Genomic DNA, 85387 nt, shown 5'->3' with positions numbered 1-85387 from the left:
AATAATTAGTTTGGTATTACCTCCTTTTATTTACGAATTTTTTCTTTTTTAGGTACGCGTGGTAACCTGCTAAAAAGAAAAGTATAAACCCAATAGCGCGGAAGGCAGGCAACCGGAAAGCAGCGGTAGCTATTATTTTAAAAAGAGTTATACCAAATAGAAAATTTGAGGTACCATAGCCATGCAGCAAGTAGCTTTGTCTTTCGGTCATTCTGTATAATTCGAAGAATGCCAAAAGAATCTTCTGCATAGGTAAGCCAGACAGGCAATATAATAAGCTTGTTATTTGCCTGTAACGCCTTCCAGACAGAAGATTCCTACGGAATGGACGGCGGAGAGAGGATGATTTATATCTTTAACTCCAAAAGGTCATTTATACTATTCGGTATAAGGAGATTACTGTAAAAAGCTATTTGCAGATCTCCTCCAGAAAACCAAGACATAATAAAATTTAATAAGTAAGGGGACAAAATTACTTTGATATACAAATTATAATAGCGTACTCTATTTCAATAGTTTATATACTTAAAACTTATTACTTATAACTTTCAACTTACTTATTGCTTTATGATTAAAGGAAACTGGTGGAAACCGAAACAACCTTTCATTTAGAACTGAATCTGGAACAGCTTGTCGAGCTGGCTTTGGTTAACGGCGGCCGGCATTATCCGGAAAACTTTATTGCGCAGGTTTACTAAAAACCGGTTTTGTAAGTGGGCCACCCTGCCTAGTCGGTACGATTGTTTAATCACCCATTGTGTCCGGTTCCGGCGTATTTTTTCGAACTGGATGGCTGCTTCGGCAAAAGAATTAGCTTTTCGCCACACTTCGGCCAAAACCACCCCGTCTTCTATGGCCTGGCAGGCACCCTGACCCATGTTGGGAGTCGTGGCATGACCGGCATCCCCGATCAGCAAAATATTGCCAAAGGAATACCGCGGCAGTGCCGGTAAATCGCAAATGTCATTCCAAATGAGTTGGTGCGTTTGGGTGTGGGCCAATATTTCCGGAATGGGCGCGTGGTAATGGCTAAAAGTTTTTCTTAAATCGGTAATATTGTAAGCTTGCATCACGGCGCTGTTTTGTGGGGCATTTACGCAGGCGTACCAATAAACTTTATTATGAGCAAGCGGCACGTAGCCAAACCGGCCCTTGGTGCCCCAGGTTTCGATCGCCGCCGTTAAGTTAAGGCCGGGGTTTTCGATGACGGCCCGCCAGCAGGTATAACCGGCGTAACGGGGCTGCACTTGTGGTAACAATTTCTGCCGGATAGGCGAATTTATACCATCGGCTAGGATTAAATGGTTAACCGTAGTGGTGCTGCCATCTTCAAAAAAGAGTTCTATGCCGGCCGTGGTTTGTTTAAGATCGATTGCTTTTTTATGCAGGTGTAAGGTGCCAGGTGCAATATGATCTTGGAGTACCCGGTGCAGTTCGGCCCTATGAATGGTAAAGTTATTCAGGCCGTATCGTTGGCTGAGCAAGTTACTATCGGTAGCGTTAATAATATGCCCTTGCTCATCCAGGATTCGGTAAGAATCTAAAGAAAGGCCGGCCGCAATTACCGCCTCGGCAATGCCTACATGGCGGAAAGCTTTAATAGCGTTGGCTGCGAGTCCTAATCCGGCGCCTATGGGTTTTATTTCGGGAGCGGCTTCAAATATTTCGGTTGGTATTCCCTGCCGCTGTAGCGCAATAGCCGTAGTTAAGCCGGCAATACCAGCCCCAATTATTCCGGTTCTCATAGTAAATTCTGGATTGAAATTAATACTACAAAGGTGGGGCAGAAACCGGAGAAAAACGCTACAAGCCTAATTATTCCTGATTGAGTCGAGGGTGGCGGGTGGTTTATGAGCCCGGCTTTCTTTGGCCTGCTGGGCTAAACGTTGTTTGTACGGCCTTACATTGCCATAAATCTCAAAAACGGTATCGCGCTTGAAAATTATTAAACTGCTATCCGGATAAACCTAGAAAAGCAAAAAACGGTCGCGTTGCGGCGTGTACTTTTCCGTTGGTTTTACCGAAGCCACAAAGCCGCCGCTGTACCAGGGCTCTCCTAATAATTTTTCCACCTCTCTTTTTTTCATGCCTACCTGCGCTTTAAAAGCAATTGGCTCTGGCCGTTGGCAAGCGGAAAAAAAAGTTTATAAATACCAAAAGAAGAATGATGCCGGCAAAACGCATTTAGTTTAGATAAGCTTGTGGTGGCGCTTTACTTAATGGCTCCTCTGATTTCCTGCTCCAATAAAATAAATTTTTGCCGCCAGGTATTAATTTCCTGGCGGGCATCCTCTAGCTGGGATTTTACCGCATCCGGATCAGAATCTACGCGGGGCGCGAGTTTCGCCAGCTCAATCAGCATGGTACCTACTGAATGAGCAGCATTGGTTTCACCGCCTATATAATCCCATAACCGTTGTTGCAACGTTTGGAGGTTGCCGTAAGAAGCCTGGTTCAGGTATTGGTAAAGCCCTTTTTGCTCCAGCTTATAAACGGCTTCCCGCAATGTATCGCAGAGCTGAAACTGGCGATATTTAGTTTCCCACCCCTGAAAATCGGCCAGCTCATATATCATCTTTTCGGCTTTATATTTATCGCCAAACTGCAACTCGGATAGTATCTGGGATAAATGTTGCTTCAGGATGGTTAGGGTTTCATCTACGAGTTCGGCCGTATCGGCGAGGGCATCCTGCATTTCTTTCCGGTTAGCAGCCGGGATTTGCGCGGCAGATTTCAGGCCGGAGAATAACCCTTTTATTATTTCCAGTACTTCGCTGAAACCTTCTACTTTAACCACCATCTTTTTCGGTTTTATTAGGTTAAGTTAGAGATAAAAGAGAAAAAAAACTCTGTGTAAGCATTTAATATTTTGGAATGCTGGAGGGTAATTAAGCTAAGCGCCTGCTGGTTCGCCATTGGTGGCATTAACTCTGCCCAATCCAACGCTTTTGCCTAACTTCTGGCCGGTGAAAACGCACGGCCAGAGCTACTCCCTAACTAATTTTTAAAGGTTCAATGGCTTATAGGTTAAAAAAATAGAATAGATTAATCCGGCTCGGGCAATTCTTTTACCGGGGTAATTACTACTTCGTGTAAGCGCCAGTTAATATTTTTTATTTCCTGGGCCGCTTCCTCAATGTGCTGGGTCAGGTTCAAATCTTCGGCGGGCACCACAAAGGCTTCGCCCATGTAAATATGGCCTTCTTCCCGTAACCTTACCTGCACATCACGTATCCAGGTTTTGCGGCTCAGGTGTTCACGCACCAGCTTTATCAGCGGATCAGTTTCCTGGTTATTAACCGTTTTGGGTTCCTGGTTCATTAAATCTACCACGGCTTGTTTTAAATTTTTGTAGCCATCGTGCAAAATATCCAGCGATATTAAAGCCGCCGCCGCTGAATCGGCCCACCACAATCCAAATCCAATGCCGATTATCCCGACAATGGCCGCCAAACCCGTCATCCAGTCCGCTTTATTCATTTCAGCATCGGTGTATAAATTCTTTTCGTGCAGTCTTTCGGCCAGCGGTAATTTCATGCGCCCTAGAAAAACTGCCGGAACAGAGCCGTAAATTAAAGCTCCTATCATGAGGTAACCCAACCAAAACGAATGACCAAATAAAGTTATCATCCCAATGGTAGGTCGGTCCTGCTCTACAATAGTCATACCCGAATCTAAAAGCAGAAAGCCGCCTACGGCGAAAAGCGCCAGCGAACTGCATAAATAAGCAATGCTCACTACGCGGTGGTAGCCATAAGGAAATTCTTCATTTGGCTTTCGGGAAAAGATGCGGGCTGAGATTAAAAAAGAAACCGAAGGGGTCAGGCTTAGTAAATCTTCGAACCAAGCCGTTTTCATGGCCTGCGAATTGCCCATGGTCAGGTACATGACTACTATAGCAGATAGCAGGTAAAAAACGGTTATCCATTCCAGCTTTTTCGCTTTTTCAAAATCCTTTTGCAGGTCCGGGGGATATTCAAAATTCTCGATTGGTCTCACGGGGCAGTAGTCTTTTTAAGTTTTTCTTCCTGATTTTTTAAAAACTTCTCTAATTCCAGCACAAAAGCGTTTTCGCCTTTCTGCACGGCCATTACATGTTTATCCTTTTCTTTTTGCAAATAAGGTTTGGTAAACGATATTTTACTTTTCCAGGCATTTTTGTCCGTGAGGCCGGCAATTACCAGATGTAACTCTTTCTTTTCCAGCCTTTCGAATAAATCCTGCTCGGTATCGTTTTGCCACTGAATGCGTGCTCCGAGGCCGGCGGCAAATTCTTTTATTAACTGGGCTTCGATGCCGCCCGGCTCTGTTGCTGTTTTAATTACCCAGGGCGGATTTTCGGCGTATCCCACCACCAGCGTTCCATGTCGCACCTTTTCCAAGGTTTTATCCGGATCTTTCGGGTAATTTTCGCATCCTGCAAAAAGCCAGATACCGAGCAAAAACAAAACTTTTATTTTCATAAACCAGCGCTCAAACTGTTTTGTAAAATTAGCTAGTGCGTATATACGAAAGCTTAGATAAATTGGCTACTAAACCCGTATAAGGTTGTTCTGGAGAAAAGGTCGGCCTCCTTATTTGAAGCAGGAGAAGGTATCTGCCAAAAGACAGCCGGTGCCAATTCGCCATAAAAGAAATAAACCTATTTTATATGATTAAAGCCATCAAGATTTATACTGGTCCGGACGGACATACCCAAGTGACACACGGCATGGTTGCCGAAAATTATTTAACTGAAGCTGTTTCGGTGCGGTTTAAAACTACGCCGCCGCACGGCACTTACGACTGGCACCCGGCACCTACTACCCAATATGTAGTTACCTTAGCGGGTACGCTGGAATTTGAAACTTTTACCGGCGAAAAATTTATACTGCGGCCCGGCAACGTACTAATTGCGATGGACACCACCGGCTCGGGCCACAAATGGCGGCTGATTGATGACCAACCCTGGGTGCGGGTTTACGTGGCTTTTACCCCGGATGCCCAGATTAATTTTGTGCCCGACGAAGTGAGTGCCGATTAAAGGCACCCGAACCTCACAGCAAGGTTAAGGAGTTTATTTGCCTTCCTTTGGGATAAAAGTTATTCTGGCGTAAATTGCTCTGCTTAATTCTTAAAATAAGTACATCAACTACCCGTGATTAAAAAGTTTTTATGCTCTTTGGTTTTCCTGGTATTATTAGTAGGTCAGGTGCAGGCCCAAAGAAGTAAATCTATTGATGCGGAAGCTACCCGCGAAACCCGGAACCTTTATCGCAACCTGCACAAATTAGCGCAAAAGCACACATTGTTCGGGCACCAGCACGCCACTGAATACGGCCACGGCTGGGCCGGCAACGAGAATCGGTCGGATGTTAAGTCGGTAACCGGTTCGCACCCAGCAGTAATTGGCGTAGATTTTAGCGGTTTTTCGGGGCGGCCGCATGAAGCCATTAAAAAAGCAAAAGAAAACCTGCGTAAAAACGTAGTAGATACCTACAACCGTGGAGGCGTAATCACAGTGGCCTGGCATTTCTCTAATCCGGTCTCGGGCGGCGGCTTTTACTGGAAAGATTCGGTTTCATTGCCCGCTGTCAAATACATAATTCCGGGCGGCGAGGCGCACGATAAGTATAAAGGAATATTGCGGGGTATTGGCGAGTGGGCGCACAGCATCCGGGGCCAGGACGGTAAACTGGTGCCGGTTATTTTCCGCCCATACCACGAGTTCGACGGCGGCTGGTTCTGGTGGGGGAAGCCGCATACCTCGGCCGGGGAGTTTAAGAGTTTATGGCGTTTTACGGTTACCTACCTGCGCGACAGCCTGAACGTGCATAATTTCATTTACACTTTTTCGCCGGACAATAAATTTAATTCGGAAGAAGAGTTTCTGGAACGTTACCCTGGGAATGAATGGGTGGATATGGTAGGCATGGACAATTATGCCGATTTCGGCCGCGACCGTTACGACATCGAAACCGGTGCCCGCAAGCTGAAGATAGTTTCGGATTATGCCCGGAAAGCCGGCAAACTGGCTGCTTTTACCGAAACCGGTCTGGAATCTGTTCCGGATACTACTTGGTGGACCGCAACCTTGTTAAAAGCAATGCGAACGCATAAAATGCAACTGGCTTATGTACTGGTCTGGCGAAACGATACCCGCAGCCCCACTCATTATTATGCACCATACCCAGGTCAGGCTAGCGTGCCTAATTTTATGAAGTTCTACCAAGACCCTTATACTTTGTTCGAAAATGATTTAAAGAATATTTACCGTCGTAAATGGTTTTTGGGGTTATTCTAAAATAGATTGCATAAAAAAGCTCTCCTTCACATGAGCAGGAGAGCTTTTTTCGTTTATTTCAGCGCAGGAAATTACCTGGTATTGCCGCTCTGAAAATCTTCGCTTGGCAGGAGCACCTTATCAATAACGTGAATTCTACCGTTCGCCGCTTCTATATCGGATTTAACCAATTCGGCGCCGCCAACCGTTACGTTGGTACCGGAAGTACCAGGTTGCCCAATCGGAATGTAGCTGTTGTCGGTTACCCGGATACGGCTGTTATCCCGGAGCGCACCCGATGATACATCAGAAGCAATAATGTGGCTTTGCAGCATGGTAGAGAGCAAAGCGGTATTTTCAGAAGATAATAGCGTCTTTAACTTATCTTTGGGCATCCGGGCAAAAGCCTCGTTGGTAGGTGCAAATAAAGTTACATGTTCTACCCGTTGGATATCATCTGCCAGGTTGGCTTGCTCCAGCAATTTAACGAAAGTAGATAGGTTAGGGCTTTTTCTGGCTAAGGTTAGTACATCGTATTTTTCGGTGTCATCAACCTTGTCGAACATGTCATTGATATCTTCCGGATTCTCCATAGCCAGGGCCGTAACTGATAGCGTTGCTACCGGAACCAGCACTTGCTCTTTTACCACCAGTACATCCAGTTGTTTACCTTGATTTTCGGCGGCTAAACCACCCATAGTAGCCGTTTCAGATCGGTTCATGCTATCAGTTGCAGCAGTTCCCGAACTTTGGTTAGAACTGGCGCATCCGTACATGGTAAATGAGGTTGCTGCAATAACGGCTACTGATTTTAAATATATACTTTTCATAACTACAAACTTTAAAAAATTTAACAAATTCAAATCCGAAACAAATGTGTTTCTTGGTATAGTTAAACTGATTAAAGTATATCATGTTTCATTTTAGTAAATTTTTATAAAATTAACTTATTATATTTCAATTAATTACATTTTTGTGTATTGGTATATTAATAATTTAATAAACTAATATTATTGGGGATATTATTTAAAAACTTAGTCATATCTGGTAGTTTTATTATTTTTTATTGGTAAAATATTTTCAGCTTTTTATTTTAGTATAGTTAAAATTCAGAGGCATAGCTTAGGTTATATTTAAAGATTTCTGCCGTCCGTAAGTCCATCAACAATAGGGCAGAAGTTACTTTTTGTTCATTTTGGCATAGTATTTGGAAAATGCATGGGTATACTGCCATTTAGTATAGTGGTCATTGTCAGAATAGTAAATAACTAAATTTAATAAACGAGAAAATAAATGAATGCGAAACAGTTTTTTGCCGGGATTACCCTTTCTGCCTTACTCGGCGGCGGTGTAGCCATAGGCGGCTACAAATTGTCAGAAGATAATTTAACAAATACGAAACAAGAAGTAGTAAATAATCCGCAGGTGCGTTACACCAGCGAGATGCGCAGCAGTAATGTGGCGGTACCAGAGGGACTTAACTTTCAGAAGGCGGCCAATGTGGCGACCCCTGCCGTGGTACACGTGATGACGGAATATAGTGCCAATGTGGTGTCACGGGAAAGTAGCCCTATGGATCCTTTCCTCCGCGATTTTTTTGGCGATAGCTTTCAGCAGCAAGCCCCCCGTGGTCCGCAAAGAGGTTCCGGCTCGGGTGTTATCATTGCCCCTGACGGCTACATTGTAACCAACAACCACGTAATAGACAAGGCTAATAAGATTGAAGTAGTGCTCGACGATAAGCGTACTTATGAAGCGACGTTGGTGGGTACCGACCCTTCGACCGATATTGCTTTACTTAAAATTAAAGCCGAAAAACTACCGGCTTTACGTTACGGCAACTCCGATGATTTACATGTAGGCGAGTGGGTGTTGGCCGTGGGTAATCCCATGAATCTTACCTCTACTGTTACCGCGGGTATTGTGAGTGCCAAAGGACGTAACATAGATATATTGCGGTCGAAAGACCCTAACCAAAAATACAGCATCGAATCGTTTATCCAGACCGATGCAGCCGTAAACCCAGGTAACAGCGGGGGCGCACTGGTAAACCTGAACGGCGATTTAGTAGGTATTAACACGGCCATTGCTTCCCAAACCGGGTCTTTTGCCGGCTATTCTTTTGCCGTGCCATCCGCCATTGTGAGCAAGGTAGTTGACGATTTGCTGAAATACGGTGAAGTGCAGCGGGCTTTATTAGGGGCTGAAATCCGCGAAATAGATGCGGCTTTTGCGAAAGAAAAAGATTTAAAAACCCTGAATGGTGTATACGTGAATAATGTATCGGAGAAGGGGGGCGCGGAAGAAGCCGGCATTAAATCCGGTGATGTGATTACCGCCATCAACAACGTAAGCGTAAAAAAATCTTCGGCTTTACTGGAGCAGATTGCCCGCTATCGGCCTGGCGATGAAGTAAAAGTAACTTACCTGCGCGATGGTAAAGAGCAGACTGCTAATGTTACCTTAAAAAGCCTGAGTAACAGCACGGCGCTGGTAAAAAGCAGCAATGCCAAAGCCATTACCTTTAACGGAGCTACGTTCTCGCCGGTAAGTAAACAGGAAATGACCAAACTGGGTATTCAGGGTGGCGCGAAAGTTTCAGATGTGAAAAACAGCAAATTCCGGGAGTCTGGCATGACCGACGGCTTTATTATTACCCGCATTGACAAGCAAACGGTGAAGGAGCCGGCCGATATTGAAAAGTATCTGAAGAGCCAGGAAGGTCGCGTGGTATACGTAGAAGGATTTTATCCGGATGGACTGAAAGCTTATTATCCAATCGGTAATAAATAATATTGTCTTTAAATTTAGAAAAGGCTTCTGCAATACTGTAGAAGCCTTTTTTATTTTATACGATTTTAGTTTTTAAAACCAGCTCGTCTAAATGGTATTGCATAAATGGTCTGATTTCTTATCGGTCTATCTTTTGAAAGATTACATCTTTCAAGGAGCAGGTGCTAACTGTTTTCAGAAGCCTAAGAAGCCTCCCGGCCGGCGGGCCCCGTTTGGCCACTCGGGCTGCTCATCTTTCCTTTCCTCCTGCGTCGGAATGCTGCGCACCGGAAACCCAAAAGAGCATCTTCCAAAAGGCCCTCGCTGTCCAAACTGCTGTAATATGCGCTTAGCTGATGCCTCACCAGGTTCAATCATTAATTAAGCCTCCGCAACAAAGCTATTCTATAATGTTCCGGTTCGGCCGAACTCCTTCCCTGGTTCAGGGAAGGTGCCCGGAGGGCGGAAGGGTTTAGCTTAATCTGAAGAAAAATCCACTACCCAGGCGAATGCCAACGCATCCGCTAAAGTAAGGAGAAAGGCCCTAAACAGACCATGAAAAAACTTTAATTCAGAACTAATACTAAAACCAGGCCCTCTGGTAAATATTGTTTAAGTAAGGTGTAAAAGTTTTTTCGTTTCAGACAATATTGAAAATGCTGAAGCAGCGCTAGCTGGTTTACAGAATACCACAAGAAATATATTTATGTATATTTAGTTTTCTTACCTTTAAAATTAGCCGGTTATGCAAAGAAGAAATTTTGTGAAATCTATGGTATTAGGAGCTGCGAGCCTGAGGGTAGCACCAGAACTGCTGGCAACGCCACCGGCTAAAGCGCTTGGCGTACAACTCTGGAATATTCGGGAATATCTGAAGAAAGACTTAACCGGCTCGCTGACCAAATTAGCAAAGTTAGGCTATAACCAATTAGAACTCTTCGGCTACGATGGCACCTATTGGGGTAAAAGCCCGAAAGAGTTCAGCATAATCTGCACGGATCTGGGTTTTACCATTATTAGCGCGCATTATGAAACCGGTCGGATCGATAAAGCAAAAGGTACTTTGTGGTACGGCTGGGACAAAGCCGTGGAAGATGCTGCTCAAATGAATATTCCGTATATGATTTGCGCTTGGTTGTTTAAAGAAGAACGCACCAGCCTGGAGCTTTACAAAGAGTTGATTGATAAACTAAATAAATCCGGCGAAGCCTGCCGGAAAGCTAAAATCCAGTTTGGTTACCATAGCCATAACTTCGAATTTCCGCCCATCAATGGTGTGGTGCCTTACGACTTGATACTCCAAAAAACCGAACCCGAACTATTAATTATGGAAGCAGACCTGTTCTGGTTTACCAAAGCCGGCATTGACCCGGTGGCCTATTTTAAAAAATATCCGGGCCGTTTCCCGCTGTGGCATGTAAAGGATATGGAAAGAGGTTCTGAACAATTTGCCGAAGTAGGCCACGGCGTTATTAATTTCGACCGGATATTTGCCGCCCGACAGATAGCCGGCCTGAAACATTTCTTTGTAGAGCAAGACCAAACCAGTCGCGAACCTTTTGAAAGTTTGGCCATGAGCCGCGATTATATTTTAAAGAAGAATTATTAGGCAGCCCGGAAAAAGCAGCTTTGCTAGTGTTTTTACTTTACAGTTGGCCTAAATAATATTTAATCGGTGTAATAAACCGCTATTTCTGAAACGAATATAAGTAAGGGACTTTGTTGGCTTAAATATATTGCTGGCCGGTAGGAACAGAGGAGAAGCAAAATTACAGCGCAAGAATAGTTTAGGAAATCAATTGAAAGGTAAATATTTCTTTGTACTTTTTAGCCTTAACATAAAGATTCTAACTTAAACAATCTTTTCATTTTAAAAATCCACCATGAAAAAAGCAAGCTTACTCCTCTATGTTCTATTATTAGGTATTTCCTTTTATGGTTTTTCACAAAGCACACCCAAAGATTTTTTTGCGGCAAAATGGGAGATTTCCATTACCGGAACGCCCAACGGTGATGCCAAATTTGTAACCGAACTAGCCAGAAAAGAAGGAAAACTTACCGGGGAATTAAAGGACCCAACCGGTACCCGGCCTGAATCCATTCCGATTACCAAAATTGAAGAAGGGAACAACCAGATCACAATTTACTTCACTGTTCAGGAATATGATGTAAACATGGTGCTGGCCAAGGTAGATGAAAATAATCTAAAAGGTTCGACCATGAGCCAGTTTGAAACAGCCGCCATTAGAGTTAAAAATTAAAAGCTGATTTTTATTTAGACCAAGGAAGTTGAATTGAGTTAACTTTTTACCTAATCTGGGTACTTCATTTTATATAGCAAACAAGTTAGTGCATCAATAGCATTAGGCCTTCTGGCTGGCTAGCTATTATGCTGGCGGGGTATAAATTAGCTGTAATAGTTGTTTATAACCCGCCAGCATTTTGGCTTTCAGTACACTTATGTTGGTGGTTAATGTTTGGCATAATACCCGATAATGGTTGTATCTGATTAGCAACGATTGATTGCAACTTATTGAATTCAATTTATAAATTCGATTATTTTATCTAAACCTGTTCCGGAATATTTTGTAAAGTGTATGGGTAACAAGTGGATGGATGTATTTTTCGGTGTGGCCGCTTACCTGATTAATTGTTTTCTCTACCTGTCGAAAAACCCCGGATTCACCGGCTTCTCCTGGCCAAAGCAAAACCAGACAGTTTATCTCCCGCAGTTGCTATTTTTTTCAAAGCTAATCAAGTAATAGTGATCTTCAGACAAGTTCCTGGCATATCCGGGCGCGAAAAGATACCGTTAAATTTTGAGCCTTGGGCCAGAGATATAATTGCCTTTTGTTAAGTTCATAACCAAATTGAGGTTTCTTTGTTAGGAATCAGTAATGGGAATATACGACTTATAATACGGCGGCTAATTATCTAGGCAAAGGTAAAAAGATTGTGATTTGAATCAGCGAAACCTTATACGAGAGGCAGAAAATTTAGAAGAGGATGAAAGACGCAATGGAACTGGGAAGAGACTATTGGCAGCAACAACTAGCGTTAGTGGCTGATGCTAATTGCCTACCCTAAATATTTGATTAAGTGGCCGACTCTCATTGTTTAACAAGCATGAAGGAATATCTTAAGGATCAAAAATTGCCGGGGATTAATAATAGCGGACGACCGGGATGCCGTTGGTACCGTACAACGCACCATGAACACAGCGCAAATACTTTCAAAAAGCCAGCAAAGTATAATACCGAATGGCCCACAGGCCTTTCCTCAGACAGCTTACCGGTGATTTGGATTAGTATGCTGTCTTGTCTGAACGCATCAGGTAAAGCAAAATAGCTACTCATGCTAGGCTACTACCGGTACAGGCTAAATGGGGAACTTACGACTTAAAAATGCAGCGTCTTTTATATGGAACTATTAAAAAAATATAAACAGGTCCGGGCCCGTACCGAAGCCATTTGCCGGGGATTGCAAGCCGAAGACTTTGTGGTTCAGCCGGTGGTTGATGTAAGCCCTCCCAAGTGGCATTTGGGGCACACTACCTGGTTTTTCGAAACATTTTTGCTGCAACCAAACGCCCCTGCTTATGAGCTATTCAATTCCCAGTACAATTATGTTTTTAATAGTTATTATGAATCAGTGGGGGCCAGGGTTGTGCGTACCGATCGGGGGAATCTGAGCCGGCCGTCAGTTGCAGATATTATGGCTTACCGGGCTTATGTAGATGAGGCCATGCACGGCTGGTTATCGGTGGCCGGTATGCTTACCAACGACTTACAAGCTACGCTGGAACTGGGCTTAAACCACGAAGAACAGCACCAGGAATTACTTATTACCGACATTAAATATATTCTGGGACATAATCCCCTGCTGCCAGCCTATTCAACGGACTACTTAAAGCCCGACGTTCCGACTATCGGGGAGGAGCAATGGATTTCGGTTCCGGAAGGGGTATATGAAATGGGTGCTAAGGGCGATAGTTTTTGTTTTGACAATGAGCTAAACCGCCATAAAGTTTATGTAGCAGCTTACCAAATTCAGCAGCAATTAGTTAGCAATGCCGCATATCTTCAATTTATACAGGCCGGCGGTTATACCGATTTTCGCTTCTGGCACGCCGAAGGCTGGGAGTGGGTGAAGGCCAACCAAATTATTGCCCCGCTATACTGGCATCAGCTGGAAGGCAACTGGTATCATTACACGCCGGAGGGTTTGGTGCCATTACCGCTGCAGCAACCGGTCTGCCATATCAGCTATTATGAAGCCTGGGCCTATGCCCAATGGCGGGGTTTAAGGCTGCCCACCGAGGCCGAATGGGAAATAGCGCAGGACCAAATGCAGTGGGGTTCCCGTTGGGAATGGACCGAAAGTGCCTACTTACCTTACCCCGGATTTACCAAAGCCGAAGGGGCCATTGGCGAGTATAATGGTAAATTTATGGTTAATCAAATGGTGCTGCGGGGAGCGTCAGAAGCAACTTCTCCGGGCCATAGCCGACCTACTTACCGCAATTTCTTCCAAACGCCCTTACGCTGGCAGTTTACCGGCTTAAGGCTGGCCCAAAATCTTTAATTATTTACACTCTCATGTACGATATAATTATTGACAGTATTTTTCGCCAGGATGTAATTCAAGGCCTATCTGCTCCAGAAAAGTACTTATTGCCAAAATATTTTTACGATGCCAAAGGCGATTACCTGTTTGGGCAAATCATGCATTGTCCTGAATACTACCTTACGCGGGCAGAAACAGAAATTTTACGCGATTATAGTGGGGCCATCCTGCAAGCTTGTTGGAGCAGCCAAAACCCGTTGGCCATTGTGGAACTAGGGGCAGGTGATGCTACTAAAACCAGGTATTTGTTGCAGGAGGCCTTGCGTCTCCAGTACAGTAAGCTGTATATTCCGATTGATATTTCAGAAAATATAATTGACTACCTCCATACCAGCCTTCCGGCCCACTTACCGGGTATGCAAATAAAAGGCTATTGCGGAGAATATTTACCAATGCTGGCGGAAGTACAGGCTAATGAACCTGCCCGCAAGCTGGTGTTATTTCTGGGATCATCCATTGGGAATTTATTACCCCAAGAGGCGCTTACGTTCTGCCAACATTTATATGCCTACCTCAACGCCGGGGACTTTGTGCTGATGGGGTTTGATTTAAAGAAAAATCCCCAAATTATCCTGAATGCGTATAACGATAAAGGCGGCCTTACGCGGGCCTTTAATCTTAATCTTCTAAACCGGATTAACCAGGAATTAGGCGGTAACTTCCAACCAGATAATTTTATGCATTACCCGGTTTATGACCCCATGACCGGCGCCTGCAAAAGCTACCTGATTAGTACCTGCGCGCAACAAGTAACCTTAGATAATGGAATTTATTTTGACTTTGCCCAGGACGAACCAATATACATGGAGGTGTCGCAGAAATATAGTGAAGCGGAAATTAACCAAATGGGCCAGCGGGCAGGATTTAAGCCGGTACAAACATTTCTGGACAGCCAGCGGTTATTTGCCGATGTGCTTTGGCAAAAGGTTGAATAAACAGAAAAAGTATTCACTGTAATAGTCTTGTGGACAATTAGCTAGCCAGTATGAAAGCTGCTGTTTTAGATAATCCGGCGGGTCCTAAAATTTTTAGATAGTGGCTAGCCCTGTAACTACTCCCCAGGAAAGGCAGGTTTTAATTAAGGTGCTTCTTTATAACATAGTGAAAGTTCAAGCACACACATAATATAGTTACGAAAGGAAAAGCATTTAAAAATATAAAGGCTTTTGTTAGGTGAAAATCTAATGTGCAGTCTGTTCAGAGGCCTTCACTTTAATCTCTGAAAAATATTGCTTCTCTTATTTCAACCAATTCGTCTTAGGCAGAGGACCTGCCTGGATGTTGATATAGCTATTTTCTTCTTACCAGTCAACACTTTATAAAGAACAAACAAGCATTTTGTGGTAATCAAACTTTTGATATATTCTTCAATTTAAATATAATTATAAGAAATATATAGGAAAGGAAAAAGCATTTATATATTTTGCTACGAAAAGAAACGAAAGATAATAGTTATTTTTTTCTGTTAAATAAATATTGGCGTAATACACTGCTATTCTTATTTTAACTGGTTTCTTAGAAAAGTATCAAATACAAATTGCATTTGCTATATATTAATGAAAAAGAGAAGCTTTTTACTTTTACCAGTTGTTTTTTTTAGTAGTTGCTCTAATCCGCAGCGAACTATCCAGCAAACGCATTTAACTTCTTCGGCAAGTTCTGTGGACCAGAATAAAGTAATACTTGCAAATAAGCCGGCTTTATCTTCAGAAAGTACCAAAACTAAATATCAGTTATCCGGCCATCCGCGGTTATTTTTTACGCGGGAAGAAGAGCAGGAGATTCTTCAAAAAGCTAAAAACAATATTTTATTAGGTCAGTTAATTGAAACTTTAAAGAACGAAGCTGAAATTTCTTTAAACACTACTCCTCAGGTTTACAAGCCTAATGTTCAGCTTTTACAAATTAGCCGGGAGCAGGTTAAACGCTTACTAAATCTGTCAATGGCGTACCGTTTATTTAAAGATGAACGCTATGCAAAGAAGGTAGAAGCAGAATTATTAAATGTAAGCACTTTTCCGTCCTGGAACCCGAACCACTTCCTGGATGTCGCCGAAATGACTACGGCAGTTGCTATTGGTTATGACTGGTGCTACGATTACCTGAAGCCTGCTACCCGGAGTGCCGTTGAAAAGGCCATTTTGGAAAAAGGATTTGCGCCGGCCTGGCCCATTTATGCTAAAACCGAAAAAACACCTTTTAACCGCGAAAACAACTGGAACATGGTTTGTAACGCTGGGTTGCTAAATGGGGCTATCGCGATAGGTGATAAATATCCGCAGGAATTAGAAAAAATATTAGATTACGCCGTTAAAAATACACCTAATTTACTCGAATCCTTTGCGCCCGAAGGTGTTTTTAACGAAGGCCCGGGTTATTGGGGTTACAACGGCATGTATATGTCGCTTTTTTTCGATAATTTAAACCGTAACTTCCGGAATGACTTTGGGTTAACCCAATTTAAAGGTTTAACTAATACAGCCAACTTTTATAAGGCTATAATTGGCCCTTCTAACCGCTCATTTAATTTTGGCGATGCCGCTCCTCTGGAAAATATTGATTATAGCGGTACGCTGTTCTATTTAAGTAAATTATATAAGCAACCAGAAGTTGCGGCTTTTTACCGCGGTTTAATTTCAACTGAACTGCAGCGATATAAAGCCCAAGGAAAAAATCACTTTTCCCGGTTTTTCTTTTTATCTATTCCGTGGTTTGATGATACAGTTGTACCCAACCAGACAAAAGAAGAAAAACTAACCGTGTTTAACGGGGTTACCGATTTCCTTATTTTTAACGGCGATAACACCAGAAATAAAAGCCGGCTTTATTTAGCGGCAAAAACCGGGAAACCGAGTTGGTCGCATAACCAGTTAGATGTAGGTTCATTTGTAGTAGATAGTGAAGGCGAACGCTGGGGAATAGATTTAGGTCCGGATAATTACAGCTTACCTAGTTTCTGGGATTACAAGCCGGGCGGGGTTCGCTGGAAATATTTCCGCAACTCCAATTTATCGCACAATACCCTTTCTATTGATGGTAAAATAACCAACTCAGATGGGCAGGGAGAGTTAGTGCAGGTAAATAAAAATAGCCAAACCCCTTTCGGAGTTTTTGATATGACCTCCTCTTACCAGGACCAGGCAGCTTCGGTTTTACGTGGGTTTAAATTATTATCACCGGATGCCATTCTAATAAAGGATGAGATTAACCTCAAGGATAATGCTCAAGAAATCTCCTGGCGGTTTTTAACGGAGGCTGCCGTTAGCATAAAAGATAATACGGCTACTTTATCGCAGAACGGAAAGAAGTTTTATATCCGCTGCTTGCTTCCCAAAGGTTATACCATGCAGGTTTTAACCGCTAAAACCAATACTCCCGACGAGAAACCCATAAAAGGAGTTAGCATTCTGGACATTAAGGTAAATGCTGCAACAAAGGCTGTTTCCATTCCGGTTGTTTTAGGCAGAAATATACCAAATATACAGACGGCCGCCGCTGCTAATCTTGCTCTTAAAGATTGGCAATAACCAAAGCAAATGCATCTATCCACCATTTATTAATAATTATTATCATGCAGAAAACAATTACAAAATTGATAAGGCCTTTAGGCCTTATGATTACCGTTTGTAGTTTACACCCCCCCACATTAGCCCTGAATAACCAAGCAGGATTAGTTGCCGCTAATTATAATACCTTTGATAAAGTAAGCTTTAAGTATGCAGATATTACAGTTACCGGCAAAGCTACCGATACCAGAGGAGACGGATTACCCGGCGTAACCGTTGTATTAAAGGGAACAAGCAACGGCACTACTACCGACCCCAATGGTTCGTTTAAATTAAATATTCCCGAAGCATCGGGCACCCTGGTTTTTTCATTTATTGGTTATGCTTCCCAGGAAGTATCCTTGGGCGGCCGTACTACCCTGAATGTTACCCTGAAGGAAGATGCCAGAGCGCTCGAAGAAGTAGTAGTGGTAGGCTACGGCACGATGAAAAAAAGTGACCTGACCGGTGCATCCTCTGCCATTAAAGGAACAGAATTAAGAAAAACGCCCGTCCCTACAGCTGCCGAAGCCATCACCGGCAGATTAGCCGGCGTACAGGTACAAACCACCGATGGGCAGCCCGGAGCCGATATTATGCTTAAAATCCGGGGCGGCACCTCCGTTTCCCAGGATAATTCCCCACTTTATATTATTGACGGGTTTCCCTCCGAACGGGGTTTGGTACAGATTAGCCCCAACGACATCGAACGCATCGATATTTTAAAAGATGCTTCCTCCACGGCTATTTACGGCGCCCGGGGTGCTAATGGCGTGGTACTGATTACTACGAAAGGTGGCAAAGAAGGTAAAGTTGAAATAACCTACGATGGCTATGCCGGTATTAAAAAGTTCCGCAGGAAACTAGATGTGCTTAGCCCGTACGAATATGCCGTTTATCAGTATGAGCGTACCCGGACCGGAGGTACCGCGGCGCAGGAACAGTTTTTGAAGCGATATGGCACGTGGGAAGATTTAGAAGGCTACAAAGAGGCGGAAGGAATTGACTGGCAGGATAAAACTTTTGGGCGGAACGCTTTTCATCAAAGCCATAATATTGGCATCAACGGCGGCACTAAAACCACGAAATACCGCATTGGTTATTCCCGCGACGATGAGCAGGGGATTATGGTAGCTAATGGCTACAGCCGCGATTATTTTAAATTGAAACTGGACCAGCAGGTTACCGAAAGGTTAAGTTTATCTACCAATATTTTGTATTCGCAGCGCACTACCAAAGGCGCCGGAACATCGGGTACCCAGGATAAAGGCCGGTTAAAGAATGCGGTTATGTACCGCCCTATTTTGGGTTTAAACGAATCGAACGATGATTTGGAGAACCTGGAATACGATCCGGAAGTTTCGCTTTCTAACCCGATTACCCAGGCCGAAGCGCAGTACCGGATGAAGTTTAATAAAAACACAGTTTTAAACGCCAGTTTTGATTACAAGCTGACCGATGCCTTAACTTTCCGGTTGTTAGGCGGCATGAACCTGGACTTTGACCGGAACGAGGAGTTTGATAAATCCGGCAGCAGCGATGTGCGCAGCCACGGCGGTCCTTTTGGCGGCATTGAAATACGTGATGCCGGTAAATACAATAACACGGCGCTGTTAACCTATAAAAAAACCTTTAATACCAAGCATGAAGTAAATGCCTTAATCGGCCAGGAATATGTGTATAATAAATACCAGATGGTGGGGGCTTACTCCTCTATGTATGATAACGACGATATTGGTATTAATAACTTGGCTTTAGGTAATGAGCATGCCAAACCGCAATCCAGAGAAGAACACGAAAAATTGCTTTCGTTTTTTGGCCGGGTATTTTATTCTTTTAATAACCGGTATTTATTTACCGGTACGGTCCGGGCCGATGGTTCTTCCAAGTTTATTGGCGCCAACCGCTGGGGATATTTCCCATCTCTATCTTTTGCCTGGCAGGCCAACGAAGAAGAATTTGTAAAAAACTTAAATATTTTCTCTGATTTAAAGCTGCGCTTAAGTTATGGGGTAGCCGGAAATAACCGGATTGCCAACAATCGGTACAGTTCTACCTTTACCAACGCTTTTTACGCTGCCGACGGCACTTCGCTTAGTGTCGGTTTAATTCCGAACTCGGTGGCTAATCCAAGCTTGAAATGGGAGGCGACTTATTCGCGTAATGTTGGTTTCGATTTTGGCTTCTTTCAGAACCGCATCACCGCCAACGTAGATATGTACTACAACGACACGAAAGACTTGTTGTTAAATGCTAATATTCCAGCATCTTCGGGTTATACAACCCAGTTTAAAAATGTAGGTAGTACCCAAAATAAAGGTATCGAAACCACCCTTACTACCCGTAATATTCAAACGGCAAAATTTAACTGGACTACTGATTTTAATATTTCCTTCTTCAAAAGCAAAATTACCGGTTTAAACAAAGAAGCTGATTTTGAACAGGAATCTGCTTTGTACCCTTCTAATTATGCAATTAATATTTACGATTACCTGGTGAAGGTAGGTGAGCCTTTAGGGGTTATTTACGGTTATGTTACCGAAGGATTTTATGGCGTAGATGATTTTAATTATGACAATGCTACCCAAAAATATACCTTAAAAGATGGTATCGCTGCCTTGTCTTCGGTAGATAGAAATACCGTACAGCCCGGCGATATTAAGTTTAAAGATTTAGGTGGCCAGTTAGATGCCAATGGCAACCCAACCTTATCCGACGACGACGACCGTACTATTCTGGGGCGCACCAATCCTAAATTCTTTGGCGGGCTTAATAACACCTTTACCTATAAAGGTTTCGATTTAAGCGTGTTTATGAATTTTAGCGTGGGCAATAAAATATTAAATGCGAATAAAATCCTCTTCACAACTGCTTCCAATGATTATCAGAACGTGTTGGGCATCATGCGCGACCGGTTCAGAACCATTAACGACGAAGGTCAGATTGTAACTGATCCGGATGCCTTACGGGAATTAAATAAAGACGCTACCATCTGGAAATGGCAAGGAGGTTTACCGCGCTGGACCCATTCGTGGGCGGTAGAAGACGGCTCGTTCCTGCGGATTAACAATATTACATTAGGTTATACTTTGCCTGCGAACTTCAGCAATAAAATATTTATGAAAGGTTTACGGGTGTATGCCACCGCTTATAATATTTATACTCTAACTAATTATTCTGGCTTTGATCCGGAGGTTAATACCCTGCGCTCTTCCCCCTTTACGCCCGGTGTTGATCATAGCGGTTTTCCGAAGAGTTTCTCTGCCATTGCCGGATTTAATATAACTTTTTAATCTAAATCGATAATGAATACTAAAAGAATAAAAAGCATATATATCATGCTGTGCACGATAACCTTATCGTTCATGTCGTGCGAAGATTTTTTAGAAACCCCGCCCGTATCAGATTATTCTTCGGAGAATCTTTTCCAAACTGTGGAGCAGGCCAGAATGACCACCTATGGGATTTATTATACTTTTACCCACGATATATATTCCCGGTCTATGAATACAAATGTATCGAACGATACAGATGAAATGCAATGCCAGGGCTCGGCCGATGCAACCGCCAGAAGGGTTATTGCGCGTTATAATACCACGCCCAGCAATACCGGTACCGATCTCAAGAAAATATTCGACCGCCTATATGCCGGTATCGAAAGAGCCAATATTTGCATCGAACGGATTCCGAAAATGAATTTGTATACCAATGGTACCGAAGCAGAGAAAAATGAGTTAAAGCGCTTTTATGGCGAAGCTTTAGCCTTGCGGGCCTATTACTACTTTGATTTAATTAAATTGTGGGGCGACATTCCCTTCAAAACTACCCCTTCGCAAGCCGGGGAAAACTTTTTCGTGGACAGAACCAGCCGGGATATTATTTTCGACCAGATTATCCAGGATATGAAGCAAGCGGTAGATTTGGTTCCGTGGCGGAAAGATGTTGCACCGCAGGCCCGTTGGACGAAAGGTGCTGTTAAAGGAATGTTAGCCCGAATTGCCTTACACGCGGCCGGTTACTCTTTGCGTTGGGATTTAGAAACCAAGGGCAATATTGGCATGCGTACCCGGCCCGATGCCGCTAAAATTCAGGAATATTATCAATTGGCCCGTGACCAAACCTGGGATGTTATTAATGACCCGGCTAAAAATCACCAGTTAAATCCAAGTTTTGAGAATATCTGGCGAACCTTATGCGGACAACAATTTGACAACCAGTATGGCGAAAGTATGTTTGAGATTGGTTTCTGGAACCCAACCGGTGAGCAGGCTGGTAATGGTTATATCGGTAACAAAATTGGTGTACCTGTAAATTCAGCCGTTATTGCCACTTTTGGCAAAGGCGGTTCAGAAGTAAGAGTACTACCTACCTATACCTTATCTTTTAAACCGGAAGATAACCGCAAAGCGGTTACCGTTGCTGATTTTAACATAGATGCAACCGGAAAAAGGGTAGTAACCAACCGGATATTTGAATATAATCCGGGGAAATGGCGAACCTGGTGGGCAACCCGCAAATCTACCGGCGACTATACCGGCATTAATCATATATTATTACGCTATTCCGATGTATTGTTAATGTTTGCCGAAGCAGATAGTTGGCTTAAAAAGTCTTCTACTCCCGAAGCAATTAACGCTTTAAAACAAGTGCGCAAGCGGGCATATAAAGGCAAAGAAGCGCTAATTGATACTGAAACTTATCCGACTGATTTTAATGGTTTCTTAAATGTGCTGGTTCAGGAGCGGGCCTGGGAATTAGGAACCGAAGGTTTGCGTAAATGGGATTTAATCCGGTGGAATAAATTAACAGAAGTGCTTACGGCCACCCAAGCAGCGTTGAAAAAACTTGGTAATGATACAACGGTTCCTTTATATGTATACTACCTGCCTGTTGCGGATCCGGAGCAGGATAATCCGAAGGTATTCGGGAACGCTACTACCATCCCGGCGCCTTATAGTACCCAAGGCTACATCAGAGCCGATTACCGTAACGGGTTAAGTTCTAACGTAGGCTTCTTTGCGCAGGGCTTTGAACCAAATAAAGATGAACTCTTCCCCATCATGACGGCTTCGATCGGCGAAAACCCGAGTTTATCGCAGCATCCTGGCTTCTGATAACATTTATACTTGTTAAATAAGCAATAACAGCCGATAACATCCGGCAGCGTTTCTATAAGGTGAAATCAAAATTTTTACTTTATAGAAACGCTGCCCGATAGTTTTTCTAAAATCTAATCCGCCTAAAGTAGAATACTAAAAGTATTACCCGGCCTATAATATTACTTGTTTTATAAAAGATGACTTTTGAGCTTAAGATATCAGCCAGTCTAAAATCATATTCATCACCCTCTATCATGCAAAAAAGAACCTGTCTGTTATTCTTTATATTTTTCCTATTGTTCAATCCCGAATTTATTCAGGCCCAATCCACTAAATACCTCTTTCCTGAAACGCCCGGCATGGTGTCTTATACATATCGCAAAAGTTTTCAGAAAGACGTTGCCGCCACGCTGGATACCCTTAAAGGCTTGGGAATTACCGATATGGAATTTTCTAATTTATTTAATAAATCTGCTGCCGAATTAAGAAAACTGCTGGATGCACGGAATATCAAGTGCTCTTCTATGGGCGTTAATTACGATGTTTTGATGAATAAAACCCAGGAGGTTGCGCAGAATGCCAAAACCCTGGGGGCACAATATGTTCGGGTGGCTAATATTCCGCACTCCGGCATTTTTAAACTGGAAGATGCCCGGAAAGCCGTAAAAGATTTTAATAGTGTAGGCAAAGAACTGAAAGAAAAGCATAATCTTATTTTTGTTTACCATAATCACGGCTTCGAATTTCAGCCCTACCAAAATGGCACCTTGTTCGATTACCTGTTAAAAAACACCAACCCGCAATATGTAAGCTTCGAATTAGATATCCTCTGGGCTTTTCATCCGGGGCACGACCCGGCAAAGCTTTTAAATACCTACGGCGACCGGTTTAAATTAATGCATCTGAAAGATCTGCGGAAAGGCGTTAAATCTGATTTAACGGGTCATACTTCCCCGGAAAATGATGTGGCTTTGGGTGCGGGGCAAATAAATATTCCGGAAGTATTAAAAGCCGCTAAAAAAGCGGGCATTAAACATTATTATATAGAAGACGAAAGCTCATTAAAGAGTGTGCAGGTGCCTAAAAGTATAGCTTACCTGAAAAGGTTGACTTATTAATAATACCGGTAAAAAATTACATTACCCCAATTAGTAAAAGCCCTATTATACCACAAATGATTAGCAGGAGAGAATTTCTGAAGACGGCCGGTACACTCACATTAAGTGCTTGTTTATTGCCGGACATAGCCCGAGCAGCCCTGGTGAAAAATCCTGGTATACAAGTATATTCCGTTAAAAAGGAGATTACCGAAGATGCCGTAGGAACCTTAAAAAAGCTGGCCCAGATAGGTTATAAAGAAATAGAAACTGCTGGTAAAGCAGGAAACTACTATTATGGCCTTAAGCCAAAAGAAATAAATAAAATATGCCGGGATTTAGGAATGCGCGTACGGAGTGGCCATGTGCATATAAATGAAAACTGGCAGCAAACCATTGATAATGCCGGAGAAGCCGGCCAGCAATATATAATTTGTTCTTCTATGCCTTCCCGCGAGCCATCCATCAGCAACTATCAGCGCACTGCCGAAGGATTTAACAAAGCCGCCGAAGCCTGTAAAAAAGCAAATATTGTTTTTGGCTACCATAACCATGAGTATGAATTTGAAAAAAAAGACGGCAAAATTTTATACGATGTACTGCTCCAGGAAACGGATGCGGATTTAGTAAAAATGGAATTGGATTTAGGTTGGGTAGCTGCGGCTGGTCTGGATCCATTTTATTATTTTGAAAAATACCCCGATCGCTTTCCTTTGTGGCATTTAAAAGACATAAAGAAAACAGAACTTAAAAGCACCGAACTAGGCACCGGCCGCCTTGATATTAAGCGATTGTTTCAGAAGGCTGAAAAATCTGGTATGAAATATTTTTTTGTAGAACAGGAAGATTTTACCACTTCTCCGCTTGCTGCTGCCGAGTATAACTTAAATTATTTAAAAGGGCTGAATTATTAATTCCATTAGTATTAATAATTTATGGTAAATTAAATTTATTCCAAAATCCCCTGTAATCCTGCCCTTTAAACGGGTTATGTATTGTTTGTCATAACAGTGCAGAAGAGGTAATACCTCTAAATTGCACTAACAGTAAAGATAACCCATACTGGCAAATCATAATTTAACCGAAAGATTAAGCCTATCACAAAGGCTACTTAATACTGTTATCAAGTAGAGAATGTGCTTCAATGATTGTGGTTAGGTTGAGCTTGTCGAATCAGCTAAATCTAGTTTTACCGAGGTTTAATGGATTGTTCGGCGGCCAATTGTATATTTTTTAGCCCAGATCCTGTTTTATACCACTTAGTGAATATTGCATTCCGTAGCAGGCTGACAAACGACTTTACCCATCGGTATTCTCCGGAATTCGCAGAATTCCAAAAGAATCTTCTGCATGGGTTAAAATACAGGTTACAAACCTAGATGGGTATTTACCTGTAACGCCTTCTATGCATAAGATTCCTGCGGAATGACGGTGTTGAGGAAATGGTTTTATGGAAGCTCTTTTTTACTATCTGGTATTATAAGGCTATAAATTCCTATCTCTTAAGAAATGTGGCTATAAACTGAGTAACTTACAAATTCTTAAATAAAGCTCATTAAGAATAAATGGAAAGAGGTTTGCAATGATAGTTCTACTAACCAACCTGTCTGTTTTTATACTATAAGTTTTTTAGTTAAAGAATATTTCCGATTTACTTTATTATATTATTATTTTCTTTCTCTTTAATAAATCAAGCTATATAAAATTTACTAAAGTAAGCTTAATGCAGCATGAATTTTATTTTTGAAAGGAATCGGGTTAAATATTAGGTTTCACAATATTAAAAATAATATATTATACCCTTGTTTATTATATTTATTTTTGTTTCCTTACTATATTTATTGACCTACTTTGCTTTGCTGCTAATTATTCTATTATAAAACTATTATTATTTCCCAGCATAGATAATTAATCCTTTTATCAGGTCATTAGCAATCGCGGAGGCAATTTCATTTACTGCCTCTTTTCAGCACCCTTATTTTAACTTAATAAATATATTATTATGAGAAAAAGTTTACCCCTGATTCTAGCCTGGCTGTTTTTAGCAGTCTTTAACACAGTACCGGGTCTGGCTCAGGTGCTGGCAATAGCCCGTCCTGATAACCTGCCGGAAGCGCTCAAAAACCATAGTCTGGTAAAAAGAATAGCAGCAGCAGACCAGAACGTCACCGGAACAATTACCTCAAAAACTACCGGCGAACCTTTGCCCGGGGTTACAATTGTACTTAAAGGCACTACTAATGGTACAACTACCGGTTTAGACGGTAAATTTTCTTTGTCTGTTCCGAGTGCCAATGCTAATGGCACCCTGGTTATTTCTTTTATTGGGTATTTAACGAAAGAAGTGCCAGTGCCGGCTTCCGGAAATATTGCAGTTGCTTTAGAAGATGATAGTAAAACCTTAGGCGAAGTAGTGGTAGTGGGTTATGGTACCCAAAAGAAAAGTGATATTACCGGCGCCGTAGCTTCTATTTCGAAAGACCGGCTGGAGATGTTACCCAACGTAAATGTTGCCCAGGCCATTCAAGGCGCCGTACCGGGGGTTATGATCCAGACTGGCTCTGCCGGTGCGGCTCCCAGTCAGGCCCTCATGATTCGGGGACGTAATTCCATAAAGGCAAGTAATGATCCTTTAATCGTGGTTGATGGCATACCATATAGTGGGCAGATTAGTGATATCAACCCCAATGATATTAAATCAATCGAAATCCTGAAAGATGCTTCTTCGGCGGCTATTTACGGATCCAGGGGTGCCAATGGGGTAATTCTTATTACTTCCAAAGAAGGAGTCGAAGGCAAAGCCACTATCTCTTACGATGGTAAATATTCTATTCAGGAGGTTTCTAATATGCCCGACCTCATGACCGGCCCGGAGTTTTACCAGTTTAAACTACAGCGTGAACCAAATAATATTACCCAAACCGAAAAGGAAGTTTACGAGTCAGGCGAATGGACCGACTGGGCTGACCTGGCTACGCGTACTGGCAGCAGTCAGCAGCATAACCTTTCGGTATCCGGCGGCACGGCCAGTGTAAAATATTATGTGGCCGGCGGCTTGCTAGATGTAAAAGGAGTGCAGGTAAACGATAACTATAAGCGTTTAACCAGCCGGGTAAACCTGGATATTAAAATAAACAAATGGCTTAAATTAGGTACCCGTACCAATTTATCTTATGAAGATAAGAGCGGGCAGGCTCCTTCAACGGGGGTGCACCGGATGAATCCCCTGACCCGGCCCTTCGATGAAAACGGCAATCAGAAAATTTACCCGTGGCCGGAAGATATTTATTTTGAAAATCCTTTGGAAAACCTCCTGTTCGAGGATAAAGATAAATCTTACCAGGTAGTAACCAACAATTATGCTATAGTAGAGGTGCCTTTTGTGCCGGGTTTGAGTTACCGGGCCAATTCCGGTATTCGCATGCGGGCCGAAGACAATGCGTATTATGCCGGACGAAACACCGGAACGGGGTTTGAAGTGGGCGGACAATCTTCTACCAATCGGGCAGAAAGCAAAAATATTATTTTCGAGAATATTTTCTCTTATACCAGAGACTTTGGCAAGCATAATATTTTTGCTACCGGCCTTTATAGCTTCGAAGAAAATGAAAGTGGCTCTAACCGGTTAAATGCAAGGGGCTTTCCGCACGATTTCCTTTCTTGGTATGCCGCGACCCAGGCTAAAATTATTACGCCTTCCTATACTTATGACAAGACTTCCCTCATTTCGCAAATGCTGCGGCTGAATTATTCCTACGACAGCCGGTATCTTATAACGCTTACTGGCCGCCGCGATGGATTTTCGGGGTTTGGCTCTGAGCGGAAATGGGGTGTTTTTCCATCGGTGGCACTGGGCTGGAATATTGCCAATGAAAAGTTCTTCCCCTGGAAAGATAAAATGAACGAGCTTAAATTAAGAACATCCATCGGATTAAACGGAAATCAGGCGGTAGGTGCCTACGAAACCATTTCAAAACTAGGCTCTTATGACATTATTGCTAATAAAGCTACCTTGCCGGGTTATGTTCCCATTGCTTTAGGTCAAAATAATCTGGGTTGGGAATCGTCCAGAACAATGAATATTGGCTTGGATTGGGGCTTTAACCGGGTTTTCGGCGATATAAACCTGTACAAAACCAACACCACCGATTTGTTACTCAACCGGACCATATCGCCGGTACACGGCATAACGGCCATAACTCAGAATATTGGAGAAACGGAAAACAGAGGAGTTGAGGTTTCGGTTACTACTACTAACATCGATGCCAGTCGTTTCAAGTGGACCACCTCCGGAAACTTTTCTTATAACCAGAACCGAATCCTTTCTTTATATGGCACGCTGGATGAAAACGGCAATGAAATAAATGATGTAGCCAATGCCTGGTTTATAGGCCAACCCATCCGGATTAATTATAATTATGTAATGGCCGGCGTTTGGCAATTAAACGAAGCAGAACAAGCTAAGCAATGGAAGTCGCAACCCGGCTTTGTAAAGTTTAAAGATGTAAATGGCGATGGTTTGCTAAGTGCCACCGAAGACCGCGAAATAATTGGTCAGCAAGATCCCAAAGCGCTTTGGGGTCTTACCAACTCTTTTTCCTACGGCAATTTTAAATTAACCGTTTTTGTGCATGGGGTGCATGGGGTAACCAAAGCCAATGAATTAATGGTGGATGATGTGTACGAAACGGTGCGCCGGAACACCATCAAGAAAAATTGGTGGACCTCGGAAAACCCCACCAATGACTTTTACATGAATCATAAAAATGCCAATATTTTGGGAGGCGACGAAAGTTCTAATTTCTATTATGAAAATGCCAGCTTTGTTCGCCTGAAAGATGTTTCGCTTTCTTATGATCTTCCCCCAGGCTTGTTAGGTAAAGCCCACATTGACCGGTTAAGAGTGTATGTTACCGGCCGTAACCTATATACCATTACCGATTGGCGGGGTATGGACCCGGAAATTAACGATCAGCGCGGTACGCCAATGCAAAAAGAATATGTGTTAGGCCTAACCCTGGGATTTTAAGAAATATTTCGAATTGATTTATTAAAAGGAAAAAAATGAATTTAAATATTAAAACCGGTTATAAAATGGCCATGCCGCTGCTCATGCTGATGATGTTCGGTTGTGCCCTGGATACGCTAGACGAAAAGCCGCCGCATTTAATTACGACTAATACCCTTTACACCAGCCTGGCCGGATTTGAAACTGGCTTAAACGGACTGTATGGTTTGGTAAGGCAGGAGCGGGAAGGCAGTGAGGGCGCAACGCTGCCTTATACCTCCAACCCCAATGCCCTGCGGGTAGAATTGGCTATGAATGGCACCGATAACATGTGCACCAATGTGGCCGATAGATTTAGCATTGTGGCTTCTTTATGGGGCGAGCGCAATAGCCCGGGCAATGTACAGATTACTTCTAATTTTATCTGGCTTTATACCACCGTAAATGCGGCCAATACCATTATAAACCAGGCCGAAAGAGGCAAAAACAACGATTGGACGGGTGGCGGGGGCAACTCCGAAACAAATAAAAACCGGGTAATTGCCGAGGCCAAAGCGCTACGGGCTTGGGCTTACCGCCATTTAACCTATGGCTGGGGCGATGTGCCCTTAAACCTGGAGGAATCGCTGGGCTCGACCATAAAAACCGATTGGGAAAGGGCGCCGGTTGCAGTCGTCCGGAAACAAATTATCTCGGATCTGGCATTTGCTGAGAAACATATTCCCGTTGAACCTGCTGTAAGAGGAAAAATAAGTAGAGGTGCCGTACAGCATTATTTATCGGAAATGTACCTGGTTATGAATAAGCCCGACAGTGCGCTGTACTGGGCCAACCAGGTAATTAATAATCCGGCTTACAAGATAAAAACGGCGCGTTACGGAAAAAATGCCAATGCTCCGGGCGTTGCTTTTATGGATATGTTTCAGGATGGCAACTCTAACCGCGAAGAAGGCAACACCGAAGCTTTATGGGTTTGGCAATTTGCCAATGGCATTGGTGGCGGGGTAAATATTATGCGCCGCTGGCACATGAGCCAATACGACCTGATTACTATAGGTGGTGTACGGCCATTAAAACTGACCGTGGAAAGAGGCGGCAGAGGTGTATCCCGGTTTACCCTTACCAAATGGGCCATTGATCTGTACGAGCCCCAGGATGAAAGAGGGTCAAATTTTGCCATCAGAAAATTCTTTACCCTAAATAATGCCGCTGCCAATGCCCCCTGGCCGGCCGACCTGTTGCCGCCCGGTTATGCTTATGGCGATATGATCAAAATGAATTGGAGTCAGCCTATTACCCCTACCTTTAACAGTCGGGCTGATTGGCCCTATTCCCGCAAGTTCGATGGCACCGACCCGGCTAATCCTTCCGGCTCTTCGTCCTTTAATGATCAGGTATATCTCCGGCTGGCCGAAACCTATCTTCTAAAAGCCGAAGCACAATTACTACTCGGCTCTGCGGCCGGCGCCGCCGAAACCATTAATGTTTTAAGAAGGAGGGCCCACGCCAGTGAAGTGGATGCCAGCAAAATAGATATAGATTTTATCCTGGACGAAAGATCGCGCGAACTGGTATTGGAGGAGCACCGCCGTTATACTTTATTAAGAACAGGAAAATGGTTAGAAAGAACCAAGTTGCATAACCTGAACGGTGGCCAGTTTATAACCGAAAGAGATAAACTTTACCCAATACCAAAATCGGTTATTGACGCTAACTTAACCAAAAAAATGACGCAGAACCCCGGATTCTTATAGTTTTCTGATTAATGAAAGGTATTGTGAGAACTTATCTCGTCTGCGGTTAACCGCAGACGAGATAAGATTTATTAATTTATTCAGCAAATAGAAAAAAGACTACTTAACTAACAGTTACATGCAGCTAATCAAAAAAAATGATATTTGGAAAATATGTTTTATTATTCCGTTAACAGGATTTTTATTTTCCGGTTGTCATTCTATAAATTATAAGAAAGAAGATTTTAAGACTGCTTTTGAAAACGGCAAATTAGCCAATGAATCTTACGACCGTAGCCTGCGGCTTACGCATGCCTGGGTACAAAGAAAAGACAGTGCCAGTGGATTAATTCCGTCTAACTTCACTAAAAAAAAAGATGTTTGGGAGCCGCACAATGCCGGGGCCGATAACTACGCTTTTATGGTATTAACCAGTTATCTGCTGGATAAGGAATTATTAAACGGGGAGATGCTGCAAATGCTGAATCAGGAAAGAAAGCTTACTTCCCGCATAAAAAGTTTGCCCGACACCTACTCGTTTTCAAAAAGAAGTTTTGACACGGCCCAACCAGACAAAAACTGGATTGTTTTCGGGACTTCAGAATATATTAAAGATGGTTTAGTACCCTTAACCGAATACATGGGGCCCTCTCCCTGGCGTGATAGAATGATGGAAATGCTGGGAGATTTGCCTGAGGTTTACAGTGTCCTGAAAAATATTGACCAGTTGGGCGATTACAAGGTGGCCTCGGAGGAGGTTAACGGCGAAATGTTGCAAACACTTTGCCGGGTTTACTGGATGACCGGTGATGAAAAATACCTGGATTGGGCCATTAAAATAGGAGACTATTATCTGAAAGGAGAACATGACCTCACGCAAATTGATTATCTGAGGCTCCGCGACCATGGTTGTGAAATAATTGGCGGGCTAAGTGAGTTGTATGTAACCTTGCATTACTCCCGGCCCGAGATTAAAAAACAGTATCAACCGGCCTATTACCGATTGCTGGATAAAGTATTAGCATCCGGAAGAAATGAAGACGGCTTATTTTATAATGCCATAAATCCCAAAACCGGAACCCCGGCCGATTCCAAAACAGCCGATACCTTTGGATATGTCTTCGATGCCTATTACGCGGTGTTTCTGGTAGATAAAAAAGAAGAGTACCGGCAGGCGGTGCTTAAGGGACTTAGGAGTTTAAAAAAGAAGTACCGTAATTTTGAATGGGAAGGAACCAGTCATGACGGTTATGCCGATGCCATTGAAGGTGGCATTAACCTGTATAACCGCGAACCCGAAAGTTCTTTGAAAGAGTGGATAGACAGCGAAATGAAGGTTATGTGGGCCATGCAAAAAGAAGATGGCATTGTTGGCGGCGGTTGGCCGGATGGTAACTTTTCCCGCACCAATATTATGTATAGCCTCTGGAAAACCCAAGGCACACATGTATTACCCTGGCGGAAAGATATTATCCTGGGAGCCGAAGGGAACAGCGACACCCTGAGAATTGCCCTCTCGGCCGTACAGAAATGGCATGGCAAATTAACTTTCGATTATAAGCGACACAAAGAGAACCTGCATTTACCCATCGATTACCCGCGCCTGAATCAATTTCCGGAATGGTTTACCGTTGACAAAGAAGCCAAATACAATTTAGAAATAGTAAATCAGAACAAACAGCAGGTTCTTACGGGAGAACAGTTGATTAATGGCATTCCGCTGGAATTAAACCAAAACGAGGAATATCATATAGTGGTCACCCGCCGGTAATTCTGATATTTATTACATTTGCTATCTGCCAAGCTTTTTTTCGTGCTGGTAAATAAAAATACAATGCAAGGCTGTTGTATAAAGATAATTTATGAAAATAAATATTTATGCAAAATGGGAGGCGCTTTGTTTAAGCCTATTGTACTATTATCAAGTAAATAAAGCGTTTAAAATATTTCAGCCAGGTTTAGCTTGTCGAAAAAGCTGAATCTATTTCTATATAATTTTAATAAATCATTCGGAAAATGCAGGGTAAAAAAATCTTTTTTTAAGCACCGTATTTATTTGATTATAAGTAAGTGGAAAGTTATAAGTAATAAGTTTTAAGTATGTAAACTACTGAAATAGACATCTTTATTGAAATGTGTATATCAAAGTAAATTTGTCACCTTACTTATTACATTAAAATATTGGGTGAATGTACGCAAGAAGTTGGTTAAGAAATACTAGTAAAATATTAATGAATAAACCTTTAAGTTCCCTCTTATTAATTTTTTGCTTCCTGGCTGCAGCGTGTTATAAAAACTCCACTGCTACCCGGAACAGGCCAGGTAAGACCAAATACACAACTATCAATACGCCGGTAGAGCGGCAGTTTACCCTCGACAGCACTACGGTAGGAGTAAGTACTATTATTTCGAACTTAAATGTGGCCTGGGAAATTGCCTGGGGACCAGATAATTGGATTTGGTATACCGAACAGAGCGGAACGGTAAGTAAAGTAAATCCGGCTACGGGTGAGAAGAAACTAATGCTTACTATACCCAATGTTTACCGGCACCGGACCTTGGGTTTGTTAAGTATGGTGCTGCATCCGCAAATGAAAAAAAATCCTTATGTATTTCTGAATTACACTTATCAAAAAGAAACCAGACTGTTTTCCAAATGGGTGCGGTATTCCTATGATGGGGAAATATTGAATAATCCGGTTGTGCTGTTGGAGTTACCGGCGGATGTAGGGCATAATGGCTCCCGGATTGTGATTGATCCGGACGGTAAACTTATGCTGGCTACGGGTGATGCTGACGTAAACAACAATGAAAAGAACGGTGGTAACGCCCAGAATGATGCTGTTTTAAGTGGTAAAATACTTCGCTTAAATATAGATGGGACTATTCCAAAAGATAACCCGGTTCCGGGTAGTGCCGTTTGGGCCAAAGGATTTCGGGTGCCGCAGGGCCTGGTGTTTGCGGCTAATGGCAATTTATACAGCGCCGAACATGGCCATCTTACCGATGACGAGATAAACCTGATTCGTAAAGGCGGTAATTATGGCTATCCGAAGGTGGCCGGGAAGTGCAACTTACCCCACGAAAAAGAATTTTGTGCGACGCATCCGGTTATAGAGCCTTTAATGGCCTGGACACCCACCGTAGCTACGGCCGGCATCGACTATTATAATGCTACGGCTATTCCGGAATGGCAAAATTCTATTTTGGTTACCACCCTCAAAGAAACGGATTTTCGGGTATTAAAGCTTAACAAAGCCGGTGATACGGTGGTAGCAGAGCATATTTACCTGGACCAGGAGTTTGGCCGTTTGCGCGATGTTTGTGTGTCGCCGGACGGTGACATTTACATTTCGACCAGCAACCGCGACTGGAATCCGGCTAGTGGTTTTCCGCAGGCAAATGATGATAGAATAATTCGGTTATTTAAAATAAAGCCGGGAAGTACGTTTGCTGAAAATGTTAAACAGATTAACGCTCCGCAGGTTACAAACACGAAGGCCTCAGCGGTGAGTGCCGGTAATTTAGTTTACAACCAATATTGTGCCTCTTGTCATAAAACAGACGGTAACGGAGTAGCAGAAACTTTTCCGCCGTTAAATGGGGCTGAGCAGGTTACCGGAGATAAAAGCAAGCTTATAAATATAGTACTGCATGGCTTATCCGGACCCGTTCAGGTAAAAAACAAAACCTATGATCAGCAGATGCCAGCTTTTAGTTTTCTCAGCGATCAGGAACTAGCCGATGTGCTGACCTACGTCCGGACGGCATTTGGCGGTAATTCAGGCGCAATTTCAACCGATGATATTGCAAAAGCCCGGCTAAAAGGATCAAAGTAATAGAGCAATCCTTATCTGCTTAGTAACCTGGAAGTGGAGCGGTAAAAGCTGGTAGGAGCCATTGCCATTTTATATGTTACCACGCATAAAGGCTATAGGTTTTTGACTGTTATTATAGATGTGGGTCGCTGCATTAACGTGGGCGGGTGCTTGACTAAAACGCGCGATGCACAGACCAGCCTAGGTGCTCCAAGTAAGCGGGAACTTTGCCTGGTAAGCCCGGAATATTTAACTGCAAACAGGGAAATCAGTTTACCTGGCAGTAGAGAAGTTTTTGAAAGCTATTGCTATTTATATTGGTATGGATAGAAAGGAAGCGCTTTTAAAAACAGCTTTCTAGAAAAGATTAGCCTACGATTAGATGCCGGCCTGTTTTCCTGAATTTGGCGACGATAATGGCATGAATTAATACCGGAGAATTAACTATCGGATAGAAAAGTACAACCATAAACCCCATCAGCGAATCAGCCGAAATTAAGCAGTTGCGCCGTTCAAAATATTGGCTTGATACAATTAAAAAAGTAAAAAAGTGGCCTGATATAATCGCGGTACTATGTTCTGCCTAAATTGTTTATCAAAATAAATTATACTTATTATGATGCTGGAAATTAATAAAATTTTAATATATTAAAGATTCTTACCATAAGTTAAAATCTATATCCACCGCAACTATATGGCCAAGCTTATTATCACGATTTCAGACGCAGAAATATGGGCGGCCTTCAGAGAAGGCGAGGAACAGGCATACGAATACATTTATAAAAAATTTGCGCCGGTCTTGCTCAATTACGGACAACACCTGATTCAGGACAGGCAGTTGGTTGAAGATTGTATGCACGACCTTTTTGTGCAATTATATGAACATAAGGCAACACTTGGAAATACAGATTCTATTAAATTTTATCTTTTCCGGTCGCTGCGCCGGAAAATAGCAGAAGCCGTTGCGCATCAGAAGAAATTTGGCAAAGATCTCGATCTGGAGCAGGGCAAGGGATTTGAAGTAGTGTCATCTCCGGAAAATCAGATGATTGATGAAATATCTGTTCTGCTAAGAGACAATACGTTGCAGGATGCCATAAATCAACTTCCGAAGCGGCAAAGAGAAGCTTTATATTTATTATATTTTAACCAGCTTAGCTACAAAGAAATTTCCGCGATTATGACCTTAGAAGTGAGAACAGTTTACAATCAGGTGCATAATGCTTTAGAAAATTTGAAAAAGCATCATTTACTTGTAAAACCTTTGTTATCTATGATCTTAGCCGTTCATTGCCCTTTCTTAGTTTAAGATACTCCCAAAGTACAACGTCACTGATCTACTATTTACTTTTCGAGGAAGCTATAATCTGATGCAAGTACAGCCGGTGGATAAGGCAAATCAATATTAAGTAAAATACCTTCTGAAAATTCTTTTCTCTGCCGCTTTCTATCCCTTTTGGCGCCGCTATTAACCCAGCTTTAAATCTTATTAGAAGTCATCTTTCCGGCACCAGTTGTTTAGCCTGCCGGATTTAGTTCCGGCTCTTCTGCTGCTTTGTTTACATAGCTCCTCATCAGAAAAGCTGATTATCAACTTTCAACAGAAGCATTTCCTCTGCTTTTGCTTCGAAATCAAAAGTCCACATCAAATTACCTCCCCGATAAAGCACCTGACTGATATACCGCTCGGTTTAAAATTGCTTTGAAAGAGCATTTAAAAATTAAAATAAAAATAATTAGAAAATTTCTGGTAAAAATCTAATCATAATCCCTTTGTTATATTAAAGTGTTCTTCGAAAAAACAAAGCAATGAACTACGAATCATATACCGCTTCTGAATTGGCCGCTGACCCGTACTTTGTGCAATGGGTAAAGCAACCAGATAATGAAAGTGATGTATTTTGGTCGGAGTGGCTTTTGCATCATTTTGATAAAAAGGAAACGGTGGAAGAGGCCCGCCAAATGGTGCTGCTCCTACAGTTTAATTGGGACTCTAATACGGAAGAACGGGTAGACGATCTGTGGCAGCGGATTTCGGCAACTAACCGGGTATCCGGGAAACCGGCAGAACAGGTATTACTTACTCCTACTACCGAGGACCGGCATTCCTGGTATAATTGGTCGGGGGTGGCTGCTTCTATTCTAATTATAGCCTTGCTTTCGGCTTTAATTTTTCTGAGCCAGCGAACTGTTAAAATAAACGAACCGGAACAAAACCAAGAACTTGCTGCAACAGACCGGTTAATCCGCTACCAGACCGGAGCAGGTGAAATAAAGACACTTACACTTCCTGATGGATCGGAGGTAGTATTAAACGCCAATTCTACTCTAACCTTTAAACCGCAATGGGGCTTTGACAGGGAAGTCTGGTTGTCCGGAGAAGCTTATTTCTCGGTAAAGAAAATAGCCGGCGCAAGCAAAAGAAACTCCGGAATGGCAAAATTCACCGTCCAGACTTCCTCCCTACAGGTGCAGGTTATCGGTACCGCGTTTAATGTGTCGGACCGCCGGCAGCAAGCCGTCGTCGTGCTAAACTCAGGAAGCATCAAGCTTCAATTGCCTTCGGACACTACCATCCTGATGGAACCGGGAGAATTGGTTACCTATGAGCGGGAGCAGCAAAAGCTGGTAAAAAAAGAAGTAAAGCCAGAGACCTACAGCGCCTGGAAAAACAGCGAATGGATACTCGATAACCTGACCTTAGAAGAATTAGCGGCCAGGATTGAAGAAACTTATAGCGTGAAGGTAGAGATCAGAAACCAGCAGCACAGCAACGGCGGCATTTCAGGCGTGGTTCCTACCAAAAATCTAAATATTTTATTAGAAGCCCTGGCTACTACCCTAAAGGTTAAGGTAACCCGCACCCAGAACAAAGTTATCATTGAATAAGCATTTACCTATTCCACCATAATAATTTTAGTTACCTACTTAAACATTCTCAAAATATGAAAAGACATAGACTCATTTTCCGGCTTATGCTGGGAATTCTGGTCGGGTATTGGTTGGGCCACGGGCAAGCCACCGCTCAGGCACTAGCTTCTTTATCACAGGCCAAGGATTCTCACCCACCAACAAAAGAGACATCCCGGCCCTTACAGCATGTTCTGGAGAATAACCTGAAAGAAAGCCGGGGTATTTATTTTATGTACAAAGGAGAGGATTTAAAAGACAAGCAAGTGATTCCCAGGTTCACGGCTACGCAATCCGTGGAAAGTATTCTGGAGGACCTGCTCAGGCCAATTGGGCTTACTTTTAAAAAGATAGATAATATCTACGTAATCTTCAACGCGCATGATCAGGCTGAGAGTACCACGCTTCAGCAGTTTGAGAAGGCTGTTGCTGTGGTGAATGTCAGCGGGAAAGTGGTCTCTAGCCGGGGAGATGCCCTGCCGGGAGTAACAGTGGTGGTGAAAGGGACCAATTCCGGCACTACAACCGATACAGACGGAAGATTTAACCTGGTTATTCCGGATAATCAAGCCAATCCCATTCTGGTGTTTTCCTATATTGGCTTTACGAACAAGGAAGTGGCCGTAAATAACCAAACCATTGTAAATATAACTTTAGAAGAAGAAAGCAAAACTTTAAACGAAGTAATGGTAGTAGGGTATGGTACCCAGAAAAAAAGCGACATTACCGGTACCGTAGCTTCTTTGCCTAAAGAAAGATTGGAAATGGTGCCCAACCTGAATGTTGCCCAGGCTATCCAGGGCGCTGTAGCCGGGGTAACGGTCCGGAGTTCGAGTGCGGGCGCACAACCCGATCAGTCTATCATGGTAAGAGGGCGCAACTCGATTACGGCCAACAATGACCCCTTGATTATTGTGGACGGTATTCCTTATGGCGGCCGGCTAAACGATGTCAATCCCAATGATATCGGTTCAATCGAAATTTTAAAAGATGCTTCCGCTGCTGCAATTTATGGGTCCAGGGGATCGAATGGTGTAATTCTGATTACGACCAAAGAGGGTGCCATTGGAAAAACCAGCTTTGCTTACGAAGGTAAATATTCGTTAACCGACGTTACAAAAGTTAACCGGATGCTAACCGGGCCGGAATTTTATGATTTTAAAATGACCCGGAATGCCAAAGCCATGACCCTAAGTGAAGAGCAGGTTTTAAAGGACGGTACCTGGACCGACTGGACCAAACTGGCGATGAGAAAAGGTCATACCCAGGATCATAACCTGACGGTTTCGGGTGGTTTTAATAAAACCAAGTATTATATTGGTTTAGGCTATACCGATATAAAGGGAATTGCCATTAACGATGATTTTAAGCGTTTATCCAGCCGCATAAACGTCGAAACCAAAATATTGGATTGGTTAACCATTGGATCGCGTACCCAGCTAACGGCTGATAACGCCAGTGGCGCCGAAGCTAATTTCCAAAGTGCCCTGCAAACAAATCCACTTAGTTTGCCCTACGACCAATACGGAAAATTAACCATCTGGCCATGGCCGGATAATATTATTGTGGGCAACCCGCTTAGTCCAACGCTTTATGATGATCTGGAAGAATCTTACCAGATTTTGTCTAACAACTACGCTGTCGTCGATTTTCCTTTTATAAAAGGTTTAAGCTACCGGCTCAACACCGGGGTAAGAAAACGATTTACCGACCAAGCCCAATACCGGGGCCGGGAAACGCAATCAGGCCTGGAATCTTTGGGCCGTTCAGCCACCAGCAACTCCGTTAGCAGCAATGTTGTTATTGAAAATATACTTAATTATAACCGGGAAATAGGAAATCATACCATATTCTTCACGGGCTTATATAGTTACCAGGGCGATAGATCCAAAGCAAATTCGCTCAGTGCCAGCCGGTTTCCCAACGATTTCTTTTCCTGGTATGCCTCCAACCAGGCCGCTGTCCGGGAACCATCGCATTCCTTTAGCGAAACAACGCTGCTTTCGCAAATGGCACGTTTAAATTATTCATATGGTAGCCGCTACTTATTAACCTTAACCATGCGCCGGGACGGGTATTCCGGATTTGGTTCCAAAACCAAGTGGGGTACTTTCCCCTCCGTTGCGGTGGGCTGGAACCTGGCTAACGAAGACTTTTTCCCGCTAACTAATGTTTTCAGTGAATTAAAACTCAGAGCTTCCTATGGCCTGAACGGAAACCAGGCTATCGGGGCCTATGAATCTTTATCGCAATATGTGGTTGCCAACTACTCAAGCGGAGCCGAGGCCGTTATTGGCTACAAACCAAGCCGGCTGGGGCTCGACAACCTGGGCTGGGAATCTTCCCGCAGCTTAAACCTGGGCATGGACTTCGGTATTTATAAAGGTAGAATATCGGGTAATCTTAACTGGTATAAAACCAATACTTTCGATTTACTTTTGAACAGGAGCATCTCCGCTATTCATGGCATTACCCCCTCTACCCACCTGCCTAGTGGTTGGATTCATCCTTCCGTAACCGAGAACATCGGCGAAACCCAAAACAAAGGGGTGGAACTGGTTATAAACTCCAGAAACCTGGTTAATAAATTCCAATGGTCTACTACCGGCAATTTAGCTTACAACAAAAACAAAATACTCTCTTTGTACGGGGTTAAAAATGAGGATGGTCGGGAGATAGATGATGTTGTAAACAACTGGTTCATTGGCCAGCCCATAAGCGTAAATTACGATTTTGTATGGGATGGGGTGTGGCAGCTAAACGAAGAAACAGAAGCAGCAAAATATGGCACCAAACCGGGTTATGTTAAATTAAAAGACATAAACGGCGACGGCAAGCTAACCGCTGATGACCGCCAGATAATTGGCCAGAAAGATCCCAAACTCCTGTGGGGAATATCCAACACCTTCTCTTACGGTAATTTTATGCTGAGTGTCTTTATTCATGGCGTGCAGGGCGCCACGGTCAGAAATTACCTGATGCAAGACAATGTGCAAGGGGCTGAAGTGCGTTTTAACACCCTAAAAAAGAATTGGTGGACGCCGGAGAACCCTACCAACGACTGGGTGATGAACAAGGAACTGGCTACAAACATGGCCGGGTTCACCGGCAATATTTATGAAAACCCCGACTTCATCCGGATTAAAGATGTCTCTTTTGCCTACGATCTGCCCAAAAACCTAATTGGGAAAGCCGGCTTAAGCCGGTTAAAAGTATTTGCAACCGGTCGTAACCTGTTTACCATAACCAAATGGACCGGGATGGACCCTGATTTATTTGACCAAAACAGCCAGCAAAGGATACCGATGCAAAAGGAATATGTTTTTGGCTTAAGCCTGGGATTGTAAAACCTAAAAATAGGAGTAAGAATATTTAATATTAATTACCATGAAAATTTCATTAAAATATATAAAAGCTGGTCTTCTAGTACTGTTCCTGTTTGGATGTTCCAAAGATATTCTGGAAGAAAACCCGCCCAATCTTTTGTCCGGCGAAACTTTATATACCAACCTGGCCGGTTTTGAAGCAGGCCTGAACGGCTTGTATAATTTAGCCCGGCATGGCCGGTGGCAATCCGAAAAAATAGAGTATGCCCTGAATGGCGTAGATAACATGACCAGTAACTATAAACGTAGTAATATTTACTATGCCTGGAAAGCCACAAATAGTCCGGCCGATGATGATTTATTAGAGGTGTTTGCCTGGTATTACGAAACCATCAATGCCGCCAACACTATTATAACCCGGGCCGAAAATAAGGAAGTTGACTGGGTAGGCGGCAGTGGTACGCCCGAAGTAAATAAAAACCGGGTAATTGCCGAAGCAAAAGCTATTCGGGGATGGGCCTACCGGGGCCTTACTTATGGTTGGGGCGATGTTCCGCTTAGTCTTACGGAATACACAGGTTCCACCATCCGGTCCGACTGGGAGCGGGCGCCGGTAGCTGACGTCAGAAAGCAAATAATCTCGGATTACAAGTTTGCGCAGCAACACATTCCTACGGAGGGCTCCTTGCCCGGCCGAATTACCAAAGGCGCAGTTCAGACTTTTATGGCCGAGATGTATCTTACCCTAAATAAACCCGATAGTGCCCTTTATTGGGCAGATCAGGTAATTACCAACCCGGCCTATAAACTGGTTACCCAACGGTATGGGGTTCAAAAAAGCAATCCATTAGGCAGCCCTTACGGCGATATGTTTAAAGAAGGAAACCAGAACCGTAATCAGGGAAATACCGAAGCCCTGTGGGTTTTTCAGTTTAACTTAAATAGTATCGATGAGCAGGGAAACGAGATGAGTCGGGCTGTTACCGGCAATTACAATTTATGGGTTATTAATGGTAAAAGACCGCTGCAATATACTTATGAGCGGGGCGGCAGAGGCAAGTCTTATTTTGCGGTTACCAAATGGTTTGTAGATAGCTTTGAACCCCAGGATGATAGAGCGGCAAATTATATTTTAAGAAAATATTTTATTCTGAACAATGCAGCAGCCAATGCGCCTTACGCCGCCGATATTTTACCTTCGGGTTATAGTTATGGCGATACTTTATGGACCAATTGGTCTAAACCAATTTCGGCCACCCACAATAGTTTACCAGACTGGCCTTATTCCAGAAAAGGTGAAGGCAGTGACCCCCAAAATTTAGCGGCAGATTTCAGTTGGCACGATTTAATTTATTTAAGGCTGGCAGACACTTATCTGCTCAAAGCAGAAGCCCAGTTTAAAATGGGTAATGCGGCGGCGGCGGCAACTACCCTAAATATAATACGGCAAAGATCTAAAGCAAAGCCTATAACTGGGGCCGATGTAACAATCGATTTTATTCTGGATGAGCGTTCCCGGGAATTAATAACCGAAGAAGATCGCAGATATACCTTATTGCGAACAAATAAATGGCTGGAGCGAACAAAGAAATACAACTTTTTTGGCGGAGAAATGGTGGCCGAACGTGATGTCCTTTTTCCTATTCCGCAGGATGTTATTGATTCCAACCTGGCCAAAAAAATGACACAAAACCCCGGCTGGAATTAAAAAACTTAGAACCCAAAGATGCGGAGGTTACTTACCCGCTTGGCTGAGGAGGATTTACCAGGTTTATTCAAAACCTAATCTTTTCATTTATCACTTGGTAGCATCTGGCGGCAGATTTGTAATAATCCTTTAGCTCTTTGTAAACCAATAAAACCTGTTAATTCAGAACAAAAATAAAGATGAGTGTACCTTTCCGAACGGGATAATATATCCCGTCCTTTTTAACAAGCAGGTTAAGGTATACGTCTTAAAATCTTACAAATGGCTGAAAAACAAAGCATATAAGGGTTTGATATCTGAATTCAGTATTAAATAATCATGTAAATAATTTTTATACACAATTTTATTAAATTATAATTTTTACCTCCTGATAATTTTATGATGAAGCACTTTTTTACTTTTCTCTTACTCCTTTACGTACCCTTAGTAGTATTCTCACAAGAAACCGAGCTGGTAAAACCCAAGAAGGTTTTATCTACCAAATCCAGAGGAACCTTGCCGGCTTTAATCCGCGGCCCTTATTTGCAGGTGGCCACTACCAATAGTATGGTAATTCGCTGGCGTACCGATGCACTGTCGAGAAGTCGGGTACGCTACGGAGCCACGGCAGAAAACCTGAACCTGACGGCTGACGATACGAAACTCAAAACCGAACACATTATTAAACTTACCGGCCTTATGCCCAACACCAAATATTATTATTCCATCGGCAGTTTACAAGATACCTTACAACGCGGTGCGGACAATTTTTTTGTTACCCTGCCCCCGGCCGGAGAAGAAGGCAAATATAAAATTGGTATTTTCGGCGATTGCGGCCAGAACTCAGTATTGCATAGAAGTGTAAGAGACCAGTTTATTAAATATTTGGGCAACAATACCTTAACCTCCTGGATGTTGTTGGGTGATAATGCTTACCCGGATGGTGAGGATGCCCAGTACCAGACCAACTTTTTTAATATTCATAAAGATAATTTACTCAAAAAATACCCACTGTTTCCGGTACCCGGCAACCACGATTACCACGATATTGAATTTACCAACGCGGTGGCCCAGAGAACCCACGAGATATCCTATTATTCCAATTTCTCGATGCCGACAGAAGGCGAATCTGGTGGCGTGGCTTCTAATAACCAGGCGTATTATTCTTATGATGTCGGAAATATTCACTTTCTGGCTTTAGACTCTTATGGTATGGAAGAAAATAAATACCGGTTATCCGATACCTTGGGTCCGCAGGTGCAATGGATTAAAAAAGATTTGGCTGCGAATAAAAACAAAGGTTGGGTAGTGGCTTACTGGCACCACCCGCCGTACACCATGGGCTCTCATAATTCCGATACAGAAACCGAATTAGTAAAGATCAGGGAAAACTTTATTCAGATTCTGGAGCGCGCCGGGGTAGATTTGATTATTTGCGGGCACAGCCATAATTACGAACGTTCCCGGATGATGATGGGCCATTACGGCATGGAGCCAACTTTTAATGCGGCGAAATACAATCTAAGTCAATCGTCCGGTAAGTACGATGGTAGTAATAATTCCGGTCCTTATCTGAAAGATGATAAAAATGACAAAGGAATTGTTTATGTAATGACGGGTTCGGTGGCGAGTGTGGGCCGGATGAAACCTTCTTTTCCGCACGATGCCATGCCTTTTGCCAATTCAACCATTGGTGGCTCCGCTATTCTGGAGGTAGAAGGTAACCGGCTGGATTTTAAATGGATTTGCGCCGACGGTGTAATCCGGGACCAGTTTACGATGATGAAAAACGTAAATAAAAAGACAAAAATCAAGGCCAAAAGAGGAGAGCCCTTAACCATGCAGGCATCCTTTCCGGGTAAAAATTACAAGTGGAGCGCTGGTACTGAGAAGACCAGAAGCATTCAGATTGTTCCTACTGCCGGTACCAAAACCTACACCGTTACCGATGAATTTAATAATTTGAAAGATACTTTTGAGGTGAAGGCGGTAAGGTAGGTAACTTAATCAATGCTTTAAAAAGTGGTAGATGAAATTATTCATTATTTCGGGGTAAGGGCAGTTTCGGTGTTGAGATATTAATACGCTGGTTTAATTATTAATCTGGAATAAATTACATCTTAAATGCTTTAGCAACCCTCTAGTATTATTTCTATTTATCATTTTGGAAAGATCTATTGCTTCATAAAAGCCTCGGAGGCAAATACGAAAAAGCGTTAGTAGCTTAGGGATTTTATAAGCAATGGAGCCTTCCCGGATGAAAACAATAAGTTTTGATTTAATACCGGTTGGTTCTGTCCTTTTCGTATTTATAAACTGGTATAGCCATTAAGAGCAGGTTTAAAAATATTCATTTTCTTCGTTTAAATATGCTGACCTTTAAGCCCGTGCTTACGAGTTAAAAATATCTGGGCATTTGCCTGTTTTTTCGCTCCATAAACAAAAGAAGCTAGAATGGCTACAAATGCTCTTATGCAGCAGACTCACAGATACTACGAAGGCAGTAATTACTTAAGAAATGGTTCACTATTTTCCGGTGCCCCAATTATCGAATACATTGCTCTAAATTTTTTAGGCTAAAAGCAGTTTATCGGCCAAATTAGCTTATACAAAAATGGTTGATTTTTAAAAATCGCCACTTGAAATTATAGTAAAAGCTAAAGAAAATAGCCTATCTTTCATTTGCTTTGTTAAAATAAAATTTAGTATTTAAATGCTTGCATTTACAAATATATTTTCTTTTCTTTCATTATATTAATCTGCAAAAATTTAAGGGTTTATAAATCAACAATCAAGTGGTGCTTTACTGAGAGTTATAGACCGATTTACCTTATCTGCTATCATCAGCCATTAAGCCAGATAGTTTTTCAGTACCCTTTCAAATTTAACGCTTAAAGCTACTATCATGAGAAAAAATATACTACTGGCGCTCACGTGGCTATCTTTTACTATATTTTACCAGGTTTCCGGCTATACCAAAGGGGTAGGGCATGTTCCAAGTATAGTGCTACAGCCTGCTTTCAAAAGTACACCTCTTATTAATAAATTAAGAATTGCAGCAAAAACGGTGCAGGGGAAAGTAACTTCCGAGGCGGGGGAGACCCTGATAGGAGTAACCGTAGTGGTTAAAGGAACTACAATTGGTACCAGTACAGACGCTTCCGGCAACTACACCATAGAGGTACCGGATAATGGCGGAATCTTGGTTTTCTCCTACATCGGTTTTATAACCAAAGAAGTAATGGTTGGGAATGCTACCATCCTTAATGTAACGATGGTGCCGGATGCGAAAGCGCTGGAAGAAGTGGTAGTAGTGGGATATGGTACCCAAAAGAAAAGTGATATTACGGGCGCCGTGGCTTCCATTCCGAAAGAAAGGTTAGAAATGGTACCCAACCTAAATGTTGCCCAAGCCATACAAGGAGCTATTCCCGGGGTGGTCGTACAAACAACTTCAGCAGGAGCTTCGCCAAATCAGTCCATTATGGTTAGAGGTCGTAATTCCATCACGGCCAATAATGATCCGCTGATTGTAGTGGACGGCGTTCCTTATGGCGGGCAGTTAAATGATATTAATCCCAATGATATACAGGGAATAGAGATTCTAAAAGATGCTTCATCGGCTGCTATTTACGGTTCTCGCGGGGCCAATGGCGTTATTTTGATTACGACCAAAGAAGGAGTTAAAGGTAAACCTACATTTTCTTATAATGGAAAATATTCTATTATGGGCCTTACTAATTTACCCGATGTAATGGATGGCGGAGAGTTTTATAAATTTAAAATGGATCGCCGCCCCCAGCACATGACTGAATATGAAAAAGCAAATTTTGAAGCAGGCAAATGGATTGATTGGTACGATCTGGCCTTACGAAAAGGAGCCAGCCAGGACCACAATATAGCAATGTCTGGCAGCACCGAAAATGTTAAATATTACTTATCAGGCGGGGTAATTGATGTTAGAGGATTGGCGGTAAAAGATGATTTTCTGCGGGCAACCAGCAGAATTAACCTGGACGTTAAATTTACTAATTGGCTTTCAGTGGGTACTCGTACGCAGTTATCTTTAACCGATCAGAGTGGTATCCCGGCCAACTTTGATGATATACTAAAGGGCAATCCGCTCACTACCCCCTTTAATGAAGATGGAACTTTAACCATTTTTCCCTGGCCCGGTAACGAAGACCATGTGAACGCGCTTGAGAACACGGTATGGAACAATACGAGTAAATCTTATCAGGTAATAACCAACAATTTCGCGCTTATAAATTTTCCTTTTATTCCGGGTTTATCATACCGGTTAAATTCTGGTATTAGAATGACGCTTGATGATGACGCTACTTACATAGGCAGAAATTCGACCACCGGTTTTAAGGAACGGGGAAGATCGGAAACCAAAAGAGCTATTTTTAATAATACCATTCTGGAAAATATTTTATCTTATTCAAAAGAATTTGGTAAGCATAACATTTTTGCCACCTCGGTATTCAGTTTCGAAAAAAACACTTTTAACGCTACCCTCATTAATGCCCAGGGATTTCCCCATGATATTCTAACAAATTTTTCGGTTAGGGAAGCTAAACTGATTGAGCCTAATTATTTATATAATTCCACTCATCTTATTTCCCAAATGTTGCGGGTGAACTATTCCTTTGCCAGCCGGTATTTGTTGACTTTAACTGCCCGCCGGGATGGTTATTCCGGCTTTGGTTCCAATTCAAAATGGGGTACATTTCCATCCGTTGCTGTAGGGTGGAATTTAAACGAAGAAGCTTTTTTCCCCTGGAAAGATTTCTTTAGTAATCTAAAATTAAGGGCCTCGTGGGGTTTAAATGGAAACCAGGCCGTAGGAGCATACCAGTCAATTTCGAGGTTAAGTACCTTAAATATGGTTGATGCCAAAGAAACAGTTGCTGGTTACGAACCAAGTGTATTAGGGCAAGAAAACTTAGGCTGGGAATCATCCAGAACCATTAATTTGGGTTTAGATTTCGGGTTGCTGCAAAACCGATTATCAGGCGATGTTAACTTCTTTAAAACCAATACAACAGATCTGCTTTTAAAACGGACAATATCGGGCGTGCACGGAATTACCAGTATTACGCAAAATATTGGGGAAACCCAAAACACCGGTTTAGAACTCTCGCTGAATTCAAAAAATATACAAACCAGCAATTTCAGATGGCACACCAATGGCAATGTATCTTATATAAAAAACAAGATAGTTTCTTTGTATGGGCAATTAAACGAACAAGGACAGGAAATAGATGATGTGGCAAATGCCTGGTTTATAGGTCAGCCAATTGCGGTTAACTATGGTTTCGAATGGTTGGGTACCTGGCAAAAAGAAGAAGAAACGGAAGCAGCAGCCTGGAAATCCCAGCCCGGATTTGTGAAGTTGAAAGATGTAAATGGGGATGGCGTACTCGATGGCCGGGACAGAACTATTCTCGGTCAAAGAGATCCCAAACTATTATGGGGATTAACCAACTCGTTGACGTACAAAAATTTTACGCTGAATGTATTTGTGCATGGGGTTCATGGGGTAACAAAACAAAACACTTTGATGAGTGATAGAGGTACCCAAAATGAAATCAGGCGCAATACCATTGTTAAGGATTGGTGGACCCCAAATAACCCAACCAATAATTGGGTTATGAATAATGCTGATGCAGAAATAATGAGTGGTCAGGTGGGCGTTTATTACCAGAATGCCAGCTTTATCCGAATAAAGGATGTTTCTCTATCTTATGATTTACCTAAAAACTTTATTGGAAAAATCAGACTGAATGGCGTTCGGGTATTTGCGACTGGACGGAATTTGTATACCATTACCAAGTGGACTAATGGTACTGATCCGGAGCTGAATGATCAGAACAATATTCCTTTACAAAAGGAATTGGTGTTTGGGCTAAATTTACAACTTTAAGTAAGTGACTTCAACTGCTTAGAAAAATTAAATTATGAAAATGAAAACTAAAAATATAGCCACATTTTTACTCATTTTGGTTCTGTTTTCCGGTTGCAAAGATTTGTTCCAGAACCTGGACGAAGAAACGCCTCACCTCATTACAGCAGAATCGTTGTATAAAAACCTTGAAGGGTTTGAAGCCGGATTAAATGGCCTTTATGCGTTAGTTAGAGAAGAAAGAAGCGGTTTAAATGACTATCTGGGTGCACATTGGATAGTGGGTACCGATAATATGGTTGTTAATTATGGGTCTTCCGGCACGAGTTCCTGGAGCGTAGCGTATGATTGGGGTTCCTCTAATAATCCGGTGCAGCCAAGTCACTTAAGGCCGTTTTTATGGCTCTACCGGGTAGTTAATGCGGCCAATACCATTATTAACCGGGCCGAGAATGAAGATGTTAACTGGAGCAGCGGGAGTGGTTCTAACCAGATGGAAAATAAAAACCGGGTAGTAGCGGAGGCAAGAGCCATCCGGGCCTGGGCCTACCGCCACCTCTCTTTTGGGTGGGGCGATGTGCCGCTCAATCTGGATGAGTCCAAAGGTTCAACCATTAAAACCGATTGGGTCCGGACCCCCGTTGCTCAGGTCCGGAAACAGATTATATCAGACTTAATATTTTCGGAAAAGTACATTCTGGTGGAACCGGCTATGCGGGGAAGGTTAACCAAAGGGGCCGTGCAAACGCTTATATCCGAAATGTACCTAACCATTAGCAAACCTGATAGTGCTTTATTATGGGCCGACAAGGTGATAAATACCCCTCAGTACAAGCTAATTACAAAGCGTTATGGTGTTAACGCCAACAAGCCGGGTGTTGCGTTTATGGATATGTTTTACGAAGGCAACGCTAACCGGGCCGAGGGGAATACAGAAGCCTTATGGGTTTGGCAATATGCCTTTAATGTAATTGGGGGCGGAGAAAGTAATTTATTTCATGTCCACAACGGCAGGTATTTTTCAATTAGAATCAATGGCGTAACCCCATTACAGCTAACCTACGAGAGAGGAGGCAGAGGTGTAGCCCGAATATCTTTAACAAAATGGGCAATCGATTTATATGAAAAAAGAGATGAAAGGGGATCGGATTACGCCATAAGAAAATTTTTTACGCTTAAGGACGCGCAAGCAAATGCTCCATTCGCGGCTGATTTATTACCGCCGGGTTATAAATACGGAGATACCATTAAGTTGGATTGGAGTAAAGATATAACCCGGGCTACTGCTAACCGACCGGATTGGCCTTATTCCAGAAAAGCGGAGCCAGGGGCAAACCCGGCTGATTTGGCTAGTTTTGTTCATTACAACGATGCCATTTATATGCGGTTAGCCGCAACCTACCTGCTAAAAGCCGAGGCGCAATACCTGCTTGGTTCGCCGGCCGCCGCCGCCGAAACAATCAATATATTAAGGAGAAGGGCCAAGGCCAGTGAGGTTTCTGCAAATCAAATTAATATTGATTTTATTCTAAATGAAAGATCCAGAGAACTTTTCTTGGAAGAAGATCGCAGGTGGACATTGCTGAGGACCAATAAATGGCTGGAGAGAACCAAAGCGCATAATTTTAACGGCGGGCAGTTAGTTTCGGCCAGAGACGTTCTTTTTCCAATTCCCCAGAGTATAATTGATGCTAATCTTACTACACCAATGCCCCAGAATCCAGGTTATTGAGTAATGTATGTAACCAATATTGGCGCATAATCTGCATATAAACTGGGCATTGAAAAGTTATGTTTGTACTTTTTTGGTTGATAGCATCACTCCTTACAAATGGTATAAGTTATAAAAGCAGATGCCCTTCACTATTAATAATTTTACGTCAGGTCAATAGTTCATCAGTTTTTTTTAGCATTCCTTTCTAAAGAATCGAATAATATAGGAATTTAATAAGCTATCATAAATATTAAAGATATTATTGAAAGAAAAAGAAAATTCTGTATTGCTTTTCCTTTCAAATTTGAAATATATGGTTTATATTTCCTTAAAATTAATGATTGTGCTACTTCCTTTGTAATGCCTAAGGTATCTTGCCTATATCTGGTAATTTTTTGCTTGTCTTTTACCTTAGCCGGGTCGGTTAGCCGGCCATATAATGCTGCCGGGGTTGATGGCGCCGTTAGCCATTTTAGGTCTGCTTCGCAGGAATTTGCCCAAAGCACCGCCGAACTGCAATCGGCTATTAAGCTGATAAATAACCAGGACCAGGAAACTATTGAGAAGGCCAAAAATGCCTTAAAGAACAGCCGGTTACATTATAAAAGAATAGAAGCGTTTCTGGAATATTTCTTTAAACATGCGGCCGTAGCTTATAATGCGCCGGCTAAAGTCGAAATTGAAGAACCCACGCTGGAAATTAATGAAGCGGCCGGCCTGCAGCAAATAGAAGCGCTATTATTTACCGACGATGTAGAAGCCCAAAAAAAAGCTTTGCTGCAGCAAGCAGAATTTATTTATACTTCGGCCACTGATTTAAATTCTCTTCTGCACAATTTTAAGGCGGACGATAAGCAATTATTTGAAAGCCAGCAATTAGAATTGGTGCGGGTAATGACCTTGGCTATTACGGGTTTTGATGCGCCTTTCTTAAAAAGCGGAATGGCGGAGGCGCACGAAGCACTGGCTGTTATGGCGCATACTTTAAAACCTATTTTAAATAAACAGAGCAAATCCGCTGAAAAAATAAATTTCTATTTAAACGGTACGTTAAATTATCTTAAAAAAAATCAGGATTTCGATACCTTCGACCGGCTGGCTTTTCTGACCGATTACGCATTGCCGCTGCAGGTGCAATTAAATAAATACCTGAAAGAGCAAGGCCTGGAACTGAATACCGCCCCGGTTTTGAATTACAAGGCCCACCATTTATTTAATCCGGGAGCGCTACAAATAAGTGGATTTCCTAATGCCGAGCGCATTTCTGCGGCCGCACCGGTAATTAAATTAGGGAAAACTCTATTTGCCGAAAATGCCCTTTCGGGCGATAATTCCCGCAGTTGCGTTACCTGCCATAATCCAAATAAATATTTTACCGATGGCTTACCTAAAAGCATCGGCCTTAACGGGCATGCCTTTGTGCCAAGAAATGCTCCTACCTTACTCTACGCCGGTTTCCAGCAGACACAGTTTTGGGATGGCCGGGTTACCAGCCTGGCGGACCAGGTAAAAGAAGTTATCAGCAGCCCGATAGAAATGAATGGTAAACCCCGGGAAATAATAAAATGGCTGCAGCAGCAGGAAAAATATAAGAAAATGTTCGCGGAAGCTTTCCCTAATGAACCCGATAGCCTGGTTACGATGGGTAAAATAAGTAAAGCTTTGGCCTCCTTTATTTTCACGCTCCAACCCTATAATTCACCCTTTGATAAATACATGCAGGGCAATAAAAATGCCCTGACCGCAGACCAGGTAAAAGGTGCTAATTTATTTATGGGTAAAGCGCAGTGCGGCACCTGCCATTTTGCGCCTTTATTTAACGGTTTGCTACCTCCTTTTTACCAGATTTCGGAAGTAGAAGTTTTAGGCGTTACCCGCACCGATAATTTAGAAAAACCCGAAGTAGATCAGGACAAGGGGCGGTATGGTTTGTATCCTATCGAATTTTACGAAGGCTCCTTTAAAACGCCCACGGTCCGGAATGTAGCGCCAACCGGTCCCTATATGCACAATGGGGCTTTTGATTCCTTAGAAAAAGTAATGGATTTTTATAATAAAGGGGGCGGAGCTGGTTTAGGCCTGAACATCGAAAACCAAACTTTAGGAGATCAACCTTTAAACCTGACAGAAACCGAAATCAAAAATATTATCAGCTTTTTGCATGCCCTTACCGATGCCACGGCGCAAGAACAGGCCTCGGCAAATGCCGCAACTAACCTCAAAAATTAACCAACCAAGAACGCTATTGTTATTTAACCTTGTACCTATGCCGCTATTTACAGTATCCGCAACTTATGAATTAATAAATATTAAATGGTTGAGGATAATATTATTTCTATCGGTTTTAATGCCGCTCGATTGTCTTGCCCAGGAAGTACCCACCACCCCGGCCCCACGGGTGATGCGGTACCGGAATAAACTTCCCCATCCCGGTTTACTGCGCGGCCCTTATTTGCAGGCTGCTACCAGTACCAGTATGTTAATACGCTGGCGAACCGATGCCTTATCCAGAAGCCGGGTACGTTATGGTACTACCGCCGGCAATTTAGATAAAATGTCCAGCGATTCTGCCCTCGTGCTCGACCATCAGGTGAAGCTGACCGGACTTTTGCCACGCACCAAATATTATTATAGTATCGGCGCTTTTACGGATACCCTACAGGGCGACGAAAACAATTATTTCATGACGTTACCGGTGCCGGGAGAAGAAGGTAAATACCGGATTGGCATATTCGGGGATTGCGGCACCAACAATGTGCAGCAGCGTACCGTCCGCGACCAATTTGTTAAATACCTGGGCAATAATTATATGGATTCCTGGATTTTGCTGGGCGATAATTCTTACGAAAACGGTACCGATGCCCAATACCAGCCTAATTTCTTTAATGTTTACAAAGACAACCTGCTCAAAAAATACCCATTATTTCCGGCGCCCGGCAACCACGATTATGGAAATATTGATTTCCCGTATGTTAATGTCCCAAACCGCGGGTATGACATTGCCTATTACCAGAATTTTTCGATGCCCATTGCCGGCGAATCGGGCGGCGTTCCGTCAAATAACCCGGCCTTTTATTCTTTTGATATCGGCAATATTCACTTTTTATCGCTGGATTCTTACGGCCGCGAATCCAAAAGTGCTTATAAAATGTACGATACCCTGAGCGAACAGGCGCAATGGGTAAAAAGAGACCTGGAGGCGAATAAAAATAAAGGTTGGGTTGTGGCTTACTGGCATCATCCGCCTTACACCATGGGTACCCACGATTCCGATAAAGAAGCCGATTTAATTAAAATCAGGACCGATTTTATCAGAATTCTGGAACGCTATAAAGTAGACCTCATTATTTGCGGGCACAGCCACGTGTACGAACGGTCTAAATTAATGCAGGGCCACTTCGGGCCTGAAGCCACATTTAACGCGAAAGAGCATAATTTAAATCAATCAACCGCTTTGTACAACGGCACCGATAACGCTTGCCCTTACATTAAAGATGCTAAAAACGACGCCGGAACGGTATATGTCGTAACCGGATCAGCCGGCAAACTAGGTACACCCAAAGCTACTTACCCGCACGATGCCATGTTTTACTCCAATGCCACCATGGGCGGCGCATCTATGCTGGAAGTAGAAGGTAACCGCCTTGATTTTAAATGGATTGCGGCTGATGGCGTTATCAGAGACCAGTTTACCATGATGAAGGAAGTAAACAAGAAGACCAAAATAAAAGTTAAACGCGGCAAACCGGTTACTTTAACGGCTTCTTTTAATGGCAAATATTCCTGGACCAATAGCCCGCAAACCAGCAAAAGCATACAGGTAAGCCCCCCGGTTGGTACAACCACCTATACGGTAAAAGATCAATACAATTGTGTGCGCGATGTATTTGAGGTTAAAGTTACCCGATTTTAATGAGCTGTTATAAACCTGGTAATTGAACCACTTATGAGAACATTTTTGCCCTTCTTCGAATTTCCTGTGTCTGTAATTAAGCTTTATAAATATTTTGTATTAGTCGGTTTATTTTTATTATTCGTGATGGCCTTATTTTCATTCCGGGGCAATCAGCAAAAAATATTAATATTTACCCAGCCCGACGGGAGGGAAGCGGCCAAATCGGCACATTTGGAATTGCTGCAAAAATTAGGGGCAAATAAAAAAATAGCCCTTAAAACCACGGCTTTAGCCGCTGATTTTACCGAAGATTCTTTAAAAAATTATCAGGCTGTTATTTTCCTGAATACTGTACCGGCAGAGGTGTTGGATTACCGGCAACAGGCCGACTTTGAGCGCTTTATACAGGCTGGCGGTGGTTTTATGGCCATTAATGCGGTAAGCGATTCGGTGCGTAACTGGCAGTGGTACAAGAACCTAAATGATGCGCGGTTAAAATCGGCAAAGGCATCTTACCAGGATAAATACGATGGCGGCCGCGTTAATTTTATTCAGACCGGACCGGAAGTGACTTCTAAAAATACCACAAAAATATTGGCTACCTGCTTAAAATATATCCTGGGAGAAGGCAAATTAAACTACCAGAAAGCCACCACCTTACGGGTACCGGAAGAAAACCGGTTTATTACTGAGGTAATTGAAACGTACATGTATGAGCCCATGGAAATGGTTATTTTTAAAGATGGCCGCATCCTGTACATTGAGCGGCGCGGTAAAGTAAAGCTATATAATCCGGTAAAAAAACGATCTCGCGTAATTGCCAATTTCGATGTAAGCATTATTGGTAATTACGAAGACGGTTTGCTTGGCGTAGCTTTAGACCCCAATTTCGAAACCAACAATTGGATTTATTTTAATTATTCTCCAGCCGGCAATATTCCAAAACAGCATGTATCGCGTTTCGAAATGATCGGCGACAGCCTGTTGATGAGCTCCGAAAAAGTTGTGTTGGAAATTCCTACGCAACGCGAAACCTGCTGCCATTCTGCCGGCCACCTGGAATTTGGCCCGAACGGTGATTTATATATTTCAACCGGTGATAATACGAGTTCCAAAGAATCAGACGGACTATCGCCCATTGATGAACGTCCGGGCCGGATGCCGTTTGATGCGCAAAAATCATCCGGTAACACCAATAGCCTGACCGGTAAAATATTGCGCATTCACCCGGAACCGGATGGCTCTTATACCATTCCGAAAGGAAATTTATTTCCGCCGGGCACACCCGGCACCCGCCCCGAAATATACGTAATGGGAACGCGTAATGCTTTTCGGTTTACTGTGGATAAGCAAAACGGGTACGTCTACTGGGGCGATGTAGGGCCCGATAGTGGCGTGTCTTCGGAGCGGGGACCGCAAAGTTACGACGAATGGAACCAGGCCCGGAAAGCCGGCAACTTTGGCTGGCCCTATTTTGTAGGGAATAGCTTTGCTTATGCTGATTTCGATTTTGCCACTAATAAAGTAGGGCCAAAATTTAAACCTGAGGCACCCGAAAATTTATCACCAAATAATACCGGCGCTAAAATATTGCCGCCGGCTCAAAAACCCATGATATGGTACCCCTACAGCGAATCGAAAGAATTTGCCTATCTGGGTAAAGGCTCGCGCAGTGCTATGGCCGGCCCGGTTTATTATGCCGCCGATTATCCGGCAGAAACCCGTTTCCCGGATTATTACAACGGTAAATTATTTATTTACGAATGGGCCCGCAGTTGGGTAAACGTAGTATCGTTCGATAAAGAATTTAATTTAACCAAGATTGAGCCTTTTCTGCCGGAGCAACCCTGGTTTAAACCCATCGATATGAAGTTTGGGCCGGATGGCGCTTTGTATATTCTGCAATACGGCACCAGTTATTTTGCCCACAACGCCGATTCGCGCTTAATAAAAATATCTTACGCTAAAGGAAACCGGCAGCCCATTGCCAAACTGTCGGCGGATAAAGTGCTGGGAGCCGCGCCCCTGACGGTAAATTTCTCGGCGGCGCAATCTTTTGATTACGACAAAAAAGATAAGCTAAGCTTTTCCTGGAAGTTTAACGAAGCCGTAGCTGCTGGGGCAAATACCAGCGAGGCAACTTATACCTTTACCAAACCAGGCATTTACCGGCCTACCGTTATTGTTACGGATTCTGAAGGGAAATCTACCGCCACCGATGTTGAAATAAAAGTAGGGAATGAGCCGCCCCAGGTGGTAATGGATTTAGGTGGTGCCAATCGCTCTTTTTATTATGATAATCAGAAAATTAATTACAAAGTTATTGTAACCGATAAAGAAGACGGCACTTTGCAAAAAGGCATTGATCCTTCGGTGGTATTTATGTCGTTCGATTACCTGAATCAAAGCCGGGATTTAGCTTTATTAGCCTCTAACCCGCAAATGACGGGCGGTTTACAATTTCTGCGGGGTAAAACTTTAATTGCCGGCAGCGATTGCCAATCCTGCCATAACCTGGATAAAACAAATATCGGCCCCAGTTATTCAGAAATAGCAAAACGCTATTACCGCGTACCCGATGCACCGGATATCCTGACCATGAAAGTACTTAAAGGCGGCAATGGCCAATGGGGTAAAAACATGATGGCCGCGCATCCGCAACACACCAAAGAAGAAGCCATGGAAATGGTGAAATATATTTTGTCTTTAAGCAGCAAACAAAATATTGCGTTACCCTTGGCAGGTTCTATTACCACCAACCAGCATGTAGCCGATGGCGGTAAGGGTATTTACGTTATCCGGGCCAGTTATGCCGACAAAGGCCATCCACCCATTGGCTCTCTTTCCGAGAATCTGCTGTTTAAACTACGGAACCCAAAAGTGCAGGCCAAAGATTTTGATATTTTAAAGGGTGTTGATATAAAGCAAATGGATGGCAGCCGCTCTTCTTTTATCTCTGCAAAGCAGGATGGGGCATATATCGGACTTACAAATATTGATCTGACCGCAATTGATAAACTTACTTTTAGCTGTGGCACCGGGCAAGCGGGTAGCCGCATCGAAATTCGCCTGGATGCACCGGACGGAAAACTGGTTGGTACCGCAGAGGTGCCATTGCTTGACAAAAATACACCTTTTAAAAATTTTAGCACCACTATTCTGAACGCCAACGGACAACATCATTTATACCTGGTATTCCGGAACGGGAAAAACCGAAACGACCTGCTGAACCTGGAATGGGTTTACTTTGATAATGGGAATGGCCGGCAGGCTTCTAAGTAAAATATTCATTCTGGTTGTCAACACTCATTTTAGAAGATTTACCGCTCATAAATAATTACATCAATAAATTCTAATGAAAGGATTTTTCATTTTTTATACTTTTTTAAGTTTTCTAACTGTACCGGCTTCCGCTCAGGAAACCATTAAGCATTATCTTTCCGGCACCGATAAAGACCATACCGTAACCTGGGATTTTTATGTAGACAAAGGCCGTAACAGCGGCAAGTGGTCTAAAATTCAGGTGCCTTCTAACTGGGAACTGCAAGGTTTTGGTAATTATAATTACGGGCAGGATTTAAACAAACCCGAAGAACAGGGTAAGTACAAACACACTTTTAAAGCCGACAATACATGGAAAAATAAAAAGATATTTATTGTTTTTGAAGGTGCCATGACCGATACCGAAGTGAAAGTAAATGGTCAGTTGGCCGGACCGGTGCATCAGGGCGGCTTTTACCGCTTTAAATATGATATTACCAACCTGATAAAATTTAATGAAGATAATTTACTGGAGGCTACTGTTAGCAAAGCTTCTGCTAATATATCAGTGAATAATGCCGAGCGAAACGGCGATTTCTGGGCACTGGGCGGCATTTTCCGGCCGGTTTATTTAGAAATAGTGCCCGAAGTAAATATTGATAGGATAGCGATTGATGCTCGGGCAGATGGCAATTTTACAGTAGAAGTATTTGGTAATAAATTAACCGACCAGTATACGGTTCTGGCGCAGGTACAGCAAATAAACGGTAAAAAGTTTGGTCCGGCTTTCGCCGCTAAGGGAGCTGCCAATCAGGAAAAAACTGTTTTAAAAAGTAAATTCAAAAAACCGGCTTTGTGGAACCCGGAGTTTCCTCATTTATATAAAGTAACTATTTCCTTAAAGGGGCCGGAAGGAATTATTCATACCAAAACAGAGCAATTCGGATTCAGAACGGTTGAAACCAGGCCGCGCGATGGACTATACGTAAACGGGCAAAAGGTAATTCTGAAAGGGGTAAACCGCCATAGCGCGTGGCCGGAATCGGGGCGTACACTCAGCAAAAAACTGAACCGGATGGATATTAACCTGATGAAGGACATGAACATGAACGCCGTCCGGATGTCGCATTACCCACCCGACCAGGATTTTCTGGATTTATGCGATTCTTTGGGATTATTTGTACTGAATGAGCTAACCGGCTGGCAAGCCGAGTACGATACGGAAGTCGGCCGTAAACTGGTTAAGGAACTGGTAATCCGGGATGTAAATCATCCGAGTATTATTTTCTGGAACAATGGCAACGAGCGGGGCTGGAATTTTGCTTTAGATAATGATTTTGACCTGTACGACCCACAAAAACGAACCGTACTGCATCCGATTGAGCGTTTAAATGGGTATGATACCAAACATTATATTACGTATGATTATCTGGTAAATTCTTATTTATACGAACAAGAATTATTGCTGCCTACCGAGTTCATGCACGGTTTGTATGACGGTGGCCACGGCGCCGGGCTCGATGATTTCTGAAACCTGATGGTTCGGCACCCGCTCTGTGCCGGCGGTTTTTTGTGGGTATTTGCAGATGAGGGTATTAAACGAACAGATAAAGATGGCAAAATTGATATTAACGGCAACAAAGCGCCCGATGGTATAGTGGGGCCTTATCGCGAAAAAGAAGCCAGCTATTTTACCATAAAAGAAATCTGGTCGCCGGTTTACCTGGATGAGAAATTCCTGACCCCATCTTTTACCGGGAAGCTGAAAGTAGAGAACCGGTATGATTTTACCAATTTAAACCAATGCACCTTTTCCTGGAAACTGGTTTCCTATCCGGGCGCCGGCAGTACCACCACCGATTATAAAGTTAATGCCACCGGAAAGCCCAAACCTTTATCGCTTGCTCCGGGCGAGAACGGATTGTTGAACCTGGATTTACCTGCATCGTGGCGCGAGAGTGATGCCTTGTTTCTGACAGCCTATGACCCTTATAAGCGGGAATTATTTACCTGGAGCTGGCCCCTGAAGTCGGCTGCTGAGATAGCGGCGCGGGAAATTAAAACGATTGATAGGGCATCCAAAGTAGAAGCCACCGAACAAAACGACAGGCTAATTATTAAGGTTGATGGCATTACTTATCATTTCGATAAAGCTACCGGCAATTTAGCCCAGGTGGTAAATGCAAAGTCTGCTATATCGTTATCAGGCGGACCGGTTGTAGCCGGCGTAGACCATAAATTAAAAGAAATAAAACAGGGCCGGGACGGAGAAACATATTGGCTGGAACCCATCTATGAAGGTGATAAAGAAAATAGCTTTCAGGTAAAATGGACTTTTACCCCGGGCAAACCGGTAAAACTGGATTACAATTATGCCCAGAAAGGGGTTGCTGATTTTATGGGTATTACTTTCAACTATCCCGAAGCAAATATTACCGGTATGAAATGGCTGGGCCGTGGGCCAAACCACGTCTGGAAAAACCGGCTGCGCGGCTTGCAATTTAACGTATGGCAGAAAAATTATAACAACGCCATAACCGGCGAAGCCTGGCAATATCCCGAATTTAAAGGATATCATGCAGAATTATATTGGGTAACGGTGCAAACCAAAGAAGCGCCTTTTACGGTTTACGCTGCCAACGAAGGCATATTTCTGCAAATGCTCCAGCCGGCAAAACCTTTGGGCGCCGCCAATAATAATACCAGTCCGCCTTTTCCGGCCGGCAATATTGGTTTTCTGAATGCTATCAGCCCCATTGGCACGAAGTTTCAGTCAGCGTCCTTAATGGGGCCACAGAGCCAGAAAAATGCGATGCTCAATAATTCTCCGGTTAAGGGTGAACTTTGGTTCGATTTCAGATAAATTTAAACCGGATAATTAGCATTTTTCTCCTTATAATACGCCTTTAAAATATTTGCCCAAATGAAATTAGTCCATCAAACCTATTGGCTAACCTTTTTTTTACTGATGGCCGGAATTACCGCTTGTGTACAAAGTAATAAAGCCACTAGTACCGATTCAATTAACCAGGTAGTAGAACAGCCGGTTGCGCCGGCGCAACGCCCCGAAGAAAATCGGTTTGTAAAAACCGTTCTGGCCGAGGGGTTGCGCGAACCAATGGAATTAGCCATAACACCTGCCGGTAATGCTTTCTGGATTGAGCGGAAAGGTTATATTTTTTATTTTGATGCGAGCAGTAATAAACCGGTAAAAGCAGGACAGGTAGAAGCTTTTTATGGGAATAACGATGGTTTGCTAGGCATTGCCTTAGACCCAGATTTTGCCACAAATAAATTTGTTTACCTTTATTATTCACCGGCGGGTACGGTTGCAGAACAAAAATTAACCCGATTTACTTTTGACGAAACAGCTAAAAAGCTCACTTCAGAGAAAGTTATTTTAACTATACCCACGCAGCGCCAGGAGTGTTGCCATTCGGGTGGTGGTTTGGCTTTTGGCCCCGACCGGAATCTATATATTGGCACCGGCGATAATGTTAGTCCTAAAGAACAGGATGGCTATTCGCCGCTGGATGAACGTCCCGGCCGGTCGGCTTTTGATTCGCAGGGAACAGCTGGTAACAGCAACGATTTACGGGGTAAAGTGCTGCGCATCCGGATAGCGTTAGATGGTACCTATACGATACCGGAAGGTAATTTATTCCCGAAAGGGATGCCTAAAACCCGCCCCGAAATATACGTAATGGGTGGCCGTAATCCCATCCGGTTATCTATCGATAAGAAAACCGGATATTTATATTTTGGCGATGTTGGTCCGGATGCTAATGCTCCCAGTGCCCGCGGCCCGGAAGCATTTGATGAAATAAATGTAGCAAAAAAAGCGGGTAACTTTGGCTGGCCTTATTTTGTAGGCGATAACAAAGCTTACCCAAAATATGATTTTGCCACCGGAACTATAGGTGCCTATTTTAATCCGGAAAAGCCGGTAAATAAATCGCCCTACAATACCGGTATCCAGGTATTACCGCCGGCTCAGCCGGCCATGATTTGGTATAGTGGCCCCGTTAATCCCCGATTTCCGTCATTAGGTACCGGCGGGCGTTCGGCTATGGCTGGACCAGTTTTCCGGTTCAACCCCAATAGCAATTCGCCTTATCAGTTTCCGGCTTATTACGACAACACTTTATTTATTCACGACTGGATGCGGGATTGGGTGAAAGCCGTTAAACTTGATGAACAAGGTAATTTAAAATCAATAGAAGATTTTATGCCCAACAATGGGTTTTCTTCGCCAATGGATATGGAATTTGGACCGGATGGCACTTTGTACGTGCTGGAATACGGCGATGGCTGGTACAGCGAGAATGCCGATGCCAAGCTGGTACGAATTACTTATATCAAAGGAAACCGTCCGCCAGTAGTTAAAATGAGTGCCTCGGCCCTTACCGGCAGGGTTCCTTTAGAAGTAGCATTTTCCAGTAAAGGTACGATGGATTTGGAAGGCGATGCGGTAAAATACGAATGGCGGTTTATGAATTCTGACCAGGTTAACGCTACCGAAGCTAACCCCATCTATACTTACGAAAAACCTGGTATTTATAGAGCTAAGTTAACCGTAACAGATACGCAAGGGCAAAAATCTGAAGAGGAAATAGAAATTATTGCCAGAAACACGCAGCCCGAAATTGCGATTGAGTTGTTTGGGAATTCTTCTTTTTACTGGCCCAATCAGAAATTAAAATATAAAGTATTTGTGAAGGATGCCGAAGATGGCAGCACCCAAAATAAAAGCATAAACGCAGCTCAGGTGCCGGTTTTCCTGGAATATTCAACCAGCGGCGATAATTTATCCCCTTTTCTGACAGCGCAGCATAAAGAAACGACTGCCGGGGCGGAATTGGGAAATCATCCGGGAAAAATATTAATGGCGCAGAGCGATTGCAAAGGCTGCCATGCTCCGGATAAAAAATCTATCGGTCCGAGTTATCAGGAAATTGCGCTGCGGTACAAAAGCGATGCGACTGCCCTAGACCGGCTGGCCGCTAAAATTATCAAAGGTGGGGGCGGTGTCTGGAACCGTAATTTTGTCATGGTGAGTCATCCGGGTTTGTCTGTCCAGGCCGCTTCCGAAATGGTAAAGTATATTTTTACCTTTGCTGAACAAAAAGCCGCTCCGCTGCCATTAGCCCCCGAAGGATTTTTATCTTTTAAACTGCCAGCTACGAATAATACAGCTGGTATATTCCGGTTAATGGCTACTTATACCGATAGGAGCGGAGCCGAGGTGAAGCCTTTAAGTGCCACTGCATGGCACGTTTGGCGTTCGCCCCGGGTGCAGGCCGAAGATCATACTTTAATAAAAAAATTAAAGGTTATTGGCCGCCTGGAAGATGGCGATAAGCGGTATTTGGGCGAAACCGCGAGTGGGGCCAATGTGCTGTTTAAAGACCTTGATTTAACCGGTGTTGGAAAAGTAAGCCTTCGTTACGCTGGTGTTTTGCCGGGTTCTACAGCCGAGGTTCGACTGGATTCACCAACCGGCGAAATTATCGGCAGCACCGCACTGCCCGAAACCGGAAATATGGAAAAATGGCAGTTGGCAGTTTGTAACATAAAACCAACTACCGGTAAAAAGAATATTTACCTTGTTTTGCAAAATCCGCAGCACGTTAAAAATATTGTGAACCTGGATTGGCTGGAATTTTCGCTTGCCAGAAACCAGTAATCTGGTAATGTTACAATTGATAATTTAGATTTATTTTGTTAGCAGGCAGGTAAAATGAGTCAGATTATCTTTATTAATCCGTCAATTCTACCCAGACCGGAGCATGATCGCTTGACTTCTCCCAACCCCGCACTTCCTTGTCTACCCCAGCCGAAACAAGCCTGGGTTTCAGGTGTGGGCTAAGTAGTAAATAGTCGATCCGTAAACCGGCATTGCGGGTAAAAGCACCCCGGAAGTAATCCCAGAAGGTATAAATTGCTTCTTTTTCGTGTACCTGGCGTAAAGCATCTGTCCATCCCTGGGCTAGCAGGGATTGGTAAGCCTGGCGCACCTCCGGCAGAAACAAAGCATCTTCTAACCACCTTTCGGGCCTATATGCATCTAGTTCAGTGGGGATAACATTATAATCACCTGCTAATACAACAGGAACATCAGAATCCAGTAAGGTTGCCGCATGAGCTTGAAGTCTGGTAAACCAGCTCATTTTATAATCTAATTTGGGGCCAGGAGCAGGATTACCGTTGGGCAAATAAAGGCAACCAACCAGGATGCCATTTACCTTTGCTTCGATGTACCGGCTTTGGGTATCATCCGGATCGCCCGAAAGCCCGCGTCGGATTTCCGTTGGCTGTTCGTTCCGCGATAAAATAGCTACCCCATTCCAGCTCTTTTGTCCGTGCCAGATTGCCTGATACCCCACTTCTTGTATAGCATTTAACGGAAATTTCTCTGTTGGGGCTTTTAACTCCTGCAGGCAAACCACATCTGGGGTTGTTTCCGTTAACCAGCGCAACAGTACCGGCAGCCGGGCATTAATTCCATTCACATTATAAGTAGCAATTTTCATATAGTTCTTCTTACTGCTTATTGCCGTTTTCTGTTTGGCTGCTAAAGCCTATACAATATTTCTTTTCTCTGCGCAGCATTAGCGCCGCGCTTTAAGTACTTGCATATATGCCAATTATTGGCTGGCGTAACCCGAATATCCAGAACTTACGCCGTTTTTTTTACCTGCTGTTTAGCTTTTATTTAGGTACTGCCAATATTTGGTATCATCAGCAGATTTTATTCGCCTTAAATACTTTCTAAAACAGTTTATTTTTAATAGGCACTTTTATCTTTCTAAACCACTTTCTTAAAAAAGGACCAACCTTCAAAGTATTAGTCCTTCAATACATTATATCCTTTATCAATCTCCCATCCGCTGTCGATATTCTTTGGGCGAAACGCCAAGAACCTTCCGCACATACCTGGTGAAAAAGGAGCGACTTGAAAAATTCATTTCATCGGCAATCTCAGAAATATTCAGTTTTTTATTTTGCAATAAAAGTATAATCCTTTCTCTGGCATAGCGTTGAATCCATTCTGAAGCAGTAATATCTGTATTTTGTTTACATATATAATTCAAATACTTAGCGGTAATATGGAGCCGATTGGCGTAAAATTGTACTTCGCGTTCTTTCATACAATGTTCTTGTAGCAATTGCATAAAGCGCTCATATAGAGATCCGCTTTCTAAGGTTCGTTTCCGGTGTTCATATTCATTCGCAAACGTGTGCCACATTTCCAAAATGAACAACTGCATCTGCAGCTTCAATACCTCAGAATAAAATCGGTGACTTGTTTCTGAAAATTTATCGAACAGGAGTTGAAAATTTGATAACACTTTTTGCTTGTAAGTTTTATCGTTCAAATGCAAAATCGGGTTTTCCTTGGAGTGCAATACCACATCTATACTCCAGCTCTGGTCTGGAATATTAGCGAATAGGAAATCTTTTTCCACCAATAAAACCGTTGCTTTAATATTCTTTGAAAAAGTGAGATTGGCCAACTTGCTGTCGGCAAACCAAAACACAAATTCGCCGGGGCTACAGGTATAGGACCGGTCATTAAAAAGAAAGCTAAGACTTCCTCTATGGCAGTAGATATGGGTATGATACCGTTTCAGGAAATCTTCCGGTAACGCCACCAGCCTATGTGCCTGGAGCAAAATAATGCTTACCTCTTTTACTTTTTCCATTCCTATGAATTTCTATAATAGCAATAATAAGAAAAATTTGACATTATATGCGTAAATAGTGTTACAAATAGCGTCTTTTGAATGAATAAATTTGCAATCCTGAACGTTAAAGCAATATGAAAACGCAAGTCCCCGTAATTTTTCAAAGGCTATTAAATGGCGAAGCTGTTCCATTTAATGATTCGGAATATTTCCTCATCATAGATGCTTGCAACGAGACCAGAAAGTTGCTCATTAGATTAAACAATGAACCTGATGCAAATGAAATCAGAAAGCTTTTGGGCCAAATAATTGCTTCGGAAGTGGATGCGACTACTGCCCTTTTCCCACCCTTTCAAATCAATTATGGTAAGAATACTAAAATCGGGAAAAATGTATTTATCAATTTTGATTGTACTTTTTTAGACCTGGGAGGAATCACTATTGAAGATAATGTTATGCTGGCGCCCAAAGTAAGCCTGTTGTCCGAAGGTCATCCAGTTTCACCAAACGAAAGGCAAACACTTACGGCAGGTAAAATCCATATTAAAAAGAATGCCTGGATAGGTGCCAACGCTACCATTTTACCAGGAGTAACCATCGGCGAAAATTCTGTAGTAGCCGCCGGCGCGGTGGTTTCTAAGGATGTTCCGGATAATACCATTGTAGGCGGAGTACCTGCCAAATTTATTAAAACAATCGATTAATTACATTCCGTTCGACCCTTGCTGGTCGGACAAATTAAACTTTAAATAACATGAAAAAAATAACCCTTTTAGCCTTTACATCCCTGATGATTTTGGGACAGGCTTTTGCCCAAACAAAACCAAAAGTAAAATTAGAAAGAACAAAAGCTGTGCAAGAGACTGGGAAATCAGACTATTATACTTTTAAATTGAGCGATAAAGTTACCCGCCAGGAAGTAACTTTTAAAAACCGTTATGGCATTACTATTGCCGCCGATTTATACCTGCCTAAAAACCGGGGCTCCCAATCGTTAGCGGCGCTGGCGATTAGCGGTCCGTTTGGGGCGGTAAAAGAACAATCATCGGGATTATATGCCCAAACCATGGCCGAACGTGGTTTTGCTACGCTTGCGTTCGACCCATCATATACCGGTGAGAGCGGTGGTGAGCCTCGTAATGTGGCTTCGCCGGACATCAATACCGAAGATTTCAGTGCTGCCGTAGACTTTTTAGGTCTGCATCCTTCTGTTGACCGGAACCGCATCGGTATTATTGGTATTTGTGGCTACGCGGGCATGGCGCTGAACGCGGTGGCCGTGGACAAACGCGTGAAAGCCGTTGCTACCACCAGCATGTATGATATGTCGCGGGTAAATGCAAAAGGCTATTTTGACAAGCTGACTTTAGAAGAACGCACCAAAACACTGGAACAAATGAGCCAGCAACGTTGGGCCGATGCCCAGAAGGGCACACCGGCCCCGTCTACCAATAATTTACCGGAAAAACTGCAAGGCAACGAACCCCAATTTGTAGTGGATTATTTCAATTATTACAAAACGCCGCGCGGTTTTCATCCCAACTCGGTTAATTCAAATGGCGCTTGGACAGCTACTATGCCGCTGTCGTTCATGAATATGCCGCTGCTGACTTATATCAAAGAAATATCTCCCCGTCCGGTTCTATTAATTGCTGGCGAAAAGGCGCATTCCCGTTATTTTTCAGAAGATGCTTACCAAGCAGCCGCCGAACCCAAAGAGTTGGTAATTATTCCAAATGCCAGCCACGTTGATTTATACGACCAAACTGATATGATTCCGTTTGATAAATTATCTGCCTTCTTCAACGAAAACCTGAAACCGGTTAAAGCAACTGAAACGGCGAAAGCAGCAGTGGTTCGGTAAGTAAATTTATTATTCATTTCCTAAAATATAGCCTGATGAAATATTCCTTAATAGCCGTTTTTGCTTTAGTTACCTTGTTCAGCATCAGTTGTGATACCCAGGAAAAACAACAAGTTGCCTCTTCTGATTTAAATGCCATTTTCCCGAAAGGGGAATTAGGCCCAGCGGAAAATTTTACGGGCAAGGCCTGGGCCTATAGCATGGTTCCAAATGACACTACTTATAATACCCTGGTAGGCAACGTTTATTTTGAGCCGGGTGCCCGGAGCAACTGGCATATTCATCCGGCCGGGCAAATACTAGTTATTACCGATGGCGTAGGCTATCACCAGATAAAAGGCCAGCCCCGGCAAACGATTAAAAAAGGTGATGTGGTAAAATGCCCGCCGAATGTGATGCATTGGCACGGCGCCAGCCCCGATACCGGCTTACAACAAATGTACATTATCTCTAATACGGAGAAGGGCATTGTGAAATGGTTGCACCCGGTTTCGGATGAAGAATACAGTAAGGCTAATTAAGGTGCAGGTAATCAATATTTGGTGGTGGTATACAATGTATGATGGGGTATCAATTATTAGAACGAGATATAAAATTTGCGTTTAAGAAGCCTCAAAATCATATAGAACAAAGGTTTTATTCCTGTTGAAGCTACAAATCTCTCTTACCTAATGCCCTCATACATTGTATACCACAGCCCAATATTTAACTATTATGAAACATACCCTGGTAATTATTTTTTCGCTTTTATTCATTTCGGCCAGTTGTGCTTCTTGTAAAAAAGAACCCTCTGCGCCCAACAACTCCGATACGGAGAATATAAATGGAAATGATAACACCAACCCGACCGGAAGTAAAATGAAAATAAAAATCGGCCCCAGCACCTTTTCCGCCACCCTATTAGATAATCCCACCGCCACGGCTTTTAAAGCTTTGTTGCCTTTAACTATAAATATGCGCGACCTGAATAGCAATGAGAAATTTTTTGATTTTGCTAATGGTTTGCCGACCAACGCGGCTAACCCGGGAAACATTCAAACCGGCGATTTAATGCTCTATGGTAATAAAACTTTGGTGCTTTTTTACAAATCATTTTCTACGTCTTACAGCTACACCAAACTGGGCCGGATTACGGATATTACCGGGCTAACGGCAGCGCTGGGGGCGGGAAATGTAACAATCACCTTTGAGCTGGAATAAAAGCTTTGGTAGAAAGGTGGCAGTTGGAAAATGTAAAAACTAATTGCCGTTAAACTGCTTAAGAATGGTGTTTGAACCATTGAAAAAAGAGGTAATTAATTGCCAGTCAAAGCTTAAGTAAAGTTAAAGGATAGGGAAGTAAATATTAGTGATTTGCCTACTTGGAACGTATAACCTAAGGTAATTGGATTATAGTTTGAATATCTTAATTAATCGTTTGATTTCCTTAACTCTTTATAGTTGAGCAAGCCGTAAATTTAAAATCCACTATTGTAAACCTTTAAAATATAAAGCCTTGGCAGCATTTAACTTAAAAATTAACGGAAAAGTTCAGCAGGTAAATGTTGACCCGGCCACTCCTATGTTATGGGTGCTACGGGACCACCTGAACCTGGTCGGAACCAAGTACGGTTGCGGCATTGCCCAATGCGGCGCCTGCACCATTCACATGGGCGAGGTAGCCATGCGCTCTTGCCAATTGCCCGTATCGGCGGTAGGCGAACAGGCCATCACTACTATCGAGGGGCTTTCTGAGAAAGGCTACCACCCGGTTCAACAAGCGTGGCTGGAACACGATGTGGCGCAGTGCGGCTACTGCCAGGCCGGGCAAATCATGAATGCTTCGGCTTTGTTAAAAAGCAATCCCAACCCGACGGATGCAGAAATTGAAACGGCGATGAATGGTAATATTTGCCGCTGTGCTACTTACCTCCGCATCAAGGCTGCCATCAAAACGGCGGCCAAATCAACCGCCAAATCTTAATCCACCTGCTATGACATCTGTAAATAAAGGAATAAACCGGCGCGATTTTTTAAAGGTTACGGCGCTAGCCGGGGGTGGCATGCTGCTCAGCTTTAGCTGGCTGACCGGGTGCAAGTCCACCCCGGAAGTTGTATCGAACCTCCCGAAAGAATGGTTTGAGCTCAACAGCTACATAAAAATTGGAGACAATGGACTAGTTACGCTATTCTCGCCTAACCCGGAATTCGGACAAAATATTAAGACCTCCCTACCAATGTTGCTCGCAGAAGAGTTGGATGTAGACTGGAAAAACGTAGTGGTTGAGCAGGCTGATTTCTCTATAAAACGGTTCGAACGCCAGTTTACTGGGGGCAGCACCTCGATACAAATGGCTTGGGAACCTTTGCGCACCGCCGGCGCAACCGCCCGCCAAATGCTGATTCAGGCCGCTGCCCAAACCTGGCAGGTACCGGCCAGTGAAATTACTACCAAAGACGGCGTTTTACACCACCAGAAGAGCAGCAAAGAAGCCGGTTACGGCGAAATGGCTTCTCAGGCCGCCAAACTGGAGGTACCCAAAGAAGTTTCCCTGAAAAAAGCAGCAGATTTTAAAATTATTGGTAAATCAAAGCGGAACGTAGAAGGCTTCAATATTGTAACCGGTAAACCCTTGTTCAGCCTGGATTACAAACACGAAGGCATGTTAATCGCCATGATTGTCCATCCGCCAGCCTTCGGTCAGAAAATAAAATCGGTAGAGGATAGTGCCGCCAAGTCCATGCCGGGCATTAAAGACGTATTTACCATCAAACTCTTTGATGAGGAGTTTGAACGCCAGGCTTTCGATATAACTTCTTTTAACCAATTGGCCGTAGTGGTGGGAAATACCACTTGGGAGGTAATGCAGACCAAAAAGGCTTTAAAAGTGGAATGGGAAAATACCAAGGAAAGCAATTTTGTAATAAATAATTTTGGCGGAGGTAAAAAAACCGTTACCGTTCCGGCTGGTTTGGAGAGCACTGCGCAGCACAAAAAGTTAATGGCCGAAATGGCGGAAAAGCCCGGAACCATTCTGCGTAAAGACGGTGACCCGGCAGGTGCCTTTAAAAAAGCAGCTAAAGTAATTGAGCGTACGTATTCGGCTCCTTTCCTGGCCCACAATACCATGGAACCCGTGAACTGTTTTGCGCACGTTACGGCAGACAAAGCGGAAATATACGGGCCCATTCAGATACCGGAATTTGTGGTGGCCGGGCTTAGTACCCGCCTGGGATTGCCTAAGGAAAAGATTCACATCCGGTTGGCCCGCATGGGCGGTGGTTTTGGGCAACGGTCTTACGGGCACCATTTGTTAGAGGCCGCCATTATTTCCCAAAAAATGAAGGCCCCGGTAAAGTTGGTGTACACCCGCGAGGATGATATGACTTATGGCATTTATCGCCCAACTTACATGGCCACCTATAAAGCCGGTTTAGATGAAAAAGGCAATCTGATTGCTTACTCCATAAAAGCCGGTGGTATTCCCGAAGGCCCTCTTGGCTGGGCGCAAAATCGTTTTCCGGCCGGTGCCGTGGATAATTACTTAGCCGAGGAGTGGGTGCTGAACTCCAACATCACGATGGGTACATTCCGGGCACCCCGGTCCAATTTCCTGGGCGGGGCCGAGCAGTCCTTCCTGGACGAAGTAGCGGAGCTGGCGGGTAAGGACCCGATAGATTTTCGCCTCGAACTTTTTGACCGGGCCAAGAACAAGCCCGTGGGAAAGGAAAACAATTACGACCCGGACCGGTATGCCGGCGTATTGAAATTGGTGCGGGACAAGTCCGACTGGAAACAAACGAAGAAAAATGTTCATCGGGGCGTTTCCGCTTACTTTTGTCATAATACTTACGTGGCCGAGGTAATTGATTTGTCGATGCAGGAAAACAAACCCGTGGTGGAAAAAGTATATGCCGCTGTTGACTGCGGGGTAGTGGTAAACCCGGATGCTGCTATCAACATGGGGCAAGGAGGAATAATTGATGGTATTGGCAATGCCCTTTATGGCGGAATGACTTTTCAGGATGGAGTGCCTCAGAAAAATAACTTCGACAAATACCGGCTAATCCGGCACAGCGAGGCGCCCAAAGCAATTGAGATTCATTTTGTAAAAAGTGAAGAAAATCCGACCGGTCTGGGCGAACCATTATTTCCACCCATTTTTGCGGCCCTGGCGAATGCATTGTACAAAGCGACAGGCAAGCGGGAATATGACCAACCTTTCCTTCAGGTTAATGAGCAACCTGTTTAAGAAAGACCATTTCTGAAAGTAAATAAATACTAAATGATTAAATTAAAATTCTTTGGCTAAGGGAGGTGAAAACTGTCATTCAGCAGGAAACTTGTTGGTTATCTGCTAGCAAGTTTCCTGCTGAATGACAGTAATGGTCTGGATTATTTTAATCATTTCATATTGACTAACATTAGTAAATAAATACTATATGAAGAAGATTTTATTTGTTCTTACTATAGCTGGGGTTTTCACGGCCTGTGGAACTAGAAATGAAAGTTCAACCGATTCGGACAGCACTACCGATGTTAGCAGCACGACGCCTCCCTCAACCACTGATAGCACCAACCCGGTAGGTGTAATGATGAGTGATACTTCTACCAGTGTAAGTGACAGTTTAAATAGCAAGAAATAACAGCTATACTTTTCCTGAGAATGTGGGCTTAAAAAGTTGGTTTATAGATTAGGTGTAAAATTCAAAATGGAATCTGATGTTCTGGCAAAACAGTTACGAGCAGCCCGTAAAGGATTAGGCTTAATCCAAAAGGATCTTGCCGGAATTATTGGTGTGACCAGGCAGGTGATTACTCGCATAGAATCTGGTACCCAAAATGTGACTATTGAAACGGTGCAAAAAATAGCTGGTGCGCTAAATTATGATTTTACGATTGAGCTGAAGGAGAAGCAAGTTGATGGAAATAAAATCTTGTACGAACGTCGCAAGCAACCTTTGCCACGTTAAACTATGAAATGACCCGGTTAAAAATTAATTATTATGGAGATTAAAAGAGTTGGTACGCAGCCTTCGCAAAAAGGTCCGGAAGATTGGTTTACCGGGACTGTTCGGATTGATTACTTGTTTCAGGCAAATGACCCGGCGCGGGCTGGCGGTACCCAGGTCACTTTCGAACCCGGAGCCCGCACCGCTTGGCACACGCATCCGCTCGGCCAGACCTTGATTGTCACGTCCGGTTGTGGTTGGGCGCAGCGCGAGGGTGGCCCCATTGAAGAAATCCGGCCCGGCGATGTTATTTGGTTTCCGCCCGGAGAGAAACATTGGCACGGCGCCACGGCCACTACCGCCATGACGCACATCGCTATTCAGGAAAGTCTTAATGGTAATCCGGTTGATTGGTTAGAAAAGGTCAGCGACGAGCAGTATAATATTTCTAAATAAAAGGCTTCAAAGCTTACGTTTCCTGTTCTAAGGGTAAGGGAAACAATTTTTTCAGTGGTATCTTTCGTTAAAATTCTAGCAAAATCAAAAATATGAATGGCATCAAAAGACGACAATTTTTGTCTCAATTATCCTTAGCCGCGGTAGGAACGGCAATCTCAAGTAAATTAAATGCTTCATCCTTTTTGATTTCCAAACCCTCCTTGGTAGAAGAATTTGTAGAAACAGAAACCAGTTATGGTAAAATTAAAGGCTATCGCACCGAGGGTGTAAACATATTTAAAGGCATTCCTTATGCCGGAAGAACTTCCGGCGAAAGACGGTTCCGACGACCAGCCAAGCTCCAGCCTTGGACGGGCGTAAGGGAGGCACTTACCCTGGGCGCACCGGCTATCCAAGCCCCCAGAAGAAATGAGCCGGAGCCATCCGAAGACTGCCTATTTCTGAATGTCTGGACCCCGGCCAACGATAATAAAAAACGACCGGTTATGTTTTACAACCATGGGGGCGGTTTTGTAATTGGTTCCGGCGGTTCTGCCGGCCAGGACGGGGCCAACTTAGCCCGCAACTTCGATGTGGTAGTAGTGGAAACGAACCACCGTTTAGGGTTATTAGGATTTTTATACCTGGATGAAATTGCCGGACCAGAGTATGCCGGCTCGGGCAATATGGGATTATTAGATATTATTGATGGTTTAAAATGGGTAAACAAAAACATCGCGCAATTTGGCGGCGATCCGAATAATGTGATGATTTGGGGTGAGTCCGGCGGTGGGGCAAAAACATCTTGTCTTTATGCGATGCCTGCGGCAGCTCCGTATTTCAATAAAGCGTCCATCGAAAGTGGTCCGGGTGTGCGCATGATGGATAAAGACACCGCGCATGAAAATACCTTGCAATTATTTAATGAATTGAATATACCGGTTAACAACTGGCAGAAGATATTAGAAGTGCCCGCTTCGGATTTATTAAATATGCAGGCAAAATTGCCGTTTGTGCCACCTTTTCAGGAAAAAAATAAAAATCAGGGAACGATGCGCCGCAATGCCGGTGGGTTTGGACCCGTGGTGGACGGCAAAGCCCTTCCCAATCACCCTTTCGACCCGGGTGCGCCGGCAATCTCAAGAAACAAGCCTTTGTTAGTGGGCTGGAACGAAGACGAATACACATTTTTTGCCTGGGAAAGAAAAGATGCCGATTCTTTTAAAATGGATTTTGAGGGTTTGCATAAAAAATTAGAACCGCAGTATGGGCCAGATACTAAAAAAATTATAGCCACTTACCGGCAAGCCCGACCCAACGCCACGGCCCCCGATATTTTTGTGGCTATTTCTTCCATCACCATGATGGGCCTGGGTTCTATAGACATTGCCGAAAAGAAAGCCAGGCAAAACGGCGCCCCGGTTTACTTATACAACTTTGGCTATAAATCAGAAAACAAAATACCGGGTACGGATTATGCCATGGGAACACCGCACGCCATGGATATTTCCTTCAAGTTTAATAATGAGGTACCCCCCAAAAATGGCGAGCCGACAAAGCCGAGTTTCTTTGGCGGAAACCGCCCTGAAAGATTTACCGCTTCCCACAACTTTGCCGAATTATGGACGACCTTTGCCCGCACGGGCAAACCCGCCGCCAAGAATGCCCCGACCTGGCCGGCTTATAATTTAAAAGACCGAGCCACCATGCGCATTGATACGGAGTTGGAAGTAATAAATAATAGGTTTAAAGAAGAAGTAGAAATGTGGCGCTCTATTGGGAAAACACTAAATTAAGCCAGTTACGGTTAGATGGTTCTTTGGCCCTGATGGGAGGGCCGGAGTAATTGCTGTTGGTAGCTACCTTCCTTCCGCCTCCTTCGGTAAACGAAGGGGATAACTAAAGCAAAGCAAACACTTAGCAAACTATGGCTACAATGTTTTGCTTTTAAGCGACTAACTGGAATATTATACGTAACTGATTAATGTAAAAGACGCAGTGATTGGCAGGGCTTTGTAATAAAATAAACCTAAAACTTATCTGATGGAAGCGCAACAAATGAATAGCGGACAAGGACAAACTAGCTTTCTTGTTTTTTCGGCATCTCTGAGAAGAGGTTCGCTTAATACAAAGTTAGCAAAATTAGCGGCCCTTGTCATTGAAAAAAATGGCGGCCAAGTAGACTTTGCCGACATGAACGAGTTTGATTGCCCTTCTTTTAACCAGGAATTGGAAGTAGACAATTACCATCCGAAAGGTGCGGAAGCGTTTCGGCAACGCATATTGGCAAACGATGCTTTCATTATTTCATCACCGGAGTATAATGGCTCTATGCCCGGGTTTCTAAAAAATGTGATAGATTGGGTTTCGCGTTTTCGCCCGCAGCCTTTCCACCAACATCATGCCTTATTAATGTCTGCATCTCCTTCTATGGCTGGCGGTAACCGGGGGCTCTGGTCCTTGCGAGTTCCCTTTGAACACCTCGGCACCAGGGTATACCCAGATATGTTTTCTTTAGCCACAGCTCAAAATGCTTTTGATGAAAATGGCAACTTAAATGATGAAACGCTGGCCAAACGCTTTGAAAATAACCTGGTAGGGTTCATGAGTTTGGTGGAAGCATCTAAACACTATCCTTGCATTAAAAAAGCTTGGGTGGAGTTTCTGGGAGAGAAAACAGCACAGGAAACCGAGCGGGTAGAGTAAAGATTCTTAAAATCAGTGTTTTTCTGCGTGTAATCGCAACTAGTATTACTTTTAACCGGGCTAGCAGGCATTTTGAAGAATGTCCGTAAGTTATTGTGCTGCTTAAGATGTATGTCGGGAATGCGCATAGGATAAGAAAGGTTGAGCGTAAGTTTAATAAGCTATAAACGTCAGCATAGCCTGACAACCATAATTCGTGCCCAAGTACCGTAACAACTGCCTGGTTGGGGTATAGATACCACCAGGCGCAAATAGGTGCCGGAGCACGTAGCCGTTAATAATCTACATTGATTCGGCTCTGCCTATAACTGCAGTCTTACCTAGAAAAACACCTGGAGTAACCGTATCTGATATATGCTAAAGCCGGTAAGCGCATTAAAGAATAATATAGCTATATTTATCAATGGCTTACCATGTAAATTTTAAAGGCGAAAAGGTAATACCTGTAGAAGAGAGTCAAACGCTGCTACACGCATCATTGGCTGCCGGTATACCTCACTACCACGCCTGCGGGGGAAAAGGACAATGCACCACTTGTCGTGTACTGGTTTTGCAAGGCCCGGAAAAGCTAACACCGGCCACCATTTATGAGCAAGCTATTAAACGGGTAAAGAAATTTCCGGATAATGTACGTCTGGCCTGCCAATCCTACGTGAGAGGGGAGGGGATAGAAATACATCGGTTGATACGCGACGAAACCGACCGTTATATTTTTATTGATAGCAATGAGGTTGACACGAAAACAGTAATGGGAGAGCAGCGCAAGCTAGCGCTTTTCTTTATTGACATCCGCAACTTTACCCCGTTTATAGAGGCTAGTCTTCCGTTCGATGTCATCCACATCATGCGCAGAATCTTCGCGCTTTTTCAGAATGCCATAACCCAGTATAATGGTGAGATCATAGACACCGCCGGAGACGGACTGTACGCCGTATTTGGGCTTGGTAGTAAAATAAAGCAAGCTGCCGAGGCGGCTGTGCTGGCTGGCCTGAAAATTATGGAAGACATTAAAATATTTAATAATACTTATATGCGCCCCTATTTTAACCATACCTTTGAGGTAGGCATTGGCGTGCATGTAGGCAAAGTAATCGTAGGAAACGTGGGTATTGGGCTAAGTAATAACCTGACTGTGATGGGCTACCCGGTAAATATTGCAGCCCGGTTACAAGCTGCCACCAAAGAACTAAACAATAGCTTTGTTATCTCAGCGCTGGCTTACCGTTTACTAAAGAACCCACCTTATGCAGTTGGTTGCAGCTACCTGAACTTGAAAGGTGTAAGTACTGCCTATGAGGTAAAACTGATAGGGAACCCTTACGAGTTAAAGCAATCAATGCCTGCACCAAGTATAACCTGATTCTCAGTCTGTATCTTCTGCTATTCGCCAATGCTCTTTTTCTGATTATGATGATCAACAATATCAATTAATTGTGGAGAGTTATTGGTACAATACTCGGCTGCGAAATGACTTAGAAGCACCACAAAATGAATCAGATTGTAATTAGCTTTTAGCTATTTCAGGTGTTATCACCTGAAAAATAAATTATTCTCATCTGCTTTCAGGTTTTACTTCCCAATACAAAACTTACTAAAAATATTATCCAGCAAGTCATCCGTAGTTATCTCGCCGGTAATCTGGCCGAGGGCATAGAGTGCTCTCCGGATATCAGCCGCTAAAAAATCGCTGCTGATGCCACTGCTGATGCCGGTAAGTACGTCGTCGAGGGCAGTGTAAGTTTGCTGGAGGTTTTCGTAGTGGCGCAGGTTAGTTACAATGGTTTGATCGCTGGTATCGAGTTGGTTGCCTCTTACTTTTTCCAGTAGGTTTTGCTTCAGGGTTTCGATGCCTTCTTTTTCAGAAGCCGATATGGCAATGGTATCGGCAATTGCGTGGTAAGCTTCTAAGCTAGCACTACCTACCGTGTCTATTTTGTTCGCAACTGCCAGCAGAGCGGTATTTTCATCCAGCGCCAAAGCTTTAATTTCCTGGTCCAACTCCTGCGACGAAGTGGTAGCAATATCAAATAAATAAATAACAAGGGAGGCTTCTTCTACTTTTTTCAGCGTGCGCTCCACGCCAATGGCTTCTACCTTGTCGGTGGTTTCGCGCAAACCGGCGGTATCGATAAACCGGAAACTGATGCCTTCTATCGAAATTTCGTCCTCTATAAAATCGCGCGTGGTACCGGCTACATCCGAAACAATAGCTTTTTCTTCGTTCAGCAACACGTTAAGCAAGGTAGATTTACCGGCATTGGGTTTACCTACAATTACCACCGGCACGCCGTGTTTGATTACATTGCCAAATTCAAACGACTTCAATAAATCCCGGATAAGTTTCTGAATATTATAAATCAAGTTTTGTAAAGCACTGCGGTCGGCAAACTCCACGTCTTCTTCGCTAAAATCCAGTTCCAGTTCTATCATAGAAGCAAAGTGAATAAGCTGCGCCCGGAGGTTTTTTATTTCCTGGGAAAAGCCGCCCCGCATTTGTTTCATGGCTACTTCGTGCGACAACCGGGAATCAGAAGCGATTAAATCCGCTACCGCTTCGGCCTGAGCTAAATCCAGTTGCCCGTTCAGGAAAGCGCGTTTAGTAAATTCGCCGGCTTGAGCCAGCCGGGCGCCGTGCTGCAGCGTAAGCCGGATAATTTGTTCTACAATATAATCGGAGCCGTGGCAGGAAATTTCTACTACGTTTTCTTTGGTGTAGGAGTGGGGTGCCTTAAACAGCGAAACTACTACTTCGTCCAGCACCCGGCCGTTGTCGCGGATGGTGCCAAAGTGCAAGGTGTGTGAGGATTGCTGATCCAGGTTTTTGCCATGGAATATTTTATTTGTAATATTTATTGCTTCGGGGCCCGATAAACGAACAACGGCAATAGCGCCTTTGCCGGAAGCTGTAGCCAAAGCAACAATCGTGTCAGGAGAATTAGTAGAATAATACAAGAACTTAGTTTTATTTTTTAGCCGCTGCGGCCGTGTATTCCTGAAAAGTTTTTTTCTTGTAATGGTTTTCCCCGAAATAAATTAATATTTCTTTAAAAGCCGGCACATCGAGGTAACCGGGAACCGGCGCCAGTATTTTCATTTGCTCGTCGAGGTAAACCGTAGACGGGTAACTCATCTGACCACTCAGCAAAGTAATTGCCACCTCATGCGACCGGTATTGCGCATTGTAATTATAGGTTTTACCATTAATGGTAATGGGCTTTTTACCCTCAGCATCGAGTTTTACCGCGTAAAAATTTTTATTTACATAATCGGCAACCTCCGGATTCGAAAAAGTACTCTGGTCCATTTTCCGGCACCAGCCGCACCAATCGGTGTAAACATCTATTACCATTTTACGGGGCTCTTTTTTATTCAGAGCAGCCGCTTCCTCCAAGGTTAACCAATTTATTTTTCCTTTTTTCGGAGGCTTACTTGTAAAGCTGCCCAGTAGCAGGAGCAGGCAAAATAAACCCGTAAAAGCTCGCAGCGAAAAGTTTTTCATTATTTTAATTATAATTCAATATTTTAAAGCTGAATACCGCAGCCTAAAAAAATAATCCTTCTGTAAAATTAAATTAGTTTATAAATTAATCTAATTCACTTATGTCATTCAGGCGGAAACTTGTTTGCAGGTTACTAACAAGTTTCCGCCTGAATGACAGAGATGGGGTCCAGCGTCTGAAAAATTTAGCAGGCAAATATTGGGCTATATTTGGTTGCATCATTATCCCATCGCTGATATTATTAACGTAAACTGATCCTAGTCACTAACGAATAATATTTCTAAACTAACGTAAAGCTTTTCTCTTTGAACAAGATTTAAGCCACTAATATTTTAATTTCCTCAAATAATTAAAACCGGAATTTTTACGGTATGCCGCACAGCATCAATAGTGGTTCCGAAAATTGCGTCTTTCATCATGCGGTGGCCGTGCGAGCCCATTACTAATAAATCAGCTTTAAAACTTTTTACCAAAGTCGGAATGCGGCGTTTTGGGTTGCCAAAGCCTAATTCCACCGAAACCCGAAAACCTTGCTGCCTTAGTTCGGTGGCATATTGCTGCAAATGGCTGGAGTCGGTTTTTGTTTCTAAATCGTGGGTTTGGTTGCCGAATACGTGCGCACCTACCGTTTCTACCACATGAATTAACAAATATTCTGCTTCTTTGGTGCCAATGGCCAACGCGCTGTTAATTACGTTTTCGTCTACTTTAGAAAAATCGAGGCTAATAGCAATTCGGCGGTAAGCCGGTTTTTCCTGGTGCTGGTAAGGTAACGTGGGTGCAACACCCGCCAAATTCCGGCTCATAACCTTGGAAACAAGCGGCTGAAAAGTTATATACAACAGCAACAGGAAGGCGGCTAAAATGGCAGGAACAACCAACAGCCAAATAAGCATAGGATTGGAACTGGTTGTAACCCATTCCATCACCTGGTCGAATACCAATTTGGCGTTAAGAATAACAATGGTGGTAGCAATTACCCAGGCGGCCAGGCGGGTTTTCAGCCCAATGACAAATTCGCCCATCTTGTATTTATTGCTTACAAAATGAATAAGCGGTATTACGGCAAAGCCCAATTGTAAGCTTAAAACAACCTGACTAAATATTAATAAACGCCCGGTTTCGTCTTCGCCGTAATATAAAATAACAAAGAAGGCCGGAATTACAGCAATTAAACGGGTAATCATGCGGCGTAACCAGGGCTGTATGCGCAGGTTTAAATAACCTTCCATCACAATTTGCCCGGCCAGCGTACCGGTTAGGGTAGAACTTTGGCCGGCCGCAATCAGAGCTACCGCAAATAAAATAGGTGCCCATTCGGTGCCCAGCATGGGGGCCAGAAACTGGTGGGCGTCTTTTATTTCGGAAACGTTCACGTGGCCGTTGCGGTAAAAGGCCGATGCTGCCAGAATAAGAATAGCTGCGTTTACAAAAAATGCCAGGTTTAAGGCTATGGCCGAATCAATAAAATTAAATTTAAGCGCCCGTCGAATACCTAAAGCGCTGCGTTCAAACTTACGACTCTGTACCAGCGACGAATGCAAATACAAATTATGCGGCATTACCGTTGCCCCAATAATACCAATAGCAATATACAAAGCTTCATTATTCGGGATGGTCGGAATAAAGCCCTGCACCAAAGCACCCATATCGGGTTTGGCAAATATCATTTCCATAACAAAGGCAAACCCGATAATACTCACTAATGCTAGAATAAACGCCTCCATTTTGCGCATGCCCTGGTTTATCAGAAACAATAACAAGAAGGTATCGAGTACGGTAATGGTAACGCCCCACAGCAGCGGAATGCCAAATAACAATTGCAAGCCAATGGCCATGCCCAGCACCTCGGCTAAATCGCAAGCCGCAATGGCAATCTCGGCCAGGAAATAAAGCGGTATATTAATAAATTTAGGGTACGTTTCGCGGGAAGCCTGGGCCAAATCTAAACCCCTGACTACGCCTAATCGGGCACTTAAACTTTGCAGTAGCAATGCCATAATGTTCGACATCAGCAAAACCCAGATTAATTTGTAGCCGAACTGGCTGCCACCGGCAATATCGGTAGCCCAGTTGCCGGGGTCCATGTAACCCACACTAACCAGGTAGGCTGGCCCCATAAACGAAAGCAGCTTTCTGAAAAAACCTTTCTGAACTGTAGTATCTACCGAAGCATTAACTTCCTCGAGCGATTTACTACCAACATTTGTCCGGTTAAGCATGGTGTTTAACTTGTGTAATATTTTGGTACAATGCAGTCCTTGCTCAGGCCGATATAAAAATATTTTTGGAAACTTCGGCGGATATCAAAACGCTTTTATTATCTTCTATACTTACTTCCATCGACTTATCGTATTCTACCTTGTCCAGCACCTGTAAGCGGGCTCCCAGGTAAATACCTATTTTATTCAGGTGCTGCAAAAAGGCTGGTTGGGTATCTTTTACGCCTACTACTACGCCGCTTTCGTTTATTTCCAGGTCGGCAGCCAGCCTTTGCTGATTTTGGTTTATTTCTCCTTTTTCGTTCGGAATTGGGTCGCCGTGCGGATCTTGCTTCGGAAATCCTAAATATTCGTCGAGACGCTGAATGAGTAACGGACTTTGAATGTGTTCCATTTGTTCGGCCACCTCGTGTACTTCGTCCCAGCTAAAGTTTAATTTTTTTACTAAGAAAACTTCCCAAAGCCGGTGCTTCCGAATAATCTGCAAAGCTTTTTTGTTGCCTTCGGGGGTGAGGAAAACACCCCGGTACTTCACATAATGAATTATATTTTTACTGCTTAGTTTTTTGAGCATATCGCTCACCGAAGCCGGCTTGGTTTGCAGCACTTCCGCAATAGCATTTGTATTTACCGCATCTTTCCCGTCGGTAGAAAGTTTATAAATGGTTTTAATGTAATTTTCTTCGGTATAGCTATGCACTTCGCAATTATCAGTTAACAGTTATCAATGAAAAGTTAAAGCTTAATCTAAAGTGGATATCATTTGCCATTGTACTTTCAGCTATTTTCAATTTTAAAGAAGAACTTAAGGTCAAATTATTAACAATCAGTCAACATCGAAGCCAGGTGGAAGCCTGTTACTTCTAACGGCTCACTGGTTACTGCTAACTGTAAATTTACCACCTGATAAGGGCGGAAGCCCAGGTAAAGCCACTGCCAAAGGCAGCCAGGCATACCAGATCGCCTGGTTTTATTTTGCCCTGCTCCACAGCTTCGCTTAAAGCAATGGGCACCGAAGCGGCTGTGGTATTGCCGTACCGTTGAATATTGCTAAAGACCTTTTCGGCGGGCAAACCCATTTTCTGCTGAATAAAGCTGGTAATCCGCAAATTGGCTTGGTGCGGAATCAGCATATCAATGTCGGTTGCCTGTAAATTATTGTGCGCCAAAGCCTCGTTTATTACCTCCGGAAAATGAACTACCGCATTTTTGAAAACAGTTTGCCCGTTCATATAAGGATAAATAGAACCGTTATCAATCATGTCGTGCGTGAGTCTTTCCTTGGCATTGCTGGTGGGGAAGGTGCAGGCTAGTTCTTCAGCCAGTTCGCCGTCGGCGTGCAGGTGCGTCGATAGTATACCGCGGTCTTCCGACTCGGATGGCGACAAAACTACTGCTCCGGCACCATCGCCGAATATTACCGATACGGCCCGACCACGATCGGTAAAATCCAGACCCGAAGAATGAATTTCGGAACCAATGACCAGTACATGGTTGTACATACCGGTTTTAATAAACTGGTCGCCGACCGAAAGCGCATAAACAAAGCCCGAACATTGGTTACGTACGTCTAAAGCCGGAATATTTTTCAGACCTAATTCCCGCTGCACCAAAACACCGGAACCCGGAAAAACATAATCGGGACTCAACGTAGCAAAAATAATCAGGTCTAAATTGCTAGGTTCCAACCCGGCCATTTCCAGCGCTTTTCGCGCGGCTTTAGTACCCATGTTGGCCGTGGTGTCGGTGCCTTCCTGAAAATACCGTCGTTCCTGAATGCCAGTCCTTTCGATGATCCATTCGTTAGAGGTAGCCATGATTTTTTCCAAATCATAGTTAGTAACCACCCGTTCGGGTACATAGTGGCCTACGCCAGAAATTTTAGCACGTCTCATATTATTTTGGTTTATGAGAACAAATATAGAAAATTTAAATCTAAATTTAGGCTAACCTAAAAATTATTTTAAGAAGTGTTGAAACAAATACGTTAAACATGTAATATAGTTTTAACCCAATTAAAGAGTTTTTCCTCTTCGGATTGCCAGAAGACTTCGGTTAAAGTGGTGTTTCGATAAAAGATTTGGCTGCGTAAAGTTTCGTAAATAGCTGGTGCATCCATATTCCCGAAATCAATGGCTAAGCCGGCGCTGTATTTTTGAATAAATGTTTCCCAAAGCGGGTTTTGCTGAATAATTACGGGCAGGGCATTGCCTAAATATTCGAATAATTTGGTAGGCACACAGTTAAAGGTGCTGGGATGCGGCTGGTACGGTAAAAGGCCCACGTGACTCTTCTTGATGGCAGCTAATATTTCCGGGTGCGGCACCAGGTAATCTCCTCCAATTAAGGTAATGGCAGCTTTGCCGGCAATGCAGGCTTTTAGTTTGGCTAAAACTGCGGGCTGCGGACAATAACCTATAATCGTGAGTTTAAAGATTGGGGCTATCCGGTTCAGGGCTTCTACTAAATGAATAGACCGGAAAACTCCGTACAATTCCGAAATAGTGCCGCTGTAAAGTAATTGAATATTATCAGGTGGTAATTGCCGGCCCGGAAATGGCACTTTTTGGTTTGATTCTTCTGAATCTGGCCAATATTTATTCTGCAGTATAAGAAATTTATTCTTTAGGAAAGGAAGTTCGGCGGCATAGCTGCTTTCAGCCAGAAAATAATAATCTATAAACGGTGCCGTAAAGCGCTCGGTCAGGCGAATGGTATTGGCCAGGAAACGGCTGAGTACAGGAGAATAGGTGCCCTGCGTGGTTAGGTTAAGGTAATAATTTTCCTGGACATCGTAAATGAGCCGGCATGGCCGGAAAAGCTTGTAAACCAAAGCTGCCAGCAGCAGTTCGTGGGTACCTACAATTAAAACCTGAGGCGCTATTTGCCACCATAATTTAAAAGAAAGCCAGGAAACTTTTAAACGGTCTATTCCCAGACGCTTAAACCGGAAAAGCGGGTGAAAATGAATATTAGCAGGAGCGGGTGGGATAAAGGCCGTGTAACCCGAAATAAGTATTTGGGTGTGGGGCAGTTTGGCTAAGGAAAGACCCAGTTTCCGGAACATGCGGGAGTCGTTGATAGGTTTTAAGACCGATGCCAGCAGAATTCTAGTTTCTTTCATTAAGGTAAAACTACTACTTTTACGGCTTAAACCTATGTAACCGGTATTAAACCAAACCTAAATATGACGCTGCAACAAACGATAGAACAAGCCTGGGAAGATCGTTCCTTATTACAACAAGTTCAAACCACCGAAGCCATCCGGAGTGTTATTGCCGATTTGGATAAAGGCCTGATTCGGGTAGCCGAGCCTTATGGTGAAAACTGGAAAGTTAACGAATGGGTAAAAAAAGCAGTTTTAATGTATTTCCCGATTCAGAAAATGGAAACCATTAAAACCGGTCCTTTCGAGTTTCACGATAAAATTGCTTTAAAAGAAAATTACGCCGAATTAGGGGTACGGGTAGTACCGCACGCGATTGCCCGTTACGGTGCCTTTTTAGCGCCAGGCGTAATTATGATGCCTTCTTACGTAAATATTGGCGCTTACGTAGATTCCGGAACCATGGTAGATACCTGGGCCACGGTAGGCAGTTGCGCCCAAGTTGGTAAAAACGTACACCTGAGCGGCGGCGTAGGTTTAGGTGGCGTGCTGGAACCCGTACAAGCCGCGCCGGTTATTGTGGAAGATGGCGCTTTTATTGGCTCCAGAAGTATTCTGGTGGAAGGCTGCCGCATTGGTAAAGAAGCCGTAATTGGGGCCGGCGTAACCATAACCGGCAGCTCTAAAATTATTGACATCACCGGTTCAGCGCCCAAAGAATACAAAGGGTATGTACCACCCCGTTCGGTAGTTATTCCGGGTTCATACACCAAAAAATTTCCGGCCGGCGATTTCCAGGTGCCTTGCGCCCTCATTATTGGCCAACGGAAAGAAAGCACCGACCTGAAAACTTCCCTCAACGATGCCTTACGCGAGAATGCCGTAGCCGTTTAATTTCGTGATTCGATTATTGGATGTTCGATATTCGAGTTTCGTTATTTGAATGTTTGATTTTTGAATGTTCGATTTCTGATTTTGTAAATGAATAATTGTTTGAAACTGGTGGCAAATTTATTAAGATAAGTCGCTGAAAAACTAAAAGCCAAGAAGAAAGCCGCTGATAAGGACACATTACCTTACCAGCGGCTTTTGGGTTTTAAGAATTACTGTAATATTTCTAAATCACTAAACGAGACAATCGAATATCGAACCTCGAATATCTAAAAATCGAATAACGAACAACGATTAACGAATTTACGGAAGGGCAAAGGCTATAATAGTATCACCGGCTTTGGTACCCATTTTAGCCCCGCCAGCGGAAATAACGACGTATTGTTTGCCATTGACCTGGTAGGTAGCCGGGGTAGCATAGCCACCGGCCGGCAACGTGGTCTCCCAAAGAATTTTACCGGTTTTTTTATCAAAAGCTCTAAACTTCTCATCCTTAGTAGCGCCAATAAATACCAGACCACCGGCGGTAACGATGGGACCGCCGTAATTTTCGGTGCCCGTAGGCGGAATACCTTTCCGGGTGAGTTCGGCAAATTCGCCCAGCGGTACCTGCCATAAATATTCCCCGGTATTCAAATCAAGAGCGTTTAAAGTACCCCAGGGCGGCTTAACAGCCGGGTAACCTTGCTGGTCGAGGAAGCGATGATAACCGGTGTGGGCGTAAGGCAATTGCGGAGTTTTTTCGGATACTGCCATATTTTGTTTCGGTTCGGCTCCTGCTTTTTTATCCGGATTAACGATGAAATCTACAATTTCCTGCCGTTCTTTTTCGGGTAAATGCCCAAACGCCGGCATCCGGCCCCGTCCATTTTTTACAGTTAATTCAATGTCGCGGCGGCTTAACCGATCCTGTATTTGCACCAACGATGGATAACTGTGCTGGTCGCCCAACCGGTCAGGGCCATGGCAGGAAGCGCAATGCTGGCGATATAACTGCGCCCCGGCCGATAGTTTTTCTGCACTTTTAGATTTAGCATCTACCATGGTCAGTATCCAGGGCATCTCGTTCGAATTGATGTATAAAATATTACCCTGCGGATCAAAAGCATTACCTCCCCATTCGGCGCCGCCGTCGAATCCCGGAAAAATTACCGTTCCTTCTTTACTGGGCGGGATAAAAGGCCGGCCGGATTTTACCTTTTTAAACCGTTCGGCTACATGGGCGTGCGCCTCCGGCGAAATATTTGTAATATCAGCCTCGGTAAAGGTTTGGCGGGCGAAAGGCGCTGGTTTTAACGGAAAAGGCTGCGTAGGCCAGGCCGCCTCGCCCGGTAAATCCGAAGCGGGTACCGGCCGCTCTTCCACCGGGAACAAGGGCT

56 protein-coding genes (1 of these 56 running past the window's edge) are annotated in these 85387 nt (G+C 43.4%); 41 read left to right on the top strand and 15 right to left on the bottom strand.

The features are described 5' to 3' along the window. Positions 1-608: 608 nt before the first annotated feature. The 4 genes from AAE02nite_RS07175 to AAE02nite_RS07160 all read right to left on the bottom strand — a co-directional run bounded on the left by AAE02nite_RS07175 (position 609) and on the right by AAE02nite_RS07160 (position 4463). Positions 609-1745, bottom strand: coding sequence for an FAD-dependent monooxygenase (locus AAE02nite_RS07175; protein ID WP_146896425.1), 1137 nt, complete (start codon positions 1743-1745; stop codon positions 609-611). A gap of 467 nt (positions 1746-2212) precedes the next feature. Continuing rightward, the gene (locus AAE02nite_RS07170) at positions 2213-2800 is read right to left on the bottom strand and encodes a hypothetical protein (protein ID WP_146896423.1); all 588 of its coding nucleotides are present in this window, start codon (positions 2798-2800) and stop codon (positions 2213-2215) included. Between the two features lie 245 nt (positions 2801-3045). Next, positions 3046-3999: a cation transporter gene (locus AAE02nite_RS07165; protein ID WP_146896421.1), complete on the bottom strand. Its 954-nt coding sequence runs from the start codon at positions 3997-3999 to the stop codon at positions 3046-3048. Continuing rightward, positions 3996-4463 (bottom strand): transporter substrate-binding domain-containing protein, encoded by a 468-nt coding sequence (locus tag AAE02nite_RS07160; protein ID WP_146896419.1) that lies wholly within the window; start codon positions 4461-4463, stop codon positions 3996-3998. Before AAE02nite_RS07160 ends, AAE02nite_RS07165 begins: the two co-directional genes overlap by 4 nt. A 188-nt stretch (positions 4464-4651) precedes the next feature. On the opposite strand from AAE02nite_RS07160, the gene AAE02nite_RS07155 reads away from it, so the two are divergent. Both AAE02nite_RS07155 and AAE02nite_RS07150 read left to right on the top strand, forming a co-directional pair. After that, on the top strand, positions 4652-5023 hold the full coding sequence (locus tag AAE02nite_RS07155) for a cupin domain-containing protein (protein WP_146896417.1): 372 nt from the start codon (positions 4652-4654) through the stop codon (positions 5021-5023). Between the two features lie 117 nt (positions 5024-5140). After that, a complete protein-coding gene (locus AAE02nite_RS07150) occupies positions 5141-6283 on the top strand; it encodes a glycoside hydrolase family 26 protein (RefSeq protein WP_146896444.1) in 1143 nt (380 codons plus the stop codon). A gap of 71 nt (positions 6284-6354) precedes the next feature. Here the strand turns inward: AAE02nite_RS07150 and AAE02nite_RS07145 are convergent, their stop codons facing one another. After that, on the bottom strand, positions 6355-7092 hold the full coding sequence (locus tag AAE02nite_RS07145) for a fasciclin domain-containing protein (protein ID WP_146896415.1): 738 nt from the start codon (positions 7090-7092) through the stop codon (positions 6355-6357). 463 nt (positions 7093-7555) lie between these two features. Here AAE02nite_RS07145 and AAE02nite_RS07140 point away from each other — a divergent pair, with 463 nt between their 5' ends. After that, a complete protein-coding gene (locus tag AAE02nite_RS07140) occupies positions 7556-9055 on the top strand; it encodes a Do family serine endopeptidase (protein ID WP_146896413.1) in 1500 nt (499 codons plus the stop codon). Between the two features lie 174 nt (positions 9056-9229). Here the strand turns inward: AAE02nite_RS07140 and AAE02nite_RS07135 are convergent, their stop codons facing one another. Further along, entirely contained in the window at positions 9230-9412 is a 183-nt protein-coding gene (locus AAE02nite_RS07135) for a hypothetical protein (protein WP_146896410.1), read from the bottom strand. A gap of 367 nt (positions 9413-9779) precedes the next feature. On the opposite strand from AAE02nite_RS07135, the gene AAE02nite_RS07130 reads away from it, so the two are divergent. The 26 genes from AAE02nite_RS07130 (at position 9780) to AAE02nite_RS07005 (ending at position 62347) form a co-directional block, all read left to right on the top strand. Further along, positions 9780-10643: a sugar phosphate isomerase/epimerase family protein gene (locus AAE02nite_RS07130; RefSeq protein ID WP_246150849.1), complete on the top strand. Its 864-nt coding sequence runs from the start codon at positions 9780-9782 to the stop codon at positions 10641-10643. Positions 10644-10917: 274 nt separating this feature from the next. Next, entirely contained in the window at positions 10918-11295 is a 378-nt protein-coding gene (locus AAE02nite_RS07125) for a hypothetical protein (protein WP_146896408.1), read from the top strand. A 1159-nt stretch (positions 11296-12454) separates the two neighbouring features. Beyond that, positions 12455-13618 carry an ergothioneine biosynthesis protein EgtB gene (egtB, locus tag AAE02nite_RS07120; protein ID WP_146896406.1) on the top strand — a complete coding sequence of 388 codons (1164 nt, stop codon included), beginning with the start codon at positions 12455-12457 and terminating at the stop codon, positions 13616-13618. 14 nt (positions 13619-13632) lie between these two features. Further along, positions 13633-14595 carry an L-histidine N(alpha)-methyltransferase gene (gene egtD, locus AAE02nite_RS07115; protein ID WP_146896404.1) on the top strand — a complete coding sequence of 321 codons (963 nt, stop codon included), beginning with the start codon at positions 13633-13635 and terminating at the stop codon, positions 14593-14595. Between the two features lie 621 nt (positions 14596-15216). Then, entirely contained in the window at positions 15217-17187 is a 1971-nt protein-coding gene (locus AAE02nite_RS07110; protein WP_146896401.1) for a heparinase II/III domain-containing protein, read from the top strand. 44 nt (positions 17188-17231) lie between these two features. Then, complete coding sequence (locus AAE02nite_RS07105; RefSeq protein ID WP_146896398.1) at positions 17232-20498, top strand: SusC/RagA family TonB-linked outer membrane protein; 3267 nt, start codon at positions 17232-17234, stop codon at positions 20496-20498. Positions 20499-20510: 12 nt separating this feature from the next. Next, positions 20511-22319, top strand: coding sequence for a RagB/SusD family nutrient uptake outer membrane protein (locus tag AAE02nite_RS07100; RefSeq protein WP_146896396.1), 1809 nt, complete (start codon positions 20511-20513; stop codon positions 22317-22319). Between the two features lie 239 nt (positions 22320-22558). Continuing rightward, the gene (locus tag AAE02nite_RS07095; RefSeq protein ID WP_146896394.1) at positions 22559-23422 is read left to right on the top strand and encodes a sugar phosphate isomerase/epimerase family protein; all 864 of its coding nucleotides are present in this window, start codon (positions 22559-22561) and stop codon (positions 23420-23422) included. Between the two features lie 56 nt (positions 23423-23478). Then, positions 23479-24315: a sugar phosphate isomerase/epimerase family protein gene (locus AAE02nite_RS07090; RefSeq protein ID WP_146896392.1), complete on the top strand. Its 837-nt coding sequence runs from the start codon at positions 23479-23481 to the stop codon at positions 24313-24315. 1088 nt (positions 24316-25403) lie between these two features. Beyond that, positions 25404-28430, top strand: coding sequence for a SusC/RagA family TonB-linked outer membrane protein (locus AAE02nite_RS07085; RefSeq protein WP_146896390.1), 3027 nt, complete (start codon positions 25404-25406; stop codon positions 28428-28430). A gap of 35 nt (positions 28431-28465) precedes the next feature. Then, positions 28466-30163: a RagB/SusD family nutrient uptake outer membrane protein gene (locus AAE02nite_RS07080; RefSeq protein ID WP_146896388.1), complete on the top strand. Its 1698-nt coding sequence runs from the start codon at positions 28466-28468 to the stop codon at positions 30161-30163. A 118-nt stretch (positions 30164-30281) separates the two neighbouring features. After that, positions 30282-31913, top strand: a complete 1632-nt coding sequence (locus AAE02nite_RS07075; RefSeq protein WP_246150847.1) for a glycoside hydrolase family protein — start codon at positions 30282-30284, stop codon at positions 31911-31913. Positions 31914-32373: 460 nt separating this feature from the next. Then, positions 32374-33981: a PQQ-dependent sugar dehydrogenase gene (locus AAE02nite_RS07070; RefSeq protein WP_146896386.1), complete on the top strand. Its 1608-nt coding sequence runs from the start codon at positions 32374-32376 to the stop codon at positions 33979-33981. A gap of 673 nt (positions 33982-34654) precedes the next feature. Beyond that, the gene (locus AAE02nite_RS07065; RefSeq protein WP_146896384.1) at positions 34655-35269 is read left to right on the top strand and encodes an RNA polymerase sigma factor; all 615 of its coding nucleotides are present in this window, start codon (positions 34655-34657) and stop codon (positions 35267-35269) included. Between the two features lie 500 nt (positions 35270-35769). Beyond that, positions 35770-36849: a FecR family protein gene (locus AAE02nite_RS07060; protein WP_146896381.1), complete on the top strand. Its 1080-nt coding sequence runs from the start codon at positions 35770-35772 to the stop codon at positions 36847-36849. Positions 36850-36905: 56 nt separating this feature from the next. Continuing rightward, complete coding sequence (locus tag AAE02nite_RS07055; RefSeq protein ID WP_146896379.1) at positions 36906-40217, top strand: SusC/RagA family TonB-linked outer membrane protein; 3312 nt, start codon at positions 36906-36908, stop codon at positions 40215-40217. A gap of 40 nt (positions 40218-40257) precedes the next feature. After that, complete coding sequence (locus AAE02nite_RS07050) at positions 40258-41904, top strand: RagB/SusD family nutrient uptake outer membrane protein (RefSeq protein ID WP_146896377.1); 1647 nt, start codon at positions 40258-40260, stop codon at positions 41902-41904. 378 nt (positions 41905-42282) lie between these two features. After that, on the top strand, positions 42283-43881 hold the full coding sequence (locus AAE02nite_RS07045; RefSeq protein WP_218033449.1) for a purple acid phosphatase family protein: 1599 nt from the start codon (positions 42283-42285) through the stop codon (positions 43879-43881). Positions 43882-44788: 907 nt separating this feature from the next. Next, positions 44789-47812, top strand: coding sequence for a SusC/RagA family TonB-linked outer membrane protein (locus AAE02nite_RS07040; protein ID WP_146896374.1), 3024 nt, complete (start codon positions 44789-44791; stop codon positions 47810-47812). 40 nt (positions 47813-47852) lie between these two features. Continuing rightward, positions 47853-49523 (top strand): RagB/SusD family nutrient uptake outer membrane protein, encoded by a 1671-nt coding sequence (locus AAE02nite_RS07035; RefSeq protein ID WP_170252540.1) that lies wholly within the window; start codon positions 47853-47855, stop codon positions 49521-49523. Positions 49524-49904: 381 nt separating this feature from the next. Next, positions 49905-51734 (top strand): cytochrome c peroxidase, encoded by a 1830-nt coding sequence (locus tag AAE02nite_RS07030; RefSeq protein WP_170252539.1) that lies wholly within the window; start codon positions 49905-49907, stop codon positions 51732-51734. Between the two features lie 37 nt (positions 51735-51771). After that, the gene (locus AAE02nite_RS07025) at positions 51772-53418 is read left to right on the top strand and encodes a purple acid phosphatase family protein (RefSeq protein WP_218033448.1); all 1647 of its coding nucleotides are present in this window, start codon (positions 51772-51774) and stop codon (positions 53416-53418) included. A 126-nt stretch (positions 53419-53544) separates the two neighbouring features. After that, positions 53545-56682: a PQQ-dependent sugar dehydrogenase gene (locus tag AAE02nite_RS07020; protein ID WP_246150858.1), complete on the top strand. Its 3138-nt coding sequence runs from the start codon at positions 53545-53547 to the stop codon at positions 56680-56682. Between the two features lie 73 nt (positions 56683-56755). Next, on the top strand, positions 56756-58192 hold the full coding sequence (locus tag AAE02nite_RS07015) for a glycoside hydrolase family 2 protein (protein ID WP_146896364.1): 1437 nt from the start codon (positions 56756-56758) through the stop codon (positions 58190-58192). Positions 58193-58198: 6 nt separating this feature from the next. Continuing rightward, a complete protein-coding gene (locus AAE02nite_RS07010) occupies positions 58199-59524 on the top strand; it encodes a beta-galactosidase small subunit-related protein (protein ID WP_146896362.1) in 1326 nt (441 codons plus the stop codon). A gap of 60 nt (positions 59525-59584) precedes the next feature. Continuing rightward, positions 59585-62347 carry a PQQ-dependent sugar dehydrogenase gene (locus AAE02nite_RS07005; protein ID WP_146896360.1) on the top strand — a complete coding sequence of 921 codons (2763 nt, stop codon included), beginning with the start codon at positions 59585-59587 and terminating at the stop codon, positions 62345-62347. A 73-nt stretch (positions 62348-62420) separates the two neighbouring features. Here AAE02nite_RS07005 and xth read toward each other — a convergent pair whose 3' ends face one another. Both xth and AAE02nite_RS06995 read right to left on the bottom strand, forming a co-directional pair. Beyond that, positions 62421-63194, bottom strand: coding sequence for an exodeoxyribonuclease III (gene xth / locus AAE02nite_RS07000; protein WP_146896358.1), 774 nt, complete (start codon positions 63192-63194; stop codon positions 62421-62423). A gap of 342 nt (positions 63195-63536) precedes the next feature. Then, positions 63537-64367, bottom strand: a complete 831-nt coding sequence (locus tag AAE02nite_RS06995; protein WP_146896356.1) for a helix-turn-helix domain-containing protein — start codon at positions 64365-64367, stop codon at positions 63537-63539. Positions 64368-64483: 116 nt separating this feature from the next. On the opposite strand from AAE02nite_RS06995, the gene AAE02nite_RS06990 reads away from it, so the two are divergent. From AAE02nite_RS06990 to AAE02nite_RS06940, 11 genes are all read left to right on the top strand, one after another. Further along, on the top strand, positions 64484-65053 hold the full coding sequence (locus AAE02nite_RS06990) for a sugar O-acetyltransferase (protein WP_146896354.1): 570 nt from the start codon (positions 64484-64486) through the stop codon (positions 65051-65053). A 50-nt stretch (positions 65054-65103) separates the two neighbouring features. Continuing rightward, positions 65104-66213 (top strand): alpha/beta hydrolase, encoded by a 1110-nt coding sequence (locus AAE02nite_RS06985; RefSeq protein ID WP_146896351.1) that lies wholly within the window; start codon positions 65104-65106, stop codon positions 66211-66213. 35 nt (positions 66214-66248) lie between these two features. Beyond that, a complete protein-coding gene (locus tag AAE02nite_RS06980; RefSeq protein WP_146896349.1) occupies positions 66249-66734 on the top strand; it encodes a cupin domain-containing protein in 486 nt (161 codons plus the stop codon). Positions 66735-66927: 193 nt separating this feature from the next. Next, entirely contained in the window at positions 66928-67413 is a 486-nt protein-coding gene (locus tag AAE02nite_RS06975) for a cyclophilin-like fold protein (protein ID WP_146896347.1), read from the top strand. Positions 67414-67708: 295 nt separating this feature from the next. After that, complete coding sequence (locus AAE02nite_RS06970; RefSeq protein ID WP_146896345.1) at positions 67709-68176, top strand: (2Fe-2S)-binding protein; 468 nt, start codon at positions 67709-67711, stop codon at positions 68174-68176. A gap of 10 nt (positions 68177-68186) precedes the next feature. Next, on the top strand, positions 68187-70445 hold the full coding sequence (locus AAE02nite_RS06965; RefSeq protein WP_146896343.1) for a xanthine dehydrogenase family protein molybdopterin-binding subunit: 2259 nt from the start codon (positions 68187-68189) through the stop codon (positions 70443-70445). Positions 70446-70905: 460 nt separating this feature from the next. Then, complete coding sequence (locus AAE02nite_RS06960) at positions 70906-71166, top strand: helix-turn-helix domain-containing protein (protein WP_146896341.1); 261 nt, start codon at positions 70906-70908, stop codon at positions 71164-71166. Between the two features lie 33 nt (positions 71167-71199). Then, the gene (locus AAE02nite_RS06955; protein WP_146896339.1) at positions 71200-71601 is read left to right on the top strand and encodes a (R)-mandelonitrile lyase; all 402 of its coding nucleotides are present in this window, start codon (positions 71200-71202) and stop codon (positions 71599-71601) included. 185 nt (positions 71602-71786) lie between these two features. After that, positions 71787-73379, top strand: a complete 1593-nt coding sequence (locus AAE02nite_RS06950) for a carboxylesterase/lipase family protein (RefSeq protein ID WP_246150845.1) — start codon at positions 71787-71789, stop codon at positions 73377-73379. 247 nt (positions 73380-73626) lie between these two features. Continuing rightward, a complete protein-coding gene (locus AAE02nite_RS06945) occupies positions 73627-74289 on the top strand; it encodes an NADPH-dependent FMN reductase (RefSeq protein ID WP_246150843.1) in 663 nt (220 codons plus the stop codon). Between the two features lie 403 nt (positions 74290-74692). Further along, entirely contained in the window at positions 74693-75649 is a 957-nt protein-coding gene (locus AAE02nite_RS06940; protein ID WP_146896335.1) for an adenylate/guanylate cyclase domain-containing protein, read from the top strand. Positions 75650-75858: 209 nt separating this feature from the next. On the opposite strand, the gene mnmE is transcribed toward AAE02nite_RS06940, so the two are convergent. The 6 genes from mnmE to AAE02nite_RS06910 form a co-directional block, all read right to left on the bottom strand. Beyond that, complete coding sequence (mnmE, locus tag AAE02nite_RS06935) at positions 75859-77241, bottom strand: tRNA uridine-5-carboxymethylaminomethyl(34) synthesis GTPase MnmE (RefSeq protein WP_146896333.1); 1383 nt, start codon at positions 77239-77241, stop codon at positions 75859-75861. Between the two features lie 10 nt (positions 77242-77251). Continuing rightward, positions 77252-77788, bottom strand: a complete 537-nt coding sequence (locus AAE02nite_RS06930) for a thioredoxin family protein (protein WP_146896331.1) — start codon at positions 77786-77788, stop codon at positions 77252-77254. Positions 77789-78130: 342 nt separating this feature from the next. Further along, positions 78131-80011, bottom strand: a complete 1881-nt coding sequence (locus AAE02nite_RS06925) for an Nramp family divalent metal transporter (protein WP_146896329.1) — start codon at positions 80009-80011, stop codon at positions 78131-78133. Positions 80012-80054: 43 nt separating this feature from the next. Next, the gene (locus AAE02nite_RS06920) at positions 80055-80711 is read right to left on the bottom strand and encodes a metal-dependent transcriptional regulator (RefSeq protein ID WP_146896327.1); all 657 of its coding nucleotides are present in this window, start codon (positions 80709-80711) and stop codon (positions 80055-80057) included. 196 nt (positions 80712-80907) lie between these two features. Next, complete coding sequence (locus AAE02nite_RS06915) at positions 80908-81906, bottom strand: 3-oxoacyl-ACP synthase III family protein (RefSeq protein ID WP_146896325.1); 999 nt, start codon at positions 81904-81906, stop codon at positions 80908-80910. A gap of 92 nt (positions 81907-81998) precedes the next feature. Beyond that, a complete protein-coding gene (locus tag AAE02nite_RS06910; protein ID WP_146896323.1) occupies positions 81999-83135 on the bottom strand; it encodes a glycosyltransferase family protein in 1137 nt (378 codons plus the stop codon). Between the two features lie 63 nt (positions 83136-83198). Between AAE02nite_RS06910 and AAE02nite_RS06905 the strand changes: the two genes are divergently transcribed. Continuing rightward, entirely contained in the window at positions 83199-84011 is an 813-nt protein-coding gene (locus tag AAE02nite_RS06905; protein ID WP_146896321.1) for a 2,3,4,5-tetrahydropyridine-2,6-dicarboxylate N-succinyltransferase, read from the top strand. Positions 84012-84311: 300 nt separating this feature from the next. On the opposite strand, the gene AAE02nite_RS06900 is transcribed toward AAE02nite_RS06905, so the two are convergent. After that, a protein-coding gene (locus AAE02nite_RS06900) for a pyrroloquinoline quinone-dependent dehydrogenase (protein ID WP_371863461.1) crosses the window boundary here: on the bottom strand, positions 84312-85387 show its final stretch. 1093 nt of this gene lie beyond the right edge of the window; the window shows 1076 of its 2169 coding nt (coding positions 1094-2169); its start codon lies beyond the right edge, outside the window; the stop codon is at positions 84312-84314.

Source organism: Adhaeribacter aerolatus, from assembly GCF_007991635.1.
Taxonomy (GTDB): domain Bacteria; phylum Bacteroidota; class Bacteroidia; order Cytophagales; family Hymenobacteraceae; genus Adhaeribacter; species Adhaeribacter aerolatus.
Note: the sequence above shows the minus strand (reverse complement) of the source record. Positions and strands in the feature narration are given on the sequence as shown.

Bases quoted from the DNA above. Each gene is read 5' to 3' on its own strand.
- AAE02nite_RS06925 (WP_146896329.1), bottom strand. From the start codon at position 80,011: ATGCTTAACCGGACAAATGTTGGTAGTAAATCGCTCGAGGAAGTTAAT.
- AAE02nite_RS07160 (WP_146896419.1), bottom strand. From the start codon at position 4,463: ATGAAAATAAAAGTTTTGTTTTTGCTCGGTATCTGGCTTTTTGCAGGA.
- AAE02nite_RS07155 (WP_146896417.1), top strand. From the start codon at position 4,652: ATGATTAAAGCCATCAAGATTTATACTGGTCCGGACGGACATACCCAA.
- AAE02nite_RS07070 (WP_146896386.1), top strand. From the start codon at position 32,374: ATGAATAAACCTTTAAGTTCCCTCTTATTAATTTTTTGCTTCCTGGCT.
- AAE02nite_RS07090 (WP_146896392.1), top strand. From the start codon at position 23,479: ATGATTAGCAGGAGAGAATTTCTGAAGACGGCCGGTACACTCACATTA.
- AAE02nite_RS07060 (WP_146896381.1), top strand. From the start codon at position 35,770: ATGAACTACGAATCATATACCGCTTCTGAATTGGCCGCTGACCCGTAC.
- AAE02nite_RS07075 (WP_246150847.1), top strand. From the start codon at position 30,282: ATGCAGCTAATCAAAAAAAATGATATTTGGAAAATATGTTTTATTATT.
- AAE02nite_RS07035 (WP_170252540.1), top strand. From the start codon at position 47,853: ATGAAAACTAAAAATATAGCCACATTTTTACTCATTTTGGTTCTGTTT.
- AAE02nite_RS07140 (WP_146896413.1), top strand. From the start codon at position 7,556: ATGAATGCGAAACAGTTTTTTGCCGGGATTACCCTTTCTGCCTTACTC.
- AAE02nite_RS06975 (WP_146896347.1), top strand. From the start codon at position 66,928: ATGAAACATACCCTGGTAATTATTTTTTCGCTTTTATTCATTTCGGCC.
- AAE02nite_RS07080 (WP_146896388.1), top strand. From the start codon at position 28,466: ATGAATTTAAATATTAAAACCGGTTATAAAATGGCCATGCCGCTGCTC.
- AAE02nite_RS06960 (WP_146896341.1), top strand. From the start codon at position 70,906: ATGGAATCTGATGTTCTGGCAAAACAGTTACGAGCAGCCCGTAAAGGA.
- AAE02nite_RS07125 (WP_146896408.1), top strand. From the start codon at position 10,918: ATGAAAAAAGCAAGCTTACTCCTCTATGTTCTATTATTAGGTATTTCC.
- AAE02nite_RS07110 (WP_146896401.1), top strand. From the start codon at position 15,217: ATGAAAAAGAGAAGCTTTTTACTTTTACCAGTTGTTTTTTTTAGTAGT.
- AAE02nite_RS06940 (WP_146896335.1), top strand. From the start codon at position 74,693: ATGGCTTACCATGTAAATTTTAAAGGCGAAAAGGTAATACCTGTAGAA.
- egtD (WP_146896404.1), top strand. From the start codon at position 13,633: ATGTACGATATAATTATTGACAGTATTTTTCGCCAGGATGTAATTCAA.
- AAE02nite_RS07085 (WP_146896390.1), top strand. From the start codon at position 25,404: ATGAGAAAAAGTTTACCCCTGATTCTAGCCTGGCTGTTTTTAGCAGTC.
- AAE02nite_RS07025 (WP_218033448.1), top strand. From the start codon at position 51,772: ATGCCGCTATTTACAGTATCCGCAACTTATGAATTAATAAATATTAAA.
- AAE02nite_RS07100 (WP_146896396.1), top strand. From the start codon at position 20,511: ATGAATACTAAAAGAATAAAAAGCATATATATCATGCTGTGCACGATA.
- AAE02nite_RS07175 (WP_146896425.1), bottom strand. From the start codon at position 1,745: ATGAGAACCGGAATAATTGGGGCTGGTATTGCCGGCTTAACTACGGCT.
- AAE02nite_RS07010 (WP_146896362.1), top strand. From the start codon at position 58,199: ATGGTTCGGCACCCGCTCTGTGCCGGCGGTTTTTTGTGGGTATTTGCA.
- AAE02nite_RS06965 (WP_146896343.1), top strand. From the start codon at position 68,187: ATGACATCTGTAAATAAAGGAATAAACCGGCGCGATTTTTTAAAGGTT.
- AAE02nite_RS07020 (WP_246150858.1), top strand. From the start codon at position 53,545: ATGGCCTTATTTTCATTCCGGGGCAATCAGCAAAAAATATTAATATTT.
- AAE02nite_RS07170 (WP_146896423.1), bottom strand. From the start codon at position 2,800: ATGGTGGTTAAAGTAGAAGGTTTCAGCGAAGTACTGGAAATAATAAAA.
- AAE02nite_RS06955 (WP_146896339.1), top strand. From the start codon at position 71,200: ATGGAGATTAAAAGAGTTGGTACGCAGCCTTCGCAAAAAGGTCCGGAA.
- AAE02nite_RS07045 (WP_218033449.1), top strand. From the start codon at position 42,283: ATGATGAAGCACTTTTTTACTTTTCTCTTACTCCTTTACGTACCCTTA.
- AAE02nite_RS07135 (WP_146896410.1), bottom strand. From the start codon at position 9,412: ATGATTGAACCTGGTGAGGCATCAGCTAAGCGCATATTACAGCAGTTT.
- AAE02nite_RS06980 (WP_146896349.1), top strand. From the start codon at position 66,249: ATGAAATATTCCTTAATAGCCGTTTTTGCTTTAGTTACCTTGTTCAGC.
- AAE02nite_RS07040 (WP_146896374.1), top strand. From the start codon at position 44,789: ATGAGAAAAAATATACTACTGGCGCTCACGTGGCTATCTTTTACTATA.
- AAE02nite_RS07005 (WP_146896360.1), top strand. From the start codon at position 59,585: ATGAAATTAGTCCATCAAACCTATTGGCTAACCTTTTTTTTACTGATG.
- AAE02nite_RS07095 (WP_146896394.1), top strand. From the start codon at position 22,559: ATGCAAAAAAGAACCTGTCTGTTATTCTTTATATTTTTCCTATTGTTC.
- AAE02nite_RS06910 (WP_146896323.1), bottom strand. From the start codon at position 83,135: ATGAAAGAAACTAGAATTCTGCTGGCATCGGTCTTAAAACCTATCAAC.
- AAE02nite_RS06995 (WP_146896356.1), bottom strand. From the start codon at position 64,367: ATGGAAAAAGTAAAAGAGGTAAGCATTATTTTGCTCCAGGCACATAGG.
- AAE02nite_RS07105 (WP_146896398.1), top strand. From the start codon at position 17,232: ATGCAGAAAACAATTACAAAATTGATAAGGCCTTTAGGCCTTATGATT.
- AAE02nite_RS06945 (WP_246150843.1), top strand. From the start codon at position 73,627: ATGGAAGCGCAACAAATGAATAGCGGACAAGGACAAACTAGCTTTCTT.
- AAE02nite_RS07050 (WP_146896377.1), top strand. From the start codon at position 40,258: ATGAAAATTTCATTAAAATATATAAAAGCTGGTCTTCTAGTACTGTTC.
- AAE02nite_RS07055 (WP_146896379.1), top strand. From the start codon at position 36,906: ATGAAAAGACATAGACTCATTTTCCGGCTTATGCTGGGAATTCTGGTC.
- AAE02nite_RS07065 (WP_146896384.1), top strand. From the start codon at position 34,655: ATGGCCAAGCTTATTATCACGATTTCAGACGCAGAAATATGGGCGGCC.
- AAE02nite_RS06990 (WP_146896354.1), top strand. From the start codon at position 64,484: ATGAAAACGCAAGTCCCCGTAATTTTTCAAAGGCTATTAAATGGCGAA.
- AAE02nite_RS06915 (WP_146896325.1), bottom strand. From the start codon at position 81,906: ATGAGACGTGCTAAAATTTCTGGCGTAGGCCACTATGTACCCGAACGG.
- AAE02nite_RS06930 (WP_146896331.1), bottom strand. From the start codon at position 77,788: ATGAAAAACTTTTCGCTGCGAGCTTTTACGGGTTTATTTTGCCTGCTC.
- egtB (WP_146896406.1), top strand. From the start codon at position 12,455: ATGGAACTATTAAAAAAATATAAACAGGTCCGGGCCCGTACCGAAGCC.
- AAE02nite_RS07145 (WP_146896415.1), bottom strand. From the start codon at position 7,092: ATGAAAAGTATATATTTAAAATCAGTAGCCGTTATTGCAGCAACCTCA.
- AAE02nite_RS06905 (WP_146896321.1), top strand. From the start codon at position 83,199: ATGACGCTGCAACAAACGATAGAACAAGCCTGGGAAGATCGTTCCTTA.
- AAE02nite_RS07130 (WP_246150849.1), top strand. From the start codon at position 9,780: ATGCAAAGAAGAAATTTTGTGAAATCTATGGTATTAGGAGCTGCGAGC.
- AAE02nite_RS07015 (WP_146896364.1), top strand. From the start codon at position 56,756: ATGAAAGGATTTTTCATTTTTTATACTTTTTTAAGTTTTCTAACTGTA.
- xth (WP_146896358.1), bottom strand. From the start codon at position 63,194: ATGAAAATTGCTACTTATAATGTGAATGGAATTAATGCCCGGCTGCCG.
- AAE02nite_RS06985 (WP_146896351.1), top strand. From the start codon at position 65,104: ATGAAAAAAATAACCCTTTTAGCCTTTACATCCCTGATGATTTTGGGA.